A 90,102-nucleotide genomic window follows, 5' to 3' on the forward strand; every position below is an offset into this window, starting at 1 on the left:
TTCCCGGTGAACGGATGGGCCCCGTCGTAGATTGCCGGAATGACCAGCTTCAAACGGCGATCGGCATAGCCGAGCTTGTCGCCAAGCCGCACCCGCACCAGCCCGTCCGCAAACTCGTCTGGCCCGTTGTCGAAGGTCGGCACCAGCAGCGCACGACCATCGCGCCTGACATAGGCATAGCCTGCTGCGCGGATGGCAAAGGCGGCAAGTCCATGCCGGTCAAAGCGCAGCTGCCGCAACGCGTCTGGCCCGACCGCATAACTGCCATCTGGGTTCGGGGTGGCGCAGTCGCCCAGCGATTCGAAAGTGCCATCCTTTAGCATCGTGCAGGGCAAGGCTTTGCTCTCGGGGTTCCCCGCCACGCGCACGGGATAAAGGTCGCGCTCGCGCACATAGCCGCCGCGCGGAGTGCCGGGCGGATCGTACCAGGTGATCCGGACCATGCCCGGCAGCGACCAGGCCGCGCCATAGGTCTTGGTGACCCAAACGCCGGAATCGCGGGACAGCGCGGCGCGGCCTTTCGGCTCCAGGCGAAGCCCCTCTTTGGCCTCTGCCAGCTCGAACAGCCGTGGGCGGGACCGGGCAACGACCGCTGCACCGATAAGGCTATTGCCAACATGGCCGGCTCGGTCGAAGCTTATCCGCCAGCGACAAGCGGTCGGGCGATTTGCATCGTCGGGGCCGGGCTCCAGCGTGATCTGATCGTTGAAGCCGCCGCGCGCCCGCGAATAAAGCGTGGTGGTGAAGGTGGCGGCAGGGCGCTGCGGATCCCAGGACATGAGCTCATAGCTCTCGCCCAGTTCGGGACGCTGATACTGGGTGACCGGCTTTAACGGTCCGCTGAAGAACACCCGGCAATCGCCGTCGTGCAAGTACCCGGACAGAGTTCCGGTTTCCCGGTCAGCGGCAAGGATCAACCGATCGTCGCCAAAGATGCCACTTTCCAGCGTGGGCGGGAGCTCCGCCGCCATGGCAACCGTTGCCACCGCACTGCCCGCGATTATGGCGAGGACAGGAAAACCAAAACGCGCAAATACTGTCATCGTCCCGTCATTGCGCAACCGGCGGATGAGCGCCAGTGCTTGTTAGGGGTGTCGCGATTGGATATCGGGCAAGTATGCTGCGCCAAGCCTTAATTCTGTTATTACTCGCAGCATCGCCTGCGCACGCTTTGGACGGCGCTGACTTCGATCCGGCCGAAGTCGATATTGCAGATGCCATCAACTGCCATCTCGACGCCCCGAGCTACAATGCCTTCGCCTGGGCCCTGAGCGGCGAAGAGAAGCTTGCTGAGCGCTTCGGCTGGCGAAAGATCGAGAGCCCCAATCCGTTCCTCGCCCAATATGAGTTGCCGCAGCCAGTGCTGGTTACCGGCACGTGGTCGACACGCCGGATCGCGTTCAGCTCCAGCGGCGTCATGGCAATATTGGATCTGGCTGATCCCGCCGAGATCGCCAAAGAGGAAGGTATCGTCAACGCACTGGAGAGCGATGCCGCCGTCGCGGAAATCGCCAGGGCAGCGCAAACCGCTGGTGTTGCCACCCGCAACGAAGTCGAAGCGGAGACGCCGTTCCGCAAATTCCTCGGTCAACGCATCCTCGTTGACGTGACCGAACCAGCCAACGAGGCAGACGAGTTCGGGACCCACACAGTGATTGCCCGTTCCATCTCCAACGTTACCAGTCACCCGGGCAAGACCCTTTATGGCTGCTCCTACCGGATCGAGCTGCTGGATCGTGACGGAAAGCCGCTTTGACAAACACTGTGGTTGGCGAACGGTCTATCAGGTGGCGGACCTGGTCAAACTCAACCTGCATCGTGCAGCAAGCCTGCCGCCGCGCAGGGTTCGGTCAGTCAGGCAGAATTCGCGCCCGCGTCCGGGAGCTGGCAGGACTAGGCATTACCCCGTAGAGCGCTCATTATATATTATCATATTATGATATTAAGATGCCGGCCAGTTCAAGCCTTGTTGCAAGCCAATGGAGTCGGCCCCATGACAAACGCCAATCTAATTTATCAGATCGACGAAGCGATCGGCGCGCACGGCATGTGGAAGATGCGGCTGCGTGCGGCAATGCGCACGGGCAAGTCTGACATTTCGGCGCATGAAGCCGGTTGCGACGGCAACTGCAAATTCGGCCAATGGCTCAATTCCACGGCGCTTTCTGCTGAGGCCAAGGCAGACGTGCCCTATAAGGTCGTCAAACGTGTTCACGCCGATTTTCACCGGTCTGCCGGGCATGTCATGTCGTCGGCGCTTGGCGGCCGCCAGCGCGAAGCAGAGGAGCGCCTCGAAGGCGAGTTTATCCCGGCATCGGAAAAACTGGTCCGAGCGTTGATGAAGTGGAAGTCGGAACTGCAAAAGGGCATCCGTCGAGCCGCTTGAGCGCGGTCTTGTTGCTGGTGCGCGCTGCGATTGAATATTTTGAGCGCAGCTGAACCTATCCGCCTTTGCCTTCGAAATCGACGAGCAGATAATTCTGTCTTACGCTGGCTCGACGCTGTTAGCCTCTAAAGTGACGCCAAGGTGCCTGCGCACTACGCCAAAAATGGCAGCAAGATTGTCCATGCTCGGATTGCCCTTTTCGGAGAGCATCCGGTGCAGGCTCTTGCTGGGCCGATTGGTTTCAGTGGCAAGGCCTTCGAATCCAACTGAGGCATTGACCAGATCGCGCAGGATCAGACGCGCGACATGAGGTTCGCCGTTGAGAAAAGCGGTGGCGGCTTCGTCGAGCATGGCCTTGGCGAAGGCGGGGTCGCGCGCGGCACGTTCCTTCACCGTCGCCTTGAAATCGCGTGTCAGCGCCACCTTGCCTAACTCCTTGCCTTCTTCGCCTTGGCCTTCCGGCCTTTGTACTCATCGAGCAATGCACCGGCCTGCCTGATATCCGACTGTTGCCGCTTCTTGGTCCCGCCCACGAAGAGGATGATCAGTTGCTCGCCATCCTGAGTCAGATAGAGGCGGTATCCCGGGCCCCAATCGATCCGGCACTCACCAAGCCCGCCGCCGATCCATTTGACCTTCGACAGGTTGCCGAGTTCCATTCGGACGATGGCGGTCGCCACCTTGGCTGCGGCCTGGACATCGAGATCATCGAACCAGCCCCGGAATGGGCAGCTGCCATCCTCGCGGATATACTCCTCAACAATCACATTGCACCGCGATGGGTAACATATTCGTTACCTTTCGTCGAGTGACTCATTGGCGCCATGATCAGGCAGCAGGGGCGGGGCGGCGCAGCCCGGCTGCACCTTCATCGAGCAGGCGCGCAATCTCGTCCGAGGTGCGCCGCACGGCGAGTTTCAGCGCCTCGTCGATATGGATATAGTCCTGCGTCACATTCTGCGAGGCGTGGCCGAGCATGGCGCGGATGGTGAGTTCGGTGAACCCCAGTTCGCCAGCGATGCTGGCGAAGGTGTGGCGCAAGGTATGCAAGGTCGCACCCTCAATCCCTGCCAGCCGGCACACGCGCGTGAAGCAGGCGGCGGCGGCCTGATAGGGGCCGGTACCGGACAGCGATGGAAAGACATGCGGATTGCCGGCGATCTCGGCCTGCGCAAGTACCACCCGCAGGGCTTCTGGCCCGATCGCACGCACCTGAGCGTCGGTCTTGGTGTCCGGAAATGCAATGAAGCCGCCTTCGGCATGGACCCATGCACGCTTCATTGCCTGGCCTTCCTCTCGCCGGAAGCCGGTCAGGGCCAGGAGCCGAACAACCGCGAGTGCGGTGAGGTTTTCTCCATTACGCTCGGCATAGGCCATGGCCTTGCCCAGCGCGATGATCTCGGCCGAACTGAGCCGCCGCGTCTTCTTGTTGGTGGCCAGCTTCTTGGCACCGCGTGTGGGGTGCTCGGTCAACAGCCCCTTGTGATTGGCATGGCCCAGGATCGCCTGAAGCGTGCCAAGGCAGCGTGCCGCGACGCCAGGGCCGCCAGCAGCCTTGCCTCCACGGCCTCCTCCACGCGCCTTGGCAGTTTTGCCGTCCCGAACGTCGGACTGCATCTGCTCGACCTCGGCAATGGTAAGGTGCTTGGCGTGCCGCTTGCCGAGCAGCGGCTTGATGTGCGTATTGATCCGGCTCTCGTCCATTTTGAGTGACGATTCCTTGATCGGCCGGTTCTTGCGTCCAAGGATATTCCCGGCCCGCGCTTCGGTGAGATACCAGTCGCACATCTGGGCAACGGTCATCCCCTTGCGGGCCTCATGGACGGCCAGTGCCGGGTCTTCGCCGGAGGCTACTTCGCCAAGCTTGATCTTCGCGAGGTCACGAGCCCGCTCGACCGTGATGACGCCATATCGACCAAGGTTGATCCGCCGCTTGATACCCTCGGCATTGCGGTACTGAACGATGAAGGTCTTGAGCCCGGATGGAAGTGCCCGGACACCGAAGCCCCGGATTTCGCTGTCCCACAGAACAGCCTGTGGCTGTCCATCCGCGCTGAAGGCATCGACCGAGCGCTTGTTGATCTTCGCAGTCGGCATGCTTACGACTCCATTTGGAGACAAAGCTCGAATCGAGGCCTTCTGTCTCCATATTGTCTCCAAAATTTGCCGTTTCGTGGCGATTTGGAGGCTACGGCGTCGTAAAGGGTGTTGCAACAAATAACTGAAATACCGTCATATTTCGTAGGTTCGGCTACAGTGGCGTAATGGCTTGTTTCGTTTTGCCAAGGTTGGGGTCGAGGGTTCGAATCCCTTCGCCCGCTCCAGTGTCTGAGATGAACATTAGACAAAAAGCGACCTACACAGGTCGCTTTTTCTGTTTTTGGGCACCCGTCTGTCATCATAGGAAATGGCACGAGCACCAATATGGTGAGCCTGCTGGCAGTGCCTCGGTTGTTTCATGCGCTCGCAGCCATTGATATCCACGCATCGCATCCCCCAATTGTATTGGTGGCGCATGGCGCTGAAATGGCGAACACTCACGATGCTTAGGTCAGATCACCTATCGCACGCGGACTTAGCGTCGAATTCGGAGGCTGACCGTGCTTAACTCCAACACACCGAACGTTGTTCGGTAAAAAATTTCAGTTTCTGCACAAATGTTACAATATCGTCATCATTAATGGAGAAACAAAGAGAAATAAGGCCTCTGGCTGCCACGAAAATTCCGGAGTTTATCAAATCCAGATAAATGAGCTGTCTAAGGTATTTTGAATCAGGCCCATGGTTGGGGTGAATGTTCATGATCGAGCCAATCCCTGTGGCATGATAAGGTGCCCCTTGGCGTTCAAAGACAGCGTTAATCTCGGTGCGAAGGCGGTCGCCTCTAGCACTTAACTGGTCCAGAGCCTCTGCCGTCAGGTGCTGATCAATGGCAGCAATGCCAGCCGCCATCGTCAAAGTGTTGTTGTTGAACGTCCCAGCATGCGCAATGGCTCCGACTGCTCGGGGATCAAACTGCTGCATGATGTCCTTCCGGCCACCGAAGCAACCGAAGGGGAGACTGCCACCGAAGAACTTGCCGACAACCGTGAGATCCGGGAAGATCCCGAGCTGACTCTGGCGACCGCCGAAATGGAGTCTGGCCGTTTGCACTTCATCAAAAATCAGGACCGCCCCGGAATCAGAGCAGAGCTCTCGGCAAGTGCTGAGAAACTCTGCGGTCCCCGGCGTGCAACCTCCCGCTCCCAGCATCGGTTCGACGATAATGGCCGCAATCTGGTCCGCCCGCCCTGCGAAGGTTGCAAGCAGCGCTTCAATGTCGTTGTAGGGCAGAATAATCGTCTTGAACGGCACGTTTACGTCATTGTTGCCGCTGAAGGTCAGCACCGACCCGTGATAAGCCCCCTGGAAAACCACCACCTCTTCCCGCCCTGTGAAAGTCAAGGCAGCATTGATCGCCATGATGTTGGCTTCCGTGCCACTGTTGCAGAAACGGACCATGTCGACTGACGGGAACCGTTGGCACAGGCGCTCCGCCAGTTCTCCCTCTAGCCGGTGATGCGACGAAAGGCTTACGCCGCGATCAGTCGCGGAAACGAGCGCGTCCTTCAGGAAATCGGGCGAGTGGCCATAAATCCCGGATGTGAATTCACCCAGGAAGTCGATGTAGACGTTCCCATCAACGTCGGTGAGGCGTGCCTCGTGCCCTCCTTCCATATAGATCGGGAAAGGAAATGCCCAGAGTGACGACCGCGTGTTGCCGCCCGGCATGAACTGTGCGGCATGTGCACTGTGCGCCGCGCTAGCGGGATGAAGGCTACGATAGAGGCTTTCCGCCTCCTCAAGCGCCGTTTCCACGCAGCGGCTGACCTTGAAATGGTGAGTCATCCCAGCCTCAAATTGTTCGGTAGACAATTCAGTTCCTATCTGAGTAGGTTTTTGCTGGCAAGTGCGATGATGCAGGATAAAGACTTCACGAATGAATGACGCACCAAAGTCCGGGGTCGCGACAGCCCGGCCAAAGAAGCGCGGCAAGCCAACGAAATCGGACGAGCGGTCACTCAACCGTGAAGCGATCCTCGAAGCGGCGGTTGCGCTGATTGATGAGATTGGCCTGGATGCCTTTAGCGTCCGTGCTCTCGCACAGCGGTTGGAGGTCTACCCCGCTGCGATCTACTGGTGGCTGCCCACTCGAAATGACGTTCTTGCCGGTGTGGTCAGCCATGCGTTGCAAAACGTGCAGCCTCCACCCGAAACGACCGACTGGAAGGAGTGGATCGCCGATCTGATGAGGCGCTATCGCTCGGTGGTTCAGCAGCATCCGAAGGTCGCTCCGCTGATCACGTCACAGCTTGTGTCCAATGCTGGCGTCGATCTCAAACTAGTTGAGCGCCTGCTCAGCGTTCTCAAGGAGGCGGGATTCGAGGGGGCGAAGCTGCTGGCGGCCTATGACGTCGTGCTGGCGGCCAAGATCGGCTTCGTATCGATGGAGTTCGCCATGCCTCCGCAGGAAGAGAGCGACTGGGCGGATCGGCTGAAGGCCATGACTGACAACATCGACGCGGTCGAGTATCCCAACCTTTCGGCCCTTCGGGATGCGATGCTGAACCGCCACTTTATTCTGAGATGGCAGAACGGCGCCGAGGTTCCTTTGGACGAGAGCTTCGAAGCCCACGTCTATACGACGATAGAGGGTTTGCGCATGCTGCTGACGCGGTGATGCCGATCAGGAGTGGTTCGCAACGGCTTCCGGCGCGGGTCTATGCCGACAGTGGCGAGTGGACTGCAGTCACCGAAAATCCGCCATCAACAACAAGAGTGTGGCCGTTGATGAACCCGGCCTGCTCACCCGCGAGGAACAGGGCGGCATGGGCGATGTCCTCAGGCAAGCCAAGGCGGTCGCAGGCAATCCTGTCGACTACCGTTCTGCAATAACGCGGGTCCGCCGCCATCTTGGCTTTGACGGGCGGTGTTGCGATCACCCCCGGCGCAATGGCGTTGGTGCGCAGGCCTTGGGCGCCGAACTCAGCGGCCAACTGCCGCGTCAGGCCCTCAATCGCGGCCTTCACCGCTGAATAGGACGATGTGCCATAAGTGCCAATGTGCGCGAAGACTGACGAGATGTTCACGATCGCGCCTGGTCGGCTCATCCGTGGGATAGCCGCGCGGCAAAGCCGGAATACGGACTTGAAGTTGATGGCGATGAAGCGATCGAGATCCTCATCGCGAGTTTCGACGATGTTGCGGGAGCCACCGACTCCTGCGACATTGATTAGGGCGTCCAGTTCAGAAGTGTGGGCGGTCACCAGTGCCATGCAAGCATCCGGGAAATCGGGGGCAGCGACATCGGCCTGGTAAGTCAGCAACCGTGTCCCGAAGCGCTCGGTGAGTGGGGCCAGCCCATTGGTGTCAATGTCCACCCCGAAGACCGTGTAGCCTTCTTGCAGAAAGCGGTGGGCCGTGGCGAACCCGATGCCGCGACCTGCACCGGTCACGAGGGCGGTCTTGGCGGTGGTCATCTAACCCGCTCCATTGCGCACGGCCTGTCGTGGGTCGTTGGCTCGACGGGGCCGGTCCCCCCTCTGCGAAGGGACCGGCCGGCCAGACTTACCGGAACTTGTATCCGATCGTGACACCGAAGGTCCGCGGGGCGCCAGGGAAGTACTGCGCGCCCGACGTGGAGACTGCGACCGAGGTGTAGTACTGGCTCTTGGTGAAGTTCCTGGCCCAGAACTGGACATCGAGCGTTTCGGACGGATCGCTCCAGCTGACGTTGGCATTGGCCACAGTGTAGCCGGTCTGACGCACCAGCCCCTGCGGATCGAAGGCAAAGCCGTCATTGTAGTAGACGTTGCCGGCCAGGGCGAAAGTACCCACTGCAGTCGGGATCTTGTAATCAGCACCCACACTGCCGACCCAGCGCGGGCTGTAGATCAGGTCGTTTCCGTTGGCGTTGCCGGTGAATTGCGTCAGACCGCCGGCGGTATTGATCCGAAAGAACGGAGCGTTGGCGAAGTTGCGGTACTCGGTGTCCAGGAACGAACCAGACGCCTGGATGGTGAAGTTGCGGGTCGGCGCGATTGTCAGCTCCGCATCCACACCTTTGATCCAGGCCGAAGCGGCATTGAGTAGGAAGGTCGCGCCCGCGCTGGTCACCGCGCGCAGCTGAATGCCTTCGAAGTCGTAGAGGAACGCCGAGGCGTTGAACCGCACGGTGTTGTCCAACATCTGGGTCTTGAACCCGACTTCGTAAGCATCGACCACGACCGGATCGACGGGCGGCTGTGCCGGCGAAGCCACGTTGTAGAGGCCGCTCTTGTAGCCGCGGTTATAGGACACATAACCCAACAGTTGATCTGAGAACTGATGGTCCACCGCGAGCCGCCAAGTCAGCTTCTTGTCGACCTTGCCGGTGTCGACGTTGGTGCGAACACCCGTGCCGGTGATTTGGTAGCCGGCGATTGACCGGTCGTCATAAGTATAGCGCAACCCGCCGGTAAAGTTGGTGCCGGTCAGGATCGGAATGGTGAACTGGCCGTAAGCAGAATAGGAGCTGGTGGTTGACGCGTTGTCGGTCGTCAGGCTGCCGCCCTGCGCGGCAAAGGCCGTTCCGGTGAAAACGGACGGGCGCAGTCCCAGGACGTTGTGCAGATAATAAAGACCCATCGACCAATTGATCTTCGAGCCCGATGGCGACAGCAGCTGGAGCTCGTTGGTGACCGTACTGACCGGATTCTTCAGGTAGACGTTGCGGGCCGGCGCCGGACCGAAATCGACATCCTGCCAGATGTCGTTCTTGGTGTCAGTATAGGCGAGGATGTTGACCAACTTCGCCCAGTTCATGTCATGCTGGACGGTCAAGGCTGTCTGGTTCTGCACCAGATGACGCCCAGTGGGGTAGCTCTGGTTGATGTTGTAGAAGCCGGGGTTGCCCACTCCCGCAATGCCGCCGCCACTGGTGGTGATCTGGCCCGGAATGATGGCGCCGCCGCGCGACGCAACGGGGCGCGTGTTGACGTACATGTGGGACAGCAGCACCGAGGTGCGATTGTCGGGCGATTCCCACTTCAACTTGGCGCGGATCAGTCCGGAGTGACCGAAATAGGCCTTGGACCCGTCGAAGATGTTCCGTCCCCAACCCTCGGCCTGGTTTTGATAGAAAGCCGAAACGGATGCGGTGAACCCACCGCCAAGCGGGCCGCTGATGACGCCCTTGGCTTCAACCGTGCTGTAGTTGCCGTAGCTGACCGCCATGTCCGCACGAAGCTGGTCCGACGGTTCCTTGGTTATGATCTGGATCACGCCGCCGGTCGAGTTGCGGCCGAATAGCGTTCCCTGCGGACCTTTGGCAACTTCGATACGGTCGATATCGTGCAGGGCAAAAATCAGCCCCGGCGCAGCGGCCTGATACACGCCGTCGATGTAGATCGCGTTGCCAGGTTCGTCGGCCGCCGAGCCGCTGCCGCCGACACCGCGGATGGTGATGTTGGCGCCCGAATTCGTCTCGGCGAAGGTCACCGCCGGGGCTGCAGCGATAATGTCCTGCGATGTGCGGATGCCAAGAGCCGCGGCCATTTCACCAGTCACAGCCGAAACGGCAATCGGCACCTTCTGCAGGTTCTCACCCCGTCGCTGGGCTGTGACGACAATGTCCTGAAGGTTGCCGGAGCTGTCAGCATCGGCTTCGGCTTCCTGGGCCTTAGCCTGGGCCTGCGCTGTGCCGCTGGAAGCCAACAGCGCGATGGCGAGAGTTGCGGACTCGAAAAGAAGATGTGCCTTCATAGCGGTGCCCCTTTCACTGCATGACAAGTGGGAGACGCTCTTTGGCTGCCCGATTTGAAGCCCGGCGTCTCTTGCAGGGGAGTGTTACCTCTTAATTATCCACTAGACAAGAATTATCGCCGTTAGGCGCCGGATTGGCAATCCGCGTCGTTACTTGGCGGTGCCTGCGCGCTGGATGGGCTCGGCAATCTCGATGTCAAATGCAAAGTCGCGCCCATATCTCCGATGGTGATTCGCAAGATCAAATGCGGTAGCTATCCATACATCCGAGTCACTTGTGACCATACGTAGGAATGATTCGACTATCGATATGTTGCTAGCGCGGCCGGAAATCCAGTCATGGAGAGTGAGTGTCAGCAATCCATTGTAATGTCGTATTTGCCGCCATTCGGTAGTCCAGCTGTCTAATACGCTCTGTGGGCTACCTGGCAGCCATTTGTCTGCGGATCCGGTGAACTTGAGCTGCACGGCATCGTCCAAAAGCCACTGGAATGGAATCTCGGTCAAATTGTCCAATGAATAAGGATGATCTGCCCCGGACAGCGAACTGTCGTAAAGTCCGCGTGCCGCCAGCTCGACTGCCATCCCCCTGGTCAGCTGAGCTCCGGGGGCCCGGAAGCCATGCGGGGTGATCCCGGTTTGGTCCCTAAAGATTGCGATGCTCGCATCCAGCGCCGCCACAAATTCGTCCCGAGGCGTGTCTTGCGGCAGCTCGTGATTGTAACCATGCAGGGCGATCTCGTGTCCCTCGGCAACGAAAGCCGGCAGCAGCTCCGGGTGCCTTTCCGCCACAACGCCTGGGACGAACATGGTGGCGCGAATGTCGAACTGCTTCAGTAGGGCCAAGAGGCGCCAGATGCCGGTCCGCGGACCGAACAGGCGTTGCTCCATGTGTTCCAGATGATCGCTGCCACTGTCACGGTTGAGCCAAAGATAGACCGATTCGGCATCCACATCGATCGTGAAGCAGAATGCGCAGGTCTTGCCGTCAGGCCACGGGTAGGGTGTTCCTCTCATTGTCTCTCTCCCCGGTGTTGGCCGATCATCGCAACGGTGCCCAGGCGGTTTCGCGCATAGTGAAAGCGACCCAGCCCGATGCGGCGGCCGCGGCTATCAGGAACAAGGCAGGGGCCGTCGGCGCCCCCGTGTAAGTGATAAGCGCGGTCACGATCAGCGGGCTGAAACCGCCAAGCAGCACGGTGCAAAATGTGTAACCCAGCGACAGGTAAGTGGTCCGCAGATTCGCCGGGAACAACTCCACCAGAGTGGCGGCCATCGGACCAGATACGGTTCCGACCAGCAGGTTGAAGGCCAGTTGTATGGCGATGATCCGACCGATTGATTCGGCGTCCACGGCCAGGAGGAACAGCGGGTAGGAAGCGACCACGAGGCCGCCGCAACCCGCCAGGAGAACCGCCCGTCGACCGAACCTGTCGGAAAGTCGGCCGGCCCCGATGGTGCACAGCACGGCAAACACCACTGCGATGCTGTTGCTGGTCAGTGCTTCGCCTGCGCTCAGCCCGCCGTAGTGAGATGCGAAGGTGGGGAAATAGCCCAGCAGCAGGTAAGACGAGACCGTGAAGACAATCGTGAGGCCGAAAGTTCTCGCGGTGGCGGCAAGCGGTAGGGCGTGTCTGGACGGGTCATCCTGACGGACGTCGTGGAACGCCTGCGTCTCTTCTAGGCGCGAACGCAGCCAAAGAGCCACGGGGATGAGCAAGGCGCCGAACAGGAAGGCAAGGCGCCAGCCCCACTGACCCATCTCGCTGGGGCTCAGCCGCGAGGTAAGTGTAGCGACAATGGCCCCGGCCAACAGCATGGCCGCATAGTTCGCGGCCTGGCCGATACTACCGAAGGTTCCCCGCCGGCTTGCAGGGGCGCTTTCCACGACGAATGCCGTCGCGGTGCCCCATTCCCCTCCGGCGCAGAACCCCTGCATGCAGCGCAGCGCGATCAGGAGGATCGGCGCCGCCCTGCCGATGGAGGAATAGTCAGGCAGCAAGCCAATACCGACCGTGCCGATAGCCATTCCCAGCAGGGACGCGATTAGCGCGACTCTGCGCCCGTGTCGATCGCTCAGTCGCCCCAGGAACCAGGCCCCGAACGGCCTGGCGATCAAGCCCACCCCAAATACTGCGAAAGCCGCCATCAGGCCACGGGCGGAACCCTGTTCGCCAAAGAACGCCACCGCAATGTGATCCGCGACGAAGGCGTAGACCAGAAAGTCGTAGGACTCGAATACGTTGCCTATTGATGCTGCAGCCACCTGACGGACCGAGCGGTGACGGTTGGAACCAGCTGATTCAGGATCGAGACCGTCCAGAGCCGCCATCACGCGGTGACCCAGACGGGGAGGTTGCTGCCACCGTTCACCCCCATGACCTGACCGGTAACATAGGACGCGTCGTCCGACGCGAGGAACAAGACTGTCTTTGCCAGATCCTGCGGGATCATGATCCGCCGCATCGGATTGCGCCGGCTGGCGCTCTCGATGTGGTTTGGTGGCAGGTTGGAATGGTCATCTGAAACCGCCAATCCGGGCCGCACGCAGTTGACCCGGATCCCATACGGGCCCAGCGCCGCGGCAAAACCTGCAGACATCCATTCGAGCCCAGCCTTGGATGTGCCGTATGGCACACTGTCTGTGCGCACAATTGCTGCCGCGCCCGAACTGACGTTGACGAATGCGCCGGTAACGCCGCACGCGATCATGGCGCGCCCGAATTCGCGCATCACGATGAACGGAGCCCTGAGATTGAGCTGCATGACCGCTTCCCAGTCTTCGTTCCTGACGGCCAAGATGTCGTGGAATGGCGCGATGCCGGCATTGTTGATCACGATGGTGGGCAGTTTGCCGTCTTGCTGCACTGTTTCGGGCAAGGCGCTGACTGCAGCCGCATCACGCAGGTCGGTGGGATAGAGTGTTGTGCCCTGTCCCGGGAGATCGCCTGCTATCCGATCGAGCCCGGCTGCGTCGAGATCGACTAGCGCCAGGCTCGCTCCAGCCTTGGCGAAAGCCCGCGCCAAAGCCCTGCCCAGCAGACCCGCCGCGCCCGTAATGAGCACGCGCTGACCTGCGAACCTCTGGTCAGCTGGGCCGGACGCGACAGCCATCAGCCCGGTTTTCCGCCGCTCAGGCCCAGAATGGCGCGGGCTTCCGCTGGGGTTGCGAGTTCATAGCCCATTTCGGTGACGATCCGCACGGCGCGCTTGGTAAGCTCCATATTCGTGGCGAGCCGGCCCTGCGAATAGTACAGGTTGTCCTCCAATCCGACGCGGACGTGGCCGCCAAGCAACAACGCATTGGGAATACACGGCAACTGCGCCGGACCTATGCCGGTTACGCCAAAAATGGCCCCCTTCGGCAACAGATCGACCATCGACTGCAGGATCTTCGGGCTATAGGGCATGGCATTCTGAAACGCCCGATCGGTGCCCAGCACAATATTCACGAAATAAGGTTCGCTGTCGAAGCCCGCGGCGGTCAGCGTCGTGACGTCCTGAACGATATGGGTGGGGCTGAAGACCTCCCATTCAGGCTTGATTCCCTTTTCCTTCATCAGAGCTGCCAACTGGCGCGAGCGCTCCGGAGAAGTGTGCATCAGCAGTTCGCGGCCTTCGAAGCTGGCGATGATAGTGGTGGCGTCCAGCGTGCACATCTCTGCGCCGGCCTCGATGCCCTTGATCCGCTCCTCCCAAAGAATTTCCCAGTAACCGTTGCCGCCTTGGCCGATCATGTCGCCATTCACCCCGCCACCGGTAGAATTGTTGATCACGATGTCCGTCCGCTCCCGGACCAGAGTGTTGATCTGGCTATAGATTTCCGGATCACAGGTGGCGAGGCCATCAGGCCGGCGAGCATGAATAGCCACCACGCTCGCACCCAGCTCCCAGCAGGCCTCTACATCGCGCGCGATCTCTTCGGGCGTGATGGGTAGGTAGGGGTTCTGGGCCTTGCTGGCCATGCCGCCCGTTGGCGCGATCGTCAGGATAACTTTGCGGCTCATGCACCTCTCCGCGGCCTTATCATTTGCTCCCCGTCCGCCCGCGCTATGTCGGCAGCGGACGCAGAGGCCAAAACTTGTCTGCCAAAGCTTTTTTATATTGTCCAGCGAACAATTTCATGGTTCTTCAGGACATCGGACTGCTCGTCTGATTCGATCGAACCTGCTCCGCTTCGTGCCCTAGGGCCCAAGCCGGACGGGCGACTGGCAAGGGGATTTGGCATGGCCACACCTGTTCGGTGCGCAATTCTGACCAAAGCCCTGGGAGCGGTCGCCACTCTTGCGCTTGCCAGCCTGTCCGTATCGATCGCGGTGGCGGCGGATAGCCCGGTCCAGCCCGTCTTTACGCCGGTCCAGCCTCAGACATTCGCCGCCCAGAAGGGTCTGTCGAACGCCTGGGCAGACTTCGACTTAGACGGCGATCTTGATCTCGCCGTGTCGTTCGTCTCGGGCGAGATCCGGCTCTACCGCAATGAGAAGGGGGTGTTCACCAATGTTGGGCCCGCTCTGGGGTTGCCGACCAAAAGCGGAAACGCCCGGAGCCTGGCCTGGGGCGATTATGACGGCGACGGCTTCCCCGACCTTTATGTCGGCACCTCGGATCGTCCGATCCCAACGCGTAACCTGCTGTTCCACAACAATGCGGGTGCCCATTTCACCGAAGTCGCCGAGAAGGTTGGAGTCGCTGTTGTCGGTGCCACGACGCGTCAGGTGAACTGGATCGATTACGATGCGGATGGCGATCTGGACCTGTTCGTCACACAGCGTCAGACACCCAACGTGATGTTGCGCAACAATGGCGGCATCTTCACTAACGTTACGGTGGAGGCGGGGCTCTATGACCCGCGGCGCACCGTTGCGGCGTGCTGGTACGATTTCGATCGCGATGGCGATCTGGATGTGTTCATCGGCAATCAGGAAGGCGATAAAGACGGTTTCTTCGTCAACGACAATGGCAAGTTCCACGATTCCGCCCGCGAACTAGGGCTTGAGCAGGGCAACAGGTCGCTTGAGGAGGGTACGACCGGGTGTTCGCTAGGCGACTACGACAACGATGGCCAATTCGAGTTGCTGGTGGCCGGCTACGGCGACAATGTCCTCTATCGCTATGATGGTCGTCACCTTGTCAACATCGCCTCGCAGGTCGGATTGACACTGAACGAGCACCAGGTCGGCTCCAGCTGGGGCGATTTCGACATGGACGGGCGGATCGATTTCTACGTCACCGGCTTCCGGGTGGATCAGCCCCATGCGCGCGATCATCTCTATCGCAACTCGCCGACAGGCTTTGTAGACGTCCTGCCCGATCTTATTCGCAACGACGATGCCGATCACGGGGTGCAATGGGCAGACTTCGACGGTGACGGGGATCCCGACCTCGCTCTGGTGAACGGCTATGACGCCGATGGCCACCACCCGCTGTTCCGTAACGACACCTCGCACCCGGAGACTGTCGGACTGAGCATCCGGGCGCTGGACGCCAAGGGCCTGTCTACCCGCTCTGGGGCCGAAATCCGGGTGCTGGACAGAGCCGGCCGGATCCTTGGTAGCCGCATCATGAACTCCAGCGGCGGTTATGGTGCACAAAACGATATCCCGGTGCTTTTTGCGGTTCCGCAGGGCCGGCCGGTGGATATCGTGGTGACATACCTGACCCGCGCCGGCCGCATCGAGAAGATCGTCCGAAACGTCAATCCGGCGCAGTTTCGAGGGCGCTCGCTTGACGTACGCAGCAACTAGCGTCGGCCCGGCCTGACTGCGGGACTCCGACTGTTCAAGGAATTCACGATGATCGTATTCGCGTGTGGCATCATGCACGAAAGCCACAGCTTTAATAACCGCCTGACTCCGCTGGAGAACTTCAGGAACGCGACTCCTGGGTGCATCGCAGCTGATCCCGAGCTGATCAACACGCGCTCGGTCGAAGGTGGCATCCTGTCGGCAGCGCGTGACTTTTCGTGGGACTTGCGCTTTCCGTTCTCGGCCCATGCCACGCCCTCGGGCCCGCTCAGCGCCGATGCGATGGACACGCTGGTGGCCAGGATGACGGAACAACTGCGCGAGGCGGGTCCGGTCGATGGCGTGCTGTTGTCACTCCATGGCGCCATGTTCGCCGTCAACGAACCCGATTGCGAAGGGGCGATCCTGTCTGCGGTCCGCTCTGTCGTTGGCCCGAACTTGCCCGTGGCCATTGCCCTTGATCCCCACGCCAATTTCACTGACCGGATGGCCGATCTTGCCGATATCGCGACGAGCTTTCGGACCACGCCACATGTCGATCAGTGGGAAACCACCTATCGGGCGGGATGCTTGCTGAACGATGCGATGGCCGGCCGCACCCGGCCGCAGCTTTATGTCGGGCGGCTGCCGATGCTCGCTGGGCTCGACATGGGTCGTACGCTCGATCCGGACAGTCCAATGAACCGGTTGAAACGTTTGGCTCGCGAGATCGAGCAGACTGAAGCTGGCGTCCTCAACATCGATATCAATGCCGGGTTCTACTATGGTGACGTCGCCGAGGCCGGGCCGTCCGTGGTGGTGACCGGCCATGGCGAGGACTCCCGTTTTCAGGATATCGCCGACCGGCTAATCGCCGAAGCTTGGAAAACCCGCGACTACGTGAGCATCGCGTTCACGCCGCTGGAACAAGCCATTGCGCGGGCGCGGCAGCCCGCAACCAAGACCGGGCCGCTGATCTTGGTCGACTACACCGATGGTCCGGCGGGGGGTGCTCATGGCGACGGGACCACGCTGCTCAAACTGTTGCTGGATGCGGATATTGATAACTCGGTCGTCGGGCCCATTTTTGACCCGATATCGGTCGAGCAGGCGGTTGCCGCCGGGGTCGGACAGACGATCGCCTTGGATATCGGCGGCCGCACAGACCCAGCCTATGGCGGTGGGCCGGTCTCGTTGGAATGCCGGGTCGAATGCATTTCGGACGGGAACTACCTGCGCAAGGGCCCCTATGCGCAGGGGACGGTTGGCGCGTTCGGGCCGAGCGTCAGTCTCCGTCGGGGCAATGTGACGATCATCCTCGTTTCCAAGCGACTGCAACCCGAAGACCGCGAGCAATACCGGATCTTCGGCATCGACCCAGAAGGCGTGAATGTCCTAGCCTGCAAGGGGATCAACCATTTCCGCGCTGATTTCGAGCCGATTGCTCGCGAGCTGGTCTTTGTTGACACGGGCGGCCTGGTGACCGTCGATTTCAAGGTTTTCCCGTTCCGCAACGTTCGTCGTCCGATCTGGCCTCTCGACGCGGTCGAGCTGCCGACCTGACAGATTCAATTTCAGCCAAACGGAGGGGGATCGATGGCGAAACCGCATACAGTGCAAAGCGCGAGCAAGGCCCCATTGTCGGCCTGGCTTCTTACTCTTCTGCTGACCGGCTGTTACGTCCTGTCGGTCATCGACCGGAACATCATTTCCTTCGTCGCGGTCGATATCAAGCGTGATCTGGGGATCAGTGATCTTCAACTGGGCATGGTCCAAGGCTTTGCGTTCTCGATTTTTTATGCGGTTGCGGGCTTACCCCTCGGCTGGGCGATTGATCGCTTCCAGCGACGCCGGCTGCTTGCTGCGGCGCTGTTCGTGTGGAGCGGGATGACCATGCTCTGCGGTGCGGCGCAGAGCTTTCTGACGCTGGCCATCGGCAGGGTGGGCGTTGGCGCCGGCGAGGCCGCGCTGACGCCCGGCAGCTACTCGATGATGAGCGACGTCTTTGCCAAGTCACAGTTCGCCCGAGCATCTGCAATCTACTCTCTGGGACCGCCTCTGGCAGCGGCAGGGGCAGCCGGACTTTCAGGTTTCGTGCTGAGTCAGGCCGGTGCCGATGGTACTGTCACGCTGCCGTTCCTTGGCACGCTTCAGGGATGGCGGGCGCTATTCATCATCGCCGGTGCGCCGGGATTGGTCCTGGCGGCGATCCTGCTGCTGGTGAGCGAGCCGGCGCGGTCCCGGCCCGCAGCGGCTAAGGATGGCGGAGACAAGTTGCTGCGATTCCTGGCCATCAACTGGCGCACCCATGGCATGTTTTGCATCGCAGTCATGCTGTCTGTCCTGATCGGCACCAGCTATTCCGCTTGGGTTCCTGCGACGCTAGAGCGCACCTTCGGCTGGAACAAGGTAGAGATCAGCAAGCTACTGGCCGTCGTCGGGCTGGTCTGCGGCATTTCCGGCAGCTTCATTGGCGGGGTGCTGAGCTCTTGGCTCATCGCGCGGGATCGGGCGATTCACATTTTGTACATCGGGCTTGGCTGCGCCGTTGTGACGCTGATCTGCGGATTTGGCATATCTGGCGTCGCATCTTCGACTCTTTTCCTGATCACGCTTGCGCTTGCCGGTGTGATTCATCCGCTGGTGATGATGATATCTCCGACGTTTCTGCAGATCATCACGCCAGCCAATCTGCGCGGGCGAATGACTGCGGCTTTCTTGTTCATCAACATCGGTGTCGGCTCCGGCGCAGGGCCTACCCTCGTTGGATTTTTCAGTACCTACGTCTTTGGGGCGAAGGCTTTGCCGAGCGCGCTGGGAACCGTTTCCGCCGGAGCATCAGTTTTGGCGTTGGCTGCCTACTTCTACGTCATTCGCAAGATGCCCGCCTATTTCAGCAGCAATTTGGACACCAAATCGGGAGTGTAATCGATGCCACTCAAAAATCGCGTCGCGGCATGCCTGTTGGCTTCGGCATCCATCCTCTACGCCCAACCCGCGCTCGCCAACACGGTCTGTGATCTGGTGGTGTCGAAGGGCCGCGTGATGGACCCGGCATCAGGCCGCGATGAGGTCACAGATCTATGCGTCACAAATGGCAAGATTACTGCCATTGCTAAGTCTGGCTTGAGTGGAAAACGAACCATCAATGCGGCCGGCCATGTGGTTTCGCCTGGCTTTATCGATATACACGTTCATCTGACTGACGATTATTCTTTGAGTTACCTAGTACGTGATGGCGTTACGACGGCTCTGGAACTTGAGGGTGGCGCATATCCACTTAAGCCTTATTATGATCAACTTGCGCGCAGCGCTTACATGAATTATGGGGCTTCCGTTAGCTACGCTGGCGCGCGTTTGGCTGTCCAGACAGGCAGCACAGAGGGCGGTCGCAACCGCCCGGGCGCGGAAGCGCTTGGTCGCCAGTCGATCTCGGAAGAGCAGCAGGCTCAAGTCAACACGCTGATCGAGTCGGGTCTGAGCGAAGGAGGAATCGGTATCGGTCTGGGGATCGAGTACATTCGTGGAGCTGACCAGAGCGAGGTTTACCGACTGTTCAAGACTGCGGGGCGATCCAAGGCTATCGCCTTTGTTCACACTCGAGAGTTTACGTCTGCCGATCGTGGCAACATGTTGAATGCTGTTCTGGAAGTTATGGCAGATGCTGCCGCTACAGGTGCCGGCGTGCACATCTGCCACGTATCCAGTAAGGGACTGGGAGATACGCCGATCATTCTGGAGGCCATTCGGGACGCAAAGGCCCGCGGGCTCGATGTCAGCGTGGAAGTCCCTTCCTATGCGGATGCGGCAGGCGTTATCGGGTCCGGCCTGTTCGACGACGGTTGGCAGAAGCGGTGGAACGCGGACTACAGCTCTCTCGAACTGCCAAGCACGGGACAGCGGCTCACCAAAGAAGTGTTCGATGATTTGCGAGCCAATCGTCCGCAGACTCGGATCCAAAAACACATTACGCCCGAATGGACTGTGGATGCTGGCATGGCCGAGCCCGGTGTGATCATCGCTTCCGATGCGGTGAGGATGGATCCCGGGCTCAGTGGTGATCCCCGGGGGTCGGGCACGTTCTCCAGAACTCTTGGCCGTTACGTCCGTGAACGTAAGCTGCTGTCGCTGATGGATGCGATCCGCCGTATGGCGTTGCTTCCCGCCCAGCGTCTGGAACGTATGGCGCCGGCGATGGCGCGCAAGGGACGCCTGCAAGTGGGCGCCGATGCCGACATCACCATTTTCGATGCGGACAAGGTCATTGACCAAGGCACCGCACTAACGCCCGCTGTCGCGCCCCTCGGCATTCCGTTCGTCATCGTCAACGGCCAGGTCGTTGTTGATAACGGTCAGTTGGTCAGTGGTACGCGTCCAGGACGGCCGATCCTGGGAACACTGCGCCCAGTTCGATAAGCTCAGTTTGGGAACTGGCCAGCCGGAACAGAGCTGATCCGCTTCCAAACAAGAGGATGGTCCTGATCGCAGCTCGGGCCGCGCCAAGTTTTCATGTTGGTGAGACCATGCGGGCTGCTCTTCATGGTGTGCAGCAGGCCATTGGATTGTTCGATGAACAGGTGGAATGAGCCTAAGACCCTCAGAAATGATGCAAAAATGCCATGTTTGGGCGATACCGAAGATCGTACGGTGAAAAATATTGATCAATGAACAATAATGAGGCATTTGCCTCCGTGGTTGGCCGAAGGGCTTGGGCCGGTCATAGGGAGGAGATGTCAAATGCAATCCGACATAAGGAAACAAACCCGAGGGGCTCTGCCGGCACTGCTGGCAACTAGCGCACTGTGCCTCGCCTTTGCCGCGACCCCGGTGTCTGCGCAGGAGGCTCCCGTAGCGCCAGCCTCCGAAGACGCGACCGCTCCCGAAATTGTCGTTTCCGGTTCGCGCATTGCCAAGTCGGGCTTTGTGACTCCAACGCCTGTAACGGTCTTGGGGCAGGCCACCATCGAGCAGCGAGGTTCGGTCAACATTGCCGACTCGCTCAACGAGCTTCCCGCATTCCGGCCTTCGGCGACGCCGTCGGCAACGACTTCGAGCGTCTACACGACAGCCAACCTCGCTGACCTGAGAGGGCTTGGACCTTCGCGTACGCTCGTCCTAATCGACGGCCGTCGCGTGGTGCAGAGCAACATTGCCAACCAAGTAGACCTGAACCTTATCCCGATCTCGCTAGTAGGGCGGACCGATGTGGTCACCGGTGGCGCTTCTGCGGCTTATGGCTCGGACGCGGTCGCAGGTGCGGTGAACATCGTGCTCAAACGCCTCAACGGCTTCTCGGGTGAGCTGCAGGCTGGCATCAGCCAGTACGGCGACAACGCTCAACAGAAGATCTCGCTTGCCTATGGAGGCAGTTTTGACGGCGGTCGTGGCCACTTCAGCATCGCCGGCGAGTATGCGAACTCCGACGGTATCCGGTTCCAGAACTCGCGCCCGTGGTACAATGATGCGGCGGTTTACACCGCCACTGGCTCGACCACCCGAGTAATTGCCACTGGTGTGCGGGCATCGAACGCTACCTTCAACGGCCTGATCAATGCAGGTCCGCTGCGCGGGACCGAGTTCCAGCCCAATGGCGGAACCCGCACCTTCAACTATGGGACCAATGTGGGTTCCAGCTATATGATAGGCGGCGATGGCGTGAACGTCAGCGGGCTGCGTCCGCTGGCGTATCCGCTTGAGCGCTTCTCGGTCTTCATGAAGCCCGAGTACGAATTCTCGGATGCGGTGAAGGCGACGGGTGAGTTTTCCTTTGCACGCGTCGTGGGCGGCGGACCTTCGTTCGTGTTCCCGAACAACTCGCTGACGATCCGTTCCGATAACGCATTCCTCCCCGCCTCAGTCCGCACAGCGCTGGCTTCGGCAGGCGCGACGTCCTTCACGATGGGGCGGTACGTCCCCGAATTCGGCTTCTTCAACGCCGTTCTGAAGACTGAAACCTACCGCGCGCTGGGTGCACTTACCGGATCGCTTGGCGGCAGCTGGAAGTGGGATGCCTATTACCAATATGGCCAGAGCCGGCAGAACACCCGCACCACGGGCGTACAGATCGCAGCCAACCTGACCAACGCACTGGATGCCGTCGTCAATCCCGCCAACGGACAGATCGTCTGCCGCAGCACCTTGGCCAATCCGACCAACGGCTGCGTGCCCTTGAACCTGTTTGGCGCGGGTTCGCCAAGCGCTGCTGCGATCGCCTATGTCAACGGTAACGGCATAACTGCTGATCAGAAGATCCAGCAGCATGTTGTCGACGCGTCGATCCAGGGCGATCTGTTCAGCACCCCGGCAGGCGCAGTGACCTTGGTGGTCGGCGCCGAATACCGTCGTGACTCGGTCGTGCGGACGGCGGATGCCGTTTCGTCGGCGCTGGGCTTCAACACGGCAAACGTTGTTCCCATCCGCGGCAGCGTTTCGGTTCGTGAAGGCTTCGCCGAAGTGGCGGTTCCACTGCTGAAAGACCAGCCGTTCGCTTACAGCCTGGAACTGAATGCCGCCGGGCGCATTACCGACTACAGCTTAAGCGGTGCGGTCAAGACCTGGAAGGTAGGCGGCAGCTATGCCCCGACCCAGGACATCCGCTTCCGTGGAACCATGTCGCGCGATATCCGTGCGCCCAACCTGGGTGAACTGTTCGCCGCGACGACGTTTCAGTTCTTCACGGCCGTGGACCGTGCGCCCGGGCGCGTCGGCATCCAGACATTCTCGCAGCAACTGACGACCAGCAACACCAATCTGGTGCCGGAAAAGTCGCGGATGTTCACTTACGGGACCGTGATCACGCCGCGCTTCCTGCCGGGGCTGTCTCTGTCGGTCGATTACTACAACATCAAGATCCAGGATGCGATCGGCACGCTTGCGCCGCAGCAGATCATTGACCGGTGTTACCTCAATAACATCACCAGTCTCTGCTCGCTGGTCATCCGCGATGCAGCCGGTGCGATCTCCAGCGTGAACCGGACCCAGCTGAACCTCAGCTCGATCCGCACGAGCGGGATCGACATCGAGGCGCAGTACCGGATGAATGTGGGCGAGGGCAGCCTTACGCTCAGCTCGATCGCCAGCAACGTCCGCAACCTGCTGACCACGGACGGAATCCTGACCTCGCAGGAAGCCGGGGTCGTCGGACAGGATTTCGGTTCGAGCCCGAGCTGGCGTGTGACCAATTCGGTAAGCTATGACTCGCCGACCTGGCGTGGCTATATTCAGGGTCGCTATGTTGGCGGCGGTGTTTACACTAAGCAGCTGCCGGCGGATGGCCTGAACAATTACCGCGTGGGTGGCCAGTTCCTGGTCAACCTGTCGGCCGAGCGGAAAATCTCGTCTAAGTTCGGTGACTTCTCGCTGTTCGGCGTCATCAACAATGCCTTCAACAAGGCTCCGCCGCTGGTGCCGACCACCTTCGTCTTCTCGGCTTCGACCAACCAGACGCTCTACGACGTGTTCGGCCGGTCGTTCACTGTCGGGGTCCGCGTCCGCCGGTAAGGCGCACGCTATCTTTAAGGGAACGGGCAGGGCCGCTCAAGCGGGAGTGATGGTCATTCCCATCTGAGCGGCCTTTGTCGGGGATAGTCGCGGTAGGCCGGGTTGAGGTCGCGACGGACTCGATATCCGGATCATGGCGCCTCTGTTGCGTGCGATCAGCACCCAGCAGGGGCGCAGTTCATGTCAGGCAACCGCACAAGTCACGCTAGTGGCCTCGGCCCGAGTCGGCCTGGTTTGCAGACCGACATGTCCTCTCGGGCAGCCGATCAAACAAGGCAATGGACATGCATCATAATGCATGTTACTCCACGACTCGTAGGCTGTATATCGCAGTCCAACGCCTGTTCGGGAGAGCTGACAATGGCAGAACTAGACTCGCTGGTTGAGGAATCGCAGACCGTTCAGGGAGACGGTTACGTCGAAGTCAGCTATGATGATGCAATCCCGAACAACGTCGATCTTGGCTCCGACCGCCAGTTGCTGCGCGCTTTGGAGAAGTGGCATCCGGGTTACCTGGACTGGTGGCAGCAGATGGGCCCCGACGGGTTCCAGGACCTCGACGTCTACCTGCGCACCGCCGTTGGAGTTGATCCTGCCGGATGGGCCAAGTTTGGCTATGTGAAGATGCCCGAGTATCGCTGGGGCATCCTGCTCGCGCCCAAGCAAGAGGGGCGGACCATTTCTTTTGGCAAGCACAAGGGTGAGCCGGTCTGGCAAGAGGTGCCGGCAGAGTACCGGTCTCTGCTCCGCCGCCTGCTGGTCGTGCAGGCTGACACCGAACCGGCATCGGTCGAACAGCAGCGCTACCTGGGCAAGACGGCGCCGTCGCTCTACGACATGCGCAGCCTGTTCCAGGTCAATGTCGAAGAAGGTCGGCATCTCTGGGCGATCGTTTACCTGCTGGTGAAGTACTTCGGCCGCGATGGTCGAGAGGAAGCCCACGCCCTGCTTGAACGGCGTAGCGGACATCAGGACAACCCCCGGATCCTTGGAGCCTTCAACGAGGCCACGCCGGATTGGCTATCGTTCTTCATGTTCACCTACTTCACCGATCGTGACGGCAAGATGCAGTTGGCGGCCCTGGCCGAGAGCGGGTTTGATCCTCTGTCAAGAACGTGCCGCTTCATGCTGACCGAGGAAGCCCATCACATGTTCGTGGGCGAGACCGGGGTCGGCCGCACGATCGATGCAACCTTGGCCGCCATGAACAAGGCCGGGATCACCGATCCCTACGATGTCGATGCCATTCGGGCACTGGGCGTGGTCGATCTGCCAATGCTGCAACGCAAGGCCAACTTCCACATGTCGGTCACGCGTGACCTGTTCGGAAGCGAAATCTCCGGCAACGCCGCAGCCGCATTCAGCGCCGGCCTCAAGGGGCGCTACAACGAGGCGAAGCTGGAAGGCGACGACCACCAGTTGGAGAATGCAACTTATCCGGTGATCCGGGTGCTGGATGGCAAGCTGGTCGAAGAAGAGGTTCCCGCACTCCGCGCCATCAACTCCCGTCTGCTCGACGATTACATCAAGGATTGCCAAGGTGGGATCGATCGCTGGAACAAGGCGATCGAGAAGGCTGGCATCAATTTCCGGATCACCCAGCCGCACAAGGGCTTCAATCGCCGGATCGGCGAATTTGCCGAGCACCGTATTTCGCCGGCCGGCGAAATTGTCTCTGAAGAAGCATGGCTGGCCAGCATTGACCAGTGGCTGCCCACCGAGGACGACCTCATTTACCTGAACTCGCTGATGAAGCCGTGCCACGAGGCCGGCGCGTATGCCAGCTGGATCGCACCGCCGCGGATGGGGATCAATCAGCAGCCGGTCGATTACGAGTACGTGAAGATCGTCTGATCGGACCAGTAACTGAGCCGCGGCCCGGATCACGGTTGGTCCGGGCCGTACTTCGCCAAGGCAGGAACACAGGGGAACTGGCAAGATGGGCGACGTGGCAGTCCTCAAGCAGCACTTGATCGACCCCGAAATCTGCATCCGGTGCAACTCATGCGAAGCGGCTTGTCCTAGCGGGGCCATCACGCATGATGACAACAACTATGTTGTCAACGCCGGCGCTTGCGACTTCGGAATGAGCTGTTTGCCGGTCTGTCCGACCGGTGCGATCGACAACTGGCGTCTGGTGCCGTCCTCCCAGGCATATTCGATCGAGCAGCAGTTTGGCTGGACCGAACTCCCTGCCGAGTTGAGTCCCGAGTTGCTGGCCAGTCAGGGTGTTCCGGAGGAAATGCTGGCAGCACCGCCCGAGGCAACCAGTGCCGAAGCGGGTCCCACGCCTGCGTCAGCTGTCACGACGCGTCTCAATGCGCATGTTCCACCGTGGTCGGCCGCGCATCCTTACGTGAGCCTCTATGGACCGCGCGCTCGCGAGCCCTGGATCGAAGCCACAGTCGCCGGCAACGTTCGCGTCACGAATCGTGGAAGCGATTACGATACGCACCATGTTGTGCTGGACTTTGGTGCGCGGCCATTTCCGGTTCTCGAGGGTCAATCCATCGGCATTCTGCCGCCGGGAGCGGACGACAAGGGCCGTCCCCATCATGCGCGCCAATACTCCGTTGCCTCTGCCCGAACAGGTGAGCGGTCGGGGTTCAACAACCTTTCGCTGACGATCAAACGGGTACTCGAAGATCATCAGGGGCGACCGGTCCGGGGTGTGGCCTCGAACTACATGTGCGACCTGGAAGTTGGCGACAAGGTGCGCGTTACCGGTCCGTTCGGCGCGACCTTCCTCATGCCGAACCACCCTCGATCAAACATCGTGATGATCTGCACCGGAACCGGCAGCGCGCCGATGCGGGCGATGACCGAGTGGCGTCGGCGCTTGCACAAGTCTGGCCGGTTTGAGGGCGGCAAGCTCATGCTGTTCTTTGGCGCCAGAAGCCCTGAAGAGCTGCCCTACTTCGGCCCGCTCAAGAACCTTCCCAGGGATCTGCTCGACGTCAACCTCGCATTCTCCCGCGTTACGGGCCAGCCAAAGCGCTACGTTCAGGATGTCATGCGTGAACGCGCCGCCGATCTGGCACCCCTCTTGGGCTCCCCCGATACGGCGATATTCGTCTGCGGACTGCGCGGCATGGAGGAGGGCGTCATCGCCGCGTTGCGCGATATCGCGATCGCCAGCGGCCTGGACTGGGATGCACTCGGCACCGCACTCAGGGATGAGGGGCGGATCCATTTCGAAACCTACTGATCCCTACTGAGCGGGTTCCTGGCCTGTGGAGCCGGGCACCCGCCGCCTCGACTTCGCCTCTTCCTGCCGACTATAGTTCCTATGCCAACCGGGGCATGAATTATAACGCAGGCTGACGCAATGGCAGATACAAATCCGGACGGGTTTACGGGCGGCGAGGAGATCGGCCAGCAGCTGCGCTCGGCCAGGGCTCTGGTTGGTTTGACTCGCAAGCAACTGGCCGCTGCCTCTGGCGCGTCCGAGCGTTACCTTGCCACGCTCGAGGGCGGTTCAGGCAACCCTTCCGTGGGCATGCTGATCGCAATTGCCGATGCGCTCAATCTTGCTCCTGCTGAACTCCTCCCCATGGGCGGTGAGCGCGATGTCGTCACGGCGAAACTGGTGGGGCAGCTGCGCCGCTTGCCTGTGGATCGGGCGCAAGAGGTACTGGCGGCCTTGGGGAGACCCCAGGACATTCCGGCGCGAAAGGCTGGGCGGATATCGCTCATCGGGCTGCGCGGCGCGGGCAAATCAAGCCTGGGCCTAGCGCTTGCCGAACGGCTTCAGCTGCCATTCTTCGAAGTTTCGAAGGAGGTGGAGCGGCGTTACGGCGGATCGATCGGGATCATGATGGAAATCAACGGGCCGCAAGCACTGCGACGCTATGAGGCCGAGGTGCTGGACGAACTGCTGGAGCGGAATCCAGCTGCAGTGATCGCTGCGCCGGGAGCCATTGTCTCGTCGCCAGCCTTGTATGACCAGTTGCTTGGCTCGACCTGGTCAGTCTGGCTAGAGGCGACGCCCGAGGACCATATGCAACGGGTCGTAGACCAGGGCGATCTTCGTCCCATGTCTGGCAATCGCGCTGCCATGAACGACCTGAAGACCATCCTGGCGGCGAGGTCCGCCGAGTACGCTCGCGCCGACGTGAGGATCGACACATCGGCCCAGGATTTTGCCGCGACACTGAATCTCCTCGAGAAGGCGGTGCGCGCCCTGTTATGAACTATAGTGCTTGTTTGCTCCAATGACATGCTATATGATGCGTCTCGACACCGGGATCGAGGAGCGAATCTATGGCCACCCAGCTTGCCGAACAGTCGGCAACGGAGTTTTTCACGTACGATCAGACAGGGGAGTCTTATCGTCACTGGGTGGTTTCGATTGAGGGTCGTGTTGCCACGGTCGCGATGAATGTGGATCCCGACGGTGGTCTGCTCCCAGGATACAAGCTCAAGCTCAACAGCTACGACCTCGGGGTCGACATGGAGCTGCATGACATCGTGCAGCGCTTGCGGTTTGAGCATCCCGAAGTTGGCTGCGTGGTGCTGACAAGCGCGAACGACCGGGTCTTCTGCGCGGGCGCGAACATCACGATGCTTGGCCTTTCCAGCCACGCCTGGAAGGTCAACTTCTGCAAGTTCACCAACGAGACCCGGAACGGTCTGGAAGACAGCTCGCGAAGCGGCAGCCTCAAGTTCCTGGCCGCAGTGAATGGCACATGTGCGGGCGGCGGCTATGAGGTTGCGCTGGCTTGTGACGAGATCCTGCTGGTGGACGATCGCTCGTCGGCGGTCTCGCTCCCCGAGGTGCCTCTGCTGGCGGTGCTGCCCGGCACCGGCGGGCTGACCCGAGTGGTCGACAAGCGCAAGGTTCGCAAGGACTTGGCTGACGTTTTCTGCACCTCAGAAGAGGGCGTCCGTGGTGAGCGGGCGAAAGCCTGGAACCTGGTCGACGACATCGCTCCCAAGGGTCGCTGGACCGAGGCGGTGGCTGAGCGCGCTGCAGCCCTCGCAGCCAAGAGCAAGCGCCCGCAGGCTGCGACTGGCGTGAAGCTGACTCCGCTGGCCCGTGCTATCGACGCCGATGGCTATCACTACGATCACGTCGACGTGACCTTCGATCGTGCGCGCGGCTTCGTGACAATCACGGTGCGTGCTCCGATGGATGCTCCGCCGGCCGACCTCGCCGGCGTTCACGCCCAGGGCGTCGAATTCTGGCCGCTTGCCGTGGCGCGCCAATTGGATGATGCGATCCTGCTGCTGCGCACCAACGAGCCCGAGTTGGGGCTCTGGGTGCTCAAGGCCACGGGCGATGGCGCCAAAGTTCTGCCCTATGACAATGTCCTCCTGGCGCATCAGGATGACTGGTTCGTGCGAGAAGTGATCGGGATGCTGCGGCGGACCTTGTCGCGCCTCGATGTGTCCTCCCGCTCGATGTACGCGGTGATCGAACCGGGTTCGGCCTTTGCCGGGACCCTAGCCGAACTCGCCTTCGCGGCCGATCGCAGCTACATGCTGGATCTGGTCGACGGCGAGGGACCAAGCATTGTGCTCTCGCAGGCCAACTTCGAACTGTTCCCCATGTGCAACGATCTGGGGCGGCTGCAGTCTCGATTCCTGGGTGATCCTGCGGCAGTAGAGCGCGCAGCTGCCCTGATTGGCAAGTCCCTCGGTTCGGCCGAGGCGCTGGCGGCCGGTCTGGTGACCTTCACGCCTGATGACATTGACTGGGACGATGAGCTCCGGCTGGCGCTGGACGAGCGGGCCGGTTTGTCGCCGGATGCCTGCACAGGGATGGAAGCCTCTCTCCGCTTCGCTGGTCAGGAAACTGTCTGGTCCAAGGTGTTTGGCCGTCTCTCTGCCTGGCAGAACTGGATCTTCATCCGCCCCAACGCTGTCGGGGACGGAGGAGCGCTCAAGCTGTTCGGAACCGGCAAGCGCGCGGAGTTCGACAGGCGTCGCGTGTGATACCTGCCACAGCCCAGCGGGGTCTTCCGAGAATCTTGGAAGACCCCGCCGGGTTGTTCGGTGGCAGTGGCCTTACTTGCGAATAGCATCGTCGAGGGTTGCGGGGGGGGTATGCTCAACACAGCCAGCGCGCACACGGCCGATGGCCTCCCGGAGGCGCTGAACGCCGCCCAAGACCTGCTCGAACCCAACGTCCTGCGTCATCCCGACAAGGTTGCGATCGTCGATTCCCGTGGATCGTGCGCCTATGGCATCCTGTTCGACCGGGTCCAGCGCATGGCCGATGCTTTTGCCCGGCTAGGGGTGCGCCGCGATCAGCGGGTGCTCCTGAGCTTGCTCGATACGCGGGATTTCCCGAGCGTGTTCCTCGGGGCGATCTGGGCAGGGGTCATTCCGGTTCCGCTCAACACTCTGCTCACGACAGACGACTACCGCTGGATCTTGCATAACAGCGGTGCCGTGGCGGTGTTCGTCAGTGGCGATTTGGCCGAGAAGTGGGCGCCGGTTGCGGCAGAGGAGCCGCATGTCCGGTTTGTGTCCAGTGAAGGCGGCCCGTGGATTGACCTCGAGGCGCTGCTGGCCGGCGCCGAGCCGCAGCACGCCCCCGCCAGAACGCATCGCGATGACGTGGCGTTCTGGCTCTATACGTCGGGTTCGACCGGTCGTCCCAAGGGCGCGATGCACATCCACGCGTCGATGCGACTGGTAGCCAACCTCTATGGGCTCGGCACGGCGGGTATCGGCCCGGATGATGTGGTTCTGTCGATTGCCAAACAGTTCTTTGCCTATGGCTTGGGCAACTCGCTGATCTTTCCTTTGGCCGCGGGAGCCACGGTGGTCCTCGTCCGCGAACGAGCCTTTCCGGCAGAGATCAGCGCGGCACTCATCGTCCATCGCGTGTCGGTCCTGTTCGGAGTGCCAACCTTTTTTGCCAACTGGTTGGCCCATCCGGGGTGTCCGGACCGGGAACAGTTGCCCTCGCTGCGGCTGGCAACCTCTGCCGGCGAAGCCCTGCCAGTCCACCTTTGCAACGCCTTCCGCGATCGTTTCGGTGTCGACGTGATCGATGGGCTGGGTTCCACCGAGATGTTGCACATCTTCGTTTCGCAGCGGAACGGCGAGGTGCGAGCGGGGTGCACGGGCCGTGTGGTCGATGGTTACGAGGTGCGTCTCGTTGATGATCAGGAACGCACCGTCGAGCCCGGCGAGATGGGCAATCTCCAGGTCAAGGGACCAACGGCGGCGATCGGCTATTGGCGTAACCGGCAGAAGTCGGTGGGCACGTTTCGGGGGCTCTGGACCGTGACGGGCGACAACTATGTGATGGATGCCGAAGGTTGGCTGACCTACGCCGGACGGGCCGACGATATGCTGAAGGTCGGTGGCATCTATGTCTCGCCCATCGAGGTGGAGGAAGCGCTGGCCTCGCATCCGGATGTGCTGGAAGCAGCGGTGGTGGGCGATGTCGACGGCGATGATCTGGTCAAGCCGCGCGCCTATGTGGTGCTGCATGACGGCGCGGTGCCGGGCGAAGCGCTGATCGCAACGCTTCAGGCCTGGGCCAAGGCGCGGCTGGCTCCATTCAAGTATCCGCGGTGGATCGACTTTGTAGATGAGTTGCCCAAGACCGCGACCGGCAAGATTCAGCGGTTCCGTCTGCGGCGGGATCGGAGCGGTTGATGCCCTCTTTGCCGTGCGCCGGTGGTCACCGATCCTGACCGGGATCGATTGCCAGGCCATTGCCGGTCCAGGGCTGCCCCCTTTGTTGGTGCATTTCAAAACAGTGCAGTGCGAAAGGAAGACCTACGATGAACTCACGGCCGTCGACCCCCGACACCTTTGTTGAGCATCTTGCCGAAGCTACGCGGCTGATCGGCGACGCGATGCTCGACAAGAGCCTGGAAGCCCGTCTCGAGGCCGCCTTACCGGCGGACGGCGCATGGTTCGCGAAGGCAGAGGCCCTTTGCCGGCAAGGCGTGGCCGAGGGCTGGCTCTGCGGTCGTGAGGCCGGGGGCATCAAGTTCGGGCGGTGCGTTCCGGCCGGGGCTGGGCTTGGCCGCTTCTCTGTCGACGTTGTGGAGATGGATAATGTCGTTGGGCCGCACCACGCCCATCCGCAGGGCGAGATCGATCTGATTATCCCACTCGACGATGCTGCGGAATTCGACGGCAAGGGAGCCGGCTGGATGGTTTATGGTCCCGGCTCGGCCCATGCGCCGACTGTACGTCAGGGGAAGGCGCTGGTGCTCTACCTGCTGCCCGACGGGGCCATTGCCTTCACCCGCTGAGCGGGTGGATCACACACGCTCGAGCAGCAGCGCGATGCCCTGGCCGACGCCGACGCACATCGTCGTCAGGGCAAACCGGCCGCCGTTGCGCGTCAGTTCCTCCGTCGCGGTCAGCGCTAGTCGCGCCCCTGACATCCCCAGCGGATGGCCCAGCGCGATGGCCCCGCCGTTGGGGTTTACCCGCGCGTCATCGTCGGCGATGCCCAGCCCGCGCAGCACGGCGAGGCCCTGCGCGGCGAAGGCTTCATTGATCTCGATAACCGAGAGATCGTCGGTGCTTAGCCCGTGGCGAGCGAGCAGACGCTGAGTAGCCGGAACCGGCCCAATTCCCATAACCCGAGGAGGCACCCCGGCACTGGCCATGCCCAGCACGCGCGCGCGCGGGATCAAGCCATGGCGTCGAGCTGCATTTTCGGTCGCGATGATCATCGCGGCTGCGCCGTCATTGACCCCGCTGGCATTGCCCGCAGTGACGGTTCCGCCAGGCCGCACCACAGGCTTGAGGGCGGCAAGCGATTCCAAGCTGGTCCGACGGGGATGTTCGTCCCGCGCCACGATCAGCGGGTCACCCTTGCGTTGCGGGATCGTCACCTCGACGATCTCTGCGGCCAGGCGCCCGTTTTCCTGTGCGGCTGCCGCGCGCTCTTGGCTGCGCAGAGCGAAGGCATCCTGATCCTCCCGTGACACAGCGAACTCGGTTGCAACGTTCTCCGCCGTTTCGGGCATGGAATCGACGCCGTGGGCTGCCTTCATCGCTGGATTGACGAAGCGCCAGCCGATCGTGGTGTCGTGAATTTCTGCCTTTCGGGAAAAGGCGCTTTCGGCCTTGCCCATGACGAAAGGGGCGCGGCTCATGCTCTCGACCCCGCCGGCAATCATCATTTCCGCATCGCCCCCCCGGATCGCCCGGGCCGCGCTGCCCACAGCATCGAGCCCCGAGCCGCATAGACGATTGATCGTGGATCCGCCGACAGTGTCGGGCAGCCGTGCCAGCAAGGCAGCCATACGAGCGACGTTGCGATTGTCCTCCCCGGCCTGGTTTGCGCAGCCGAAGATCACATCATCCACAGCAGTCCAGTCCACCGCCGAGTTGCGCGCGACCAGCGCACGCAGCACGTGCGCAGCCAGATCATCGGTCCGTACGCCCGCAAGGGAACCTCCGTAGCGACCGATGGGGGTGCGCACAGCATCGCAGAGGAACGCTTCGGGCATGGAGGACTCGCTTGGCTAGCCTAAGGCACGTGCACTATATGACACGAAGACGCTTTGCAATGCCGTGTCACGCTTGCAATATGCTGCATTATAACACATTGAGCCTGAGGCGCGGGCGGTGCAGGAGGCATTCGGACATGGCGACTGTGGTGGACGCGAATGCCCGGGCAAGGCTTTCGATCGAGGGGCCGGTCGCCCGCCTGACACTGGTTCGTCATGCGCAAATGAATGCCTTTGACGGCGCCATGCACGAGGCAGTCCGTGCGCAGCTCGATGCGGTCGAGGCGACAAAGGACCTGCGAGTGCTCGTGCTTTCAGGAGAGGGGCGGGCATTCTCTACGGGGCAAGATCTCGGAGAGCGGGCCGGGGTCTTCGAGGCCGGCGGCCAGCCCGATCTGGGCGAGTCTCTGGAAACCCTTTACAACCCGCTCGTCCGCCGAATTTCGGCCCTGCCGATTCCTGTTATCGCAGCGGTCGGCGGGGTCGCCTTCGGTGCCGGAGCCGCCCTTGCAATCGCTTGCGACATCACGCTCGCGGCCAAATCAGCCAGATTCCAGTTTGGCTTCGTCAATGTCGGACTGGGGCCTGATTGCGGCACCAGTTGGACCCTGTCGCGACTGGTCGGGCCTCAGCGCGCGATGGATCTCGCACTCAGCGCACGCCCGATCAACGGCCTGGAAGCCGAGCGGATTGGACTCGTGGCGCGCTGCGTGGACGACGATCAACTGATGTCGGAGGCATCCGCCTTGGCGGCCCGGCTGGCTGCGCTTTCGGCTCCAGCGGTGCGCGCGATCAAGCAAGGCCTCCGGTCCGCGACCATGAGCTCGCTGGATGCCGCGCTAGATGCCGAGCGCGATGCCCAGCGCCTGCTCGGTCAGACTGCCGAGTATCGCGATGCCGTTCTGGGTTTCGTCAAGCGCAGCCGTGCCTAGCTTGCCAAAAAGGAAGAGAGCCATGTCCGACGTCATCGCACTTGCCAGCTATGCAGCAGATGTCTGGCTACCTGCCGGGGGCGGCACCGAGCTGGTGTCGGCCATCGATGGTTCGATTGTCGCTACGATGCCTGCCGAGGCCGAACCAACCGTGATGCTGGACTATGCCCGACGGGTTGGTGGCCCCGCGCTCCGCGCCATGACCTTCCAGCAGCGCGGCAAGATGCTGCGCGCGCTTGCCGATGCGCTGAGTGCCCGCAAGGACGAGCTCTACCAGCTGTCATTCCTGACCGGAGCAACGCGCGGTGACAACGCCTTCGACATCGATGGCGGGATAGGCACCCTGTTCGTCTACGCCTCGAAGGCCAAGGCGCTGCCGGATACGCATGTCATGCTGGATGGGGGACGGGAGGCGATCTCGAAGGGCAACTTCGCCGGCCAGCATATCCTGGCTCCGCTCAGCGGGGTCGCCGTGCATATCAATGCCTACAACTTTCCGGTCTGGGGCATGCTCGAAAAGCTGGCGCCGACCTTGCTTGCGGGGGTGCCTGCGATCGTTAAGCCAGCCACGACCGGCGCCTATCTGACCGCCGCCGCCTTCCGCATCATGATCGACAGCGGAGCACTTCCGCCAGGAGCTGTGCAGCTGCTGCTGGGGTCGACCGGTGATCTGATCAATCAGTTGGGCGGACAGGACAGCGTCGCCTTTACCGGTTCGGCCGCAACCGCTGCCAAGCTGAAGGCCAATCCCAATGTCATCGCCAATACGGTACGTTTCACGGCCGAGCAGGACAGTCTCAACGCCTCTGTGCTGGGACCAGAAGTCAGCATTGAGAGCCCCGAGTTCGACTTGTTCGTGAAGGAGGCCGTTCGCGAGATAACTCAGAAGGCCGGTCAAAAGTGCACGGCGATCCGCCGGATCATGGTGTCGCAAGCGCTGCTCGAACCGGTCCAGCAGGCAATCGTCGCCCGCCTGAGCAAGACGGCCGTGGGCGATCCGCGCGAGGAAACAACCCGCATGGGCGCGCTTGCCGGTTTGCCACAGCGCGACGATGTCGCGGACAACGTCGCCCGTCTCAGGGGTGAGGCTGAGGTGGTGACCGGGGGCGAGGCGCTCGACCTCGGTGGCTCGCTTGGCCAGGGGGCGTTCTTCGCGCCGACACTGTTGCGCTGCGACAATCCCGCAACAGCCGAGATGGTCCATGCGGTCGAGGCATTCGGACCGGTTTCCACCTTGATGCCATATGGCGATCTGGACGACGCGGTGGCGCTAGCCAATCGCGGTCTCGGTTCGCTTGCCATGTCGATCTTCAGCCATGATCCGGTGGCCGTCGCCGCGCTTGTTTCTGGAACTTCGGTCTTCCACGGCCGCATCATGGTCGTTGATCGCGACAGCGCCGCCGATGCCACCGGGCACGGTGCGGCCTTACCGCACCTGCAGCATGGCGGACCGGGCCGGGCCGGCGGCGGAGCCGAGCTGGGCGGAGTCATAGGCATGATGCCGTACCTGCAGAGGACCGCGCTGCAGGCAGCCCCGGCGACCCTCGATCTGCTGGCGGGGCTGTGATGACGCGGCAGGTCTCGTCCTGGCGCGTCGATGATGGCGTCGCCATCCTGATGCTCGACAATCCCCCGGTCAACGCGATCTCGGCTGCGGTCCGCAGCGCCCTGGTGGATGGCGTGGCGCGGGCGGGTGCAGATGACGCGGTGGCCGCGATCGTGGTGGCCTGTGCCGGCCGGACGTTCTTCGCGGGGGCGGATCTGCGTGAGTTCGGCAAGCCTTCCATTCCCCCGTTCCTGACCGAGGTGGTCGATGCCATCGAAGCCTGTCCCAAGCCGGTCGTCGCTGCGATTCACGGCAACGCGTTGGGCGGCGGACTGGAAATCGCGATGGCCTGCCACTACCGTGTGGTCGCGGCGGGCGGCCGGCTCGGCCTGCCCGAAGTGAAACTGGCCTTGATGCCAGGTGCGCGCGGCACTCAGCATCTGCCCCGGCTGGTCGGGGTCGAGAAGGCGCTTGAGATCATCGCTCTGGGCGATCCGGTCGGGGCCGAAGAGGCTGCGGCCATAGGCCTGGTTGACCTGGTGGCCCCGGGCGATCTGGTAGAGACGGCTGTCGCCTTCGCACGCGGCAAGATCGGAGAGACGCCGCGCCGCACTCGCGACCGGGTGGCGGCACCGGTTCCCGAGACCGTCTACGAAGCATTCGCGTTGAAGCATGCCCGCAAGTTCCGCGGGTTCGATGCGCCTCCCGCCATCATCGCCTCGATCCGCGCCGCCACCGAGCTGCCCTTTGCCGAGGGGGCAAAGCGTGAGCGCGAGATTTTCCTCAAGCTGCGCGAAGGCCCACAGAACGAGGCCATGCGCCACGTGTTCTTCGCTGAGCGTGAAGCGGCTAAGGTCCCCGGGCTGGACGGCGTCGAACCGCGCAGCATCGCGCAGGTGGGTGTTATCGGCGCCGGCACGATGGGCAGCGGCATCGCTATCGCCCTGCTGTCCGCAGGCTTGAATGTGGTCCTCTATGAGCGGGATACTGCCGCTCTCGAACGTGGTGCCACACGGGTCCGGGCCACGATCGAAGGCAATGTTCGCTCTGGCAGGTTGAGTCGCGACCGGGCTGACGAGGTCCTGTCGGCGTTCACCACCACGCTTGACCTTGATGCCTTGGCCGGAGCTGACTTGGCGATTGAGGCCGCATTCGAGACGATGGCCGTGAAGCAGGCGATCTTCGCCCAGCTGGACAAGACGATGCGGCCGGGTGCCGTGCTGGCCAGCAACACGTCCTACCTCGATTTGGATGAGATCGCAGCGGCTACCTCGCGGCCGGCCGACGTTGTCGGGCTGCACTTCTTCTCCCCGGCCAACATCATGAAGCTGCTGGAGGTCGTTCGGGGTGCCCAGACCGCTCCCGATGTGCTGGCGACGGCATTGGCCTTGGCCAAGCGGATCCACAAGGTTGCTGTGGTATCGGGCAATGCCTGGGGCTTTATCGGCAACCGGATGCTGGCCATCCGGCGGCGTGAGGCCGAAGCGATGGTGGTTGAAGGGGCATCGCCCGAACAGGTCGATCGCGTTTTGGAAGACTTCGGCTTTCCAATGGGTCCCTTCAGGGTTGCCGATCTGGCCGGGCTCGATCTGGGCTGGTCAGCCGAAACGTCGACCGGGTCGACCATCCGGGAATGCCTGAACGAGGCCGGCCGGCGCGGGCAGAAGGCCGGCAAGGGCTTTTTCGACTATGATGAGAATCGCAGGCCGGTGTCATCGCCCGAAGCCGAAGCGATCATCGCCCGGTTCGCCGCCGATCAGGGCATTGGCCGCAGGACACTGTCCGATCAGGAAGTACTGGACCGGCTGCTCTGGCCGATGGTGGATGAGGGCGCGCGCTTGCTGGGCGAGGGGATCGCCATGCGTGCATCCGATATCGATGTGGTCTGGCTGAACGGTTATGGCTGGCCGGCCTGGACAGGTGGGCCCATGTACCATGCCCGTCAGGTGGGAATTGCCGAAGTCTGCCGGCGGCTGGAAGTGCTCGGTCACAACCCGTCCGACGCGCTGCGCAGCCTGTGATCCTGCCTTTCGAGACAAGAGTAAAAGTTCGCTTCGGCGACGTCGATGCCGCTGGGATCGTGTTCTATCCCCGGTACTTCGAAATACTCAACACCGCGGTCGAGGATTGGTGCGAGCATGTTCTGGAGGTGGACTATCGCGCCATGCACGTGGTGCAGCGGTGGGGCATCCCGGTCGTCGATATCGCCGCAACCTTCGCGGCTCCGAGCCGGCTTGGCGACGACCTGATCGTCCGGATCATCCCGCAGTCACTGGGGCGCAGCAGCTGTCGGCTCGCGGCTGAGTTCTCGTGCCGGGGAGAGAAACGGCTGTCGATGACCCTGGTGGTGGTCTGTACCGATCTGACGAGGATGACGTCCATGCCCTGGCCCGAACACGTTCGCCCGCGGATCGAAGCCGGCCTGGCAGCCGGCGTCCCGGGGGGATCCCCGGACGAGGGAAGCGAAAAGGAACCAGGGCTATGATGCCAATTCGGTTGGTGGGGCGCAGTGGCCTGCGCAGCAGCGCAATTGCCTTGGGCACCATGACCTTCGGCGAAGCAAAGGCCTGGGGCACCACGGCTGACGAAGCCGAGGCGATCATGGCCGCCTATGTCGAACGCGGCGGGACGACCATCGACACGGCGCCTAACTATGCCGGAGGGACCAGCGAGGAGATTGTTGGGCGGTTCGCGCATGGACGGCGCGACGAACTGGTCCTGTCTACCAAATACACCGCGTCGGCATTGGCTCACCCCCTGGCCGGAGGCAACAGCCGGCGGTCGATGGTGGGGTCGGTTGAGGCCAGCCTAACCCGGCTCGGCACCGACCGCATCGATCTGCTGTGGCTCCATTTCTGGGATTGCACGACGCCCCTCGACGAGATCCTGCGGGCCGCTGATGATCTCTGCCGCGCCGGCAAGATCCTGTACTTCGGCCTTTCCGACACCCCTGCCTGGGTCGCGAGCCGCGCCGTGACCATGGCCGAGCTTACCCGTATCGTGCCGGTCGCTGCGCTGCAGATGGAATACAGCGTGGCCGTTCGCGATGTCGAGCACGAGCTGCTGCCCCTCGCTGCAGCCTGTGATCTGGGGGTGTTTTGCTGGGGCCCGCTAGCCGCAGGGGCCTTGGCACGGGGCGAAAGCCCTCAGCGACGCAAGGTTTCGTCGATCCCTGCGCAAATCACGCAAGTTGCAACTCGCCTTGGGGAACTGGCGGATCGCGAGCAGATCAGCGCACGTGCCCTGGCGTTGAGCTGGTTGACCCACTCTACACGCGCATCCTGTTTTCCGATCATCGGCGCTCGCACAGCCGGTCAATTGATCGCCACACTTGATGACCTGGTGAGCCCTCCTTCGGCCGATGCCCTCGCCGCGTGCGATGCCATTGCACCACCTGCCGCCTTGTTTCCGGAGCGACTGATCCAGTCGAGCTATTTGCGAAGGCTCGCCCTCGGTGCTCCGGACCGTTTCGTCTCACCGCTCTTTCCGCGAAATTGAAACCCATAGGTGATGCTGCCCATGCCCTCCGCCGAAGCACCCGCCCAGTCTATCGTGGAAGCAGCCAGCGTCATTGTATTCCGCCATCAACCAGGCGAGTTGCCCGAGCTGTTGATGGTGAAACGTTCGAAGTCCCTCTCGTTTGCCGCCAGTGCCGTCGTCTTTCCGGGCGGTAAGGTCACTCCTGCCGATCTTGCCCTTGCGAGTGGCGATGCCGAGCAGGGCGCGCGGATTGCAGCCGTACGGGAGACGCTTGAGGAAACTGGCCTCCTTTTGTGTGCCTACCCTCGCCCCACGGCAGAACAGGCAAAAGCAGCTCGTGCCATGCTGGCCAGGGACGAGGACATGGCGCCCGTGCTGGACCGATTTGGCTGGAGTCTTGAACTCGACAAGCTCACTGCCTTCGCGCGCTGGCTACCAGACTTCAAACCTGGTCGGATCTTCGACACTCGGTTCTACCTTTCAGACATAGGTTCAGGGGCGATCGACCTTGAGCCGGACCGAGAAGAGAATACTCAGCTATTCTGGATCTCGGCCCAATCAGCACTGGATGGTATCGCAACTGGCAAGATCCAGGCGATCTATCCCACTCGGCGCAATCTTGAGCGTCTGGCGCTGTTCGCTGATGTCAATGAAGCCTTTAGACACGCCATTGCCACTCCAGCGCAAATCATCCGCCCAAAAATTAGAAATGTAAACGGACAAGATATGCTGGTTATCCCCAGAGATTCAGGATATCCGATAAACATAGCCCCATTGTCTCAAATAAAATTGAGATAAAATAGAATTCTTTTCAGTATATTATGATTTCAAATAATTGAAATGATTATATAAAATTAAAAAATATGCTAAATTGAAATTTAATAGAAATAATTTTACGACATATTTAAGATAATTTAATGGTGTCAGGAGGGATATTTTGATGGCGATAACGCGTAGGGCTTTTGGTCGTTTGGCAGGAGCAGGTGCCGTTTCCTCCATCCTCGGAGCGGTTTCAGGAGGAGCACGGGCGAAAGAGGCTGGTGAACTCTCTTACGTCCACCCCGAGCTACGCCCCTTTGCCAAGCAGTTGATCCAATTGGTGGGTTCCATGCCCGAGCTTTCGGATGAGAGTTTGGCAGTCACTCGCCAAGCGATGGCGAGATGGGCTCAGCCCCCGCTCGCAAGCCCGGCGTGGACCAAGCGGACAATCCCCGGTTTGCCCGGCCAGCCACAAGTATCAATTCTGATTGTGAACAGCGACCCAGCCAAGCGGAGACCAGCAATCCTGCACACACACGGCGGCGGTTTTGTTAGTGGTACGGCGTTCAGCATGATCGCAGATCTACAGCGATTGGCCTTGGAGTTGGATTGCACCATCCTTACTGTCGATTACCGCCTTGCTCCTGAAGTTAACTTTCATGGATCAACGGCGGACAACTATGCCGCTCTGCAGTGGCTCTATGGTGAAGCTTCATCCCTGGGAGTGGACGCTGGACGCATAGCTGTAATGGGGGAAAGTGCTGGCGGTGGCCATGCTGCTCTGCTTGCACTCAAGGCGCGTGATCTTGGGCGGATCCCGCTGATCGCCCAAGTACTGATTTATCCTATGCTAGACGATCGTACTGGAATTACTAATAACCCGCCGTCCCCGATCGGAACCATCGTTTGGAACTCGACGAAGAACCGGTTTGGTTGGCAGGCATTCCTCGGGATGGCTCCAGGTACAGAAAGGTCGCCGACCGAAGCTGTTCCAGCTCGCCGCGATGATCTTGCCGGGCTGCCGCCAACATTCATTGGCGTTGGCGCGATTGACTTGTTCGTCGACGAGGACATTTCCTACGCAAGACGCCTGATCGCTGCGGGCGTTCCGACACAACTAGAGGTTGTGCCCGGTGCCTTCCATGGCTTTGATGCGATCGGGGCAGAGACTCAGGTGGCCAAGGACTTTACAGCAGCCAAGGTGGCCGCATTACGCAGGGCATTTGCATAAATGCCATCAATCTTGAGTTTACAGCTGCTGTAACTGACGGGCTCGCGGTTCGGGTCCATAAAATTGGTAAAGTCAAAAAATTGCGCCATCATCATCTAGTTTTTGCGAGGGGGGGCTGATCTTTGTATTCTTAAGTCAGGCAAAGCTGAACAACCCTAAGCGCCCTCAATGAGCCCGGAGATATGTGTGGCCACAGCTGTTGCCGCCGCGCGAAGTGGTTCGTCGATGTGAATGTATCTCTGAGTGATGCCTCGCGAAGCGAGTCCGAGCAGAGCAGCAATCGTCAATTCTGAATAGCCCAGGCCTCTGGCTACACTGACAAAGGTGTGGCCCAAGACGTGCGGCGTCACATCTTCGAGACCAGCGTTCCGGCAGACTCGGTCGAGCATGCGAACCACGCCGATGAAGTCCCATCGCCCCAGTCGGCGGGAGAGAAATACTGGGATCCGGTGTCGGGCTGTGCCCTGAGACCCTCAACCGCGGCGGCCCCGATCACCCGGCGCCGGGCGCCTGTGTTCGTCGTGGGAAAATGGATCGCGCGCTCCTCCTCGAGCAGCCATTTCCGATCCAAACCCAGAGCTTCGAGCCGACGAAATCCATCCAACAGCACGAGCCTGATTACCGCGATCCCTTGGGATGTTCCAGATCCGCTTCAGCCTCGCGCAAAGCCCTCCCAAGCTTGCGGGTTTCTGCTTGAGACAGCCACCTTATGCGCGGAGCGCTCGCTATCCTCCCTCCTCAACGGTCATCAGACCGAACCGACCGATGACCTTTCGTCTACTCTGCCTAGAGGAGCCGCTGTACTGGACGACGAAGCTCTACCTGCCCTGTTAGCCGACTGTCACGCCGAACCCGCGGAGCTCATGGTCCCGGACAAACAGACTCGAACCCTTCACCCCATCGTTCGAAGGTTTCAGCGCTTTGACGAGCGTTTTGGTGATTTTAGGCATGACGTCAGCACCTCACCTGTGAGCCGGAAAATCTGCTTTCTTTCCGCCGGGAAGCTCCAATTTGCTTACTTTCTAAGCTTTGCAGATCCAAAACGAGCGTCGTGCAGGAGCTCGGTGTCGATTCAGGGGTGAAAAATCAGTATATACTGTAATGTAGGGTGACTTTGCGCAGTGCCGGATAGCGTGGCGCAATCAGATCGGGCGAACTGCCAAGCTTGCGGCGAGGGTTCGATTCCCTTCACCTCCAGTTTTCCAGCCATCCTTGCTGCTGCATGCCGCTCGCGCGGGGGTAGGTGCGTGTCTGCTCGCCCTGCGGTTGACGGTGCGGCCGAAGCGGTGCGAGGGAGGGGCCATGTCGATCTCTTGCCTGACCCCGGCCGAACGCGATTCGGCGCTGGCTGCCCTGCCGTTGTGGTCGCTGCGCGCCGATGGCCTGGCGCTGGTGCGGACCCTGCGCTTCGCCGATTTCGCCGCAGCCTTCGGCTTCATGACGCGGGTCGCGATCCTGGCCGAAAAGGCCGATCATCATCCCGAGTGGAGCAACGTCTACAACCGGGTGGAGATCACCTTGACCACCCACGACGCCGGCGGGCTGAGCCAGCGCGACGTGGCGCTGGCCCGGGCCATCGATGCGGCTGCCATCGGCGCGGCCTAGAGGGTCTTCGGTTGCGCCGAAGCGGCAGCGGCCCTCGGTCCCGCCTGGCCCCACCGCGTCCTGTCGTGGGATCGCCGGGCTGGGTTCAGCCGGCCGGCTGAACCTTGGTGTAGGGCACGAACTGGTTCATGCTGACGAAGCCGCGCCACCACCAGTTGATCCGGTCGTGCAGCTGGACCACATCAATGTTGCACAGCTGACCGCCCCCGCGCATGTCTGCCACCAGGATGACATCGTTGCGCAGCGACTGGGCATTGACCGGCTTCTGCAGATAGATCGTCTGCCCCGAGCCATAGACGATGGCGGTGCCGTCGATCACCTGGGTGTTCATGTTGAGCCGCGGATCAATGCAGCGCACCGGCTTGCCGGCCACGCGCCCCTCGAGCGCCTTGGCGAGCTGTTGCTCGGGGGTGAGCTTGGGAGCGGCGCCGGCGGCGCCAGCAGCGCCGGCCAGGGTGGCGGCGGCGAGGAGAAACAGGACGGTCGTCTTCATGGCCTTGCTCCTGCGATAGGCACACAGCCTGAACGAAACCGGCTGAACCGCGGCTGACTCAACACGGGTCAGGCCGCTCGCCGCGTGAAGCCCGGTCTCAGGCCGTGCCCCCTACCGTCAGGCCCTCGACCAGCAGCGTCGGCTGGCCTACGCCGGCCGGGACGCTCTGCCCGCCCTTGCCACAGATCCCGACGCCCTCGTCGAGCGCCATGTCGTTGCCGATCCCGATCACCCGGGTCAGCACCGAAGGCCCGTCGCCGATCAGCGTGGCGCCCTTGATCGGCGCGCCGAGCCGGCCGTTCTCGATCCGGTAGGCCTCGGTGCAGGAAAACACGAACTTGCCCGAGACGATATCGACCTGCCCGCCGCCGAAGCTCTTGGCGAAGATGCCGTTCTTCACCCGGCTCAGCAGCTCGGCGGGATTGTCGTTGCCGCCCTTCATGAAGGTGTTGGTCATGCGCGGCATCGGCGCGTGGGCATAGGACTCGCGCCGGCCGTTGCCGGTGGGGGCCACACCCATCAGCCGGGCATTGAGCCGGTCGTGGATGTAGCCCTTGAGGATGCCGTCCTCGATCAGCACGGTCTCCTGGGTCGGCGTCCCCTCATCATCGATGGTCAGCGAGCCCCGCCGGCCCGCGATCGAACCGTCATCGACCACGGTCACCCCCGGCGCGCCGACGCGCTCGCCGATCCGGCCGGAGAAGGCCGAGGTGCCCTTGCGGTTGAAATCCCCCTCCAGCCCGTGGCCGACCGCCTCGTGCAGCAGCACCCCGGGCCAGCCGGGTCCGAGCAGCACGGTCATCTCGCCGGCCGGGGCATCGACCGATTCGAGATTGACCAGCGCCTGGCCCAGCGCCTCGTCGATCGCACGGTTCCAGGTTTCGGGCTGCAGCAGGTCGTCGTAGAGCCGCCGCCCGCCCATGCCGAAGCTGCCGGTCTCGCGCCGCCCGTTCTGTTCGGCCACGATCGCCACGTTGAGCCGCACCAGCGGGCGCACGTCGGTGGCGACGAAGCCGTCGGGGCGGACGATTTCCACCACCGACCAGCTGGCGGCCAGCGAGGCGCTGACCTGCACCACGCGCGGATCGCGGGCGCGGGCCGCCGCGTCGATCGTCTCGAGCAGGCGGACCTTGGCGGCGAAATCGACGGCGTCGAGCGGCGAGGCGTCGGTGTAGAGGTGGCGGTTGCTGCGGGCCGGCGGCGCGGCGCGGGGGCCAGTGGCGGGATCGATCAGCCGCAGCGTCTCGCCGGCGCGGCGGATTGCGGCGGCGGACATGTCGTTGGCATGGGCAAACCCGGTCATCTCGCCCGAGACGCCGCGCAGGCCGAAGCCGGCATCGCGCGAATAGTCGGCCGTCTTCAGCCGGCCATCATCGAAGCCGAAGCTCTCGCTGGCCACGAACTGGAGATAGAGCTCGCCATCGTCGCAGGCGCTCAGCGTCTGGCGGGCGAGGGCCAGGGCCTCGTCGGGGGTGAGCTGTCCGGAACGATAGATCAGGGCGCGGGGATCGGCATAGGTCATGCTGCCCGATATAGGCGGTTTGGCGGGCAAGGCCAGATTTGGTTCGTGGTGGAGGGTAGAGGGTGGCGCAGCGCAGGGGCGGCGGGGCAGGATGCGCCCGATATCCGTCATCCCGGGCTCGACCCGGGACCGGTGCCCGGACCGGTGCAGCCTCGCGTCGAAGGAGGCCAGCGGTCCCGGGTCAAGCCCGGGACGACGAACGGTCTGAAAACGTCGGCTTGCCACCACAAAATGGCATTTCCAGACCCGCTCAGCCTGAGCGGGTCTTGGTGGTTGGGTTCAGGCGGGGCCTATCGCCCGCACTCCCACCCTGCTCAATGCGCGTGGGCATCGTCCTTCAGCACGAAGCGGCGATCGCAATAGCCGCAGTCGACATAGCCCTTCTCGTCAATCTCGAGCCAGACGCGCGGATGGCCCAGGGCCGAGCCGCCGCGGATGTCGCTGGCGCCGTCGCACTTCACGCGGTGCGTGGTGACGTAAACGGTTTCGGGCTGGTCGCTCATGGTTGCTCCGCCTTGGGCTGGGTCCGGAAAGCCCCTTTACGCAAAGCGTCGGCTGCCGCAAGAGCAAGCCCATGTCCGACGCCCCCGAAGCCGTGAATGGCGAAGCCGCCATCTCGATCCGCAACCTCGTCAAGCGTTATGCCGGTGCCAAGGGCGCGCCGGGCAAGCTCGCGCTCGACGGGGTCAGTTTCGACGTGCCGCGCGGCCAGATCTTCGGCTTGCTGGGCCCCAACGGCGCCGGCAAGTCGACCCTGATCAACACCCTCGCCGGACTGGTCATGAAGACTTCGGGCGAGGTTGCGATCTGGGGCTTCGACATCGACCAGGATACCCGCAACGCCAAGCGCGCGATCGGCATCGTGCCGCAGGAGGTGGTGTTCGATCCGTTCTTCACCCCGGCCGAGGTGCTCGAGATCCAGGCCGGCTATTACGGGATCACCAAGGCGGCGCGGCGCACGGCCGAGCTGCTGGCGGCGGTGCACCTGTCGGACAAGGCCAATGCCTATGCCCGCACCCTGTCGGGCGGGATGAAGCGGCGCCTGCTGATCGCCAAGGCCATGGTCCACACCCCGCCGATCCTGGTGCTCGACGAGCCCACCGCCGGGGTCGACGTCGAGCTGCGCCGCCAGCTGTGGGAGCTGGTCGAGGAGCTCAACGCCGAGGGCGTCACCGTGGTCCTGACCACGCACTACCTCGAAGAGGCCGAGCAGCTGTGCGACCGCATCGCGATCATCAACCATGGCCGGCTGATCGCCAACAAGCCCACCCGCGAGCTGTTGTCGATGGCGCGCGAGAAGCTGGTCGTGCTCACCCTCGACCGCGAGGCCGAGCCCCTGCCCCAGCATCCCGCCTTCCTGAAGAGCCGCAGCCTCGGCGAACGCCAGGTCGAGATCACCTATGACAAGGACCGCACCAATGCCGGCCAGGTCCTTGCGCTGGTGCGCGACCAGGGCTTCGCGATCGAGGACGTGACCACCCGCGAGGCCGACCTCGAGGACGTGTTCGTGGCGCTGACCAGCGCGGCACGCGCGGACGCCTGAACCCCTTGGTCTTGCCGGAAGCCCTACCACGTCATCCCGGCAAAGGCCGGGATCTCCCTCCGGATGGCACTCTGCTGTCGCGTCGCTGACCTCGCGCTTTGCCGCGAAGGATGCCAGCCTTCGCTGGCATGACGGAATGGGGCCGATGGGCAGAATGGCCCACCGCGTGCTTCATCGGGCAGGATCGCCGCCCGCGGCTTTTCGCCTGTCGGGTTTGGCCCTATGCGGCAGGGAACGGTCCGCGCGGGTCGGTAGGTACGGAGAGGAACCAGCGTGACGCATGACGTGATCGTGATCGGCTCGGGCGCCGCGGGGCTCACCGCCGCGCTGGCTCTGGCCGAACGGCTGAAGGTGCTGGTGATCGCCAAGGGCACGCTGACCAGCGGCTCGACCGCCTGGGCGCAGGGCGGGATCGCCGCGGTGCTCGATGCTGGCGACACCTTCGAGAATCATGTGCGCGACACGATGATCGCCGGAGCAGGGCTCAACCGCCGCGAGACCGTCGAGTTCGTGATCGAGCGCGCGCCCCACGCGATCGACCGGCTGATCGAGCTGGGCGTGCCGTTCAACACCGATGGCAATACCCTGCACCTGACCCGCGAGGGCGGCCATTCGCACCGCCGCATCGTCCATGTCGACGATGCCACCGGCTGGGCGGTCCAGGCCGCGCTGCTCAAGGCCGCGGAGGCCAATCCCAACATCACCCTGCTGCCCGGCCAGGCCTGCATCGACCTGATCACCGGCCGCCACGAGGAGCGCTACTCCGGATCGGGGCGGGTCTGGGGAGTCTATGCGCTCGACGAGGCAAGCGGCAAGGTCGAGGCCCACACCGCCCGTGCCACCGTGCTGGCCACTGGCGGGGCGGGCCGGGTCTACCAGTTCTCGACCGCGCCGCGCGGCGCTACCGGCGATGGCATCGCCATGGCCTGGCGTGCCGGGGCGCGGGTCGGCAACATGGAGATGATGCAGTTTCACCCGACCTGCCTCTACAATCTCGAGGTCAAGAACTTGCTGATCACCGAGGCGGTGCGCGGCGAGGGCGGGCGGCTGATCAACCCGCGCACCGGCAAGCGCTTCATGGCCTTCTACGACGAGCGGCTGGAGCTGGCTCCGCGTGACATCGTGGCGCGGGCGATCGACAGCGAGATCAAGAAGTTCGGGCTCGACTTCGTCCACCTCGACATCAGCCACATGCCGCCGGACTTCGTGCGCGGGCACTTCCCCACGATCCACGACAAGCTGCTGGGCCTCGGCATCGACATGACCACCCAGCCGATCCCGGTGGTCCCGGCGCAGCACTACACCTGCGGCGGGGTGATGATCGACCTCGATGGGCGGACCGATCTGCCCGGGCTCTATGCCGCCGGCGAATGCACCGAGAGCGGGCTCCATGGCGCGAACCGCCTGGCATCCAACTCGCTGCTCGAATGCTTCGTGTTCGGCGAGGCGGCGGCGCGCCACATCCTGGCCCATTGGGACCGCTTCGACGCCCCGCCGCCGGTGCGCGGCTGGGATGAGAGCCGCGTGACCAACTCCGACGAGGAGGTGGTGATCAAGCAGAACTGGACCGAGATCCGCCGCTTCATGTGGAACTACGTGGGGATCGTGCGGACCACCCGGCGGCTGGAGCGGGCCCAGCACCGCATCCGTCTGCTGTCGGGCGAGATCGACGACTATTACGGCCACTTCCGCGTCACCACCGACCTGATCGAGCTGCGCAATCTCTTGCAGAGCGCCGATCTGATCGTCCGTTCGGCGCTGCGCCGGCTGGAAAGCCGCGGGCTGCACTACACGCTCGACCATCCCGAGACCCTGCCCGAGGCCCACGATACCGTGCTGGTGCCCTAGGGCCGCGCTCAGACCGGCGGGATCTTCAGTTCGGTGAGCTTGGTCTCGATCTCGCGCCAGACCCGCTCGAGCGCCCGCGCCGCCGCGGAATAGGGGGCGAAGACCCCCACCGGCATGCGGCGGAAGGCCATCTGCTCGATCGGACTGGCCGCCGGGATCACCGCCAGCCCGGCCATCGGCCCCTCGCGCGCCTCGCGGTGCGCGCGGCGGCGGCTGTCGAACATCGAGACCAGCGGCAGCACCGGGGGATGGCGCCGGTCACGCCGGGCGAACTCGGCGCGCAGCTGCTCGAGCGCGCGGGCGCCGAGCGGGGAGGGCGGCAGCGGCACGATCACCAGATCGGCGGCGGCGAAGATCTGCTCGGACAGTTCGTTGAGCATCGGCGGGCAATCCAGCACGATCCGCGCATAGTCGCGGCGCAGGTCGCGGGTCAGCCAGCCGAGCCGGTTGCGCTGGCCGAGCCGCGCCAGCTGGAGCGGCAGCTGGCGCAGGCTGGGATCGGCCTGGAGCTGGTCGAGCCCGGTATAGCGGGTCGAGGCGACCAGCCGGCGGGCATTGCCCTCGCGCTGGAACAGCGAGGCGGCGCGCGGCTGGGCGCTGGGTTCGCAGCCGAGCAGGAAGCCCGCGCCGCCCTGCACGTCAAGATCCCACAGCAGCGTGCGCGTGCCGCCCCGCACCGCGCAGCGCCAGGCGAGATCGACCGCAATCGTGGTTTTCCCAACCCCGCCCTTGGGGCTGTACACGGCAATGATGGCCATTTCTGTTCTGCCCGCGACCCGGCAATGTCTGGTCGGCGCCCCGGTTTGGGCATGTCCCAGCGGGCAGGATGTTGCAAACGAATTCACCCGGCGCCCCGCGGGCCTGAACCAAGGGGCGGGGCGGGGTGGATGAGGGGCGCGCGCGGGACCGGGGCTAGAGCAGGGTGCGGCCGATGAAGATCAGCGCCATGGCCCCCACCACCGAGGCGAGGCAGCCCGCGCGGTTGACCCCGTCGCGATAGGCGCCGCCCGAGGCCCAGACGCCGACCGCGCTGGCCAGCAGCGATCCGCCGATCCCGAGCAGGACGGTCATGATCCAGCCCATCGGCACGGCGCCGGGATAGAAGAAGCGGGCCAGCCACCCGACGATGAGGCCGGTGAATACGGCGCCGATGACGTTGAACATGCTGTGCGGCTCCCACTGTATCGCTTGTGTAATACACTGCTTCGCGCGCCGTGCAACGCCGCTCCGGCAACTTTCTTGCCGGGCGCGATTCTATCCTTAGTCAACCGCCTGCTCCCCCTGTCCCCGGGCAAAAATTTTTTCACAGATTCACTTTGACTCTTGCGCCCCGCGCGACCCCCCGGATTGCCGCGCGTCGCGGCCTGCGGCGGGGGCCGGCGCGGGCTCGGTCCGGCCCAGATCGGTGGCGATCACGCTGCTCCCCCCCTTGCGCCCGGTGAGCGTTCGGGCACTATCTATTGTGTCTGGTGGTCGGTACTGCCTCTACCCCTAGTTCCTCACGCGGTGGGATCCCGCAGAGGCAGGTGGAGGCGCGGTGCCACCCAGGTGCAAGCACGAAGGCCTTGTCAGTCGAATTGGAGGAGATGTATTCTCCTTTTGTTCCGGGGAAGGCTGAGTCGGGCAGGGTTTCTGTCCGGTGGGCTTGGCGCCTGTGGCCGGACGGGTTGGGGCATCCTTTTGAGCGTGGGGCAGCAAGCGTGGATTTCAGGAACGACGACAAGGCGGCGGACGTTGGTCTGGCGGACGGCGGGCTCTTCCCCGCCGGTGAGCCGGTCGCGGCAATGGAGACGGGCGTCAGCCCGGCAATCAGCATGACCGAAAAAACCGATACGGGCAGCGCCGAACTGGTCGCCAAGCTGGGCGCCGACGCGCTCGCCGGGGCCGTGGCGGGCCTGGCCAAGACCGCCGCCAAGGTGGACGATTCCAAGTCGGTCCAGCCGCGCCGCTTCACCATCGCCACCGATCCGGCGCGCGATGCCCTGCTGACCGACTTCGGCAAGGATACGCTCGACGATCGCTATCTGCTCCCGGGCGAGACCTACCAGGACCTCTTCGCCCGTGTCGCCGATGCCTATGCCGACGATCAGGACCACGCCCAGCGGCTCTACGACTACATCTCGAAGCTGTGGTTCATGCCGGCCACCCCGGTCCTGTCGAACGGTGGCACCGGCCGCGGCCTGCCGATCTCGTGCTATCTCAACTCGGTCTCGGACAGCCTCGAGGGCATCGTCCAGACCTGGAACGAGAACGTCTGGCTGGCCAGCCGCGGCGGCGGCATCGGCACCTACTGGGGCCAGGTCCGCGGCATCGGCGAGCCGGTCGGGCTCAACGGCAAGACCAGCGGAATCATTCCCTTCGTCCGCGTGATGGACAGCCTCACCCTAGCGATTTCGCAGGGCTCGCTGCGGCGCGGCTCGGCGGCCTGCTACCTCGATGTCTCGCACCCGGAGATCGAGGAGTTCCTCGAAATCCGCAAGCCGTCGGGCGATTTCAACCGCAAGGCGCTGAACCTCCACCACGGCGTGCTGCTGACCGACGAGTTCATGCAGGCCGTGCGCGACGGGGCCGAATTCCACCTGCGCTCGCCCAAGGACGGCACGGTGCGCGGCACGGTCGATGCGCGCTCGCTGTTCCAGAAGCTGGTCGAGACGCGCCTCGCCACCGGCGAGCCCTACATCGTCTTCTCCGACACGGTGAACCGGATGATGCCCAAGCATCACCGCGATCTGGGGCTGAAGGTCTCGACCTCGAACCTGTGCTCGGAGATCACCCTCCCCACCGGGCGCGACCACCTCGGCAATGATCGCACCGCGGTGTGCTGCCTGTCCTCGCTCAACCTCGAAACCTGGGACGAGTGGCACAAGGACGACCGCTTCATCGAGGACGTGCTGCGCTTCCTCGACAACGTCCTGCAGGACTACATCGACCGCGCGCCCGACGAGATGGACCGCGCCAAGTATTCGGCCATGCGCGAGCGCTCGGTCGGGATGGGCGTGATGGGCTTCCACTCGTTTCTCCAGCAGAAGAGCATCGCCTTCGAGAGCGCCCTGGCCAAGGCCTGGAACCTCAAGATGTTCAAGCACATCGCCGCCAAGGCCGATGAGGCCAGCCTGCTGCTGGCGCAGGAACGGGGCGCCTGTCCCGATGCCGCCGACATGGGCGTGATGCAGCGCTTCAGCTGCAAGATGGCGATCGCGCCGACCGCCTCGATCAGCATTATCTGCGGCGGCACCTCGGCCTGCATCGAGCCGATCCCGGCCAACATCTACACCCACAAGACCCTGTCGGGCAGCTTCGTGGTCGAGAATCCCTATCTCAAGAAGCTGTTCCAGGCGAAGTCGAAGGATTCGACCAACGTGTGGAACTCGATCCTCGAGCACGGCGGTTCGGTGCAGCACCTCGACTTCCTCAGCCCCGAGGAAAAGGCGGTCTACAAGACCAGCTTCGAGATCGACCAGCGCTGGCTGCTCGAGTTCGCGGCCGATCGCACCCCCTACATCGACCAGGCCCAGTCGCTGAACCTCTACATCCCGGCCGACGTCGACAAGTGGGACCTGATGATGCTGCACTTCCAGGCCTGGGAGAAGGGGATCAAGAGCCTCTACTACCTGCGCTCGAAGTCGGTGCAGCGCGCCGGGTTCGCCGGCGGAGTCGAGGCCGACAACACCGCCGAGGCCCCGAAGATCGAGCTCGCCACCCAGACCGACTACGAGGAATGCCTCGCCTGCCAGTGATGTGGGCGTACATTCCGCGACACTTGGCGACTTGCCCCTCCCCGGGAGGGCTGCGCAAAGGGCCGTAGTTCGTGTTGATGGAGGTGAATTTCATGCGCAAGTGGCATCGCTGGCTGGTCGTGTTCTTCGGGGCGTTCCTGCTGTGGATTTCGATCACCGGCCTGCTCAGCCAGGTCGTGCCGTGGTTCCTGCCCAAGCCCGACCGGGCGGCGGCGGCGGCCCAGGTGCCGGCGGGTTTCGTCTGCCCCGAGACCATGAACTGCCGCCCCAAGCCGCCGAAGGGCGGCAGCATCATCGGCACCTTGCATCACCTCCATTCGGGTGAGAGCTTCGGCCCGGTCGGCGTGGCTATCGCCACCCTGTCGGGCCTCGCCATGGTGTTCTTCACGATCTCTGGCATCTGGATGTACGTGCAGATGTGGGCCAACCGCCGCGACCGCAAGCTGCGGCCCGGCCTGTTCTGGAAGTGACCGCGTGATCGGGACGCCGCCGGACCGGGCCCTGCGCGACCGGCGGCGTTCCGGCTGCGCCGCCCCGCCCTTTTCCCCAGCCATGCCCCTGCGGACCGCTTCGCAGGCCGCCCGCACCACCCTATATTAACCCTCCAATCCGGAGAGACCCTCATGCCGCTGCTCGAAGCCCGCAAGACCTACAAGCCGTTCGAATATCCGTGGGCCTACGAGTTCTGGAAGCGCCAGCAGCAGATCCACTGGATGCCCGAGGAAGTGCCGCTCGGCGAGGACTGCCGCGACTGGGCGCAGAAGATCTCTGAAAGCGAGCGCAACCTGCTCACCCAGATCTTCCGCTTTTTCACCCAGGCCGACGTCGAGGTGCAGGACTGCTACCACGACAAGTACGGCCGCGTGTTCAAGCCGACCGAGATCAAGATGATGCTCGCCGCCTTCTCCAACATGGAGACGGTGCACATCGCGGCCTATTCGCACCTGCTCGACACCATCGGCATGCCCGAAAGCGAATATGGCATGTTCCTCGAATACGAGGAGCTGAAGGCCAAGCACGACTATCTGCACACCTTCGGGGTGGATTCGGACGAGGACATCGCCCGCACCCTCGCCATGTTCGGCGGCTTCACCGAAGGCCTGCAGCTGTTCGCCAGCTTCGCCATGCTGATGAACTTCCCGCGCTTCAACAAGATGAAGGGCATGGGCCAGATCGTCTCGTGGTCGGTGCGCGATGAAAGCCTGCACTGCGAAGGCATCACCAAGCTGTTCCACACCTTCGTCAAGGAACGCGACTGCCTGACCAAGGCGGTCAAGGAAGACATCATCGACTGCTGCCAGAAGACCGTGCGGCTCGAAGACGCCTTCATCGACCTGGCCTTCGAATCCGGCCCGGTGCCGGGGATGAGCGCCAAGGAGATCAAGCGCTACATCCGCTACATCGCCGACTGGCGCCTCGGCCAGCTCGGCCTCCAGCCGATCTACCTGATCGAGGACCACCCGCTGCCCTGGCTCACCCCGCTGCTCAACGGCGTGGAGCACGCCAACTTCTTCGAGACCCGCGCCACCGAATATTCGAAGGGCGCCACCCGCGGCAACTGGCAGGACGTGTGGAGCAACTTCGACAGCCGCCGCAAGGCCAAGGACGCCGCCAACAGCGACGCCACCAGCGACGAGATCGAGGCGGACATGTTCGGGAGCGTCGCGGCGGAGTGAGGTCGGCCGCGGCCTGAACCAGGGTGGCGGGGGCTTGCCCCCTGCCGCCCCGCCCTGTTGTCGCCCCGGCCTGGACCCGGGGTCCCGCTTCGGCCGGGAGGCGGGGAACAGCCGGGTCCCGGGTCAGGCCCGGGACGACGTCGGGGCGTGACGGGATGACAACGCGGCGCGCGCTTCGATCGCGGCGACCCGGCGCATGAGCGTCAAACGGCCGATCAGGCTGCCTCGCCCGGCGGGGCGGCACGGGCAGGGCGCTCCGGAGGTCTCGTCTTGCCCGGACTGATGCTGCTGTGGCCGTGCGCGCTCAGCCTCCTCACCCTCTTCCTCTTCGCCCTCGACAAGACCCGCGCCGCCCGCCGCAGCGGCCGGCGCATCCCCGAGCGCACCCTGCTGCTGTGCGCCGCGCTGGGCGGGACACCGGGGGCCTATGCCGGGCGCTGGCTGCTGCGCCACAAGACGCGCAAGCAGCCTTTCGTCGCGCGGCTTCACCTGATCGCGGCGGGGCAGGCGGTGCTGCTGGCCGTGGCGCTGGGGCGTGGCTGGCCGGGGTGAGCGCCGCGGGTCAGGCCGGCGCCGGCCCCGGCCCCGGCCCAAGCTCTGGCCCAGGCTCTGGCGCGCGGCGGCGCAGCGGGAAGCGGATCGCGCAGTGCAGGCCCTCGGGGCGCAGGTCATAGTCGAGCTCGCCGGCCAGCAGCCCCTTCACCGCGGTGCGGATCAGCGAGGTGCCGAAGCCGCCTGGCGCCGATGCGGTCACCGGCGGGCCGCCGTGTTCGGTCCAGGTCAGGGTGATCCAGCCGGTCTCGCCCCCCGCTGCCCCCGTCGACCCCCCGCCCGCGATCCCGTCGTCCGCGGTCTCGTCGCCGCGCGTGGCCAGGCCGGCTTCGCCCCAGGCCCCGTCCTCGATCCCGCTGGCGTCAGGCCCGCTCTCCGGTCCGCTCTCCGGCCCACCGGCTGTCCCGCCCGCCGCCGGGTCGGCCGCGGCGGCGCGCAGCACGCAGCCGAAGGCGACGTGGCCCTGGCCGCCGCCGCGGCCCGACAGCGCTCCGTGCTTGGCCGAATTGGTCGCCAGCTCGTGCAGGATCATGCTCAGCGCCTGGGCGACATTGGGCTGGAGCCGCAAGGCGCGCGAGATCGTGTCGATCCGCACCGCCGGGCCGAACGGCGCCAGCTCCTGGCGCACCAGCTCGTCGAGCCGGACCGTCTCCCAGCGGTTCTGCGCGAGCAGCGTGTGGACCCGGCCGAGCGCCTGGATCCGCCCGGTCACCGCGGCCCTGAACTCCTCGACGCTGCCGGTCGAGCGGGTCAGCTTGAGCACCGACTGGATCACCGTCAGCAGGTTCTTGGCGCGGTGGTCGACCTCGCGGGTCAGGAGCCGCTCGCGTTCACGGGCGCGCTTGGCCGTGGTCACCTCCTCGCAGAAGATGGCGATGCCCTGGACCGCGCCGGACCTGTCGTGCACCGGGTAGAACATCTCCTGCCAGTCGCGCCGGACCCCGGGCTGGGCCGGGGTTTCGCCGCTCAGCTCGACGCCCTTGATCGCCGCGTTCTCGTCCAGCACGCGCCGCAGCATCGGTTCGGCCGAGGCACGCAGGTCGGGTACGAGGTCCCACACGCTCTTGCCGATGTGCTGCTCGATGGTGAAGCCGTTCATCTCGGCGAGCGCCGCGTTGATCCGCACGAAACGCATGTCGCGGTCGAGAAAGCCGAGCCCGATCGGGGCTTCGTTGTAGAGCGCCTCCAGCTCGCTCAGCGCTGCGCTCAGTCGGGCCTCCTCCGCCAGCAGCGCCGCGGTGCTGGCGGCCAGGGTCAGCTCGCGCTGGTGCAGCGCATCGGCCAGGGTGGCCAGCTGGGCCAGCACCTCGACCAGCAACGTGCTCACCACCAGCGACAGCACCAGCGTGACCAGCACCACCGCCCGGTCGTCCGCCACCGGGCCGGCCGCCAGGAACAGCCCGGCGCTGCCCAGGCACAGCCCGGTCGCAGCATAGCCCATCACCCGCCCGCCCAGCAGCGCGCCGACCATGATCGCCGGATAGAACGGCAGGAACGGGGCCGGCAGATCCGTCCCCAGCGAGTGGACCAGCAAGCTGGCCAGCGCCGTCAGGACCAGCACCAGCAGCCAGCCGCGCCAAGGTTGCCGGGCCTGCCAGCGGCGCAGCGCGAACCAGCGCGAGGCGGTCGGCGACAGATCGTCCGGGCCCTGGCCGTCTTCCATGCGTCCGCTGCCCCTTGGCCGAGGCGGCGTGCCGGCCCCACTCATGGCAATGTGACGCGTCCGGTTCGCAGGCGCAAGCGCTTGAACCGTGGGGTTGACCAAGGCCGGGTGGCGCGGCCGGCCTGTCGCCCGCACTGCCCCGCACCGCCCGGCCGCTTCGCGGCGGCCGACCGGAGGCGTTCGGGAGGTTCAGCGCTGTTCGGGGCAGGGATGGCGCAGCGGGCTGGAGCGGGTGAAGGGAATCGAACCCTCGTCGTAAGCTTGGGAAGCTTCTGCTCTACCATTGAGCTACACCCGCGGACCTGCCGGGCGCCAGGCCGAAGGCCAGGGCGCCGAACCGGTGGACCGCCCGATGGGCCGGCCGTTCCGCATGCGAGCGGCGCTTGCCATAATCACCGGCCGCTGGTCAACACAGTTGTGCCGCAGCGGCAACGCCGGGCGTCCCTGCGGTGCCGCTGCGGATGGTGGATCAGAACTGGAAGCCGACCCGCGCCCCGACCACCCGGGCCGTCTGGCCGGCCGCCGGCAGGGCGCGCAGGCCGCCGTCGGGCTGTCCGGCGAAGGTGCTGGCGAGATAGGCCACCGGCGCCCGCGTCTTGGTCAGGTTGCGGACGAACAGCGACGCGGTCCAGGCCCCGTCCGGCGCGCGCACGCCCAGCCCGCCGTTGACGATGGCGTGCTCGCGGAAGCGGAACCGGGGGTCGGCGCGGGCCCCCAGCAGGATCTCGCTGCGGTAGACCACGTTGGCATTGACGAACAGCTCGAGCCCGTCCGAGACTTGGTGCCCATAGTCGCTCGACAGCGTGATCTTGTGCTTGGGGGCGTTGATCAGCTGGGTTCCGCCGAGCGGCAGGCCATCCTCACCGACGAAGCCGGCGGGGAAGCGGACATCGTTGAACTGGTAGCCGGCATTGATCGAGAAGCCCCGGGTGATCTGGCCGAACGCGGTCAGCTCGAAGCCCTTGGACACGATGCGGTCGATGTTGAGCGGACGGGCGACCAGCGCCGTGCCGACGAAGACGTTCGCCTGGCTCTGGAAGTCGCGCAGCCGGGTGTAGAAGGCGTTGCCCGACAACTGCAGCCGCCCGATGCCCACCTTGGCGCCCAGCTCGAACGAATCGGACAGTTCGGGGTTCAGCTCGAACAGCGCGCCCGACGGGTCGGTGCCCGCCGCCGGGGGCTTGTAGCCGCGGGCGAAGGAAGCGAACAGGTTGACGTCGGGGTTGGGCATGTAGCTCAGGCCGATCCGGCCCGAGAGGTTGCCGTCGTTGATCTGCAGCGTCTGGCTCGGCCCGGGGGTGGCGCGGAACACCTGAACGCGGGTCGTGTTGCGGTAATCGTCATAGCGCAGGCCGCCGAACAGCTCGACCTGGTCGGTCAGGTTGATCGTCACGTCGGCAAAGGCGGCCATCGTCCGGTTGTTGGTAAACTCGCGGGTGAACGAGATCGGCACTGGGCAGACCGTGCCCGCGAAGGTGCAGACGCTGAAGCCGACGCGATCGGCCGGGGCCGTGGCGCCGAACACCGCCGGCTCGCCGATCGGGGTGCGGTCGAAGACATAGTCGGTGTAGAACAGGCCGCCGACCACGTCGAAGCCCGCGCCGACATAGTTCAGCCGCAGCTCCTGGCTGAAGCCGTTGGCATTTTCCGCGGTGCGCTCCTGCCGGGCTGCGGGCGCCGTGGTCAGGCGCGAGAAGTCGCGGCGGTTGACCAGAAACTCGCGGGCGCGGAACGCGGTGACCGACGTGAGCGAGAGGGCATCGGACAGCGAGACGTCCACCACTGCCGACGCCGCCGACATCGTGGTCGACTGGTCGGTCGGCGCGTTCTCGCAGTACCATTCGGCCCGCTCGCTGATCACCGGCATGGCGCAGCCCGCCGGGTTGAGGAAGGCGGCGGTCGAGGCAGCTCCTCGGGTGCCGCCTGGTGCGCCGAACGGCGCGGTCGAGTTCGGCGCGATCGCCAGCGCGAAGAAGGTCTGGCCGCGGCTGTCGTTCTGGCCGTGCTCGCCAGTCAGGGTGATCTTGAGCGACTCGCTCGGCTCGAAGCGCAGCTTGGCGCGGACGCCGAAGTCGTCGATCCGGTTGTCGAGCCCGGTGGTCGCGCTGCGCTGCAGGCCGGTCTCGCGGCGGAACTGGCCCGACACGCGCAAGGCCACGTTGCTCCCCAGCGGCACGTTCATGCCCGCATTGACGATGACCTCGCCGAACTCGGCGCCGGCGGTTCCCTTGTCGGCGGCATCGATGCTGACATTGGCGGCGAACCGGTCGAACTCGGGATTGCGCGTGGTGATGTTGAGCACGCCGGCCGAGGCGCCCTGGCCGAACAGGGTGCCCTGCGGCCCGCGCAGAACCTCAACCTGGGCCATGTCGAACAGCACCGGGAAGTTGAGGTTGCCGATCGGCACCTGGTCGATCACCAGCGCGACCGATGGCGCCACCGAGGGGTTGAACACCCCGGTGCCGAAGCCGCGCAGCCGTCCGCCGCCGTTCGATTCCCCGCCGAAGGTCTGCGCGACCTCGAGCGCGGGAGTGATGCGCTGCAGATCGGTGACGTTGTAGATCTGGTCGCGCTTGAGCTGGTCGGCCGTGGCCACCGAGACCGCCAGCGGCACGTCGATCAGGTTCTCGACGCGCTTGCGCGCGGTGACGACGATGGCGTTCTCGTCTTCGAGGGCGGTGTCCTCCGCAGCCTGGGGCAGGGCGTCCTGGGCCATGGCAGCGGGGGTCCAGACCAGCGCGGCCACGGAAAGGCCGCCCAGCAGGCCGCCTCGCTTCAATCGGGTCATAGCAATGCCTCCCCATCTTATCCCGCGCAGCAGGGCGGGACGATGTTGTGTTCCTTGATGGGGCGGGATCTAGCCGCGCTGATGGATAATGGAAAATTCTTTGTTTTGAGTTCCAGCCATCCATCCTATGAATAATAAAACTAACAAAATGATTTTATATTTGGAGCAGGATGCGCTCGCGGAAAAGCTATGCAAAACATTTCTGTGCAAGTCCAGATTGTGTCAGTTTGTGTCTATAGGAACGAGGGGTTGGTCTTGGTCCTGGCCTAGGCTGTTTGCACCACCGGGACCCTGCGCGATGCCGGCAAGGGCACTTGCCATGCCCCCGCCCGCGCGCATAAGTCTGCGCTGCCGGGGTCAAGCAACCTCCCGGTCAGGCGCGAGCCCAAGTGTTGCCTTTCAGCAGTCCGCACTGGCGGATGGAAAGGTGCATGTCCGTGGCGACCAGCGAGGTGACCCCTCCCTCATTCGGTGAACTGGTCCGGGTTGCTGCCCGGATCGGCTGTCTCAGCTTCGGCGGTCCGGTTGGCCAGATCGCGCTGATGCACCGCGAGCTGGTCGAGGACCGCCGCTGGATCACCGAGGCGCAGTACCTCCACGCGCTCAACTTCTGCCACCTGCTCCCCGGTCCCGAGGCGCAGCAGCTGGCGATCTGGATCGGCTGGCGGCTGCACGGGCTCAAGGGCGGTCTCGCCGCCGGGCTGCTGTTCGTGCTGCCCGGCGCACTGGTGATTCTGGCGCTGTCGATCCTCTACGGCTATGCCGCGCACCTCGCCTGGTTCGCCGCGCTGTTCCTCGGCATCAAGGCCGCGGTGCTGGCGATCGTGGTCCAGGCGCTGCTGCGGGTCGCAGGCCGGGCGCTCGATACCCCGGTCATGCGCGCCATCGCGCTGGCCGCCTTCCTCGCCCTGTTCGTGTTCGACTGGCCGTTTCCGCTGGTCGTGCTCGGCGCCGGGCTGATCGGCACGGGGCTTGCCGCCCGGCGTCCGGCGCTGCTCAACCTCAAGCCGCTCGGCGCGCCGCCGCCGCGCGCCCCGCGGCCCTGGGGCACGACGCTGCGTGCCGCGCTGGTCGGCGGCCTGCTCTGGGCGGCGCCGCTGGTCGTGGTGGTGGCGCTGCTCGGCCCCGATCACGTGCTGGCGCGGATCGGCCTGTTCTTCGCCAAGCTGGCGGTCGTGACCTTCGGCGGCGCCTATGCCGTGCTCGCCTATATGGCGCAGCAGGCGGTCGAGGGGTTCGGCTGGCTGACCCCGGGCGAGATGGCCGATGGCCTCGGCCTGGCCGAGACCACGCCGGGGCCGCTGATCATGGTCACGCAGTATGTCGGCTATCTCGCCGCGTTCCGCAGTCCGGCACCGTTCACCCCGCTCACCGCCGGAATCCTTGGCGCGGTCCTGACCACGTGGGTCACCTTCGCCCCGTGTTTCCTGTGGATCTTCGCGCTGGCGCCGTGGATCGAGCGGCTCGAGCATGCCCAGCGGCTGAAGGGTGGGCTGGCGGCGGTGACCGCGGCGGTGGTCGGGGTGATCGCCAGTCTTTCGCTGTGGTTCGCGCTGCACCTCCTGTTCGCCCGCACGGTTCCGGCCGGTCTGCCCGGCCTGGCCCTGACCCTGCCCGATCCGCGCAGCCTCGACTGGCGCGCCGCCCTGCTCGCAGGGCTCGCGGCCTGGCTGATCTTCCGGGTGCGCTGGAGCCTGCTGCGCGTGCTCGCGGCGAGCGCTGTGGGCGGCCTCGTTGTCGGCCAGCTGGCCTGATCCCCGTTCCGACAAGGAGATGACGCGATGGCCGACCTGTCCCGGCGCTAGCCGGGCGGGTCCTCCTCAGCTTCGGCGCAGGCCCGGCCGAGCACGTCAAGCAGCCAGCAGCCGGCCGGCCCGGGGGGGGCATCGCGCCGCCAGATCGCGCGCAGGGTATAGCTGGTCTGGCCCCATTCGGGCACGGCCAGCGCCACCAGCCGGCCATTGGCCAGGTCGCCCGCGATCATGTGGCGCGGCATGCCGCCCCAGCCGATCCCCTCGCGCAGCAGGGCGTGCTTGGCGCCGAGATCACCCAGCCGCCAGCTGCGCGCGCCGAACACCGCGAAATCCTCCCCGGCGGTCCGGGCCGACCGGTCGGTCAGGACCAGCTGACGGTAGCGCCGCGCCATGCCGGGCGGGATCTCGGTCAGCCGGGCGAGGGGGTGGCCCGGCGCCGCGACCGGGACCAGCGTCACCGCGCCGACCCGGCGCAGGTGGAGGTCGGGGTGGTCGGCCAGCATGTCCCCGGCCAGGCCGATCCGGGCGCGCCCGGTCACCACCATCTCGCCCACCGCGCCCAGGCTCTCGACATGGAGGCGCAGGTCGACCGTGGGGAAGGCGCTCTGGAACTCGCGCAGCACCGCAGCCAGCCGGTCCTGCGGCATCATCACGTCGACCACCACGGTCAGCTCGCTTTCCAGCCCCTGGTTGAGCGCGCGGATCCCGCTGACCAGCGCGTCGACCTCGTCGCTGACCCCGCGGGCATGGCCCAGCACGGTGCGCCCGGCTTCGGTCAGCACCGGCCGGCGCGAACCCGCGCGGTCAAACAGCGCGACGCCAAGCTGGGCCTCGAGCGTGGTGACCGCATAGCTGACCACCGAGACCGCCCGGCCCAGCCGCCGGGCGGCGCGGCTGAAGCTGCCCTCCTCGACAATGGCGAGGAACACGGCGAGGTGATCGAGCGAGGGCCGGCCGACCTCCATGCTCCAGACTTTCGATTTATTGGAACATTTCGACGCGTTTTATCCCACTTATTGGGTAGTCAAGCAAGGGCTAGAAAGGGTGCAGCCGCGGGGCCGCCGTCCCCGCCCAGGAGAACTGCCATGACCACGACCGCTGCTCCCACCCTTGCCACCCCGACCATCGAGCTGCGCCCCTTCGCGACCCTCGGCGCGGCCAACCATGGCTGGCTCGATGCCCATCACCACTTCTCCTTTGCCGACTACCACGATCCCGACCGGGTGCAGTGGGGAGCGCTGCGGGTGTGGAACGATGACGCCATCGCCCCGCGCTCGGGCTTTCCGCCGCACCCCCACCGCGACATGGAGATCGTCACCTATGTCCGCCAGGGTGCGATCTCGCACCGCGACAGCCTCGGCAACGAGGGCCGCACCGTCGCCGGTGATGTCCAGGTGATGTCGGCCGGGACCGGGATCACCCACGCCGAATACAACCTCGAGGACGAGGAGACCCGGCTGTTCCAGATCTGGATCCTGCCCGATGCCCGCGGCCACACGCCCAGCTGGGGCACCCGGCCGTTCCCGCGCGACGACCGCGCCGGCGGCTTCGTCATCCTCGCCTCGGGCATGCCCGGCGACGCGGACGCGCTGCGCATCAATGCCCGGGCGCGCGTTGCCGGGGCGCTGGTCAAGGCCGGCGATACCGTGCGCTACAGCCTTGCGCCCGAGCGCCACGCCTATCTCGTCCCGGCCTCCGGGCGGGTGCGGATCGGCACAGTCGAGGCCGCGGCCCGCGACGGCGTGGCGATCACCGGGGTCGAGACGATCGAGGTGACCGCGCTCGAGGACGCCGAGCTGGTCCTCGTCGACGCGCTCTGAGGGCGGCGGCCCGCTCCCCCCGGTCCGGGCCGTGGTCCGGGCGGGGGGCGGGCCGGTGCCGCTTTCCCGCCGGTGGAAACGATCCTAGGGTGCGGGGATGCGCCAGCTCTCCACCACGCTCGTCTTCGCCACCCGCGGGCGCGGCTTCACCGAGATCACCGGCGAGGTCTGCGCCTGGGTGGCCGCTTCGGGCCTTGCCGAGGGGCTCCTGACGCTGCTCGTCCGTCATACCTCGGCCTCGCTGCTGATCCAGGAGAACGCCGCGCCCGAGGTCCGCGCCGATCTGGCGCGCTGGCTCGACCGGCTCGCCCCCGAAGGACCGGGCTATGTCCATGACGACGAGGGGCCCGACGACATGCCGGCGCACCTGCGCAGTGTCCTGACCGGCGTGACCCTGTCGCTTCCGGTCCTGGCCGGACGGCCGCGGCTGGGCAGCTGGCAAGGTATCTGGCTGGCCGAGCACCGCCGGGCTCCGCACCGCCGCGAGGTGGCGCTCCACCTGATCGGGGCGTGACAAGGCCGGGGGGCGGGCCTAAGGTCCGATGCGAGGGAGAGCCTCGCCGATGACCCCTGCCGACAGCCTTGCCCGCGATCCCGCGTCCGGTCAGCCGGCGAGATCGGACGCGGCGCCGCGCGGCGGCATGCTGGTGCGGCGCCATCGCCTGTCGACGCGGCTGTGGCACTGGCTCAACCTGGTCACGCTGACGATCATGCTGATGAGCGGGCTGATGATCTTCAATGCCCATCCGCGGCTCTACTGGGGGGCCTACGGGGCCAACCGCGATCACGCCTGGTTGCAGCTGCCGCGCTTCCCCGGCTGGGCCACCCTGCCATCCAGCTACAGCCTGGCCGATGCCCGGATCTGGCACCTGGCCTTTGCCTGGGTGCTGGCGCTCGCGTTGCTGGGCTATCTGCTGCGCTCGCTGCGCAACGGGCATATCCGCCGCGATCTGCACATCACGGCAGCCGAATGGCGCCCCGCCCACCTGTGGCGCGATGTGGTCGACCATGCCCGGCTGCGGTTTCCTGCCGGCGCGGCGGCGCTGCGCTACAACGTGCTGCAGAAGCTGGCCTACTGCGGGGTGCTGTTCGGCCTGCTGCCGTTGGTGATCCTGACCGGGCTGACCATGTCGCCCGGCCTCAATGCCGCACTGCCGTGGCTGCTTGACCTGTTCGGCGGGCGCCAGTCGGCGCGCTCGCTGCACTTTCTCGCCGCGGCCGGGCTGGTCCTGTTCGCGCTGGTCCACGTCACCATGGTGGTCCTGGCCGGTCCGGTCAACGAGCTCCGGTCGATGATCACCGGCTGGTACCGCCTGCCGCGCGAGCGCAGCCATGACTGAGCCGGTCAGCCGCCGCGCGCTGCTGGGCACTGTCGCTGCCGGGGCCGGCGGGCTGCTGCTGGCGGGGTGCGACCGGGTCAACCGGTCCCCCGCCGCCCGGGCCCTGCTGCAGAGTGCCGAACAGGCGCACCTCGCCAGCCAGCGCCTGCTCGGCGGCCAGGCGCTGGCGCCCGAGTTCACGCGGGCCGACCTCTCGCCCGATTTCCGCGCCAATGGCAACCACCAGGCCAACGGCAATCCCGACTGGGTGCGCCATCGCGAGAGCGGCTTCGCCGACTGGCGCCTGCGCCTTGACGGGCTGGTGCTGCGCCCGCTCGAGCTTTCGCTCGAGGCGCTGCGCGCGCTGCCGCAGCGCCGCCAGATCACCCGGCACGACTGCGTCGAGGGCTGGAGCGCGATCGGCGAATGGGCCGGCCCCCAGCTCGGCACGATCCTGCGCGCCGCGACGCTGTTGCCGGCGGCGCGCTATCTGGTGTTCCACTGCGCCGATTCGTTCGGCCCCGTGCCCTATTACGAATCGATCGACCTGATCGATGCGTTCCACCCGCAGACCATCCTCGCCCTGGCCATGAACGGGCAGCCGCTGCCGGTCCGCCACGGCGCCCCGGCGCGGCTGCGGGTCGAGCGGCAGCTCGGCTACAAGCAGGCCAAGTACGTCATGCGGATCGAGGCCCGCGCCACCCTTGCCGGGCTCTACGGCGGCAAGGGTGGCTACTGGGAAGATCGCAAGGACTATGCCTGGTATGCGGGGATCTGATTAACCACCCGACAAGCCGCGTCCGCTAGGCAGCGGACCACAGGGAGTCCCGCCACGCATGCCCGTTCTCGTCACCGGCGCCGCCGGGTTCATCGGTTTCAGCCTGATCCGTGCGCTGGTCGCGCGGGGCGATTGCGTGATCGGGGTCGACAACTGCAACGCCTACTACGACCCCGCGCTCAAGCAGGCGCGGCTGGCCGTGCTGGCGGCCGAGGCGGGAGACCGCTTCACCTTCGTCCCGCACGATTTCGCCGACCATCCCGGGCTGGTCGCCGCGCTGGCTCCCTACGAGTTCGACGCGATCGTCCACCTCGGCGCCCAGGCCGGGGTGCGCTATTCGCTCGAGAACCCGCATGCCTATGTCCAGTCCAACCTGGTCGGGCATCTCAATCTGCTCGAGATCGGCCGCCACCGCCGGGTACGGCACCTGGTCTATGCCAGCTCCTCGTCGGTCTATGGCGGCAATGCCAAGCTGCCCTTCGCGGTCGAGGACCGCGCCGACCACCCGGTCTCGCTCTACGCCGCGACCAAGCGCGCCGACGAACTGATGAGCGAGACCTACGCCCATCTCTACCGCCTGCCGCAGACCGGGCTGCGCTTCTTCACGGTCTATGGCCCGTGGGGCCGGCCCGACATGATGCTGTGGATCTTCACCCGCAAGCTGTTCGCCGGCGAGGCGCTGCCGGTGTTCAACGCGGGCGAGATGTACCGCGACTTCACCTATATCGACGACATCGTCGCCGGGGTGGTGGCCAGCCTCGACAATCCCCCATCCGATGATGGCCTGCCCAAGCCCGGCGGGAGCGTGAAGCCGCACCGGCTCTACAACATCGGCAACCACCGCGCGGAACATCTGATGACGGTGATCGGGCTGCTCGAGAAGGCCACCGGGATCACCGCGCGGCTCGACCTCCAGCCGATGCAGGCCGGCGACGTGCCGCGGACCTGCGCCGATATCTCGGCCATCGCGGCCGACCTGGGCTATGCGCCGACGACCTCCATCGACGTCGGGGTGCCGCGCTTCGTGGAATGGTATCGCGAATACCACGGGGTTTAGTGCCCGGCCCCATCCCACCGGGGCATAACCCTGCCGCCCCCGCTTGCCCCTGCCGCCGCCATCGGGAATCACGTCCCGCATGAGCATTCTCAGCGACCGATGGATTCGGGAAGAAGCCCTCCAGCGCGGCATGATCGAGCCGTTCGTCGAGCGCCAGCAGCGCGAGGGCTGCATTTCCTACGGGCTTTCGTCCTACGGCTATGACGCGCGCGTGGCCGACGAGTTCAAGATTTTCACCAATGTCGACAATGCGGTGGTCGATCCCAAGGAGTTCGCGCCGAACAGCTTCGTCGATCGCAAGACCGACGTCTGCGTGATCCCGCCCAACAGCTTCGTCCTGGCCCGCACGGTGGAATACTTCCGCATTCCCCGCGACGTGCTGGTGATTTGCCTGGGCAAGAGCACCTATGCCCGCTGCGGGATCATCGTGAACGTCACCCCGCTCGAGCCCGAGTGGGAAGGCCACGTGACGCTTGAATTCTCCAACACCACCCCGCTGCCGGCGCGGATCTATGCCAACGAGGGCGCCTGCCAGTTCCTGTTCCTCAAGGGCAACGAGCCGTGCCAGGTCAGCTATGCCGACCGCGCGGGCAAGTACATGGGCCAGCGCGGGGTCACCTTGCCGCGGCTGTAGGGGGCAGGGCTGCGAAGACGGCTGGCGCAGGGCGGCATCGACCGGCTAGGACGCCAGGGATGCCGCTGCCGGTTCCTCCTCTGCTCCCCGCAAGCCTGCGCCGCCGCGCCGAACTGGTGCGCCAGCAGCGCCCCGCCGGGGTCCGCACTCCGCCGGCGCGGCTGCTCTGGCGCGAGCTGGCGGTGCTGTTCGGGGCGCGGCACAAGGCGCTGGTCCATCACGTCGCCCGGCAGCCGGGTCCGGTCATGTTGCTCCCGGGCTTCGGCGCCCATCCCGCGCGGATGCGGCCGATGGCCGAGGCGCTCGAGCGCGCCGGGCACAGCGTGTTCGACTGGGGGCTGGGCTTCAACCTCGGCCCCACCCCCGAGAACTTCGCCTTTCTGCTCGCCCGGATCACCCGCCTGGCCCACGAACAGGCCGCGCCGCTGACGCTGGTCGGCTGGAGCCTCGGCGGCCTGTTCGCGCGCGAGCTGGCCAAGCAGCGCCCCGCTGCCGTCGCCATGGTGATCACCATGGGTTCGCCGTTCTCGGGCGATCGCCGCGCCAACAATGCCTGGCGCGCCTATCAGCTGGTCACCGGCCATCCGGTCGACGATCCCCCGATCAAGGGCGATTTCGCGGTCAAGCCACCGGTGCCGACCGTGGCGCTGTGGAGCCCGCGCGACGGGATCGTCGCCCCGCGCAGCGCCTGCGGCTGGCCGGGCGAGCGCGATGCGGCCATCGCCCTGCGCTGCAGCCATCTTGGCTTTGCCGCCTCGCCCGAGGCGATCGCCACGGTGCTGGTGGTGCTGGACAGCCTGGCTCCCGATCAGGCGAACGGCTCGCCCGGGTAGGCAGGGAGCCGGTACCACCCGGACGAATTCTCTCCGCCGGCTAAACATATCTTATCGATTTGCTGGCAGCCCCATGATCGATGCTGCGCCCGTTTCATCAGTCACTTGCCGCCGTGCGGGCGCAATGGGCGACGCCCGGTGGCGCCTGGGCGCTGCTGGCGTTGCTGGTGCTGGCGTTGTGCGGGGGCCATCCTGCTCGTGCCGCAACCGTCGAGCGCCCGGTGCTGCGGCTGGCGGGTTGCGTGGCGCCGGTCCAGCCCGGCGATACGCCCGCCCGCGTTCTGGCCGCGCCGGCCCGCTTCGATTGCGTGCGTCCGACGTCCGACTGGGGCCCCGGATCCTACTGGGTCCATTACGTCCTGCCGCCCGGCGCGGCGGCCCCGGCGGCCAAGGGCCAGCCGCGCCAGTTCCGTTTCGTGCCGCACTGGCAGCAAAGCCTCGCGGTGATCACCCGTGACGACCGCGGCCACATCCATGCCCGCACCTACGACGATGCGGCCCTGTCCCGCCAGCTCGGCTTCGGCGCGATGCTCGGCGTCCCGCTCGACAGCCCCGGTGGCGGCGAGGTGCGCGATGTGCTGGTCCGGCTCGACGGCGCGCTCAACGCCTCGGGCCTGCTCGGCGATCCCCAGGTGCTCGACACCGCCGCCCTGCATGGCCAGGAGCTGCTGGCCGTCGCCGCGCTGGCCGCCTTCGGAGGTCTCGGGTTCGGCCTGCTGTGCTACAACATCGTGCTGTGGCTGACGATCCGCGAGCGGTTCCAGCTGACCTACTGTCTCTCGCTGCTCGCCATGCTGGCCTACGTCTGGGTGAATTCGGCGGCGATGGTCCAGCTCGTGCCGACCGTGGCCCACACCCAACGGCTGGCCACCAGCTACCTTCTGCTCGGCTTCGTCTCGGCGCTTTCGCTTCAGTTCATCACCGATTTCATCGAACCCCAATGCCTGCCGAGGTGGCTGCGCCAGAGCGCGCGGCAGTTCGGCATCGTCTATGTCCTGCTGGGCCTTGCGGTGGCCTTCGCCCCGCCGGGCTGGCGTCATCTCGCCGACCGGGCCTATGCGTTCAGCTTTGTCCCGCTGCCAGCCATCGTGCTGGCGCTGACGGTCATCGCCTGGCGCCGCGGCAGCCGCTCGATCCGTGTGCTCGCGATCGCCTGGGTTCTGCCCTTGCTGATGACGCTGCTGCGCATCGCCCATGCCTTCAACCTGATCGGCTTCAGCCCCTTGGTCCAGTACGCCCTGGTGATCGGGATGAGCATCGAGGCGCTGCTCTCTTCGCTGGCCATGTCCTTCCGGATCAAGCTGATCACCGAGGATCGCGACCGTGCCCGCGCCGACGAGCGCGCCGCGCGCCAGCTGGCCAACATCGACGCGCTGACCGGGTTGCTCAACCGCCGCGCCCTGCTTGAACAGCTGATCGCCTGGCGCAGTCCCGGGGCGCTGCGCCTGCTGCTGGTGGACATCGACCAGTTCAAGGCGGTCAATGACCGCTTCGGGCATCTGGTCGGGGACGAGGTGCTGCGGGGCGTTGCCGAGGTGCTCGCGATTCGCGCCGATCTCAACGCCAGCGTCGCACGGATTGGCGGCGAGGAGTTCGCGCTGGTCGGCGCGGCCGAGACCCTGTCCGAGGCCGTGGCCCTCGGCATCCTTGCCGACATCCGCGCCACCGCCATGGCCGGCGAGGTCCGGGTCACGGTCAGCATCGGCATGGCCGAGGGACCGGTGCGCGGCGAGGACGACTGGCGCGAGCTGTACCGCCGCGCCGACGCTGCGCTCTACCAGGCCAAAAGCGAGGGTCGCAACCGCGCCGTCCATGCTCTGCCGCCGGTCCTGCCGGCCACCCCCGGCAGCGCTCGCAGCGCGGTGGCCTGACCGGGCCGAACGGCGTCGTTCGCAGCTGCAGCATGACCCCTCTTGGCAAAGCCCGGGGGATCGTGCAGACCTTGGGCAAAGCGGGGGTCTATGCCAGCAGTCCAGACGGCGCAGTATGACGAGATGTTCGGCCCTGATGGAGAGGTCAGGGCCGCCTACGCCGGCTACGACGCATGGTACCGCGGCCAGGATCAGGGCTGGCTGCGCAAGCAGGCGGCCGAGGCGGAAGGTTTCTTCCGCCGCACCGGGATCACCTTCAACGTCTATGGCGACGATGCCGGGGAAGAACGCCTGATCCCCTTCGACATGGTCCCGCGGATCATCACCGCGGCCGAATGGCGCCGCCTGTCGCGCGGCATCGAACAGCGCGTCCGCGCGCTCAACGCCTTCCTCCATGACGTCTACCACCGCCAGGAGATCGTCCGCGCCGGCAAGCTGCCCGAGCGGCTGCTGCGCGAGAACGCCGCCTACCTGCCGGTGATGGCCGGCTTCGTCCCGCCCGGCGGGGTCTATACCCACATCGTCGGGATCGACCTGGTCCGCACCGGCCCGGACGATTTCATGGTGCTCGAGGACAATGCCCGCACGCCCTCCGGGGTCTCCTACATGCTGGAGAACCGCGAGACGATGATGGCCATGTTCCCCGAGCTGTTCACCCAGGTGCGGGTCCGCCCGGTGAGCGACTATCCGCGCCGCCTGGCCCGCAGCCTCGCGGCCTGCACCCCGCCGGCCGCGCAGTTCTCGGCCGGGGAGCGGCCGACCGTGGCGGTGCTCACCCCGGGGGTCTACAACTCGGCCTATTTCGAGCATGCCTTCCTCGCCGACCAGATGGGCGCCGAGCTGGTCGAGGGCAGCGACCTGCGCGTGGTGGGCGGGCGCATCGCGATGCGCACCACCCGCGGCTGGCAGCCGATCGACGTGCTCTACCGCCGGGTCGACGACGAGTATCTCGATCCGCTGACGTTCAATCCCGATTCGGCGCTGGGCGTGCCGGGCATCATGGACGTCTACCGCGCCGGCGGGATCACCATCGCCAACGCGCCCGGCACCGGGATCGCCGACGACAAGGCGATCTACAGTTTCATGCCCGAGATCGTCGAGTTCTACACCGGCGAGAAGCCGCTGCTGCAGAACGTGCCGACCTGGCGCTGCTCCGAGCCGGAGTCGCTGCAGTACGTGCTCGACAACCTCGCCGAGCTGGTAGTCAAGGAGGTTCACGGCTCGGGCGGCTACGGCATGCTGATCGGCCCGACCTCGAGCCGCAAGGAGATCGCCGCCTTCGCCGCCAAGCTGCGCGCGCGGCCCGACAACTACATTGCCCAGCCCACGCTCTCGCTGTCGACCTGCCCGATCTTCACCAAGGCCGGCCTCGCCCCGCGCCATGTCGATCTGCGGCCCTTCGTGCTGGTCAGCCCCAACGGGGTGGACATCACCCCCGGCGGCCTGACCCGCGTGGCGCTCAAGAAGGGCAGCCTGGTGGTCAACTCGTCGCAGGGCGGCGGGACCAAGGATTCCTGGGTGCTGGAGGATTGACGATGATCTTCGCACCACACGTCCAGCGCGCGCTTTTCGTCATCCTGAAACGAGTTCAGGATGACGGGAAACTGACGGGTCGGAGCCAGGCCACTCCGATGGAGGCGCGCTGATGCTGGGACGGTCCGCCAACGGCATCTTCTGGATGTTCCGCTATCTCGAGCGCGCCGAGAACACCGCGCGGCTGCTCGACGCGGGTTTCCGCATGGCGCTGACCCGCGGCGATTCCGCCTCGGCCGAGGAATGGCGTTCGGTGCTGGTCACGATGGGGCTGGAGCAGGCCTATGCCGCGCGGCGCAGCGACTTCACCGGGCCGCAGGTGTGCAATTTCATCCTGCGCGACAAGGACAATCCCGGCTCCGTGCTGGCGATGATCGAAGGCGCGCGGACCAATGCCCGGATGGTCCGTACGGCGATCACCCGCGAGGTCTGGGAAGCCACCAATGAATCGTGGATGACCCTGCGCGACATGCTGGCCCGGCCGGCGCGCGAGACCAATCTCGGCGAGGTGCTCGGCACGATCCGCCGCCAGGCGACCTATGTGCGCGGGGCGATGGATGGCACCATGCTGCGCAACGACATCTTCAATTTCGCGCGGATCGGCACCTTCCTCGAGCGCGCCGACAACACCGCGCGGATCCTCGACGTGAAGTATCACGTGCTGCTGCCCTCGGTGGCCTGGGTCGGTTCGAGCCTCGATCACGTGCAGTGGGAAACGGTGCTGCGCTCGGTGGCGGGCGACCGCGCCTATCGCTGGCTCAATGCCGGCGGGATGGATGCGCGCGGGATCGCGGCTTTCCTGATCCTTGACGGCCGGTTCCCGCGCAGCCTGGCCTTCTGCTATGAAAAGCTGCGCAGCAACCTGGCCAGCCTGGCCCGTGCCTATGGCGAGGAGACCCACGCGCACGAGCTGCTGCGCAATGCCGGTGCGCGGCTGCATCAGACCACGATCGAGCAGATCGTCGAATCCGGCCTGCACGAGTTCATCGTCGACTTCATCGCCTGCAACATCGACGTCGCCAACGCGATCGCGCAGGATTACCGCTTCACCGATTGAGGGGAGGGCCGATGCGCCTCGCCGTTCGCCACGAGACCCACTACCGCTTCGACACGCCCCTGGCCCAGGGGCTGCAGCGGCTGCGGCTCTCGCCCAAGGAGAACCATGGCCAGTCGGTGCGGGCCTGGCGGATGGAGCTGACCGGCGCGCGGGTCGAGGTGGTCTATGACGACCACAACGCCAACCATGTCACGCTCGCCTCGATCCTGCCCGGCACGACCGAGCTGGTGATCGCCTGCGAGGGCGTGGTCGATACGGCCGACCGCGCCGGCGTGGTCGGGCGCCACAATGGCCGGCTGCCGCTGTGGGCCTTCCAGTGCCAGTCGCCGCTGACCCGGCCCGGCGCGCGGCTCAAGGCGCTGGCCGCCCCGCTCGCCGCCGTCGGGGACGATCGGCTGGCCCAGCTCCACAGCCTGTCGCAGGCGGTGCTGGGCGCGGTCACCTATGCTCCCGGGCACACCGATGTCGGGACCAGCGCCGAGGAGGCGCTCGCCGCGGGGCGGGGGGTCTGCCAGGACCATGCCCACATCTTCATCGGCGCGGCCCGGCTGCTGGGTTTTCCCGCGCGCTACGTCAGCGGCTACCTGCTGATCGAGGGCCGCACCGAGCAGGACGCCGGGCACGGCTGGGCCGAGGCCCATGTCGACGGGCTCGGCTGGGTCGGCTTCGACGTGTCCAACGGGATCAGTCCGGATGCCCGGTATGTCCGCGTCGCCTCTGGGCGCGACTATGCCGAGGCGGCGCCGGTGACCGGGATCACCTGGGGGCAGACGGCGTCATCGCTGTCGGTCAGCCTTGCGGTGGAGCAGCAGGCCGTTCAACAATAGCGGTCGATCAGGGGGACGAATCGCGCCCTGCCGCCCCGCGCGGCCAGGACCGCGCGGCACAACAACGGACGGGGCCGGACATGACGTACTGCGTAGGCATGATGCTCGATCGTGGGCTCGTGCTGATGAGCGATACCCGCACCAATTCGGGCGTCGACAACATTTCGGTGTTCCGCAAGATGTTCCACTGGCAGGTGCCGGGCGAACGGATGATCGCGATCATGACCGCGGGCAACCTGGCGACCACCCAGTACGTGATCAGCCTCTTGGAAGAGCGGACCAAGGCCCCGCAGGAGCGGCAAAACTCGCTGCTCGAGGCCGAGACCATGTTCCAGGTGGCGCAGATCGTCGGCAAGCTGCTGAACGACACCATCCGCGAGCGCGAGAACTTCAACGGCGAGGAGGCGCAGGGCCGGTTCACCGCCTCGATGATCGTCGCCGGCCAGATCCGCGGCATGGAGCCGCGGCTGTTCCTGATCTACCCGGAAGGCAACTTCATCGAGGCCAGCTACGACACGCCGTTCTTCCAGATCGGCGAGACCAAGTACGGCCGCCCGATCCTGCTGCGCGGCTACGACAAGGCGATGAGCTTCGAGGACGCGGTCAAGCTGATGATGGTCAGCTTCGATTCGACGCTCAAGGCCAACCTCTCGGTCGGCCTGCCGCTTGATCTGCTGGTGATCGAGAAGGACGGCTTCGCCCCGCTCCACGCCAAGCGCGTCACCGCCGCCGATGCCTATTTCCAGAAGATCAGTTCGGGCTGGGGCGAGGCGCTCAAGCGGGCGTTCCACTCGCTGCCGGACTATGCGTTCGACGAGTAGGACAAGCCCGGCGGCGATGGCGGCTAGCGGCAGAAGGCCCGGCCGCTCAGCTCCAGATGCAAGTGGTCGCGGTGCGCCCCGTTGTAGGCCGGTCCCAGGGTCGTTCCGAAGCGTTTGCAGGCGCTGGCATGGACCGTCTGGAGGAAGGCCCGGGCCTGGTTGTCGCCGCCGGTCCAGTCGCCCAGCACCGTGATGCGGCGGCCGTTCTCGAGCACGAAGGCGGAGACGTCGATCGCCTCGGCGCGGGCATGCGCGCTCAGCCGGTCGGTCCCCGCCACGGTGCGGCAGTTGTAGCTGCCCATGGTCTCGATCCGCGCCAGCGGGCTGCCCAGGATCTGCCGCGCCGCCCGGTCGACCCCATAGCGCGCCCAGGCGGCGAAAGTGGTGGCCAGCGGGCAGGCCACCGGCCCGAGGTTGCTGACCGACAGTTGCGCGGTGTCGCTGGTCAGGGTGGAGAGGCGCACCGCGTTGCGGGTCGAACAGCCGGCGCCGTAGTACTGGTCGGGCAGGGGGGTGAAGCCCACGCTGCTGCGGCCGAGATTGGCGAGGCAGGCCCGCGCTTCGGGATGGGCGGCGTAGACCAGCGGCGAGCGCCGCGGCGCAGCCTGCTGCCGTCCCTCGGGCACGGCGCCGCAGGCGGCAAGGAGGGTGAGGAGAAGCAGGGCCACAGCGCGGCGCATCGCTGCAGTATCGCGCAGGTGCGCCGGGCATGGCAAGGTGGGTGCGCGTTTGGCCAGACGCAGTCGAACTGTCGCTTTCGCCCAACACCCGTCATCCCAGCAAAGGCTGGGATCTCTCGCCTCGCCGCGAACGATGCCAGCCTTCGCTGGTATGACGAAGGTCTTTGAGTTGATCAGACAATGGGCGGCTGCTCCATCCGCCCCCGCGACGTACGTCCGCTCCCCACCCGTACCGGCCATCCGCTGCCATTCGTGGACCCGGTCACGCGCCTTAAGCATTCCCCCTCAGCCGAACCTTGTTGACTTGGCGCCGCTTGCCACTAGAGCGGCCGACGGGCCACGCGGTCCCAACGCCGCGCGTGCTCTCTGCAAGGAGAGACTACATGACTGCACAACTGCCGGCGCGCAAACCCGCGCGTCCGTTCTTTTCGTCCGGGCCCTGCGCCAAGCCGCCCGGATATGCTCCCGACAAGCTCGCCATCGAATCGCTGGGCCGCTCGCACCGCGCCAAGATCGGCAAGTCGCGCCTGCAGTATTGCATCGACCTGATGCGCGAAGTGCTCCAGCTGCCCGACACCCACCGCATCGGCATCGTCCCCGGGTCCGACACGGGTGCCTTCGAGATGGCGATGTGGACCATGCTGGGCGCGCGCCCCGTCACCACGCTGGCGTGGGAGAGCTTCGGCGAGGGCTGGGTCACCGACGCGGCCAAGCAGCTCAAGCTCGATCCGACCATTCTGCGTGCCGACTACGGCCAGATTCCCGACCTGTCTGCGATCGACTGGTCGCACGACGTGCTGTTCACCTGGAACGGGACCACTTCGGGCGTGCGCGTGCCGAACGCCGATTTCATCCCGGCCGACCGCGAAGGTCTGTCCTTCGCCGATGCCACCTCGGCGGTCTTCGCCTACGATATCGATTGGGACAAGATCGATGTCGCCACCTTCTCATGGCAGAAGGTGCTGGGCGGCGAGGGCGGCCACGGCGTCCTGATCCTCGGCCCCCGCGCGGTCGAGCGGCTCGAGACCTACACTCCTGCCTGGCCGCTCCCCAAGGTGTTCCGCCTGGTGAGCAAGGGCAAGCTGGCCGAGGGCGTGTTCAAGGGCGAGACGATCAACACCCCGTCGATGCTGGCGGTGGAGGACGCGATCTTCGCGCTCGAATGGGCCAAGGGCCTGGGCGGGCTCAAGGGCCTGCAGGCCCGCAGCGACGCCAACGCCGCCGCGCTTGACGCGATCGTTGCGGAGCGGTCCTGGCTTTCCCACCTCTGCGCCGATCCGGCGATCCGGTCGAAGACCTCGGTCTGCCTCGCGGTCGAGGGTGCCGACGCCGACTTCATCAAGACCTTCGCCGGGCTGCTCGAAAAGCAGGGCGCGGCCTATGACGTTGCCGGCTATCGCGACGCGCCTCCGGGCCTGCGCATCTGGTGCGGCGCCACGGTGAACGTCGAGGACATCCAGGACCTCGGCCCCTGGCTCGACTGGGCCTACGCCACCGCCAAGGCGGGCTGAGCCACTCGTCGTCCCGGCGAAAGCCGGGACCGCTGGCCGGATCCGCGCAAGGTTGCGTCGAAGCGGGTCAGCGGTCCCGGGTCAGGCCCGGGACGACGCCATCCTTCCATTCCCCGATTCCGGATCCCGCTCGCCGGGACGACCAAGGACAAGCACCATGACCAAGCCCAAAGTCCTCATTTCCGACAAGATGGACCCCAACGCCGCCCGCATCTTCACCGAGATGGGCTGCGACGTCGATGTCATCACCGGCGAGACGCCGGAGCAACTGATCGCCCGGATCGGCCAGTACGATGGCCTGGCCATCCGCTCGTCGACCAAGGTCACCCCGGCGATCCTCGATGCCGCGACCAACCTCAAGGTCATCGGCCGCGCCGGGATCGGGGTCGACAATGTCGATATCCCCTATGCCAGCTCGAAGGGCGTGGTGGTGATGAACACCCCGTTCGGCAACTCGATCACCACGGCCGAGCACGCCATCGCGATGATGTTCGCGCTGGCCCGCCAGATCCCCGAGGCGAACACCCAGACCCAAGCGGGACTGTGGCCCAAGAACGGGTTCATGGGGGTCGAGGTGACCGGCAAGACGCTGGGCCTGATCGGTGCCGGCAACATCGGCTCGATCGTCGCGGCGCGGGCGCAGGGCCTGCGCATGAAGGTGGTCGCCTATGATCCGTTCCTGACCCCCGAGCGCGCGATCGAGATGGGCGTGGAGAAGGCCGATCTCGACACCCTGCTGGGCAAGGCCGACTTCATCACCCTGCACACCCCGCTGACCAACGAGACGCGCAACATCCTCAGCCGCGAGAACCTCGCCAAGGCGAAGAAGGGCGTGCGGATCATCAACTGCGCACGCGGCGGCCTGATCGACGAGGCGGCGCTGAAGGACGCGCTTGACAGCGGCCAGGTGGCGGGCGCCGCGCTCGACGTGTTCGAGACCGAGCCGGCCAAGGACTCGCCGCTGTTCGGCACCCCGAACTTCATCTGCACCCCGCACCTTGGTGCCAGCACCACCGAGGCCCAGGTCAACGTGGCGCTGCAGGTGGCCGAGCAGATGGCCGACTATCTGGTCAACGGCGGGGTGACCAATGCGCTCAACATGCCCTCGCTCAGCGCCGAGGAGGCGCCCAAGCTGCGGCCCTACATGGCCCTGGCCGAAAAGCTCGGCTCACTGGTCGGCCAGCTGACCACCGGGGCGATCCCGCGCATCTCGATCCATACCGAAGGCGCCGCGGCCGAGCTCAACTCCAAGCCGATCATCGCCGCCGTGCTGGCCGGGTTCCTGCGCACCCAGTCCGACACGGTCAACATGGTCAACGCCCCGTTCCTGGCCAAGGAGCGCGGGATGGAAGTGCGCGACGTCAAGACCGAGAAGACCGGCGACTACCACACCCTGGTGCGCGTTTCGGTCAAGACCACCGACGGCGAACGCTCGGTCGCCGGCACGCTGTTCTCGAACGCCGAACCGCGGCTGGTCGAACTGTTCGGCATCAAGGTCGAGGCGGAGCTGACCGGCGACATGGTCTATGTCGTCAACGAGGATGCCCCCGGCTTCATCGGACGGATCGGCACCCTGCTGGGCGAGAACGCGATCAACATCGGCACGTTCAACCTCGGGCGCCGGAACGCCGGTGGCGAAGCGGTGCTGCTGCTCTCGGTCGACAGCCCGGTGCCCGCCGCGGTGGTCGATCAGGCGCGCAGCCTGCCCGGCGTCAAGCGGGTCAAGGCGCTGAAGTTCGCCTGAGCCGGGCGACCGGACACGGCGCGGCGGGCGCGGGGCCTCGGCTCCGCGCCCGCTGTCGTTCCGGTGTCTGTCTTGCCGATCCGACCGGGCCAGTCAGCAGGGGCCAGTCAGCAGGAGCCAGTCAGCAGAGGGCCAGGCCCGCTGCGACGCCGACACACTGGCGCACCGCCGCCTCGCCCCGTTCGGTCAGGCGGACGAGCTGGCGCCGGGCGTCCAGATTGTCGCCGAAGCGTTCGACCAGCCCATCGGCCTCGAGTGCAGCGAGGCACCGCCACGCCGTGGAATAGGGCACGTCGGCGGCCAGGCACACGCGCTTGGTGCTCGCGCCGCGCTGATCGGCGTCGTTGCCGTAGAGGTCGAGCAGGATGTCCCAGGCCGGTTCGCCCAGCAGCTCGCGCGGGAGGATCTTGTTGCGCGCGCGGCGGGTCTGGTAGACCGCCCGCGCCACTTCGCGCAGATCCGCAGCCTGTTCGGTCTGGTCGCGCCGACGCTCGGCGAGAAGCTGGTCGACCATGGCGTGAAGCATGGTCCGGATGGCATCGCTCGCCGGCTCGCCGACTTGCGGGTTGTTCCCTGGCAGTGACATTTGGTGCGACCCTTCTGTCGATGTCCGGCCCTTGCCATGGGCTGTCCGGAATGCAAGCGCCTTGACGCAGGTCAAGGTGAAGAAAAATGCATTTCTGCTGCATCTGACCTCGGTCCGCGAACCGCGCGCCGGCACGGGCGGTACGATGAATCTGCCAGCGTGATTCGGCTCAGGACGATTAACCGCGTTCCTTCGCCAAGTCGGTTGAGGCTGTCCGCATCCCGGCCCGCAGGTGGTCCGAGGGACCAGATGGTTCCCAAGCCGACTGCCAAAACGCAGCGATTTCAAACGTCTGCATTCGGAAATCCGCGGTTCTGGGACTCTACGGAGCAACTCCGGAAGTTCCCCTAGATCGGCTTACGGATTTTCGTATCCGTTTTACGCGATCCTGCTTAGGTCTGGAGCTCCAAATCGGTCTCCCGGCGTAACCATTAAGACCAAGCGGGGGTTCGCATTAACTATGTCCGGGATCACTAAGCTCGTCCTTGTCGACACCGACTACCGTCGCCGCGCTGCGGTTTCGCATGATCTCGCGGGCTCGGAAATCCACGTTGAGCCCTTCGACGGGGCCGAAGACCTGATCGCCCACTGGCCGTCCAACGGGGTGCTCCTGATCCATGACGATGGCGTGGCGCTCAACCTGGTGGTGGCCTACATGGCCCGCACCGGCAATTGGCTGCCCTGCATCTGCTATGCCGAGCAGCCCGATCCGCGCCAGGTGGCCATGGCCGTGCTGACCGGCGCGATCGACTACCTGCCCTGGCCGCTGGGCCGGGACGAACTGCGCCATGCCTTGCTCGACGCGGGTGACCGCGCCCGCCTGATGAGCACCGGCAAGCTGCGCGAGGCCGTGGCCCGCAGCCGGCTCGAGCGTCTGACCCGGCGCGAACGCGAAGTGCTTGAAGCCGTGGCCTGCGGTCTTTCCAACCGCAAGATCGGCGAGACCCTGGCGATCAGCCCGCGCACGGTGGAGATCCATCGCGCCAACATGCTGGCCAAGCTCGGCGCCAACCACACCGCCGAGGCGATCCGGATCGCCATCGAGGCCTCGCTGCCCGGCACCACTCCCGCGCTGGCGGCCTGAACCCTGGTGCAGTCCTCCCCGCGGGTGCACGGAAGCGCTCGGCAGGGACCGTAGCGAGTCCCCGAGGGGCTCATTCGGTCAAGCCGGAAGGCTTCCGTTTCCCCGCTAGGGAGAACTACTAGGGGGTATCTACGGAGTCAGTGGTTACCATCGGGTTAACGCGCCGGCGCCGGGGCGTGATGGGACCCGCGCAAAAACCCTTTCCACCCTGCCGCGCCGGGCGTAAGGCCGCCGCGTCATGACCCAGACCGACCGTGACCTGCTGCCCGAGGGGCTCGAGGACCGCCTGCCCGCCGCCGCTGCGACGGCCGCCCGCGTGACCCGCGCCGTGCTCGACGTGATGGACGGCCATGGCTACAGCCGGGTCCAGACCCCGACGATCGAGTTCGAGCAGTCGATGGCCAGCCGCATGGCCGGCGTGCAGCCCCGCCGCATGTTCCGGTTCGTCGATCCCGCCAGCCTGCGGATGATGGCGATCCGCTCCGACATCACCGTGCAGGTCGGCCGGATCGCGGCCAGCCGGCTGGCCGCCGCGCCGCGCCCGCTGCGCCTCGCCTATGCCGGGCAGGTGCTGACGATCAAGGGCGACGGGCTCGATCCCGCGCGGGAGCGGCTGCAGCTGGGCGCCGAGCTGATCGGTGCCGACAGCCTTGCCGCTGCCGGCGAGATCGTCGCTCTCGCCATCGAGGCGGTGCAGGCCGCGGGCGCCAGTGGCATCTCGGTCGATTTCACCCTGCCCGACCTGGTCGACACCCTGGCCGCCGCAGCGCTGCCGCTCACGCCCGAAGTGGTCGAGGCGGTCCGCCGCGAGCTTGACGCAAAGGACGCCGGCGGCCTCGTCGCGGCGGGCGGGCGCGCCTATCTGCCCCTGCTCGAGGCGATCGGCCCGTTCGACCAGGCGATCGAGCGGCTGGCACGGTTCGATGCCGGGGGCGTGCTGACGAGCCGGATCGCCGGGCTCCGCGCGATCGCCGCGCGGGTCGGCGGGGCCGCGCGGATCACGCTCGATCCATCGGAGCGTCACGGCTTCGAGTATCAGTCGTGGTTCGGCTTCACGCTCTATGCCGAGGGTTTGCGGGGCGCGCTGGGCCGCGGCGGAACCTATGCCATCCTCGGCCAGGACGGGGCAAGCGAGCCGGCCACCGGGTTTTCGCTCTATCCAGATCCGCTGATCGACGCGCTGGCCAGCGCCGAGCCGCCGCGTGACCTGCTGTTCCTCCCGCTGGGTCACGATGCCGAGACCGCGGCCCGGTTGCGCGCGATTGGCTGGCGCACCGTGGCGGCGCTGGACGCCACCGACGATGCCGGTCGGCTTGGCTGCACCCACCGGCTCGACGGACATGAGGCGGTCCGGCTCTAAGGGACGGCGCCCGGACCGGCGGGACAAGGTCCCGCAGCCTGAGACTAGGCCCCGAACACCTGCTTGAGCCAGGTATCGACCACCGGCGTCGCGGCATAGGCCGGGTCACCCAAACTGCGGTTGATCTCGGCATGGCCCTGCAAACCTTGCCCTGGGAAGTCGCGCCGCTCCACCGTCGTGCCCCCCCGGCGCAGCGCGGCCTCGAGTTGCTTGGCCTGGGCGACGCCGTCCTGCCGCTGGACATGAAGCAACAGGAAGGCCGGGGCATTCGGCGCCATGGCCTGCAAGGTGGGTGACAGCGCCTGCTGGCGGGCCGGGTCCGTGCCGAAGGCCTGCGCATAGGTGTCCTGCATGAACCGTCCGCCCTCGGCGATCTGGCGCGGCACGTCATAGGCGGCTCCGTCGATCGGCACGACCCCCGCTACGTCGCGGAACGACAGCCCGGCACCGCGCAGGTACTGTTCGTCGGTCCCGACCAGCGCAACCAGGTGGGCTCCCGCGCTATGGCCCATCAGCACCACCCGGCGCGGGTCGATGCCGAGTTGCGGGGCCCGGTCGAGGAGGGCCTTCAGCGCCGCGGCGACATCGGCCCCCTGCTGCTCCACCGTGGCCTGCGGCACCAGCCGGTAGTTGATCGAGGCATAGGCATAGCCGAGACCCGGGTAGTGCACCTGCTTCCAGCCGCCGGTGGCATTGTCCTTGCTGCCGCGCTTCCAGCCGCCGCCGTGGACAAAGACGATCAGCGGAGCGCCTGTGCGGGTCGCCCCGCCGGCGGTCTGTGCTGGCCAGAAGTCCAGGACCTGCAGCGGGTCCGCGCCATAGGAGATGGTCTGCGGCCGTCCAGCCTGGGGCGCCTGGGTGCGGCCACCGGCGCCCATGCGCCGTTCGGCAATGCGCTGGCGTAGCATCTCGCGCAGCGACCCCTCGCGCGCGTCGGCGATGGTCGTGCCCATGGCGGTGGCGATCACGGCCAGGCCGCCCAGACCCAGAATTGCGGATTTCCTCATGTGCTGTCTCCCGTCCAGGGCGCCATGATTCGCCGGAGCGTCTGAACGGACGGTGAAAAGCCGGGCTGCTCGGCCGCGGTGCCTTGACTCGGCCCGCTCGGCCCCCCTAGTGCGCGCACCGCACAGCGGGGTTCGCCGCAGCCCCACCAGACCATCCGTTTCGCCGAGTCCTGTCGAAGGGCGTCACCGGATCCACCGAGGCAGGGTGGAGGAGTATAGCCATGGCCAACGTTACCGTGATCGGCGCCCAGTGGGGCGATGAGGGCAAGGGCAAGATCGTCGACTGGCTGGCCAGCCGCGCCGATGCCGTGGTGCGCTTCCAGGGCGGCCACAATGCCGGGCACACGCTGGTGGTGGGTGACCAGACCTACAAGCTCTCGCTCCTGCCGTCGGGGATCGTCACCGGTACGCTCTCGATCATCGGCAACGGCGTGGTGCTCGATCCGTGGCACCTCAAGGCCGAGATCGCCAAGCTCGAGGGCCAGGGTGTCGAAATCAACACCGAGAACTTCGCGATTGCCGACAACTGCCCGCTGATCCTGCCGCTGCACCGTGATCTCGACGCCCTGCGCGAGACCGCCGCGGGGGCCGGCAAGATCGGCACCACCGGGCGTGGGATCGGCCCGGCCTACGAGGACAAGGTCGGCCGCCGCGCGATCCGCGTCTGCGATCTTGCCCATCTCGACGCGCTCGATGCCCAGCTCGACCGGCTCTGCGCCCACCACGACGCGCTGCGCGCCGGCTTCGGCCAGCCGCCGGTCGATCGGGCCGCGCTGCTGGCCGAGCTGAAGGAGATTGCCCCCTTCGTGCTGCAGTATGCCCAGCCGGTGTGGAAGCGTCTCAAGAAGGTCCGCAAGGCCGGCGCGCGGATCCTGTTCGAGGGGGCCCAGGGCGTGCTGCTCGACGTTGATCACGGCACCTATCCGTTTGTCACCTCGTCGAACACCGTGTCGGGCACGGCTGCCTCGGGCTCCGGGCTCGGCCCCAATGCCACCGGCTTCGTGCTGGGCATCGTCAAGGCCTACACCACCCGCGTGGGCTCTGGCCCGTTCCCGACCGAGCTTGAGGACGCCACCGGCCAGCGGCTCGGCGAACGCGGCCATGAATTCGGCACGGTCACCGGGCGCAAGCGGCGCTGCGGCTGGTTCGACGCGGTGCTGGTCCGTCAGTCCTGCGCGATTTCCGGGGTGACCGGGATCGCCCTGACCAAGCTCGACGTGCTCGACGGGTTCGAGACGGTGCGGATCTGCACCGGCTACCGCCTGCGCGGCAAGATCCTCGACTACTTCCCCAGCCATGCCGCCGACCAGGCCGAGGTCGAGCCGATCTACGAGGATATGGAAGGCTGGAGCGGGACCACCGCAGGGGCGCGCTCGTGGGCCGATCTGCCGGCCCAGGCGATCAAGTACATCCAGCGCGTGCAGGAGCTGATCGAGACGCCGGTGGCGCTGGTCTCGACCAGCCCCGAACGCGAGGACACGATCCTCGTGCGCGATCCGTTCGAGGACTGAGCCGACCGGGTTAGACTGCGCCCGATTGGGGTAGCGCGGACGGATTGACCCTCGCCGGATCGCGGGCGATGGTCCGGCCAGGGACGCGTCTGGCTCTGGAACTGCAGCGTGCCCGATTCCCCACCCGCGTCCGCTCCCGCCGGCTCCGAACCGCCCCGTCCCCCCTATGCCGCCGACGGGGCCGCGACGGTGACGCTGGCGGTCTACATCGACCGGCCGCACCTGCGCCAGCAGGTCCGCGAGGATGCGCTGGCCAGCGGCTACCGCGTGGTCGAGACCGGCTCGCTCGAGGCCTTCGCCGCGAAGGGCCGGGCCAGTTCGGCGGCGGTGGTCCTCATTGATTGCCCGGTGCCAGGCCCGGCCAGCCTAGCCGCCCTGACCCGGCAGGATCTGGTCGCGCACGAGCGCGGCACCCAGCTGATCGTCGCCACCCAGCTCGCCGCGCTCGACGACGTGTTCGGCTGCCTCGACCTGTCGCAGCCGCAGCTGCTGGTCGATCCCACCTCGGCCGACTTCGCGCTTGCGCTCGGCCGGGCCCTCGCGCTGTCCGGCCGTGAACAGCTGCGCGAACTGGCCGAGGCCGATCGCCGGCTGCTGCTGCGCCTGTCCGATCAGGTGAGCCGGCTGGCTGCCCGGCTCGACCGACTCGAGGAGGATGGCGCCGGCGGCGCGGGCGACCGGCTCAAGGCACCGGCGCTGGCTTTTCGGGGGGCGGACCAGCCCTGGTTGCCGGCCGGGCGCCGCGCGGCGGCCCCGCTGCCCGCACCGCAGCGCGTGCGGCAGATCCTGCGCCAGCGCCAGCAGCGTGCAGGGTTCTTCGGGCCCGACCTGTTCGCCGATCCCGCCTGGGACATGCTGCTTGACCTCACTGCGGCCCGCGGTGAGGGCAAACGGGTCTCGGTCACCTCGCTGTGCATCGCCGCCGGCGTGCCCGCCACGACCGCGCTGCGCTGGATCGCCCAGATGACCGAACAGGGCCTGTTCGTGCGGATCGACGATCCCGCCGACCGCCGCCGCGCCTTCATCGACCTGACTGACCGTGCCGCCGGCGGCATGGCCGCCTACTTCGCGGCCATCAGCGAGGATCGCGGGCTGGTAGCCTGACGGCGCGTCACCGCAGCCGCCGGGCCTGCCTACATGTACTCGGACGCGTCCATCTGCTGGGCCGGCGGCTTCTGGCCGGGCTTGGGCGCGCCAAGCGAGACCCACCAGGCCAGTGCCGCGGCCAGGGCGGCGCAGAGCACCGCGCGCCACCACGGCGCGATCTGCGGTGCCTCGATCGGTACGGCGAACTGGCGCCGCCCGGTGATCATCGGGGTGATCAGGTTGTCGCGCTTGACCACCCGGTAGAACACGATCGCCGCCAGATGGATCGCGACCAGCAACAGCAGGCCATTGAACAGCAGCTCATGCAGCTCACGCGCCAGTTCGGCGGTGTCGTAGGAGACCAGATGGTTGAGCGGGCCGGATTCGATCCCGTCGGTATCCTGGCTGACCAGCCCGAGTGCGACCTGGACCGCGAGCACGCCGAGCAGGCCCAGCACGCTCCACCCGCCAAGCGGGTTGTGTCCGACCACCGGCGCCTGTCCGGGATCGCGGAGCCCGCGCAGATAGGCCAGCACGCGCCCGGGACCGCGGACGAAGCCGGCAAAGCGCGCGGTGGAGCTGCCGACGAAGCCCCACAGCAGCCGGAACACCACCAGCCCCAGCATGATCAGGCCCAGCGTCTTGTGCAGGCCGATCGCGCCGTTCTCGGCACTGAGCCACAAGGCCACGAGAAGAACCACGAAGCTCCAGTGGACCAGCCGCACGGGCAGGTCCCACAAGCGCGTGGCCGTCACACCCGCCAGGCTCATCCGGACTTACCCGCGCGGCTTGCGGAAGGTCTCGTGGCAGTTCTTGCACGATCCGCCGACCGCGCCGAAGGCGGCCTGGACAGCGGCCATGTCGCCACCGGCGGCAGCGGCCTTGAACGCTACAGTGGCATCGACCAGCCGCTTGTTGGCGGCGGCGAACTCGGCCGGCTTTTGCCAGATCGCGGGCAGGGCCTCGCTCTTCGGGTTGCCCTCGACCCCGGTGCCCTTGGGGAACATCTTGGTCACCTTGGGCGCGGCGGCGGCGAGCACGGCGGCATTGGCGCGGATCAGCGCGATGTCGGGGCTGCCCGACTTGAACGAATCGGCCGTGCCCTTCATCGCCCGACCCATCGCCTCGAAGTTGTCGTGCCGCGCCTTGTAGATCGCGGGCGAGGCGGCAAGCGCCACGGCGGGAGCCAACAGGGCGACGATCAGGGCGGATTTGGCAAGGGTCACGGCAGTCCTCCGACGAACGGGATGTCGACCACCTGTTTTGCCGAACCGGGCAGCGCGGTCAATGCGCCGCTTGTCGCAGCTTGTAGCAACCCGGCAGCGCGGGTCACGCCGGTCGCTCGGGGGGACCCGGCTCGGCACGTCGGGCCAGGGTGGTCACCAGCCGGCATTCCTGCGTGCCGCGCACCTGGCGCAGTGCGTCGCACAGGCCGTGCAGCCGCTGCGCCGTGCCCTGGACCAGCAGCACTTCCAGCGCGCGGTCATCGGCGAGGAAGAGGTGCTGGCTGGCGATGATCTCGGCGAGGTAGCCCTGCTGGCATTCGGCCAGCGCCTGCCGCACCCGCCCGGAATCCGCATCGTGAACCAAGGTGATGGTCCCTGCCAGCGTGGTGTCCGGCCGTTCGCGCGCGGCATGCTCGGCCAGTTCGGCGCGGATCAGTTCGGCGATCATCTGCGACCGGTTGGGCACGGCACGTTCCCCCACCATGGCTTCGAGCCGGGTAAACAGCTCGGCTGGCAGGCTGATGCTGAGCCGGACCAGCGAAGGCGTGGAATCGACCGGTGATGCCATGGTTGCACGTTGCCCCGCGTGACGATGGATAGGCCGCCAGTGTCGGCCAGAGCGGCTCCGGGCCATGTACGTAGTATGGCGAAGGCCTGGGGCAGCACCCTCTGCTCGGCTGTGGCGGCGCTCCTCAGGGTTCGCGGATCAGGCTCTCGTCCCGGGTTTCGCGCATGCCGAGGTAGGTTGCCAGGCTGAGCGCGCACATCGCGGTGACATAGGCATAGAAGCCCTGCTCCCAGCCGGACTGCTTGAACCGCAGCGCGACATATTCGGCCGTCCCGCCGAACAGGGTGTTGGCCAGAGCATAGGGCAGGGCCACCCCCAGCGCACGGACATGGGCGGGAAACAGCTCGGCCTTCACTACGGCGTTGATTGCGGTGTAGCCGGTGACGATCACCAGTGCTGCCATCACCAGCACTCCGGCGACGAGCGGATCGCGCGTGGTCGCCAGGGTCGAGAAGATCGGCCAGGTGCACAGCGTGCCGGCCAGGCCGAAACCGATCATCAGCGGCTTGCGCCCGATCCGGTCGGACAGGGCACCGGCAACCGGCTGCAGCAGCATAAAGCCGGTCAGCGTCACCGCGTTGATCGTGCTGGCCGTCTCGCGGCTGAACCCGCTGGTGTTGACCAGGAACTTCTGCATGTAGATCGAGTAGGCATAGAACGCGAGCGTACCGCCCGCGGTCAGCGCCATCACCAGCAGCGCCTCGCGCGGGTGTTCGCGGAACAGCAGCAGCAGACCCGAGCGCGGCGCCGCGCTGGCCTTGGCCTCGGCATAACTCGCGGTTTCGGCAAGGCCCCGGCGGATGCGGAACACCACCAGCGCCAGGACCGCGCCCAGTGCGAAGGGGATGCGCCAACCCCAGGCGTCAAGCTGCGCCTCGCTGAGCACCGCCTGCAGTGCGATCAGCAGCAGGATCGCGAGCAGCTGTCCGGAGATCAGCGTGACGTACTGGAACGACGACCAGAACCCCCGGCTCTCGCGTCCGGCCATTTCCGACAGATAGGTTGCGCTGGCACCATATTCGCCGCCAACCGACAGCCCCTGGAGCAGCCGCGCGATCAGCAGGAGTAGCGGCGCACCAAGGCCGATCGCGGCATAGTCCGGGGTCAGCGCGATGATCAGCGATCCGGTGCACATCAGGGTGACCGACAGGGTCAGACCGGCCTTGCGCCCGTGGCGGTCGGCATAGACGCCCATGACCCAGGCCCCGATCGGGCGCATCAGGAATCCGACAGCGAACACCGCGGCCGCGCCGAGCAGCTGCGCGGTGCGGTCTTCCGCCGGAAAGAAGTGCGGGGCGAAATAGAGTGTGAAGGCGGCGTAGACGTACCAGTCGAACCACTCGACCATGTTGCCGATCGAACCACCGATGATCGAACGCAGCCGCTCTGCGGTGCCCGGGGTAGACGGGACAGGCGATGAAGCGGTGGTTTCGGCCATGCTGCGCGGGGTCCCCTCCGGTCGGTCCGGTCCCCAGCCTAGCGGCAAGCGCTGCAAAGTGCATGGCGGTTTTTGCGCATGGCCTATGCGCGGCGGTTCAAGTCGTGACGCGGCTGTCCCGCGGGGGTGGCCCGCCCAGCGCAGCCTTCAGCTCGCGGCGCAGGCCCAGCCGCACCGAGACTTCTGCGGCCACGAACAGGGGGCCGATGATCAGTCCGCTGAGATCGTCGAGGAAGGCCGGCTTGCGGCCCTCGTAGTGGTGGCCAAGGAACTGGAACGCCCAGCCGACCACGAAAAGCCCCAGCCCCAGGCCGAACCAGACCGGGGTATCGAGCCGCGCGGCCTGCAGTCCCAGCCAGACGTTGAGCGCCATCAGCGTGGCCATCACGATGCCGAAACCCCTGTCCAGCCACAGGTAGTAGAGGCTTGCCGCCAGCGCGATCAGCATCGCCGGGGTCAGCGTCAGCCCATCGCCAAGCGGCAGGAGCGGCCGCGAGGCGAGCACGCCGACGGCGACCACGATCAGTGGGATGCCGACCAGATGGGTCGCCACGTTGCGCGGATCGCGGTGATAGTCACCATAGGCCGACAGCCGGGCGGCGAGGGGCGTCATTGAGCATCTCCTTGCTGACACTCATGTTCATAAGCCCGGATGCCTGGACTTGCCAAGAGGCCTTGTGCCTTGTCCCTTGTGTCTTCTCCCTGCCGCGTGCGTCAGGCCCGTCCTGTCTCGCTGGCGAGCAGCGCCGGGTCGATCCCCTCGGCCCGCCACACCGCCTTCCACCGTCCCGCAGCCGGCGTGTCGAACAGCAGTGCGGGATGGGCGGCCGCGGCGTGCCAGCCATGCTGGCGCAGTTCGCCCTCAAGCTGCCCCGCGCCCCAGCCGGCATAGCCAAGCGCGAACAGCCACTGGGTGGGGCCGCGGCCCTCGGCGATGGCGCGCAGCACGTCGGTCGAGAAGGATAGCGCCCAGTGGCTCCCAACGTGGATCGTCCCGTGCCCGCCCCAATCGGGCGAGTGCAGCACGAACCCGCGCTGCGGTTCCACCGGCCCGCCCAGATGCACCGGTGCATCGGGCGCCACACCCGGAGCGATGCCCGCCTCCTCCAGCACGGCACGAAAGCGCAGGCTGTCATGGAGCCGGCCCACGGCGATGCCGAGCGCGCCGTTATCATCGTGCACGCACATCGCGATCACCGCCTGGGCGAAACGGGGATCGAACATCCCGGGCAGGGCCAGCAGGATCCGACCCGACAGGAACTGGGCGGGGGTGGTCATCCTTCCAGACTAGGCGATCCCCGCGCCAAGCGGAACCGCAATCCGTGTCTGATGGGCCTTAGCACGGGGCGGTTCATGTTGCCGGCCGGGCCGTTGTGGCATCATCCTGGCAATTGGCCGTTGCACCGACGCGCCGGCTGGCGCAGCAAGACCACAGCGGCACTGCAGCGGCCGCGCTGTCAGCAAGGGGATGTGCGTGATCCGCGAAGTATCGACCCGGCCGTTCGCCGACCAGAAGCCCGGCACCTCGGGTCTGCGCAAGAAAGTGCGGGTGTTCCAGCAGCCCCACTATGCCGAGAACTTCATCCAGTCGGTGTTTGACGTGATCGCCGGCAAGGAGGGCGCCACGCTGATCATTGGCGGGGACGGCCGCTTTCTCAACCGCGAGGTGATCCAGGTGGCGATCCGCATGGCGGCGGCCAACGGCTTCGCCCGGGTGCTGGTTGGCCAGGGCGGGATCCTCTCCACCCCTGCGGCCAGCCATGTGATCCGCAAGTACGGGGCCCTCGGCGGGCTGGTGCTGTCGGCCAGCCACAATCCCGGCGGCCCCGATGAGGACTTCGGGATCAAGTACAACATCGCCAACGGCGGTCCTGCGCCGGAGAGCGTGACCGAGGCGGTCCACGCGCGCAGCCTGGTGATCGACCGCTACCGTACGATCGAGGCGGCGGACGTCGATATCGATAGCCTGGGCACGCGGCGGCTGGGCGATCTGGTGGTCGAGGTGATCGATCCGGTCGCCGACTATGCCGAGCTGATGGCGGGGCTGTTCGATTTCGCCGCGATCCGCGCGTTGTTCGCAGGCGGGTTCCGCATGCGCTTCGACGCGATGCATGCGGTGACCGGGCCCTATGCCCATGAGATTCTCGAGCGCCGCCTCGGGGCTCCGGCCGGGACCGTGGTGAACGGCACCCCCCTGCCGGATTTCGGGCATCAGCATCCCGATCCCAACCTGGTCCACGCGCGCGATCTTTACGATCTGATGATGGGTCCCGACGCGCCCGACTTCGGTGCAGCGTCGGACGGGGACGGCGACCGCAACCTCATCATCGGGCAGCACCAGTACGTGACCCCCTCGGATTCGCTCGCCGTGCTGGCCGCCAATGCCCATCTCGCCCCGGGCTATGCCCGCGGCCTGAAGGGCATTGCCCGTTCGATGCCAACCAGCGCCGCGGCTGACCGCGTCGCCGCCGCGCTCGGCATTCCGCTTTTCGAGACACCGACCGGTTGGAAGTTCTTCGGCAACCTGCTCGACGCCGGCCTCGCGACGATCTGCGGCGAGGAGAGCGCCGGGACCGGCTCCGACCATGTGCGCGAAAAGGACGGGCTCTGGGCCGTGCTGCTGTGGCTCAACATCCTTGCGGTGCGGCGCCAGCCGGTGACCCAGGTGATGGCCGAGCACTGGGCGCGCTATGGTCGCAACTACTATGCACGGCACGACTACGAGGCCATCGCCACCGATCGCGCCGATGCGCTGATGGCGGCGCTGCGGGGCAGCCTTGCCACCTTGCCCGGCCGGGCCACTGCCGCCGGCGCCGTGGCCAGTGCCGACGACTTCGCCTACACCGATCCTACCGACGGGTCGGTGAGTGCCCGGCAGGGGGTGCGGATCGGTTTTGCCGACGGGTCGCGCATGGTCTTCCGTCTGTCGGGCACCGGGACCGAAGGGGCCACTCTGCGGGTCTATCTTGAGCGCTATGTTGCGACCGACGGCGATCTCGCCCAAGCCACGGCCGAGGCGCTGGCCCCACTGGTCGCAGCGGCCGAGGAGGTGGCCGGGATCGCCCGCTTCACCGGGATGGACCAGCCCAGCGTCATCACCTGAGCCGCGGCAGCGGGCACGAAAAGGGGCTGGCTTGCGCCAGCCCCCCGGGTCAGCCTGAGCGGACCCGCCGATGGTTACATCAGCTTCCAGGTGATGGGCACGGTCAGCGCCGCCGGACCGCCCGGGGGCGGCGGCAGGGTCCCGACACGGGCCGGCAGGGCCAGGGCCTCGCGGTCGAGCGTGCTCGACCCCGACGGAGCGACCAGTTCAGTGCGCTCGATCGCGCCGCTGGCACCCACGTAGATCTTCACCTTCACCGTGCCTTCCTCGCCGCGCATCTGAGCGGTGCGCGGATAGGTCTGCTTCGACGCGATGACCCGGGCGACCTGGCGCTGCCAGTCGGCCGACTGGGCAAGCACCGGAGCGGAGGCCGCAACGGTGGCCACCACGGCGAGAATGGTATTGCGCAGGGTCTTGTTGATCATGAACTCACCTTTCTGTGATCTGTTGCGGTTACTTAAGCGCGGTAACGTTGATTTCGGATTGAACTTTGTCGTGAATAAACATCACTGTGTTCTAAAGTATTCTCCCGTAATCAGAACTCGGTCCAATCGCTGTCGTCGATCTGGAGTGCGGCCGAACCGTCGAAGGCCGGCGCAGCGGCTGGCGCCGGGGCGGCGCGCGGGGCCGGCGGGCTCACCGCGGCGGGCGGCGCGCTGACCACCGCGGGCGCCGGGGGGGTCGGGCGGGC

Annotated in this window: 79 protein-coding genes and 1 tRNA gene (1 of these 80 only partly in view); 48 read left to right on the forward strand and 32 right to left on the reverse strand. The window is 65.5% G+C overall.

The features are described 5' to 3' along the window. Positions 1-1,043 carry the 5' portion of a WG repeat-containing protein gene (locus tag H7F53_RS09005; RefSeq protein ID WP_185679144.1) on the reverse strand. It extends 157 nt beyond the left edge of the window, so the window shows 1,043 of its 1,200 coding nt (coding positions 1-1,043); it begins with the start codon at positions 1,041-1,043; the stop codon falls past the left edge of the window. Positions 1,044-1,117: 74 nt separating this feature from the next. Here H7F53_RS09005 and H7F53_RS09010 point away from each other — a divergent pair, with 74 nt between their 5' ends. Beyond that, positions 1,118-1,756 (forward strand): hypothetical protein, encoded by a 639-nt coding sequence (locus H7F53_RS09010; RefSeq protein ID WP_162895910.1) that lies wholly within the window; start codon positions 1,118-1,120, stop codon positions 1,754-1,756. Between the two features lie 237 nt (positions 1,757-1,993). Further along, positions 1,994-2,386, forward strand: a complete 393-nt coding sequence (locus H7F53_RS09015; protein ID WP_118072696.1) for a CZB domain-containing protein — start codon at positions 1,994-1,996, stop codon at positions 2,384-2,386. Positions 2,387-2,485: 99 nt separating this feature from the next. Here the strand turns inward: H7F53_RS09015 and H7F53_RS09020 are convergent, their stop codons facing one another. From H7F53_RS09020 to H7F53_RS09035, 4 genes are all read right to left on the reverse strand, one after another. Further along, complete coding sequence (locus H7F53_RS09020; RefSeq protein ID WP_118072697.1) at positions 2,486-2,809, reverse strand: helix-turn-helix domain-containing transcriptional regulator; 324 nt, start codon at positions 2,807-2,809, stop codon at positions 2,486-2,488. A gap of 5 nt (positions 2,810-2,814) precedes the next feature. Then, a complete protein-coding gene (locus H7F53_RS09025) occupies positions 2,815-3,153 on the reverse strand; it encodes a type II toxin-antitoxin system RelE/ParE family toxin (protein ID WP_118072698.1) in 339 nt (112 codons plus the stop codon). 61 nt (positions 3,154-3,214) lie between these two features. Further along, positions 3,215-4,483, reverse strand: a complete 1,269-nt coding sequence (locus H7F53_RS09030) for a tyrosine-type recombinase/integrase (RefSeq protein ID WP_185679145.1) — start codon at positions 4,481-4,483, stop codon at positions 3,215-3,217. Positions 4,484-4,990: 507 nt separating this feature from the next. Then, positions 4,991-6,274, reverse strand: a complete 1,284-nt coding sequence (locus H7F53_RS09035; protein ID WP_185679146.1) for an aspartate aminotransferase family protein — start codon at positions 6,272-6,274, stop codon at positions 4,991-4,993. A gap of 91 nt (positions 6,275-6,365) precedes the next feature. On the opposite strand from H7F53_RS09035, the gene H7F53_RS09040 reads away from it, so the two are divergent. Next, positions 6,366-7,106 carry a TetR/AcrR family transcriptional regulator gene (locus H7F53_RS09040; RefSeq protein WP_185679147.1) on the forward strand — a complete coding sequence of 247 codons (741 nt, stop codon included), beginning with the start codon at positions 6,366-6,368 and terminating at the stop codon, positions 7,104-7,106. Between the two features lie 40 nt (positions 7,107-7,146). Here H7F53_RS09040 and H7F53_RS09045 read toward each other — a convergent pair whose 3' ends face one another. The 6 genes from H7F53_RS09045 to H7F53_RS09070 all read right to left on the reverse strand — a co-directional run bounded on the left by H7F53_RS09045 (position 7,147) and on the right by H7F53_RS09070 (position 14,175). Next, entirely contained in the window at positions 7,147-7,905 is a 759-nt protein-coding gene (locus H7F53_RS09045) for an SDR family NAD(P)-dependent oxidoreductase (RefSeq protein WP_185679148.1), read from the reverse strand. Between the two features lie 88 nt (positions 7,906-7,993). Continuing rightward, entirely contained in the window at positions 7,994-10,168 is a 2,175-nt protein-coding gene (locus tag H7F53_RS09050) for a TonB-dependent receptor (RefSeq protein ID WP_185679149.1), read from the reverse strand. 150 nt (positions 10,169-10,318) lie between these two features. Further along, entirely contained in the window at positions 10,319-11,185 is an 867-nt protein-coding gene (locus tag H7F53_RS09055) for a polysaccharide deacetylase family protein (RefSeq protein WP_185679150.1), read from the reverse strand. Positions 11,186-11,210: 25 nt separating this feature from the next. Continuing rightward, positions 11,211-12,500, reverse strand: a complete 1,290-nt coding sequence (locus H7F53_RS09060; protein ID WP_185679151.1) for an MFS transporter — start codon at positions 12,498-12,500, stop codon at positions 11,211-11,213. Continuing rightward, positions 12,500-13,282, reverse strand: a complete 783-nt coding sequence (locus H7F53_RS09065) for an SDR family NAD(P)-dependent oxidoreductase (RefSeq protein ID WP_185679152.1) — start codon at positions 13,280-13,282, stop codon at positions 12,500-12,502. The genes H7F53_RS09060 and H7F53_RS09065 overlap by 1 nt, the downstream gene beginning before the upstream one ends. Then, positions 13,282-14,175: a beta-keto acid cleavage family enzyme gene (locus H7F53_RS09070; protein WP_185679153.1), complete on the reverse strand. Its 894-nt coding sequence runs from the start codon at positions 14,173-14,175 to the stop codon at positions 13,282-13,284. The genes H7F53_RS09065 and H7F53_RS09070 overlap by 1 nt, the downstream gene beginning before the upstream one ends. Positions 14,176-14,394: 219 nt before the next feature. Between H7F53_RS09070 and H7F53_RS09075 the strand changes: the two genes are divergently transcribed. From H7F53_RS09075 to H7F53_RS09125, 11 genes are all read left to right on the forward strand, one after another. Then, the gene (locus H7F53_RS09075) at positions 14,395-15,912 is read left to right on the forward strand and encodes an FG-GAP repeat domain-containing protein (protein WP_185679154.1); all 1,518 of its coding nucleotides are present in this window, start codon (positions 14,395-14,397) and stop codon (positions 15,910-15,912) included. Positions 15,913-15,960: 48 nt separating this feature from the next. Further along, positions 15,961-17,454 (forward strand): M81 family metallopeptidase, encoded by a 1,494-nt coding sequence (locus H7F53_RS09080; protein WP_185679155.1) that lies wholly within the window; start codon positions 15,961-15,963, stop codon positions 17,452-17,454. A 33-nt stretch (positions 17,455-17,487) separates the two neighbouring features. Beyond that, positions 17,488-18,819: an MFS transporter gene (locus H7F53_RS09085; protein WP_185679156.1), complete on the forward strand. Its 1,332-nt coding sequence runs from the start codon at positions 17,488-17,490 to the stop codon at positions 18,817-18,819. A gap of 3 nt (positions 18,820-18,822) precedes the next feature. Next, a complete protein-coding gene (locus tag H7F53_RS09090) occupies positions 18,823-20,307 on the forward strand; it encodes an amidohydrolase family protein (RefSeq protein ID WP_185679157.1) in 1,485 nt (494 codons plus the stop codon). A 321-nt stretch (positions 20,308-20,628) separates the two neighbouring features. Then, positions 20,629-23,391, forward strand: coding sequence for a TonB-dependent receptor plug domain-containing protein (locus H7F53_RS09095; protein WP_185679158.1), 2,763 nt, complete (start codon positions 20,629-20,631; stop codon positions 23,389-23,391). A 360-nt stretch (positions 23,392-23,751) separates the two neighbouring features. Then, entirely contained in the window at positions 23,752-25,245 is a 1,494-nt protein-coding gene (gene boxB / locus H7F53_RS09100) for a benzoyl-CoA 2,3-epoxidase subunit BoxB (RefSeq protein WP_185679159.1), read from the forward strand. Between the two features lie 85 nt (positions 25,246-25,330). Next, positions 25,331-26,599, forward strand: a complete 1,269-nt coding sequence (gene boxA, locus H7F53_RS09105; protein WP_185679160.1) for a benzoyl-CoA 2,3-epoxidase subunit BoxA — start codon at positions 25,331-25,333, stop codon at positions 26,597-26,599. Positions 26,600-26,719: 120 nt separating this feature from the next. Then, a complete protein-coding gene (locus H7F53_RS09110) occupies positions 26,720-27,583 on the forward strand; it encodes a shikimate kinase (RefSeq protein ID WP_185679161.1) in 864 nt (287 codons plus the stop codon). A gap of 71 nt (positions 27,584-27,654) precedes the next feature. Further along, positions 27,655-29,328 carry a 2,3-epoxybenzoyl-CoA dihydrolase gene (gene boxC, locus H7F53_RS09115; protein ID WP_185679162.1) on the forward strand — a complete coding sequence of 558 codons (1,674 nt, stop codon included), beginning with the start codon at positions 27,655-27,657 and terminating at the stop codon, positions 29,326-29,328. A gap of 111 nt (positions 29,329-29,439) precedes the next feature. Then, positions 29,440-31,008: a benzoate-CoA ligase family protein gene (locus H7F53_RS09120; RefSeq protein ID WP_185679163.1), complete on the forward strand. Its 1,569-nt coding sequence runs from the start codon at positions 29,440-29,442 to the stop codon at positions 31,006-31,008. A gap of 128 nt (positions 31,009-31,136) precedes the next feature. Continuing rightward, positions 31,137-31,616, forward strand: a complete 480-nt coding sequence (locus H7F53_RS09125) for a 4-hydroxylaminobenzoate lyase (protein WP_185679164.1) — start codon at positions 31,137-31,139, stop codon at positions 31,614-31,616. A gap of 9 nt (positions 31,617-31,625) precedes the next feature. Here H7F53_RS09125 and pcaF read toward each other — a convergent pair whose 3' ends face one another. Beyond that, positions 31,626-32,828: a 3-oxoadipyl-CoA thiolase gene (pcaF, locus tag H7F53_RS09130; RefSeq protein WP_185679165.1), complete on the reverse strand. Its 1,203-nt coding sequence runs from the start codon at positions 32,826-32,828 to the stop codon at positions 31,626-31,628. A 137-nt stretch (positions 32,829-32,965) separates the two neighbouring features. On the opposite strand from pcaF, the gene H7F53_RS09135 reads away from it, so the two are divergent. The 7 genes from H7F53_RS09135 (at position 32,966) to H7F53_RS09165 (ending at position 40,776) form a co-directional block, all read left to right on the forward strand. After that, a complete protein-coding gene (locus tag H7F53_RS09135; protein ID WP_185679166.1) occupies positions 32,966-33,760 on the forward strand; it encodes an enoyl-CoA hydratase-related protein in 795 nt (264 codons plus the stop codon). Further along, entirely contained in the window at positions 33,723-35,327 is a 1,605-nt protein-coding gene (gene paaZ / locus H7F53_RS09140; protein ID WP_185679167.1) for a phenylacetic acid degradation bifunctional protein PaaZ, read from the forward strand. The genes H7F53_RS09135 and paaZ overlap by 38 nt, the downstream gene beginning before the upstream one ends. Further along, positions 35,327-37,327, forward strand: coding sequence for a 3-hydroxyacyl-CoA dehydrogenase NAD-binding domain-containing protein (locus H7F53_RS09145; protein WP_185679168.1), 2,001 nt, complete (start codon positions 35,327-35,329; stop codon positions 37,325-37,327). The genes paaZ and H7F53_RS09145 overlap by 1 nt, the downstream gene beginning before the upstream one ends. Next, the gene (locus tag H7F53_RS09150; protein WP_343061997.1) at positions 37,324-37,791 is read left to right on the forward strand and encodes an acyl-CoA thioesterase; all 468 of its coding nucleotides are present in this window, start codon (positions 37,324-37,326) and stop codon (positions 37,789-37,791) included. The genes H7F53_RS09145 and H7F53_RS09150 overlap by 4 nt, the downstream gene beginning before the upstream one ends. Next, on the forward strand, positions 37,791-38,804 hold the full coding sequence (locus H7F53_RS09155; RefSeq protein ID WP_281384769.1) for an aldo/keto reductase: 1,014 nt from the start codon (positions 37,791-37,793) through the stop codon (positions 38,802-38,804). The genes H7F53_RS09150 and H7F53_RS09155 overlap by 1 nt, the downstream gene beginning before the upstream one ends. Positions 38,805-38,816: 12 nt before the next feature. After that, entirely contained in the window at positions 38,817-39,584 is a 768-nt protein-coding gene (locus H7F53_RS09160; protein WP_185679224.1) for an NUDIX hydrolase, read from the forward strand. Positions 39,585-39,726: 142 nt separating this feature from the next. Continuing rightward, positions 39,727-40,776 (forward strand): alpha/beta hydrolase, encoded by a 1,050-nt coding sequence (locus H7F53_RS09165; protein ID WP_185679170.1) that lies wholly within the window; start codon positions 39,727-39,729, stop codon positions 40,774-40,776. A 346-nt stretch (positions 40,777-41,122) separates the two neighbouring features. Here the strand turns inward: H7F53_RS09165 and H7F53_RS17665 are convergent, their stop codons facing one another. Then, on the reverse strand, positions 41,123-41,380 hold the full coding sequence (locus tag H7F53_RS17665; protein ID WP_246438785.1) for a hypothetical protein: 258 nt from the start codon (positions 41,378-41,380) through the stop codon (positions 41,123-41,125). 698 nt (positions 41,381-42,078) lie between these two features. Here H7F53_RS17665 and H7F53_RS09175 point away from each other — a divergent pair. After that, positions 42,079-42,381 carry a 4a-hydroxytetrahydrobiopterin dehydratase gene (locus H7F53_RS09175; protein WP_185679171.1) on the forward strand — a complete coding sequence of 101 codons (303 nt, stop codon included), beginning with the start codon at positions 42,079-42,081 and terminating at the stop codon, positions 42,379-42,381. Between the two features lie 85 nt (positions 42,382-42,466). On the opposite strand, the gene H7F53_RS09180 is transcribed toward H7F53_RS09175, so the two are convergent. The 3 genes from H7F53_RS09180 to H7F53_RS09190 all read right to left on the reverse strand — a co-directional run bounded on the left by H7F53_RS09180 (position 42,467) and on the right by H7F53_RS09190 (position 44,899). After that, positions 42,467-42,874 carry a hypothetical protein gene (locus H7F53_RS09180; RefSeq protein ID WP_185679172.1) on the reverse strand — a complete coding sequence of 136 codons (408 nt, stop codon included), beginning with the start codon at positions 42,872-42,874 and terminating at the stop codon, positions 42,467-42,469. A 97-nt stretch (positions 42,875-42,971) separates the two neighbouring features. Next, a complete protein-coding gene (tldD, locus tag H7F53_RS09185; protein WP_185679173.1) occupies positions 42,972-44,396 on the reverse strand; it encodes a metalloprotease TldD in 1,425 nt (474 codons plus the stop codon). Between the two features lie 314 nt (positions 44,397-44,710). Then, positions 44,711-44,899: a zinc-finger domain-containing protein gene (locus H7F53_RS09190; protein WP_185679174.1), complete on the reverse strand. Its 189-nt coding sequence runs from the start codon at positions 44,897-44,899 to the stop codon at positions 44,711-44,713. A gap of 71 nt (positions 44,900-44,970) precedes the next feature. Between H7F53_RS09190 and H7F53_RS09195 the strand changes: the two genes are divergently transcribed. Together H7F53_RS09195 and nadB are read left to right on the forward strand one after the other, a co-directional pair. After that, complete coding sequence (locus H7F53_RS09195) at positions 44,971-45,939, forward strand: ABC transporter ATP-binding protein (protein WP_185679175.1); 969 nt, start codon at positions 44,971-44,973, stop codon at positions 45,937-45,939. 273 nt (positions 45,940-46,212) lie between these two features. Beyond that, the gene (nadB, locus tag H7F53_RS09200) at positions 46,213-47,787 is read left to right on the forward strand and encodes an L-aspartate oxidase (protein WP_185679176.1); all 1,575 of its coding nucleotides are present in this window, start codon (positions 46,213-46,215) and stop codon (positions 47,785-47,787) included. A gap of 8 nt (positions 47,788-47,795) precedes the next feature. On the opposite strand, the gene H7F53_RS09205 is transcribed toward nadB, so the two are convergent. Continuing rightward, positions 47,796-48,545 carry a ParA family protein gene (locus H7F53_RS09205; RefSeq protein ID WP_185679177.1) on the reverse strand — a complete coding sequence of 250 codons (750 nt, stop codon included), beginning with the start codon at positions 48,543-48,545 and terminating at the stop codon, positions 47,796-47,798. 154 nt (positions 48,546-48,699) lie between these two features. Next, positions 48,700-48,951, reverse strand: coding sequence for a GlsB/YeaQ/YmgE family stress response membrane protein (locus tag H7F53_RS09210; protein ID WP_185679178.1), 252 nt, complete (start codon positions 48,949-48,951; stop codon positions 48,700-48,702). A 650-nt stretch (positions 48,952-49,601) separates the two neighbouring features. Between H7F53_RS09210 and H7F53_RS09215 the strand changes: the two genes are divergently transcribed. The 4 genes from H7F53_RS09215 to H7F53_RS09230 all read left to right on the forward strand — a co-directional run bounded on the left by H7F53_RS09215 (position 49,602) and on the right by H7F53_RS09230 (position 53,752). Beyond that, positions 49,602-51,524, forward strand: coding sequence for a ribonucleoside-diphosphate reductase subunit alpha (locus H7F53_RS09215; RefSeq protein WP_246438786.1), 1,923 nt, complete (start codon positions 49,602-49,604; stop codon positions 51,522-51,524). Between the two features lie 92 nt (positions 51,525-51,616). Next, positions 51,617-51,994: a PepSY domain-containing protein gene (locus H7F53_RS09220; RefSeq protein ID WP_185679179.1), complete on the forward strand. Its 378-nt coding sequence runs from the start codon at positions 51,617-51,619 to the stop codon at positions 51,992-51,994. Between the two features lie 153 nt (positions 51,995-52,147). Further along, on the forward strand, positions 52,148-53,200 hold the full coding sequence (locus tag H7F53_RS09225) for a ribonucleotide-diphosphate reductase subunit beta (protein WP_185679180.1): 1,053 nt from the start codon (positions 52,148-52,150) through the stop codon (positions 53,198-53,200). Between the two features lie 282 nt (positions 53,201-53,482). Continuing rightward, entirely contained in the window at positions 53,483-53,752 is a 270-nt protein-coding gene (locus H7F53_RS09230) for a DUF1294 domain-containing protein (RefSeq protein WP_185679181.1), read from the forward strand. A 10-nt stretch (positions 53,753-53,762) separates the two neighbouring features. On the opposite strand, the gene H7F53_RS09235 is transcribed toward H7F53_RS09230, so the two are convergent. The 3 genes from H7F53_RS09235 to H7F53_RS09245 all read right to left on the reverse strand — a co-directional run bounded on the left by H7F53_RS09235 (position 53,763) and on the right by H7F53_RS09245 (position 58,203). Beyond that, complete coding sequence (locus H7F53_RS09235) at positions 53,763-55,415, reverse strand: HWE histidine kinase domain-containing protein (RefSeq protein ID WP_185679182.1); 1,653 nt, start codon at positions 55,413-55,415, stop codon at positions 53,763-53,765. 224 nt (positions 55,416-55,639) lie between these two features. After that, positions 55,640-55,713: transfer RNA gene (locus H7F53_RS09240), tRNA-Gly, on the reverse strand. 171 nt (positions 55,714-55,884) lie between these two features. Then, a complete protein-coding gene (locus H7F53_RS09245; RefSeq protein ID WP_185679183.1) occupies positions 55,885-58,203 on the reverse strand; it encodes a TonB-dependent receptor in 2,319 nt (772 codons plus the stop codon). Between the two features lie 431 nt (positions 58,204-58,634). Here H7F53_RS09245 and chrA point away from each other — a divergent pair, with 431 nt between their 5' ends. Next, positions 58,635-59,957: a chromate efflux transporter gene (gene chrA, locus H7F53_RS09250; protein ID WP_185679184.1), complete on the forward strand. Its 1,323-nt coding sequence runs from the start codon at positions 58,635-58,637 to the stop codon at positions 59,955-59,957. A 47-nt stretch (positions 59,958-60,004) separates the two neighbouring features. Here the strand turns inward: chrA and H7F53_RS09255 are convergent, their stop codons facing one another. Further along, a complete protein-coding gene (locus H7F53_RS09255) occupies positions 60,005-60,922 on the reverse strand; it encodes a LysR family transcriptional regulator (RefSeq protein ID WP_185679185.1) in 918 nt (305 codons plus the stop codon). Between the two features lie 120 nt (positions 60,923-61,042). Here H7F53_RS09255 and H7F53_RS09260 point away from each other — a divergent pair, with 120 nt between their 5' ends. The 12 genes from H7F53_RS09260 (at position 61,043) to H7F53_RS09315 (ending at position 72,507) form a co-directional block, all read left to right on the forward strand. Next, positions 61,043-61,777: a pirin family protein gene (locus H7F53_RS09260; RefSeq protein WP_185679186.1), complete on the forward strand. Its 735-nt coding sequence runs from the start codon at positions 61,043-61,045 to the stop codon at positions 61,775-61,777. A gap of 97 nt (positions 61,778-61,874) precedes the next feature. Further along, positions 61,875-62,291, forward strand: coding sequence for a secondary thiamine-phosphate synthase enzyme YjbQ (locus tag H7F53_RS09265; protein WP_185679187.1), 417 nt, complete (start codon positions 61,875-61,877; stop codon positions 62,289-62,291). A 127-nt stretch (positions 62,292-62,418) separates the two neighbouring features. Next, entirely contained in the window at positions 62,419-63,117 is a 699-nt protein-coding gene (locus tag H7F53_RS09270; protein ID WP_246438791.1) for a cytochrome b/b6 domain-containing protein, read from the forward strand. Further along, complete coding sequence (locus H7F53_RS09275; protein ID WP_185679189.1) at positions 63,110-63,874, forward strand: molybdopterin-dependent oxidoreductase; 765 nt, start codon at positions 63,110-63,112, stop codon at positions 63,872-63,874. Before H7F53_RS09270 ends, H7F53_RS09275 begins: the two co-directional genes overlap by 8 nt. 58 nt (positions 63,875-63,932) lie before the next feature. Next, positions 63,933-64,931, forward strand: a complete 999-nt coding sequence (locus tag H7F53_RS09280; RefSeq protein WP_185679190.1) for an NAD-dependent epimerase/dehydratase family protein — start codon at positions 63,933-63,935, stop codon at positions 64,929-64,931. 79 nt (positions 64,932-65,010) lie between these two features. Beyond that, complete coding sequence (gene dcd / locus H7F53_RS09285) at positions 65,011-65,565, forward strand: dCTP deaminase (RefSeq protein WP_185679191.1); 555 nt, start codon at positions 65,011-65,013, stop codon at positions 65,563-65,565. Positions 65,566-65,624: 59 nt separating this feature from the next. Beyond that, positions 65,625-66,398, forward strand: a complete 774-nt coding sequence (locus tag H7F53_RS09290) for an esterase/lipase family protein (RefSeq protein ID WP_185679192.1) — start codon at positions 65,625-65,627, stop codon at positions 66,396-66,398. Between the two features lie 80 nt (positions 66,399-66,478). Beyond that, positions 66,479-68,269 carry a GGDEF domain-containing protein gene (locus tag H7F53_RS09295; protein WP_185679193.1) on the forward strand — a complete coding sequence of 597 codons (1,791 nt, stop codon included), beginning with the start codon at positions 66,479-66,481 and terminating at the stop codon, positions 68,267-68,269. A 90-nt stretch (positions 68,270-68,359) separates the two neighbouring features. Continuing rightward, positions 68,360-69,802 (forward strand): circularly permuted type 2 ATP-grasp protein, encoded by a 1,443-nt coding sequence (locus tag H7F53_RS09300; protein ID WP_185679194.1) that lies wholly within the window; start codon positions 68,360-68,362, stop codon positions 69,800-69,802. A 112-nt stretch (positions 69,803-69,914) separates the two neighbouring features. Then, the gene (locus tag H7F53_RS09305; RefSeq protein ID WP_185679195.1) at positions 69,915-70,859 is read left to right on the forward strand and encodes an alpha-E domain-containing protein; all 945 of its coding nucleotides are present in this window, start codon (positions 69,915-69,917) and stop codon (positions 70,857-70,859) included. Between the two features lie 11 nt (positions 70,860-70,870). Then, entirely contained in the window at positions 70,871-71,686 is an 816-nt protein-coding gene (locus H7F53_RS09310) for a transglutaminase family protein (RefSeq protein ID WP_185679196.1), read from the forward strand. Positions 71,687-71,766: 80 nt separating this feature from the next. Continuing rightward, positions 71,767-72,507, forward strand: coding sequence for a proteasome-type protease (locus H7F53_RS09315; protein ID WP_185679197.1), 741 nt, complete (start codon positions 71,767-71,769; stop codon positions 72,505-72,507). A 23-nt stretch (positions 72,508-72,530) separates the two neighbouring features. Here H7F53_RS09315 and H7F53_RS09320 read toward each other — a convergent pair whose 3' ends face one another. Beyond that, a complete protein-coding gene (locus H7F53_RS09320; protein ID WP_185679198.1) occupies positions 72,531-73,187 on the reverse strand; it encodes an extensin family protein in 657 nt (218 codons plus the stop codon). A 383-nt stretch (positions 73,188-73,570) separates the two neighbouring features. Between H7F53_RS09320 and H7F53_RS09325 the strand changes: the two genes are divergently transcribed. Next, entirely contained in the window at positions 73,571-74,698 is a 1,128-nt protein-coding gene (locus H7F53_RS09325; RefSeq protein WP_185679199.1) for a phosphoserine transaminase, read from the forward strand. Between the two features lie 157 nt (positions 74,699-74,855). Beyond that, positions 74,856-76,442 carry a phosphoglycerate dehydrogenase gene (gene serA / locus H7F53_RS09330; RefSeq protein WP_185679200.1) on the forward strand — a complete coding sequence of 529 codons (1,587 nt, stop codon included), beginning with the start codon at positions 74,856-74,858 and terminating at the stop codon, positions 76,440-76,442. Positions 76,443-76,563: 121 nt separating this feature from the next. Here serA and H7F53_RS09335 read toward each other — a convergent pair whose 3' ends face one another. Then, entirely contained in the window at positions 76,564-77,028 is a 465-nt protein-coding gene (locus tag H7F53_RS09335) for a helix-turn-helix domain-containing protein (RefSeq protein ID WP_185679201.1), read from the reverse strand. A 460-nt stretch (positions 77,029-77,488) separates the two neighbouring features. Between H7F53_RS09335 and H7F53_RS09340 the strand changes: the two genes are divergently transcribed. Both H7F53_RS09340 and H7F53_RS09345 read left to right on the forward strand, forming a co-directional pair. Further along, entirely contained in the window at positions 77,489-78,112 is a 624-nt protein-coding gene (locus H7F53_RS09340) for a response regulator transcription factor (RefSeq protein WP_185679202.1), read from the forward strand. Positions 78,113-78,350: 238 nt separating this feature from the next. After that, positions 78,351-79,472, forward strand: coding sequence for an ATP phosphoribosyltransferase regulatory subunit (locus tag H7F53_RS09345; protein WP_185679203.1), 1,122 nt, complete (start codon positions 78,351-78,353; stop codon positions 79,470-79,472). Positions 79,473-79,516: 44 nt separating this feature from the next. Here H7F53_RS09345 and H7F53_RS09350 read toward each other — a convergent pair whose 3' ends face one another. Further along, the gene (locus H7F53_RS09350) at positions 79,517-80,350 is read right to left on the reverse strand and encodes an alpha/beta hydrolase (protein ID WP_246438792.1); all 834 of its coding nucleotides are present in this window, start codon (positions 80,348-80,350) and stop codon (positions 79,517-79,519) included. Between the two features lie 350 nt (positions 80,351-80,700). Between H7F53_RS09350 and H7F53_RS09355 the strand changes: the two genes are divergently transcribed. Both H7F53_RS09355 and H7F53_RS09360 read left to right on the forward strand, forming a co-directional pair. Beyond that, complete coding sequence (locus H7F53_RS09355; RefSeq protein ID WP_185679205.1) at positions 80,701-81,990, forward strand: adenylosuccinate synthase; 1,290 nt, start codon at positions 80,701-80,703, stop codon at positions 81,988-81,990. A 108-nt stretch (positions 81,991-82,098) separates the two neighbouring features. Then, entirely contained in the window at positions 82,099-83,094 is a 996-nt protein-coding gene (locus H7F53_RS09360; protein WP_185679206.1) for a winged helix DNA-binding protein, read from the forward strand. 29 nt (positions 83,095-83,123) lie between these two features. Here the strand turns inward: H7F53_RS09360 and H7F53_RS09365 are convergent, their stop codons facing one another. The 6 genes from H7F53_RS09365 to H7F53_RS09390 all read right to left on the reverse strand — a co-directional run bounded on the left by H7F53_RS09365 (position 83,124) and on the right by H7F53_RS09390 (position 87,586). Continuing rightward, the gene (locus H7F53_RS09365; RefSeq protein WP_185679207.1) at positions 83,124-83,846 is read right to left on the reverse strand and encodes a cytochrome b/b6 domain-containing protein; all 723 of its coding nucleotides are present in this window, start codon (positions 83,844-83,846) and stop codon (positions 83,124-83,126) included. A 6-nt stretch (positions 83,847-83,852) separates the two neighbouring features. Continuing rightward, a complete protein-coding gene (locus H7F53_RS09370) occupies positions 83,853-84,302 on the reverse strand; it encodes a cytochrome c (protein ID WP_185679208.1) in 450 nt (149 codons plus the stop codon). 103 nt (positions 84,303-84,405) lie between these two features. Further along, entirely contained in the window at positions 84,406-84,870 is a 465-nt protein-coding gene (locus H7F53_RS09375; protein WP_185679209.1) for a CopG family ribbon-helix-helix protein, read from the reverse strand. A 124-nt stretch (positions 84,871-84,994) separates the two neighbouring features. Continuing rightward, positions 84,995-86,308 carry an MFS transporter gene (locus H7F53_RS09380; RefSeq protein WP_185679210.1) on the reverse strand — a complete coding sequence of 438 codons (1,314 nt, stop codon included), beginning with the start codon at positions 86,306-86,308 and terminating at the stop codon, positions 84,995-84,997. Positions 86,309-86,405: 97 nt separating this feature from the next. Beyond that, positions 86,406-86,921, reverse strand: coding sequence for an Mpo1 family 2-hydroxy fatty acid dioxygenase (locus H7F53_RS09385; RefSeq protein ID WP_185679211.1), 516 nt, complete (start codon positions 86,919-86,921; stop codon positions 86,406-86,408). Positions 86,922-87,022: 101 nt separating this feature from the next. Beyond that, positions 87,023-87,586, reverse strand: coding sequence for a YqgE/AlgH family protein (locus H7F53_RS09390; RefSeq protein ID WP_246438787.1), 564 nt, complete (start codon positions 87,584-87,586; stop codon positions 87,023-87,025). A gap of 196 nt (positions 87,587-87,782) precedes the next feature. Between H7F53_RS09390 and H7F53_RS09395 the strand changes: the two genes are divergently transcribed. Next, a complete protein-coding gene (locus H7F53_RS09395) occupies positions 87,783-89,411 on the forward strand; it encodes an alpha-D-glucose phosphate-specific phosphoglucomutase (protein ID WP_185679212.1) in 1,629 nt (542 codons plus the stop codon). Between the two features lie 74 nt (positions 89,412-89,485). Here H7F53_RS09395 and H7F53_RS09400 read toward each other — a convergent pair whose 3' ends face one another. Continuing rightward, positions 89,486-89,836 carry a TonB family protein gene (locus H7F53_RS09400; RefSeq protein WP_185679213.1) on the reverse strand — a complete coding sequence of 117 codons (351 nt, stop codon included), beginning with the start codon at positions 89,834-89,836 and terminating at the stop codon, positions 89,486-89,488. Between the last annotated feature and the right edge of the window lie 266 nt (positions 89,837-90,102).

This window comes from Novosphingobium piscinae, from assembly GCF_014230355.1.
In the GTDB taxonomy this organism is placed as follows: Bacteria; Pseudomonadota; Alphaproteobacteria; order Sphingomonadales; family Sphingomonadaceae; genus Novosphingobium; species Novosphingobium piscinae.

Bases quoted from the DNA above. Each gene is read 5' to 3' on its own strand.
- H7F53_RS09355 (WP_185679205.1), top strand. From the start codon at position 80,701: ATGGCCAACGTTACCGTGATCGGCGCCCAGTGGGGCGATGAGGGCAAG.
- H7F53_RS09110 (WP_185679161.1), top strand. From the start codon at position 26,720: ATGGCAGATACAAATCCGGACGGGTTTACGGGCGGCGAGGAGATCGGC.
- H7F53_RS09340 (WP_185679202.1), top strand. From the start codon at position 77,489: ATGTCCGGGATCACTAAGCTCGTCCTTGTCGACACCGACTACCGTCGC.
- H7F53_RS09075 (WP_185679154.1), top strand. From the start codon at position 14,395: ATGGCCACACCTGTTCGGTGCGCAATTCTGACCAAAGCCCTGGGAGCG.
- tldD (WP_185679173.1), bottom strand. From the start codon at position 44,396: ATGACCTATGCCGATCCCCGCGCCCTGATCTATCGTTCCGGACAGCTC.
- dcd (WP_185679191.1), top strand. From the start codon at position 65,011: ATGAGCATTCTCAGCGACCGATGGATTCGGGAAGAAGCCCTCCAGCGC.
- H7F53_RS09295 (WP_185679193.1), top strand. From the start codon at position 66,479: ATGCTGCGCCCGTTTCATCAGTCACTTGCCGCCGTGCGGGCGCAATGG.
- H7F53_RS09080 (WP_185679155.1), top strand. From the start codon at position 15,961: ATGATCGTATTCGCGTGTGGCATCATGCACGAAAGCCACAGCTTTAAT.
- H7F53_RS09275 (WP_185679189.1), top strand. From the start codon at position 63,110: ATGACTGAGCCGGTCAGCCGCCGCGCGCTGCTGGGCACTGTCGCTGCC.
- H7F53_RS09175 (WP_185679171.1), top strand. From the start codon at position 42,079: ATGTCGATCTCTTGCCTGACCCCGGCCGAACGCGATTCGGCGCTGGCT.
- H7F53_RS09210 (WP_185679178.1), bottom strand. From the start codon at position 48,951: ATGTTCAACGTCATCGGCGCCGTATTCACCGGCCTCATCGTCGGGTGG.
- H7F53_RS09205 (WP_185679177.1), bottom strand. From the start codon at position 48,545: ATGGCCATCATTGCCGTGTACAGCCCCAAGGGCGGGGTTGGGAAAACC.
- H7F53_RS09045 (WP_185679148.1), bottom strand. From the start codon at position 7,905: ATGACCACCGCCAAGACCGCCCTCGTGACCGGTGCAGGTCGCGGCATC.
- H7F53_RS09190 (WP_185679174.1), bottom strand. From the start codon at position 44,899: ATGAGCGACCAGCCCGAAACCGTTTACGTCACCACGCACCGCGTGAAG.
- H7F53_RS09135 (WP_185679166.1), top strand. From the start codon at position 32,966: ATGGCGACTGTGGTGGACGCGAATGCCCGGGCAAGGCTTTCGATCGAG.
- H7F53_RS09180 (WP_185679172.1), bottom strand. From the start codon at position 42,874: ATGAAGACGACCGTCCTGTTTCTCCTCGCCGCCGCCACCCTGGCCGGC.
- H7F53_RS09220 (WP_185679179.1), top strand. From the start codon at position 51,617: ATGCGCAAGTGGCATCGCTGGCTGGTCGTGTTCTTCGGGGCGTTCCTG.
- H7F53_RS09280 (WP_185679190.1), top strand. From the start codon at position 63,933: ATGCCCGTTCTCGTCACCGGCGCCGCCGGGTTCATCGGTTTCAGCCTG.
- H7F53_RS09320 (WP_185679198.1), bottom strand. From the start codon at position 73,187: ATGCGCCGCGCTGTGGCCCTGCTTCTCCTCACCCTCCTTGCCGCCTGC.
- H7F53_RS09125 (WP_185679164.1), top strand. From the start codon at position 31,137: ATGAACTCACGGCCGTCGACCCCCGACACCTTTGTTGAGCATCTTGCC.
- serA (WP_185679200.1), top strand. From the start codon at position 74,856: ATGACCAAGCCCAAAGTCCTCATTTCCGACAAGATGGACCCCAACGCC.
- H7F53_RS09225 (WP_185679180.1), top strand. From the start codon at position 52,148: ATGCCGCTGCTCGAAGCCCGCAAGACCTACAAGCCGTTCGAATATCCG.
- H7F53_RS09090 (WP_185679157.1), top strand. From the start codon at position 18,823: ATGCCACTCAAAAATCGCGTCGCGGCATGCCTGTTGGCTTCGGCATCC.
- H7F53_RS09305 (WP_185679195.1), top strand. From the start codon at position 69,915: ATGCTGGGACGGTCCGCCAACGGCATCTTCTGGATGTTCCGCTATCTC.
- H7F53_RS09345 (WP_185679203.1), top strand. From the start codon at position 78,351: ATGACCCAGACCGACCGTGACCTGCTGCCCGAGGGGCTCGAGGACCGC.
- boxA (WP_185679160.1), top strand. From the start codon at position 25,331: ATGGGCGACGTGGCAGTCCTCAAGCAGCACTTGATCGACCCCGAAATC.
- H7F53_RS09335 (WP_185679201.1), bottom strand. From the start codon at position 77,028: ATGTCACTGCCAGGGAACAACCCGCAAGTCGGCGAGCCGGCGAGCGAT.
- H7F53_RS09255 (WP_185679185.1), bottom strand. From the start codon at position 60,922: ATGGAGGTCGGCCGGCCCTCGCTCGATCACCTCGCCGTGTTCCTCGCC.
- paaZ (WP_185679167.1), top strand. From the start codon at position 33,723: ATGCCGTTCTGGGTTTCGTCAAGCGCAGCCGTGCCTAGCTTGCCAAAA.
- H7F53_RS09380 (WP_185679210.1), bottom strand. From the start codon at position 86,308: ATGGCCGAAACCACCGCTTCATCGCCTGTCCCGTCTACCCCGGGCACC.
- H7F53_RS09010 (WP_162895910.1), top strand. From the start codon at position 1,118: ATGCTGCGCCAAGCCTTAATTCTGTTATTACTCGCAGCATCGCCTGCG.
- H7F53_RS09195 (WP_185679175.1), top strand. From the start codon at position 44,971: ATGTCCGACGCCCCCGAAGCCGTGAATGGCGAAGCCGCCATCTCGATC.
- H7F53_RS09365 (WP_185679207.1), bottom strand. From the start codon at position 83,846: ATGAGCCTGGCGGGTGTGACGGCCACGCGCTTGTGGGACCTGCCCGTG.
- H7F53_RS09390 (WP_246438787.1), bottom strand. From the start codon at position 87,586: ATGACCACCCCCGCCCAGTTCCTGTCGGGTCGGATCCTGCTGGCCCTG.
- H7F53_RS09215 (WP_246438786.1), top strand. From the start codon at position 49,602: ATGACCGAAAAAACCGATACGGGCAGCGCCGAACTGGTCGCCAAGCTG.
- pcaF (WP_185679165.1), bottom strand. From the start codon at position 32,828: ATGCCCGAAGCGTTCCTCTGCGATGCTGTGCGCACCCCCATCGGTCGC.
- H7F53_RS09290 (WP_185679192.1), top strand. From the start codon at position 65,625: ATGCCGCTGCCGGTTCCTCCTCTGCTCCCCGCAAGCCTGCGCCGCCGC.
- H7F53_RS09015 (WP_118072696.1), top strand. From the start codon at position 1,994: ATGACAAACGCCAATCTAATTTATCAGATCGACGAAGCGATCGGCGCG.
- chrA (WP_185679184.1), top strand. From the start codon at position 58,635: ATGTCCGTGGCGACCAGCGAGGTGACCCCTCCCTCATTCGGTGAACTG.
- H7F53_RS09145 (WP_185679168.1), top strand. From the start codon at position 35,327: ATGACGCGGCAGGTCTCGTCCTGGCGCGTCGATGATGGCGTCGCCATC.
- H7F53_RS09085 (WP_185679156.1), top strand. From the start codon at position 17,488: ATGGCGAAACCGCATACAGTGCAAAGCGCGAGCAAGGCCCCATTGTCG.
- H7F53_RS09235 (WP_185679182.1), bottom strand. From the start codon at position 55,415: ATGGAAGACGGCCAGGGCCCGGACGATCTGTCGCCGACCGCCTCGCGC.
- H7F53_RS09095 (WP_185679158.1), top strand. From the start codon at position 20,629: ATGCAATCCGACATAAGGAAACAAACCCGAGGGGCTCTGCCGGCACTG.
- H7F53_RS09245 (WP_185679183.1), bottom strand. From the start codon at position 58,203: ATGACCCGATTGAAGCGAGGCGGCCTGCTGGGCGGCCTTTCCGTGGCC.
- boxC (WP_185679162.1), top strand. From the start codon at position 27,655: ATGGCCACCCAGCTTGCCGAACAGTCGGCAACGGAGTTTTTCACGTAC.
- boxB (WP_185679159.1), top strand. From the start codon at position 23,752: ATGGCAGAACTAGACTCGCTGGTTGAGGAATCGCAGACCGTTCAGGGA.
- H7F53_RS09325 (WP_185679199.1), top strand. From the start codon at position 73,571: ATGACTGCACAACTGCCGGCGCGCAAACCCGCGCGTCCGTTCTTTTCG.
- H7F53_RS09300 (WP_185679194.1), top strand. From the start codon at position 68,360: ATGCCAGCAGTCCAGACGGCGCAGTATGACGAGATGTTCGGCCCTGAT.
- H7F53_RS09065 (WP_185679152.1), bottom strand. From the start codon at position 13,282: ATGGCTGTCGCGTCCGGCCCAGCTGACCAGAGGTTCGCAGGTCAGCGC.
- H7F53_RS09070 (WP_185679153.1), bottom strand. From the start codon at position 14,175: ATGAGCCGCAAAGTTATCCTGACGATCGCGCCAACGGGCGGCATGGCC.
- H7F53_RS09260 (WP_185679186.1), top strand. From the start codon at position 61,043: ATGACCACGACCGCTGCTCCCACCCTTGCCACCCCGACCATCGAGCTG.
- H7F53_RS09265 (WP_185679187.1), top strand. From the start codon at position 61,875: ATGCGCCAGCTCTCCACCACGCTCGTCTTCGCCACCCGCGGGCGCGGC.
- H7F53_RS09315 (WP_185679197.1), top strand. From the start codon at position 71,767: ATGACGTACTGCGTAGGCATGATGCTCGATCGTGGGCTCGTGCTGATG.
- H7F53_RS09030 (WP_185679145.1), bottom strand. From the start codon at position 4,483: ATGCCGACTGCGAAGATCAACAAGCGCTCGGTCGATGCCTTCAGCGCG.
- H7F53_RS09350 (WP_246438792.1), bottom strand. From the start codon at position 80,350: ATGGGCGCCGGTGGCCGCACCCAGGCGCCCCAGGCTGGACGGCCGCAG.
- H7F53_RS09050 (WP_185679149.1), bottom strand. From the start codon at position 10,168: ATGAAGGCACATCTTCTTTTCGAGTCCGCAACTCTCGCCATCGCGCTG.
- H7F53_RS09270 (WP_246438791.1), top strand. From the start codon at position 62,419: ATGCTGGTGCGGCGCCATCGCCTGTCGACGCGGCTGTGGCACTGGCTC.
- H7F53_RS09165 (WP_185679170.1), top strand. From the start codon at position 39,727: ATGGCGATAACGCGTAGGGCTTTTGGTCGTTTGGCAGGAGCAGGTGCC.
- H7F53_RS09155 (WP_281384769.1), top strand. From the start codon at position 37,791: ATGCCAATTCGGTTGGTGGGGCGCAGTGGCCTGCGCAGCAGCGCAATT.
- H7F53_RS09400 (WP_185679213.1), bottom strand. From the start codon at position 89,836: ATGATCAACAAGACCCTGCGCAATACCATTCTCGCCGTGGTGGCCACC.
- H7F53_RS09120 (WP_185679163.1), top strand. From the start codon at position 29,440: ATGCTCAACACAGCCAGCGCGCACACGGCCGATGGCCTCCCGGAGGCG.
- H7F53_RS09160 (WP_185679224.1), top strand. From the start codon at position 38,817: ATGCTGCCCATGCCCTCCGCCGAAGCACCCGCCCAGTCTATCGTGGAA.
- H7F53_RS09310 (WP_185679196.1), top strand. From the start codon at position 70,871: ATGCGCCTCGCCGTTCGCCACGAGACCCACTACCGCTTCGACACGCCC.
- H7F53_RS09035 (WP_185679146.1), bottom strand. From the start codon at position 6,274: ATGACTCACCATTTCAAGGTCAGCCGCTGCGTGGAAACGGCGCTTGAG.
- H7F53_RS09385 (WP_185679211.1), bottom strand. From the start codon at position 86,921: ATGACGCCCCTCGCCGCCCGGCTGTCGGCCTATGGTGACTATCACCGC.
- H7F53_RS09055 (WP_185679150.1), bottom strand. From the start codon at position 11,185: ATGAGAGGAACACCCTACCCGTGGCCTGACGGCAAGACCTGCGCATTC.
- H7F53_RS09040 (WP_185679147.1), top strand. From the start codon at position 6,366: ATGAATGACGCACCAAAGTCCGGGGTCGCGACAGCCCGGCCAAAGAAG.
- H7F53_RS09060 (WP_185679151.1), bottom strand. From the start codon at position 12,500: ATGGCGGCTCTGGACGGTCTCGATCCTGAATCAGCTGGTTCCAACCGT.
- H7F53_RS09230 (WP_185679181.1), top strand. From the start codon at position 53,483: ATGCTGCTGTGGCCGTGCGCGCTCAGCCTCCTCACCCTCTTCCTCTTC.
- H7F53_RS09375 (WP_185679209.1), bottom strand. From the start codon at position 84,870: ATGGCATCACCGGTCGATTCCACGCCTTCGCTGGTCCGGCTCAGCATC.